This is a genomic window from Tahibacter aquaticus, from assembly GCF_004363655.1.
GTDB lineage: Bacteria > Pseudomonadota > Gammaproteobacteria > Xanthomonadales > Rhodanobacteraceae > Tahibacter > Tahibacter aquaticus.
Map to the genome: position 1 here is coordinate 1 of NZ_SNZH01000013.1, position 115343 is coordinate 115343.

At 66.1% G+C, this 115343-nt stretch carries 88 protein-coding genes and 1 riboswitch; of the genes, 43 read left to right on the plus strand and 45 right to left on the minus strand.

Going from position 1 to position 115343, the window contains the following annotated elements:
* The first annotated feature begins 455 nt into the window (after nucleotides 1-455).
* The 3 genes from DFR29_RS19215 to DFR29_RS19225 all read left to right on the plus strand — a co-directional run bounded on the left by DFR29_RS19215 (nucleotide 456) and on the right by DFR29_RS19225 (nucleotide 2405).
* Nucleotides 456-785 carry a PilZ domain-containing protein gene (locus tag DFR29_RS19215; protein WP_133820262.1) on the plus strand — a complete coding sequence of 110 codons (330 nt, stop codon included), beginning with the start codon at nucleotides 456-458 and terminating at the stop codon, nucleotides 783-785.
* Between the two features lie 40 nt (nucleotides 786-825).
* Entirely contained in the window at nucleotides 826-1260 is a 435-nt protein-coding gene (locus DFR29_RS19220) for a DUF192 domain-containing protein (protein ID WP_133820263.1), read from the plus strand.
* 314 nt (nucleotides 1261-1574) lie between these two features.
* Nucleotides 1575-2405, plus strand: coding sequence for a SirB1 family protein (locus tag DFR29_RS19225; protein ID WP_133820264.1), 831 nt, complete (start codon nucleotides 1575-1577; stop codon nucleotides 2403-2405).
* Between the two features lie 21 nt (nucleotides 2406-2426).
* Here DFR29_RS19225 and DFR29_RS19230 read toward each other — a convergent pair whose 3' ends face one another.
* A complete protein-coding gene (locus DFR29_RS19230) occupies nucleotides 2427-2621 on the minus strand; it encodes a rubredoxin (RefSeq protein WP_133820434.1) in 195 nt (64 codons plus the stop codon).
* A gap of 104 nt (nucleotides 2622-2725) precedes the next feature.
* On the opposite strand from DFR29_RS19230, the gene thiE reads away from it, so the two are divergent.
* Entirely contained in the window at nucleotides 2726-3373 is a 648-nt protein-coding gene (thiE, locus tag DFR29_RS19235; RefSeq protein WP_243746118.1) for a thiamine phosphate synthase, read from the plus strand.
* Complete coding sequence (gene hemL / locus DFR29_RS19240; protein WP_133820265.1) at nucleotides 3370-4656, plus strand: glutamate-1-semialdehyde 2,1-aminomutase; 1287 nt, start codon at nucleotides 3370-3372, stop codon at nucleotides 4654-4656. The genes thiE and hemL overlap by 4 nt, the downstream gene beginning before the upstream one ends.
* Here the strand turns inward: hemL and DFR29_RS19245 are convergent.
* Entirely contained in the window at nucleotides 4647-5891 is a 1245-nt protein-coding gene (locus DFR29_RS19245; protein WP_208113657.1) for an acetylornithine/succinylornithine family transaminase, read from the minus strand. The two genes, hemL and DFR29_RS19245, sit on opposite strands and share 10 nt — an antisense overlap.
* Nucleotides 5892-6033: 142 nt before the next feature.
* On the opposite strand from DFR29_RS19245, the gene DFR29_RS19250 reads away from it, so the two are divergent.
* Nucleotides 6034-7170, plus strand: coding sequence for a trans-sulfuration enzyme family protein (locus DFR29_RS19250; protein ID WP_133820266.1), 1137 nt, complete (start codon nucleotides 6034-6036; stop codon nucleotides 7168-7170).
* A gap of 28 nt (nucleotides 7171-7198) precedes the next feature.
* Here the strand turns inward: DFR29_RS19250 and DFR29_RS19255 are convergent, their stop codons facing one another.
* The 6 genes from DFR29_RS19255 to DFR29_RS19280 all read right to left on the minus strand — a co-directional run bounded on the left by DFR29_RS19255 (nucleotide 7199) and on the right by DFR29_RS19280 (nucleotide 11749).
* Nucleotides 7199-7618, minus strand: coding sequence for a VOC family protein (locus tag DFR29_RS19255; RefSeq protein WP_133820267.1), 420 nt, complete (start codon nucleotides 7616-7618; stop codon nucleotides 7199-7201).
* A gap of 42 nt (nucleotides 7619-7660) precedes the next feature.
* Nucleotides 7661-8482, minus strand: coding sequence for an SDR family oxidoreductase (locus DFR29_RS19260; protein WP_133820268.1), 822 nt, complete (start codon nucleotides 8480-8482; stop codon nucleotides 7661-7663).
* A 63-nt stretch (nucleotides 8483-8545) separates the two neighbouring features.
* A complete protein-coding gene (locus tag DFR29_RS19265) occupies nucleotides 8546-9130 on the minus strand; it encodes an LON peptidase substrate-binding domain-containing protein (protein ID WP_133820269.1) in 585 nt (194 codons plus the stop codon).
* A gap of 55 nt (nucleotides 9131-9185) precedes the next feature.
* Nucleotides 9186-10547, minus strand: a complete 1362-nt coding sequence (gene mpl, locus DFR29_RS19270) for a UDP-N-acetylmuramate:L-alanyl-gamma-D-glutamyl-meso-diaminopimelate ligase (protein WP_133820270.1) — start codon at nucleotides 10545-10547, stop codon at nucleotides 9186-9188.
* A gap of 2 nt (nucleotides 10548-10549) precedes the next feature.
* Entirely contained in the window at nucleotides 10550-11098 is a 549-nt protein-coding gene (locus tag DFR29_RS19275; RefSeq protein ID WP_133820271.1) for a hypothetical protein, read from the minus strand.
* Nucleotides 11099-11176: 78 nt separating this feature from the next.
* On the minus strand, nucleotides 11177-11749 hold the full coding sequence (locus tag DFR29_RS19280) for an adenylate kinase (protein ID WP_133820272.1): 573 nt from the start codon (nucleotides 11747-11749) through the stop codon (nucleotides 11177-11179).
* Nucleotides 11750-11957: 208 nt separating this feature from the next.
* Between DFR29_RS19280 and DFR29_RS19285 the strand changes: the two genes are divergently transcribed.
* Complete coding sequence (locus DFR29_RS19285; protein WP_133820273.1) at nucleotides 11958-13220, plus strand: 6-phosphofructokinase; 1263 nt, start codon at nucleotides 11958-11960, stop codon at nucleotides 13218-13220.
* Between the two features lie 67 nt (nucleotides 13221-13287).
* On the opposite strand, the gene DFR29_RS19290 is transcribed toward DFR29_RS19285, so the two are convergent.
* Nucleotides 13288-13647: a DUF805 domain-containing protein gene (locus DFR29_RS19290; protein ID WP_166654210.1), complete on the minus strand. Its 360-nt coding sequence runs from the start codon at nucleotides 13645-13647 to the stop codon at nucleotides 13288-13290.
* Nucleotides 13648-13793: 146 nt separating this feature from the next.
* Nucleotides 13794-14381: a DUF805 domain-containing protein gene (locus tag DFR29_RS30400; protein ID WP_133820275.1), complete on the minus strand. Its 588-nt coding sequence runs from the start codon at nucleotides 14379-14381 to the stop codon at nucleotides 13794-13796.
* Nucleotides 14382-14543: 162 nt separating this feature from the next.
* Here DFR29_RS30400 and DFR29_RS19300 point away from each other — a divergent pair, with 162 nt between their 5' ends.
* Together DFR29_RS19300 and ppa are read left to right on the plus strand one after the other, a co-directional pair.
* The gene (locus DFR29_RS19300) at nucleotides 14544-16589 is read left to right on the plus strand and encodes a sodium-translocating pyrophosphatase (RefSeq protein WP_133820276.1); all 2046 of its coding nucleotides are present in this window, start codon (nucleotides 14544-14546) and stop codon (nucleotides 16587-16589) included.
* Nucleotides 16590-16750: 161 nt separating this feature from the next.
* Nucleotides 16751-17296 (plus strand): inorganic diphosphatase, encoded by a 546-nt coding sequence (gene ppa / locus DFR29_RS19305; RefSeq protein WP_133820277.1) that lies wholly within the window; start codon nucleotides 16751-16753, stop codon nucleotides 17294-17296.
* A gap of 71 nt (nucleotides 17297-17367) precedes the next feature.
* Here ppa and DFR29_RS19310 read toward each other — a convergent pair whose 3' ends face one another.
* Complete coding sequence (locus tag DFR29_RS19310) at nucleotides 17368-18390, minus strand: DUF2333 family protein (RefSeq protein ID WP_133820278.1); 1023 nt, start codon at nucleotides 18388-18390, stop codon at nucleotides 17368-17370.
* A gap of 145 nt (nucleotides 18391-18535) precedes the next feature.
* Between DFR29_RS19310 and DFR29_RS19315 the strand changes: the two genes are divergently transcribed.
* Entirely contained in the window at nucleotides 18536-20146 is a 1611-nt protein-coding gene (locus tag DFR29_RS19315; protein WP_133820279.1) for a choice-of-anchor Q domain-containing protein, read from the plus strand.
* Nucleotides 20147-20191: 45 nt separating this feature from the next.
* Here DFR29_RS19315 and thiC read toward each other — a convergent pair whose 3' ends face one another.
* Nucleotides 20192-22066: a phosphomethylpyrimidine synthase ThiC gene (gene thiC / locus DFR29_RS19320; protein WP_133820280.1), complete on the minus strand. Its 1875-nt coding sequence runs from the start codon at nucleotides 22064-22066 to the stop codon at nucleotides 20192-20194.
* Nucleotides 22067-22120: 54 nt separating this feature from the next.
* A riboswitch (TPP riboswitch) is annotated at nucleotides 22121-22213 on the minus strand.
* A 55-nt stretch (nucleotides 22214-22268) separates the two neighbouring features.
* On the minus strand, nucleotides 22269-22913 hold the full coding sequence (locus DFR29_RS19325; protein WP_133820281.1) for a TetR/AcrR family transcriptional regulator: 645 nt from the start codon (nucleotides 22911-22913) through the stop codon (nucleotides 22269-22271).
* 96 nt (nucleotides 22914-23009) lie between these two features.
* On the opposite strand from DFR29_RS19325, the gene DFR29_RS19330 reads away from it, so the two are divergent.
* From DFR29_RS19330 to DFR29_RS19350, 5 genes are all read left to right on the plus strand, one after another.
* Nucleotides 23010-24143 carry an efflux RND transporter periplasmic adaptor subunit gene (locus tag DFR29_RS19330; RefSeq protein WP_133820282.1) on the plus strand — a complete coding sequence of 378 codons (1134 nt, stop codon included), beginning with the start codon at nucleotides 23010-23012 and terminating at the stop codon, nucleotides 24141-24143.
* A 177-nt stretch (nucleotides 24144-24320) separates the two neighbouring features.
* A complete protein-coding gene (locus DFR29_RS19335) occupies nucleotides 24321-27506 on the plus strand; it encodes an efflux RND transporter permease subunit (protein WP_133820283.1) in 3186 nt (1061 codons plus the stop codon).
* A gap of 10 nt (nucleotides 27507-27516) precedes the next feature.
* A complete protein-coding gene (locus tag DFR29_RS19340; RefSeq protein WP_133820284.1) occupies nucleotides 27517-27834 on the plus strand; it encodes a hypothetical protein in 318 nt (105 codons plus the stop codon).
* A 133-nt stretch (nucleotides 27835-27967) separates the two neighbouring features.
* Entirely contained in the window at nucleotides 27968-28624 is a 657-nt protein-coding gene (locus tag DFR29_RS19345; protein WP_133820285.1) for a protein-L-isoaspartate O-methyltransferase family protein, read from the plus strand.
* 75 nt (nucleotides 28625-28699) lie between these two features.
* The gene (locus tag DFR29_RS19350; protein WP_243746119.1) at nucleotides 28700-30094 is read left to right on the plus strand and encodes a TolC family outer membrane protein; all 1395 of its coding nucleotides are present in this window, start codon (nucleotides 28700-28702) and stop codon (nucleotides 30092-30094) included.
* Nucleotides 30095-30343: 249 nt separating this feature from the next.
* On the opposite strand, the gene waaA is transcribed toward DFR29_RS19350, so the two are convergent.
* Both waaA and DFR29_RS29315 read right to left on the minus strand, forming a co-directional pair.
* Nucleotides 30344-31618 carry a lipid IV(A) 3-deoxy-D-manno-octulosonic acid transferase gene (gene waaA, locus DFR29_RS19355; RefSeq protein WP_279571528.1) on the minus strand — a complete coding sequence of 425 codons (1275 nt, stop codon included), beginning with the start codon at nucleotides 31616-31618 and terminating at the stop codon, nucleotides 30344-30346.
* A gap of 113 nt (nucleotides 31619-31731) precedes the next feature.
* Nucleotides 31732-32010, minus strand: coding sequence for a hypothetical protein (locus tag DFR29_RS29315; RefSeq protein WP_166654212.1), 279 nt, complete (start codon nucleotides 32008-32010; stop codon nucleotides 31732-31734).
* Nucleotides 32011-32218: 208 nt separating this feature from the next.
* On the opposite strand from DFR29_RS29315, the gene DFR29_RS29320 reads away from it, so the two are divergent.
* Both DFR29_RS29320 and DFR29_RS19365 read left to right on the plus strand, forming a co-directional pair.
* Nucleotides 32219-32695, plus strand: coding sequence for an RNA polymerase sigma factor (locus tag DFR29_RS29320; protein ID WP_166654213.1), 477 nt, complete (start codon nucleotides 32219-32221; stop codon nucleotides 32693-32695).
* On the plus strand, nucleotides 32682-33242 hold the full coding sequence (locus DFR29_RS19365) for a hypothetical protein (protein ID WP_133820288.1): 561 nt from the start codon (nucleotides 32682-32684) through the stop codon (nucleotides 33240-33242). Before DFR29_RS29320 ends, DFR29_RS19365 begins: the two co-directional genes overlap by 14 nt.
* Nucleotides 33243-33782: 540 nt before the next feature.
* Here the strand turns inward: DFR29_RS19365 and DFR29_RS19370 are convergent.
* Complete coding sequence (locus tag DFR29_RS19370; protein ID WP_133820289.1) at nucleotides 33783-34226, minus strand: VOC family protein; 444 nt, start codon at nucleotides 34224-34226, stop codon at nucleotides 33783-33785.
* Between the two features lie 111 nt (nucleotides 34227-34337).
* Between DFR29_RS19370 and lpxL the strand changes: the two genes are divergently transcribed.
* The 3 genes from lpxL (at nucleotide 34338) to DFR29_RS19385 (ending at nucleotide 39769) form a co-directional block, all read left to right on the plus strand.
* Nucleotides 34338-35258 (plus strand): LpxL/LpxP family Kdo(2)-lipid IV(A) lauroyl/palmitoleoyl acyltransferase, encoded by a 921-nt coding sequence (gene lpxL, locus DFR29_RS19375; protein ID WP_133820290.1) that lies wholly within the window; start codon nucleotides 34338-34340, stop codon nucleotides 35256-35258.
* A 99-nt stretch (nucleotides 35259-35357) separates the two neighbouring features.
* Complete coding sequence (locus DFR29_RS19380) at nucleotides 35358-38303, plus strand: DUF2339 domain-containing protein (RefSeq protein ID WP_133820291.1); 2946 nt, start codon at nucleotides 35358-35360, stop codon at nucleotides 38301-38303.
* Nucleotides 38300-39769 (plus strand): DUF3999 domain-containing protein, encoded by a 1470-nt coding sequence (locus DFR29_RS19385; RefSeq protein WP_133820292.1) that lies wholly within the window; start codon nucleotides 38300-38302, stop codon nucleotides 39767-39769. Before DFR29_RS19380 ends, DFR29_RS19385 begins: the two co-directional genes overlap by 4 nt.
* 159 nt (nucleotides 39770-39928) lie before the next feature.
* Here DFR29_RS19385 and DFR29_RS19390 read toward each other — a convergent pair whose 3' ends face one another.
* From DFR29_RS19390 to DFR29_RS19405, 4 genes are all read right to left on the minus strand, one after another.
* Nucleotides 39929-40687 (minus strand): glycosyltransferase family 2 protein, encoded by a 759-nt coding sequence (locus tag DFR29_RS19390; RefSeq protein ID WP_133820293.1) that lies wholly within the window; start codon nucleotides 40685-40687, stop codon nucleotides 39929-39931.
* Nucleotides 40680-41945, minus strand: coding sequence for an O-antigen ligase family protein (locus tag DFR29_RS19395; protein ID WP_133820294.1), 1266 nt, complete (start codon nucleotides 41943-41945; stop codon nucleotides 40680-40682). The genes DFR29_RS19390 and DFR29_RS19395 overlap by 8 nt, the downstream gene beginning before the upstream one ends.
* 70 nt (nucleotides 41946-42015) lie before the next feature.
* Nucleotides 42016-43104 carry a glycosyltransferase gene (locus DFR29_RS19400; protein ID WP_243746120.1) on the minus strand — a complete coding sequence of 363 codons (1089 nt, stop codon included), beginning with the start codon at nucleotides 43102-43104 and terminating at the stop codon, nucleotides 42016-42018.
* 67 nt (nucleotides 43105-43171) lie between these two features.
* Nucleotides 43172-43381, minus strand: coding sequence for a zinc-finger domain-containing protein (locus tag DFR29_RS19405; RefSeq protein WP_133820296.1), 210 nt, complete (start codon nucleotides 43379-43381; stop codon nucleotides 43172-43174).
* Nucleotides 43382-43577: 196 nt separating this feature from the next.
* Here DFR29_RS19405 and DFR29_RS19410 point away from each other — a divergent pair, with 196 nt between their 5' ends.
* Nucleotides 43578-44159, plus strand: coding sequence for a Yip1 family protein (locus tag DFR29_RS19410; protein ID WP_133820297.1), 582 nt, complete (start codon nucleotides 43578-43580; stop codon nucleotides 44157-44159).
* A 97-nt stretch (nucleotides 44160-44256) separates the two neighbouring features.
* Here the strand turns inward: DFR29_RS19410 and DFR29_RS19415 are convergent, their stop codons facing one another.
* Nucleotides 44257-45738, minus strand: coding sequence for a tyrosinase family protein (locus tag DFR29_RS19415; RefSeq protein ID WP_133820298.1), 1482 nt, complete (start codon nucleotides 45736-45738; stop codon nucleotides 44257-44259).
* A gap of 589 nt (nucleotides 45739-46327) precedes the next feature.
* Nucleotides 46328-46879 carry a hypothetical protein gene (locus DFR29_RS19420; protein ID WP_133820299.1) on the minus strand — a complete coding sequence of 184 codons (552 nt, stop codon included), beginning with the start codon at nucleotides 46877-46879 and terminating at the stop codon, nucleotides 46328-46330.
* A gap of 137 nt (nucleotides 46880-47016) precedes the next feature.
* Between DFR29_RS19420 and DFR29_RS19425 the strand changes: the two genes are divergently transcribed.
* Both DFR29_RS19425 and DFR29_RS19430 read left to right on the plus strand, forming a co-directional pair.
* Nucleotides 47017-47739: an Hpt domain-containing protein gene (locus tag DFR29_RS19425; protein ID WP_133820300.1), complete on the plus strand. Its 723-nt coding sequence runs from the start codon at nucleotides 47017-47019 to the stop codon at nucleotides 47737-47739.
* A gap of 404 nt (nucleotides 47740-48143) precedes the next feature.
* Complete coding sequence (locus DFR29_RS19430) at nucleotides 48144-49130, plus strand: MBL fold metallo-hydrolase (RefSeq protein ID WP_133820301.1); 987 nt, start codon at nucleotides 48144-48146, stop codon at nucleotides 49128-49130.
* Nucleotides 49131-49200: 70 nt separating this feature from the next.
* Here the strand turns inward: DFR29_RS19430 and DFR29_RS19435 are convergent, their stop codons facing one another.
* Nucleotides 49201-51666: a CehA/McbA family metallohydrolase gene (locus tag DFR29_RS19435; protein WP_166654214.1), complete on the minus strand. Its 2466-nt coding sequence runs from the start codon at nucleotides 51664-51666 to the stop codon at nucleotides 49201-49203.
* A gap of 202 nt (nucleotides 51667-51868) precedes the next feature.
* On the opposite strand from DFR29_RS19435, the gene DFR29_RS19440 reads away from it, so the two are divergent.
* The 3 genes from DFR29_RS19440 to DFR29_RS19450 all read left to right on the plus strand — a co-directional run bounded on the left by DFR29_RS19440 (nucleotide 51869) and on the right by DFR29_RS19450 (nucleotide 55662).
* On the plus strand, nucleotides 51869-53407 hold the full coding sequence (locus tag DFR29_RS19440) for a hypothetical protein (protein ID WP_133820302.1): 1539 nt from the start codon (nucleotides 51869-51871) through the stop codon (nucleotides 53405-53407).
* Between the two features lie 104 nt (nucleotides 53408-53511).
* On the plus strand, nucleotides 53512-54393 hold the full coding sequence (locus tag DFR29_RS19445) for a hypothetical protein (RefSeq protein WP_133820303.1): 882 nt from the start codon (nucleotides 53512-53514) through the stop codon (nucleotides 54391-54393).
* A gap of 987 nt (nucleotides 54394-55380) precedes the next feature.
* The gene (locus tag DFR29_RS19450) at nucleotides 55381-55662 is read left to right on the plus strand and encodes a hypothetical protein (protein WP_133820304.1); all 282 of its coding nucleotides are present in this window, start codon (nucleotides 55381-55383) and stop codon (nucleotides 55660-55662) included.
* On the opposite strand, the gene DFR29_RS19455 is transcribed toward DFR29_RS19450, so the two are convergent.
* Nucleotides 55659-56939 carry a peptidase MATCAP family protein gene (locus DFR29_RS19455; protein WP_133820305.1) on the minus strand — a complete coding sequence of 427 codons (1281 nt, stop codon included), beginning with the start codon at nucleotides 56937-56939 and terminating at the stop codon, nucleotides 55659-55661. The two genes, DFR29_RS19450 and DFR29_RS19455, sit on opposite strands and share 4 nt — an antisense overlap.
* A gap of 155 nt (nucleotides 56940-57094) precedes the next feature.
* Here DFR29_RS19455 and DFR29_RS19460 point away from each other — a divergent pair, with 155 nt between their 5' ends.
* Both DFR29_RS19460 and mscL read left to right on the plus strand, forming a co-directional pair.
* Nucleotides 57095-57781, plus strand: a complete 687-nt coding sequence (locus DFR29_RS19460) for a fumarylacetoacetate hydrolase family protein (protein WP_133820306.1) — start codon at nucleotides 57095-57097, stop codon at nucleotides 57779-57781.
* 100 nt (nucleotides 57782-57881) lie between these two features.
* Complete coding sequence (gene mscL, locus DFR29_RS19465) at nucleotides 57882-58286, plus strand: large-conductance mechanosensitive channel protein MscL (RefSeq protein WP_133820307.1); 405 nt, start codon at nucleotides 57882-57884, stop codon at nucleotides 58284-58286.
* A 50-nt stretch (nucleotides 58287-58336) separates the two neighbouring features.
* Here the strand turns inward: mscL and DFR29_RS19470 are convergent, their stop codons facing one another.
* The 6 genes from DFR29_RS19470 to DFR29_RS19495 form a co-directional block, all read right to left on the minus strand.
* Entirely contained in the window at nucleotides 58337-60568 is a 2232-nt protein-coding gene (locus DFR29_RS19470) for a WD40/YVTN/BNR-like repeat-containing protein (protein ID WP_133820308.1), read from the minus strand.
* A gap of 261 nt (nucleotides 60569-60829) precedes the next feature.
* On the minus strand, nucleotides 60830-63043 hold the full coding sequence (locus DFR29_RS19475; RefSeq protein ID WP_133820309.1) for a WD40/YVTN/BNR-like repeat-containing protein: 2214 nt from the start codon (nucleotides 63041-63043) through the stop codon (nucleotides 60830-60832).
* Nucleotides 63044-63260: 217 nt separating this feature from the next.
* On the minus strand, nucleotides 63261-65504 hold the full coding sequence (locus DFR29_RS19480; protein ID WP_133820310.1) for a WD40/YVTN/BNR-like repeat-containing protein: 2244 nt from the start codon (nucleotides 65502-65504) through the stop codon (nucleotides 63261-63263).
* 129 nt (nucleotides 65505-65633) lie between these two features.
* Nucleotides 65634-67859, minus strand: coding sequence for a WD40/YVTN/BNR-like repeat-containing protein (locus DFR29_RS19485; protein WP_133820311.1), 2226 nt, complete (start codon nucleotides 67857-67859; stop codon nucleotides 65634-65636).
* 203 nt (nucleotides 67860-68062) lie between these two features.
* The gene (locus tag DFR29_RS19490; RefSeq protein ID WP_133820312.1) at nucleotides 68063-68779 is read right to left on the minus strand and encodes a WD40/YVTN/BNR-like repeat-containing protein; all 717 of its coding nucleotides are present in this window, start codon (nucleotides 68777-68779) and stop codon (nucleotides 68063-68065) included.
* A 314-nt stretch (nucleotides 68780-69093) separates the two neighbouring features.
* Nucleotides 69094-72456: a beta propeller repeat protein gene (locus DFR29_RS19495; RefSeq protein ID WP_133820313.1), complete on the minus strand. Its 3363-nt coding sequence runs from the start codon at nucleotides 72454-72456 to the stop codon at nucleotides 69094-69096.
* 360 nt (nucleotides 72457-72816) lie between these two features.
* Between DFR29_RS19495 and DFR29_RS19500 the strand changes: the two genes are divergently transcribed.
* The 3 genes from DFR29_RS19500 to DFR29_RS19510 all read left to right on the plus strand — a co-directional run bounded on the left by DFR29_RS19500 (nucleotide 72817) and on the right by DFR29_RS19510 (nucleotide 78478).
* On the plus strand, nucleotides 72817-74235 hold the full coding sequence (locus tag DFR29_RS19500) for a M28 family peptidase (protein WP_133820438.1): 1419 nt from the start codon (nucleotides 72817-72819) through the stop codon (nucleotides 74233-74235).
* Between the two features lie 87 nt (nucleotides 74236-74322).
* Nucleotides 74323-74745, plus strand: coding sequence for a hypothetical protein (locus tag DFR29_RS19505; protein ID WP_133820314.1), 423 nt, complete (start codon nucleotides 74323-74325; stop codon nucleotides 74743-74745).
* 445 nt (nucleotides 74746-75190) lie between these two features.
* Nucleotides 75191-78478 carry a S8 family serine peptidase gene (locus DFR29_RS19510; RefSeq protein WP_133820315.1) on the plus strand — a complete coding sequence of 1096 codons (3288 nt, stop codon included), beginning with the start codon at nucleotides 75191-75193 and terminating at the stop codon, nucleotides 78476-78478.
* A 757-nt stretch (nucleotides 78479-79235) separates the two neighbouring features.
* Here DFR29_RS19510 and DFR29_RS19515 read toward each other — a convergent pair.
* The 7 genes from DFR29_RS19515 to DFR29_RS19545 all read right to left on the minus strand — a co-directional run bounded on the left by DFR29_RS19515 (nucleotide 79236) and on the right by DFR29_RS19545 (nucleotide 88174).
* Nucleotides 79236-79625: a VOC family protein gene (locus tag DFR29_RS19515; protein WP_133820316.1), complete on the minus strand. Its 390-nt coding sequence runs from the start codon at nucleotides 79623-79625 to the stop codon at nucleotides 79236-79238.
* Complete coding sequence (locus DFR29_RS19520; RefSeq protein ID WP_133820317.1) at nucleotides 79622-80638, minus strand: TrmH family RNA methyltransferase; 1017 nt, start codon at nucleotides 80636-80638, stop codon at nucleotides 79622-79624. Before DFR29_RS19520 ends, DFR29_RS19515 begins: the two co-directional genes overlap by 4 nt.
* 60 nt (nucleotides 80639-80698) lie before the next feature.
* Entirely contained in the window at nucleotides 80699-83815 is a 3117-nt protein-coding gene (locus tag DFR29_RS19525; RefSeq protein WP_133820318.1) for an efflux RND transporter permease subunit, read from the minus strand.
* Between the two features lie 10 nt (nucleotides 83816-83825).
* On the minus strand, nucleotides 83826-84893 hold the full coding sequence (locus DFR29_RS19530; RefSeq protein ID WP_133820319.1) for an efflux RND transporter periplasmic adaptor subunit: 1068 nt from the start codon (nucleotides 84891-84893) through the stop codon (nucleotides 83826-83828).
* A gap of 139 nt (nucleotides 84894-85032) precedes the next feature.
* Nucleotides 85033-86565 carry a DHA2 family efflux MFS transporter permease subunit gene (locus DFR29_RS19535; protein ID WP_208113658.1) on the minus strand — a complete coding sequence of 511 codons (1533 nt, stop codon included), beginning with the start codon at nucleotides 86563-86565 and terminating at the stop codon, nucleotides 85033-85035.
* Nucleotides 86566-86591: 26 nt separating this feature from the next.
* Complete coding sequence (locus DFR29_RS19540) at nucleotides 86592-87698, minus strand: HlyD family secretion protein (protein ID WP_133820320.1); 1107 nt, start codon at nucleotides 87696-87698, stop codon at nucleotides 86592-86594.
* 8 nt (nucleotides 87699-87706) lie between these two features.
* Nucleotides 87707-88174: a MarR family winged helix-turn-helix transcriptional regulator gene (locus DFR29_RS19545; protein WP_133820321.1), complete on the minus strand. Its 468-nt coding sequence runs from the start codon at nucleotides 88172-88174 to the stop codon at nucleotides 87707-87709.
* Between the two features lie 152 nt (nucleotides 88175-88326).
* Between DFR29_RS19545 and DFR29_RS19550 the strand changes: the two genes are divergently transcribed.
* From DFR29_RS19550 to DFR29_RS19560, 3 genes are all read left to right on the plus strand, one after another.
* Nucleotides 88327-88854: an O-acetyl-ADP-ribose deacetylase gene (locus tag DFR29_RS19550; RefSeq protein ID WP_133820322.1), complete on the plus strand. Its 528-nt coding sequence runs from the start codon at nucleotides 88327-88329 to the stop codon at nucleotides 88852-88854.
* A gap of 11 nt (nucleotides 88855-88865) precedes the next feature.
* Nucleotides 88866-89705, plus strand: a complete 840-nt coding sequence (locus DFR29_RS19555) for an aminoglycoside phosphotransferase family protein (RefSeq protein WP_133820440.1) — start codon at nucleotides 88866-88868, stop codon at nucleotides 89703-89705.
* A gap of 111 nt (nucleotides 89706-89816) precedes the next feature.
* Entirely contained in the window at nucleotides 89817-91580 is a 1764-nt protein-coding gene (locus tag DFR29_RS19560; protein ID WP_166654215.1) for a peptide-N4-asparagine amidase, read from the plus strand.
* Nucleotides 91581-91974: 394 nt separating this feature from the next.
* Here the strand turns inward: DFR29_RS19560 and DFR29_RS19565 are convergent, their stop codons facing one another.
* Nucleotides 91975-92985, minus strand: coding sequence for a class I fructose-bisphosphate aldolase (locus tag DFR29_RS19565; RefSeq protein WP_133820324.1), 1011 nt, complete (start codon nucleotides 92983-92985; stop codon nucleotides 91975-91977).
* A gap of 772 nt (nucleotides 92986-93757) precedes the next feature.
* Between DFR29_RS19565 and DFR29_RS19570 the strand changes: the two genes are divergently transcribed.
* Nucleotides 93758-95305, plus strand: a complete 1548-nt coding sequence (locus DFR29_RS19570; RefSeq protein ID WP_133820325.1) for a vWA domain-containing protein — start codon at nucleotides 93758-93760, stop codon at nucleotides 95303-95305.
* A 303-nt stretch (nucleotides 95306-95608) separates the two neighbouring features.
* Here the strand turns inward: DFR29_RS19570 and DFR29_RS19575 are convergent, their stop codons facing one another.
* The 6 genes from DFR29_RS19575 to DFR29_RS19600 form a co-directional block, all read right to left on the minus strand.
* The gene (locus DFR29_RS19575; protein ID WP_208113659.1) at nucleotides 95609-96343 is read right to left on the minus strand and encodes a DUF2959 family protein; all 735 of its coding nucleotides are present in this window, start codon (nucleotides 96341-96343) and stop codon (nucleotides 95609-95611) included.
* Entirely contained in the window at nucleotides 96333-98606 is a 2274-nt protein-coding gene (locus tag DFR29_RS19580; protein WP_133820327.1) for a tetratricopeptide repeat protein, read from the minus strand. The genes DFR29_RS19575 and DFR29_RS19580 overlap by 11 nt, the downstream gene beginning before the upstream one ends.
* Entirely contained in the window at nucleotides 98596-100653 is a 2058-nt protein-coding gene (locus tag DFR29_RS19585; RefSeq protein ID WP_166654216.1) for a DUF3857 domain-containing protein, read from the minus strand. Before DFR29_RS19585 ends, DFR29_RS19580 begins: the two co-directional genes overlap by 11 nt.
* 141 nt (nucleotides 100654-100794) lie before the next feature.
* Nucleotides 100795-103350, minus strand: coding sequence for an alpha/beta hydrolase family protein (locus tag DFR29_RS19590; protein WP_133820329.1), 2556 nt, complete (start codon nucleotides 103348-103350; stop codon nucleotides 100795-100797).
* A gap of 115 nt (nucleotides 103351-103465) precedes the next feature.
* The gene (locus DFR29_RS19595) at nucleotides 103466-104545 is read right to left on the minus strand and encodes a GGDEF domain-containing protein (protein WP_133820330.1); all 1080 of its coding nucleotides are present in this window, start codon (nucleotides 104543-104545) and stop codon (nucleotides 103466-103468) included.
* A gap of 66 nt (nucleotides 104546-104611) precedes the next feature.
* The gene (locus DFR29_RS19600) at nucleotides 104612-105253 is read right to left on the minus strand and encodes an alpha/beta fold hydrolase (protein ID WP_133820331.1); all 642 of its coding nucleotides are present in this window, start codon (nucleotides 105251-105253) and stop codon (nucleotides 104612-104614) included.
* A gap of 308 nt (nucleotides 105254-105561) precedes the next feature.
* Between DFR29_RS19600 and DFR29_RS19605 the strand changes: the two genes are divergently transcribed.
* From DFR29_RS19605 to DFR29_RS19620, 4 genes are read left to right on the plus strand one after another with little or no spacing between them, the layout of a single operon-like run.
* Nucleotides 105562-106251, plus strand: a complete 690-nt coding sequence (locus tag DFR29_RS19605; RefSeq protein WP_133820332.1) for a TetR/AcrR family transcriptional regulator — start codon at nucleotides 105562-105564, stop codon at nucleotides 106249-106251.
* 22 nt (nucleotides 106252-106273) lie between these two features.
* On the plus strand, nucleotides 106274-107269 hold the full coding sequence (locus DFR29_RS19610) for an HlyD family secretion protein (protein WP_133820333.1): 996 nt from the start codon (nucleotides 106274-106276) through the stop codon (nucleotides 107267-107269).
* Between the two features lie 7 nt (nucleotides 107270-107276).
* A complete protein-coding gene (locus tag DFR29_RS19615) occupies nucleotides 107277-108218 on the plus strand; it encodes an ABC transporter ATP-binding protein (RefSeq protein ID WP_133820441.1) in 942 nt (313 codons plus the stop codon).
* On the plus strand, nucleotides 108215-109309 hold the full coding sequence (locus DFR29_RS19620; RefSeq protein ID WP_133820334.1) for an ABC transporter permease: 1095 nt from the start codon (nucleotides 108215-108217) through the stop codon (nucleotides 109307-109309). Before DFR29_RS19615 ends, DFR29_RS19620 begins: the two co-directional genes overlap by 4 nt.
* 21 nt (nucleotides 109310-109330) lie before the next feature.
* On the opposite strand, the gene blaOXA is transcribed toward DFR29_RS19620, so the two are convergent.
* A complete protein-coding gene (gene blaOXA / locus DFR29_RS19625) occupies nucleotides 109331-110146 on the minus strand; it encodes a class D beta-lactamase (protein WP_166654217.1) in 816 nt (271 codons plus the stop codon).
* Nucleotides 110147-110376: 230 nt separating this feature from the next.
* On the opposite strand from blaOXA, the gene DFR29_RS19630 reads away from it, so the two are divergent.
* The 4 genes from DFR29_RS19630 to DFR29_RS19645 are packed head-to-tail and all read left to right on the plus strand — an operon-like array spanning nucleotide 110377 to nucleotide 115317.
* The gene (locus DFR29_RS19630; RefSeq protein ID WP_133820336.1) at nucleotides 110377-113157 is read left to right on the plus strand and encodes a molybdopterin oxidoreductase family protein; all 2781 of its coding nucleotides are present in this window, start codon (nucleotides 110377-110379) and stop codon (nucleotides 113155-113157) included.
* Nucleotides 113154-113966 (plus strand): 4Fe-4S dicluster domain-containing protein, encoded by an 813-nt coding sequence (locus DFR29_RS19635; protein ID WP_133820337.1) that lies wholly within the window; start codon nucleotides 113154-113156, stop codon nucleotides 113964-113966. Before DFR29_RS19630 ends, DFR29_RS19635 begins: the two co-directional genes overlap by 4 nt.
* A 30-nt stretch (nucleotides 113967-113996) precedes the next feature.
* Nucleotides 113997-114323, plus strand: a complete 327-nt coding sequence (locus tag DFR29_RS19640) for a YbjQ family protein (protein ID WP_133820338.1) — start codon at nucleotides 113997-113999, stop codon at nucleotides 114321-114323.
* A 10-nt stretch (nucleotides 114324-114333) separates the two neighbouring features.
* On the plus strand, nucleotides 114334-115317 hold the full coding sequence (locus DFR29_RS19645; protein ID WP_133820339.1) for a dimethyl sulfoxide reductase anchor subunit family protein: 984 nt from the start codon (nucleotides 114334-114336) through the stop codon (nucleotides 115315-115317).
* The last annotated feature ends 26 nt before the right edge of the window (nucleotides 115318-115343 follow it).

Genomic DNA, 115343 nt, shown 5'->3' on the forward strand with positions numbered 1-115343 from the left:
TCGCTACCCAACCCCTCGCTCCGCTTAACCACCGCTGCGAAGGGCCGCGAATAATACATCCGCTTTCGATTCCGTCAACCCCCGGCAAACGTCTTTCGACTCCACCGAAAACCAACCTCAAAAACGCCGCATCAACCGCACCAGGTTTCACTACCTGACCCCTCCTCTTCGGCTTGCGCCTCAGCGAAGGGGCGCGAATAGTACGCCCCGAGGCTCTGCCTGGGAAGGGGCAAGTGAACGTTTTTTACCGGAGCAGGAAAACGCAGTGCGCCTGCCTTGCAGTCCAGCCGAGAATCCAGCTCCGTAACGCACTATCCACCTAAGTACATACTGACAGTTGCAGGAACACGAACCGGGCTGCCAAGCCCCGCACCGGGCGCCAGACATTCCATGGCGCCACGTGCAGAAACAACGCTGTGCTACGATTCTGCGACGTTATCCAGCTGGTTAGAGACATGGGCGAACTGTACGACGATCGCCGCCAGGAACCCCGTTATGCAACCGCAGGCATCTATTACCTGCAATCCACGGGACGCGGTATTCCGGGCCGGATTCTCGATCTTTCGGTGAATGGCGCGATGCTGGAGCAGGTGGATGCGCAGCCGCTGATGGAAGGTAGCCGCGTCAATATCGTGCTCAGTTTCAGCGGGCAGCCGGAATTTATCGCCGACGTTCTCGTTCAGCACATCGTCAACGGGCGCGTCGGTGTCGAGTTCTATGACATGTCGCCCGAACATTTCTCCACCCTCGCCACCCTGATCGATCAACACCAGCGCTCACGCTGACCGACGTTCGGTGGCCTGCAGCCTCTCGAAGGACTCCTCCATGTTTCGTCGCACCCTGCGGACCCTGGCCGCATTGAGTTTCGTCGCCTGCTCAGGCGCCCAGGCCCAGGCCATCTCCTATGTCGTGCTCAAGGGCAAAAGCTTCTATGTAGAAGTGGCCGACAATGATCCTGCGCGCATGCAAGGACTGATGTTCCGCGAACAGATGGCCGCCGACCGCGGCATGATCTTTCTCTTTCCCGACGAGGCCATGCAGGCGTTCTGGATGAAGAACACCCTGATCCCACTCGATATTCTTTATTTCGACAGCAAGTTCAGGCTGGTCTCGGCCCAGACCGACGTGCCGCCATGCAAAGCGGATCCCTGCCCGTCTTACCCCACCAGCGCGCCGGCACAGTACGTGCTGGAACTCAACGCCGGCATGGCCGACAAGCTAGGCGTCAAGGTAGGCGACAAACTGGAATTCCATCGCTGATCGGCGCTTGCGGGCGTGGCCGTTGGGGAATCTGAGATCTTTCCCGTCTGTTCCAGCGCATGGTGACAAGGCAAGCCGGCCTGGTAAGGCACCAGCCTCACCGAAGCGGCCAACAAGGCGTACAGCTCGTCGTCTGTCAGCGGCACAAACACTTTCATGAGCTTGGCCATCGATTTACACCCCTGGTGGATGCCGGTCTATTGACGCACGCCGTCGTGCCGAGCTGCTGTCGCACCCATGGCGGAATCATGACGCTGCCCCTGGCACAGACGGGGGCATGAGTTACCATTCTGTCGTGCTGCCGGAGGCGTCGAATGAACGATCCATGGCTGGGCCTGCAACACGCGGCCGATCACGATATTTCCCTGCTTTCCGCGGCACTGCTGGTCGCCAAGGACGAATACCCCGCCCTGGACTGCGTCGACTACGAGCGCCGCATTGATGACTACGCCCAGCGCCTCGATCAACAACTACCTTTCCACGCCGACGAGGCCTCGCGCCTGAGCCGGCTGAACAGCTTTCTGTTCGAAGAACTGGGCTTCAAGGGCGACGAGCACAACTACTTCGATCCACGCAACAGCTACCTCAACGAGGTGCTGGACCGGCGCCTGGGCAACCCGATCTCATTGGCGATAGTGCAGATCACCCTGGCGCAGCGGCTTGACCTGCCGCTGGAAGGCGTCTCTTTCCCCGGACACTTCCTGGTACGCATGCCCCTGGCCGACGGCATCGTGGTACTGGACCCGTTCCACCGCGGCCGCACACTGGACCTGCCGGAGCTGCGCCGGCGCGCCCGTAGCGAGCTGTCGGCGCGGGATATCGACGACCAGCGCCTGGCGAATTTGCTGGAACCGGCCACACACCGCGCCATCGTCACGCGCATGCTGCGCAATCTGCGCGTGGGCTATCTGGAACACGAAGCCTGGGACAAGGCCTTGCGCTGCACCGCGCGCATCATCACGCTGGATCCGTTCTCTGTGGCCGAATTCCGCGAACGCGGTAACCTGTACCTCAAGCTCGGCCATCACACCGCAGCGCGCGACGACTTCAAACGCTATCTGGCGCTAGCGCCCCAGGCCGAAGACCGCGACGCCGTGCTGGCATTGATGATTGCCAGCGCAGCCAAGGCCGAGCGCCTGCACTGAGCGGGCGGACGGCCGAACTTTTCAGCCGACCTCGACCATTTCGAAATCCGACTTGGTCACGCCGCAGTCGGGGCAGGTCCAGGTATCCGGGACGTCTTCCCAACGCGTGCCAGGCTCAATGCCGTCGGCCGGCCAACCTTCCGCTTCGTTGTAGAGGTATCCGCAAACGACACACATGAAGGTGCGATAGGGGGCTTCTGGCTGAGCTGCGGACATGGTTACGCGGGCCTGGCGAAAGAGGGCGCGCATTGTCGCAGCGTGATGCACCCGGCTACAAATCAGCCAGAATCATCGGCCTTGCCGCCGCCGGAGCAACTGCCGTGCCACGCCGCCATCCGCTGTTGCCCCGGCCGGGCCTGTACGCCATCACTGACGGTCCGCGGCCGGATCTCGTCGAGGCCGCGGCCAGCGCATTGCGTGGCGGCGCGGTAATGCTGCAGTACCGCGACAAGACCGCCGATTCTCTGCGCCGCCGCGCGGAAGCGCAGGCGCTGAGCTTGCTGTGCGAGAACTACGACGCGCTGCTGGTGATCAACGACGATGTCGAGCTGGCACTGGCCTGCGGCGCCCGCGCTGTCCATCTGGGCGAGGATGACGGCGCGATTGCCGCCGCGCGCGCCCGGCTCGGCGCTGACGCGCTGATCGGCGTTTCCTGCTACGACGATCTTGAGCGCGCCCGCACGCTTGCGGCCGCAGGAGCCGACTATCTTGCCTTCGGTGCTTTTTTTCCGTCACCGACCAAGCCGAAAGCGCGGCGCGCCAAGCTGGAACTGCTGCGCGACAGCGCTGCGCTGGGCCTGCCGCGAGTGGCCATCGGCGGCATCAGGGCCGACAATGCCGCTCCGCTGATCGCCGCCGGCGCCGACTATCTTGCCGTGATCAGCGACGTGTTCGGCGCAGCCGACATCGCTGCAGCTGCGCGCCGCTTCCAACCCCTGTTCTCTTCTTTCCGGAACGAATCCGCATGACCAGCAACCACGCCTTGTTCGAACGCGCCCGCCAGCTCATGCCCGGTGGCGTGAACTCACCGGTACGCGCGTTCAAATCTGTCGGCGGCGAACCGTTTTTCACCGCGCGCGCTGACGGCCCATACCTGTGGGATGTGGAAGGCAAGCGCTATATCGACTATGTCGGCTCCTGGGGGCCGATGATCGTCGGCCACAATCATCCGCTGGTACGCCAGGCGGTGGCCGACGCGATCGGGCAAGGCCTTTCCTTCGGCACGCCCTGCCCGGCCGAGGTGACCATGGCCGAAACCATCACGCGGCTGCTGCCCTCGGTCGAGATGGTACGCATGGTCAATTCCGGCACCGAGGCGACCATGGCCGCGATCCGCCTGGCGCGCGGCTATACCGGACGCAACAAGATCGTGAAGTTCGAGGGCTGCTATCACGGCCATGGCGACGCGTTCCTGGTCAAGGCCGGCTCGGGCGCGCTGACCTTCGGTGTACCGACCTCACCCGGCGTGCCGGCCGGCCTGGCCGATCTGACCCTCACCCTGCCTTACAACGACCTAGCCGCTGCCGAAGCCCTGTTTGCCGAGCAGGGCCCGGACATCGCCGGACTGATCATCGAGCCGGTCGCCGGCAATATGAACTGCATACCGCCGCGCCCAGGCTATCTGGCCGGACTGCGCGAACTGTGTACCCGCCACGGCACCCTGCTGATCTTCGACGAGGTGATGACAGGTTTCCGCGTCGCCCTCGGCGGCGCCCAGGCGCTTTACGGCATCACGCCGGACCTTTCCACCTTCGGCAAAATCATCGGCGGCGGCATGCCCGTCGGTGCCTACGGCGGACGGCGCGAGATCATGCAGCAAATCGCCCCCAGCGGTCCGGTCTACCAGGCCGGCACCCTGTCCGGCAATCCGGTGGCCATGGCCGCCGGCCTGGCCATGCTGGAACTGATCCAGACGCCAGGCTTCTACGCCGAAATCGATCGCAAGACGCGCGTACTGACCGACGGCCTGCGCGCCATCGCCGTCGAATTGGGCGTGCCGATGACGACCAACCGCGTCACCGGCATGTTCGGCCTGTTTTTCACTGACCAGACCGTGGAAACCTTCGCTCAGGCCACCGCCTGCGATACCGCGCTGTTCAACCGCTTCTTCCACGGTATGTTGCAGCGTGGCGTCTATCTGGCGCCGTCGGCGTTCGAGGCTGGCTTCCTCTCCAGCGCACACAACGACGATGTCATCGGCGAAACCTTGCGAGCCGCGCGCGACGCGCTGCGCGAAGCCCGTCAGGACTGAGCCGCCAGGAAATCGCCCAGCGCCTCGCCAAGGCGCGCCAGGCCGGCCTCGATGTCGGCCGCACCGATGTTCAGCGCCGGCACGAAACGCAGCACGTCCGGGCCTGCCTGCAACAGCAGCAGGCCGCGGCCCGCGGCAAAATCGAGCATCGCGCCGGCCTTGCCCTTCCAGGGCTGGGCCAGTACCGCGCCCAGCATCAGGCCACGGCCACGCACGAGCTCGAACAGGCCGAGGCGATCGTTCAGCGCGGCCAGGCCGCGGCGCAGTGCAGCCGCCTGCGTCGCCACATTCTCCAGCAAGTCGTTGGCAGACAGCCGCCGCAGCGCTACACGCGCCACTGCCGCAGCCAGTGGATTACCGCCGAAGGTCGTGCCATGGCTGCCGAACTGGAACACCTCCGCGGCACGCTCGCCGACCAGTAGCGCGCCGATCGGAAAACCTGCACCCAACGCCTTGGCCGTGCTCAGCACATCCGGTGCCACGCCGTCCTGCTGCCAGGCCCAGAGCTTGCCGCTGCGGCCCATGCCGCATTGAATTTCGTCGAAGACCAGCAACGCCTGATGCCGATCGCACAAGGCACGCAGGCCGGCCAGGAAACCCTCGGCCGCCGGCACGACGCCGCCCTCGCCTTGCACCGGTTCGACCAGCACCGCAGCCACGTCGCCCGCGGCCATGGCAGTTTCCACCGCCGCCAGGTCGTTGTAGTCGCAATGGCGGAAACCGCCCGGCAGCGGTTCATAGCCCTGCTGATACTTGGGTTGCGCCGTCGCGGTAACCGCGGCCAGGGTGCGGCCGTGGAAGGAACCGTGGAAAGTCAGGATCACGCGCCGCTGCGGTTCGCGTCCGTTCGCCGCGGCCCACTTGCGCACCAGCTTGATGGCCGCCTCGTTCGCTTCAGTGCCCGAATTGCACAGGTATACCCGTTGTGCAAAACCCGACGCCTCCACCAGTTCCTGCGCCAGCCGCAGCGGAGGCTCGCTGACAAAGACATTGCTGGTATGCCACAGCTTGGCCGCCTGGGTCGTCAGCGCGGCGATCAGCTCAGGATCGGCATGACCGAGCGAATTGACGGCGATGCCGGCGCCGAAATCGACGTAATCGCGACCTTCACTGTCCCATAGGCGCGAACCCTGGCCGCGCTCCAGCACGATGCGCCGCGGCTGGTACACGCTGACGTAGTAACGGTCGGCCCGCTCCAGCAGGGCGGCGGTTTCAGGCGAGGGAACAGTGCTCACGGCGACTCCGGCTTCGATGCAATCGGCACATTATGCGCAGTAAACAGGCCATTCGGTCAGCGCCTGCACGCGGATTGGACCTTTGTCTTTTGACCCTGGGCACACCACACTCGAACGCGTTTCCGCCCTAGGAATTCCGCTCATGCGCTTCGAAACCCTGGCCGTCCATGCGGGCGGCGAACCCGATGCCGAAACCGGCGCGATCGCGCCGCCAATCCACCTTGCCACCACGTTCCGCCATGGACCTGCCGGCGAACGCATTGCCGGCTTCGAATACGTGCGCGAAGGCAATCCGACCCAGGATCGCCTGGAGACTGCGCTGGCCGCACTGGAACAGGGCGAAGCCGCGCTCGCCTTTGGTTCCGGCATGGCGGCCATGAGCGCCTTGCTGGAATCGCTGCCGAACGGTTCGCGCGTGCTGATTCCCCGCGACTGCTATACCGGCCTGCGTGTCCTGGCACTCGAATTTCTGCCCCTGCGCGGCATCGAAGCCGTCGCCGTGGATACCGGCGATGCCGCTGCCGTGGCGGCGGCGCTGGGCGGCAATGTGCGTGCCGTGTGGCTGGAGACGCCATCGAATCCACAATTGCAGGTTGCCGATATTGCCGCTATTGCCACACTGACCCGTGCCCATGGCGCTTTGCTGTTCTGCGACAACACATTCGCCACGCCGGCCTTGCAGCAGCCACTGGGCCTGGGGGCCGACGTGGTCATGCATTCGACGACCAAATATTTCGGCGGCCACAGCGACGTGATGGGCGGTGCCCTGGTTTTCGCGCACAAGGCCGACCTGTACGAGCAGATCGCCCACCGGCGCCATGTCACCGGCGGAGTGCTGTCGCCGTTCAACGCCTGGCTGACCTTGCGCGGACTGCGTTCCCTGCCCGCGCGCATGAGCTGGCACTGCGCCAATGCTCGGCGCGTGGCGGAATTCCTGGCCACCCATGCGCAGGTACGGGCCGTGAATTATCCAGGACTGCCCGATCACCCGGGCCATGCGGTGGCCACACGGCAGATGCGCGATTTCGGCGCCATGCTGAGCTTTCACGTTGCCGGCGGGCGCGAAGCGGCGCTTGCCGTCGCCGGTCAATTAAAACTTATCCACAACGCCACAAGCCTCGGCGGCTGCGAAAGCCTGATCGAGCACCGCGCGTCGGTGGAAGGACCGAATCCGTTCTCGCCGCAGGATCTGCTGCGCCTGTCTGTCGGCATCGAACACGCCGACGACCTGATTGCCGATCTCGACCAGGCATTGCGGGCAGCAGCGCAGCCCAGCTAGGGGCCGCGCTGCTGCCGTTTCGCGTGCGCTACCAGGCGCCGATATTCGGCAGCGAAGCCCAGGGTTCGCGCGGCGGCAGCGCATCGCCGTTCTGCAACAGCTCGATCGAGATCTGGTCGGGCGAACGCACGAAGGCCATGCGGCCGTCCCGCGGCGGGCGGTTGATGATCACGCCATGCTGCTGCAGACGTTCGCAGGCGGCGTAGATGTCGTCGACAGCGAAGGCGAGATGGCCGAAGTTGCGCGCACTGCCGTAATCCTCGTCGTCGTAGTTGTAGGTCAGCTCGACTTCGGCCGCGGGGTTGTCCGGCGCGCCGAGGTAGACCAGGGTGAATCGCCCTTGCGGGTAGTCCCTGCGCCGGGTCTCGACCAGGCCCAGCGCATCGCGAAAGAAACGCAGACTGGCGTCGAGATCGCGCACTCGCACCATGGCATGCAGGTATCGCATTGGCTTGCTCCAGAAAACGACCGGGTGAGCGGTGGGGGCGGATCAGTCCAGGAACAAGTCCGGCAGCAAGGTCTTGCCCGGCGCCACAGCGTAGTGGCTGAAATCCTTGACGCCCGCCCGCTTCAGCGCCTCTTCGTCGAGCAGGAACTGGCCGCTCAGCTGACGCGCCGGCTGGGTCAGGATCCAATGTGCCGCATCGGCCATGATCTCAGGCTTGCGGCAGTTTTCCGGCCGCGCCAGGCCGCCCAGCATGGACAGCGCGGCGGTATCGATGACCGTGCGCGGCCACAGCGCATTGACCGCGATGCCGTCCTTGGCCAGTTCCGCGGCCAGGCCGAACGCGGCCATGCTCATGCCGTATTTGGACATGGTGTAGGCGGTGTGGTGCTGGAACCATTTCGTCGCCATGTTCAGCGGCGGCGCCAGCATCAGCACATGAGGATTCAGCGATTTTTTCAACGCGCCCAGGCAGGCCTGGGTGCACAGATAGCTGCCGCGCACATTCACCTGATGCATCAGGTCGTAGCGTTTCATTGGCGTACCGGACAGGCCGGCCAGCCAGATTGCGCTGGCGTTGTTGACCAGGATGTCGATGCCGCCGAAGCGCTCCACCGCCTGGGCCACGGCAGCCTGTACTTCGCCTTCTTCGCGCACGTCGACCTTGAGCGGCAAGGCCTTGCCGCCCGCCGCCTCGATTTCCGCAGCTGCGGTATAGATGGTGCCAGGCAGCTTGGGATTGGCCACGCTGGATTTGGCCGCGATGACGATATTCGCGCCATCGCGCGCCGCACGCTTGGCAATCGCCAGGCCGATGCCGCGCGAGGCGCCGGTAATGAATAAGGTGCGGCCTTTCAGATGACTCATGGGGCGTTCTCGTCGCGCAATCCGGGGCTGGTCAGGATCGGCGAGTCACCTGACCACAGCAAGCTAAACCGCCTGGAAACGCGGCATGCAGCGCATAAGTCCGTCCAGACGCTGCAAGGAATCGGTCATCTGCAGCCATTGCTGGCGCTCGGCCATTTCCACCGGCAGCAGTTCGGCCAGGCGAAAACCGACCCAGCTCGCGTCGTCGAAGCAGCGGCGATCGGCCTTGGCGTGCTCGCCACCGACCTGCTCCAGCAGGCGTTCGAGAATGACCGCGAGCAGGCCGTATTCGGGCGGCAATTCAAGGCTGGGCTCATGCTCCAGCCAGCTCACGCAACCATGTACCAGCCCGTTGTCGCGCACCCGAGTGGTAGTGGCGCGGAAACGCCGGCTGCCGCGCGCACGAATGCCGAGCAGGCCGTCGGGCAGCGAGTAGAAATCTTCGATCTGGGCCAGGGTTCCTACCGCCGCCGGCGTGGCCGGATCACCGGCTTCGCGCCCCGCAAGAATCAGGCACACCCCGAAACCGCTGCCACTGCGACTGCATTCGCGCACCAGGTCCAGATAGCGCGGCTCGAAAATGCGCAGCGACAGCTGGCCGCCGGGAAACAGCACGGCGTTGAGTGGAAACAGCGGAATATCGTCCATGGCCACGATCACAGTGTAGTGCCAGCAGGAGGCAGTACGGCAAGCGCCGGGCTGCCTAGTGTCCTGTCTCGACCAGCGCGGCGAAGCGCCGCGGCGCATTGTCGAAACCGCCGTTGGACATGAATACGACATGGTCGCCAGGCAGCGCCTGCACGCGCAGGCGCTGTAGCAGCGCATCGACGCTGGCGGCCGTTTCGCCGCGGCCATCGAGTGCGGCAGTTACCCGGCCCGCATCCCAGGGCAATTCCGACCGCTGCAGCAGCACGATCGCATCGGCATCGCGCAACGACGGCGCCAGTTCGTCCGCATGTGCGCCCAGACGCATGGAGTTGGACCGCGGCTCCAGGCCGACCAGGATGCGCGCCGTGCCGACACGGGCACGCAAGCCAGCCAGGGTCGTTGCTATCGCCGACGGGTGATGGGCGAAATCGTCGTAGATCGCGATGTCGCCAGGTCGGCCGATCAGTTCCAGTCGGCGCCGCGCACTGCGAAACCCGGCCAATGCGGCAATCGCCTGGTGCGTATCCACGCCGGCCGCCGCCGCGGCAGCCAGCGCCGCCAGCGCGTTCATCACGTTGTGCCGCCCGATCAGCCCCCAGCGCACTTCGCCGTGATCCACACCGTCGGCAACGACGTGGAAGGCCGAGCCATCGGCACTGCTCAGGCGCGCCTGCCAGTCACCGCTGTCCATGCCGAAGCGCGTGACCGGACTCCAGCAACCCTGTGCCAGCACCTCGGACAGGTATTCGTCTTCGGCATTGACGACAAGACGGCCGTTGCCGGGCACGGTGCGCACCAGATGATGGAACTGGCGCTGGATCGCGGCCACATCGGGAAAAATATCCGCGTGGTCGAACTCCAGATTGTTCAAAATGGCAATCTGCGGCCGGTAGTGGACGAACTTGGATCGCTTGTCGAAGAAGGCCGTATCGTATTCGTCGGCCTCGATCACGAACGCCTCGCCGCGGCCCAGCCGGGCTGACACAGCGAAATTCTGTGGTACGCCGCCGATCAGGAAACCCGGCTCGCGGCCACAGGCATCGAGGATGAAGGCAAGCATCGCCGTCGTCGTGGTCTTGCCGTGGGTGCCGGCAACCGCGAACACCTGGCGCCGGGCCAGTACCTGTTCGCCCAGCCATTGCGGCCCCGAGATATACGCCAGGCGCGCATCGAGGAAATACTCCACCGCTGCATTGCCGCGCGACAGCGCATTGCCGACCACGACCTGGTCCGGCGCTGGCTGCAGGTGCCCGGCGCTGTAGCCCGGCTTGAGTGCAATGCCGAGCTGTTCCAATTGCGTGCTCATGGGCGGATAGACGTTCTGGTCGGAACCTTCCACCGTATGCCCGAGTTCGCGCGCCAGCGCCGCGAGGCCACCCATGAACGTGCCGCAGATGCCGAGGATATGCAGATGCATGGTCAGGCTCCGGCGACCGATTTGCCGAACAGGGCGACGAGCATCACGGCGACGGCGAACTCCATGGCAAATGCGATCAGCAGCGCCAGCACGAAACGGACTTCCAGCGCGTGGCGAAGGATGTGCGCGTCGACGACGAACTTCCACAGGCCGATCGCCGAGATCACCAGCATGGTCAGCAACTGCACGCCGGTGACCGTTTCGGGCTTGGTTTCCGGCGTCGGCAACGGGCCCGACATGGCCAGCACCGGCAGTAGCAGTACGGCGGCCACCGCCGCGACCAACACACTGGCCAAGGCCGTCTGGACGAAACGCGCCTGCAATTGCTTGGTCATGAGCACGAGGTGGAGCACGCCCAGGCTCAAGCCGACGCCGACAGCCGTGCGTAACATGGCCATGTCGGCTGCATCGCCGAGCAGCGCGTTGGCCAGGCCTGAAAAGACGATCGTCGCCACCGTTACCGTCAGCAACAAACGCGGTGAATGCGGCAGCTCCTGCGGCCCGCGCCGCAACAGCACGATATCGCGCAGGATCAACAGGAATTCAGGCATGGGCAGTCCCGTTCCGTCATCCAGGCTGCAGCGGCCAGAAGCAGCTGTCGCCCGGACGGGGCAAACGTCGTGCGGCGCTCAGGCCGCTTTGCGCGGCAATGCCGACAGAATGCGCTGGAAAACGTCGGACAGTTCGCCGACGCCGTCGAGCACGGTCAGGCGTCCCTTGCCTTCGTAGAAACCGGCTACTGGCGCGGTCTGTTCTGCATAGACACGCAGGCGCTCGCGCACGGTTTCCGGCGTATCGTCCTTGCGCCCCTGATCGGCGGCGCGACCGGCCAGGCGTTCGACGATATGCTCGCTGGGCACGACCAGTTGCAAGGCAACGTCGACCGGCTGCTGCAGGCGCTCAAGCAGCCGTTCCAGCGCTTCGCACTGGGCCAGGTTGCGCGGGTAGCCATCGAGGATGAAACCCGCGCGGGCGTCGGACTGGGCCAGGCGCTCTTCCAGCATGCCCAGCACAATGTCGTCGGACACCAGCTGGCCTGCATCCATGACGGCCTTGGCCTTGAGCCCCAGCGGCGAGCCGGCGGCTACGGCAGCACGCAGCAAGTCACCAGTGGAAATGTGCGGAATGTTCAATTCGGCCTTCAGCAGACCCGCCTGGGTGCCCTTGCCCGAACCGGGCGCCCCGAGTAGCACGATACGCATGGATGGATGGTTTCCTGGAGAGGCCGCGGCGGACCGGGCCTAGGTTAGACTCTGGCGCGAACGCTAACGGGCGCCACCCGGTTAGTCAAACAACCGCCAGTGCCGGCCGGCACCGCCAGATCGCCCTGCGGCAGCCGCACCAGCCTCGGCAAAATCCTGCTCACCCCCGCAATCCGGCCGCCTTGCGTGGCCCGTCAAGGAGTTCCTCATGCGTCAAGGCAAGCTCTTGTATGCCCAGTCCGGCGGCGTAACCGCCGTGATCAACGCCACTGCTGCCGCGGTGATCGAGACAGCGCGCGCCAACGGCGTACCGGTACTGGCCGGACGCAACGGCATCATCGGCGTGCTGCGCGAAGAGCTGATCGACACACGCAAGGAAAGCGCTGCGGCCATTGCGGCATTACGCCACACCCCCGGCGGCGCCTTCGGCTCCTGCCGCTTCAAGCTGAAATCGCTGGAACAGAGCCGCGCCCAGTACGAACGCCTGATCGACGTACTGCGCGCCCACGACATCCGCTATTTCCTCTACAACGGCGGCAACGATTCCGCCGACACCTCACACAAGATCTCGCAGATCGCCCAGGCGCTGGACTATCCGCTGACCTGCATCGGCGTGCCCAAGACAGTCGACAACGACCTCGCCGTGACCGACTGCTGCCCCGGCTTTGGCTCGGTGGCCAAGTACACCGCGCTGTCCATTCTCGAAGCGGGCTACGACGTCGAGTCCATGGCCGAGTCTTCGACCAAAGTCTTCATCATGGAAGTAATGGGCCGTCACGCCGGCTGGATTGCCGCCGCCGCCGGCCTGGCGGCGAAGAACGCCGACGAGCCGCCGCACCTGATCCTGTTCCCGGAAATCGCCTTCGACGAAGACGCCTTCCTGGCCAAGGTCAAGGCCACGGTGGAACGCGTCGGCTATTGCACCGTCGTCGCCTCGGAAGGGCTGAAGAACGCCGCCGGCGAATTCCTCGCCGAAGCCGGCACGCGCGATGCGTTCGGCCACAGCCAGCTCGGCGGACTGGCACCGGTACTGGCGCAGCTGGTCAAGAGCAAGCTGGGCTACAAATACCATTGGGCACTGCCGGACTATCTGCAGCGCTCGGCCCGGCATATCGCCTCGCAGACCGATTTCGACCACGCCACTGCCGTAGGCAAGGCCGCGGTGGAAATGGCCTTGGCCGGCAAGAACGCCAGCATGCCGGTGATCAAGCGCACCTCGGACGCGCCCTACCGCTGGAAAATCGAGGCAGCGCCGCTGTCCAAGGTAGCCAACCACGAAAAGAAGCTGCCGAAGAGCTACATCCGCAAGGACGGCTACGGCATTACCGAAGCGGCGCGCAGCTACCTGGAACCGCTGATCCGCGGCGAAGCCTATCCGCCGTACGCCAAGGACGGCCTGCCGAAATATGTGCGGCTGAAAAAAATGCTCGTGGCGAAAAAATTGCCTGAGTACGTCATCGCCGACAAGTAAACGCATCGCAGTCGCGGCATCCGCCAGCGCACCCCCGGCTGGCGCTGGCGGATGCCGGCCGCGTTACTCAGCTGGCATTGCCGAAACGATTCGGCCCCGGCGTACCCGGCAGGAAGCCGTTGAAGACCAGTGCGATCAGGCCGCCCACTGCCGGCACCAGGCCGATCAGGATCCACCAGGCAGATTTGTCCACGTCATGCCAGCGCTTGGCCTGGATGGCCAGGGCCGGCCAGATGACGGCCAGTCCGGCGAGTCCCATCAAAATTCCGCCCAGGCCCGATCCGGCCTGCGGATTGCTCATGTCCGTGGTCATGAACATCACCCCGGCGAGCAGGCCAAACAGCACGAGCACCGCAACGGTGAAACCCCAATACACGCCGCGACCGACGCGACCATCGAACGAAAACAGCAGTTGCCCCCAGTTCATGACTGACCTCCGTTGAGTGGAAACGCCCGGCGGGCGGCAGTGTCTGTGCCTGAAATGCCGGGTTCCCCCTAACAAACGCCAGGGAAGGGCAGAACGAACGGGCTGTCTTGCCGCCGCCCCGGCGGCCGCGCCAGGCGGGTACCGCCTCAGCATGGCTGGCCGAAGCGGTTGGCCCGTGGCGTGCCAGGCACGAAGCCGGTGAATGCCACGGCGATCAATCCGCCGACGAAAGGAATGGCACCGAGCAGCATCCACCAGCCGGACATATCCACGTCATGCCAGCGCTTGGCGGTCACTGCCAACGACGGCCAGACCACCAGCAGCCAGAACAACGCGGTCACGAGGTCGACGATGCCCATGCCCGCCTGGGCCTTTTCGCCGCTCATCACAGCGATGCATTCGAGCAGGCCGAACAACACCAGCAGCACGACGCCGAACAGCCAGAACACCGTCCGATTCACCCGTCCGCGGAACGAAAACAGCAACTGACCCCAGCTCATCCGGATCTGCCTTGCGTCAACGCCGGACCGGCTATCGGTCCGACTCAAGTCCCGCCGTCTGCGCAGCGGGTGTACTTGTGCAAAGCGCCAGGAACAGCAAAACCGAATGGCACTGCGGGCTGGACGGCAGCGGCTTTTGTATTGCAGCGCAAAAAACCACAAGCGCAATCCGTGGCTATACTCGGCCGGTAGGTCTGCTGTACTTCCGCTTGAGTGTTCCGTCAGGTTCGCCATTCCCAGGGGATGGGGTAGCGAACAGGGGAGAGTTCGTGTCCGGAAGCTGGCCGCCGCTGTTGCGCAGAGGCGGTACGGTACTGCTGGTCCGGCTGGTCGAACGCCGTTCCCACGGCGGTCCGCTCAAGTATTTCGGTAGTTGAGTTAGGACGGGAGGGTTCGATGCTGCAACAGTACGGTTTGTGGATTGCCTTGGCGTGTGCGGTGCTGGCACTGCTGTATGGCTGGTGGTCGATCAACTGGATCCTGGCCAAGCCCGCCGGCAATGAACGCATGCAGGAAATCGCGGCGGCCATCCAGCAGGGCGCGCGCGCTTATCTGAATCGGCAATACGCGACCATCGGCGTGGTCGGTGTCGTGCTGTTCGTGATCATGGGCTTCGCCCTGGCCTGGTCTACCGCCATCGGTTTCGCCCTGGGCGCAGTGCTGTCCGGCCTGGCCGGCTACATCGGCATGAATATCTCGGTGCGCGCCAATGTGCGTACCGCCGAGGCAGCCCGGCATGGCATCAGCGCCGCGCTCGACGTCGCCTTCCGCGGCGGTGCGATCACCGGCATGCTGGTGGTCGGACTGGGCCTGCTCGGCGTGGCCGGCTACTACGCCGTTCTGCTCAAGCTCGGCTACAGCGTCGCCGACGCCCTGCACGCGCTGGTCGGCCTGGCCTTCGGCTCCTCGCTCATTTCCATCTTCGCCCGCCTCGGCGGCGGCATCTTCACCAAGGGCGCCGACGTCGGCGCCGACCTGGTCGGCAAGGTCGAGGCCGGCATCCCCGAAGACGATCCGCGCAATCCGGCGGTGATTGCCGACAATGTCGGCGACAACGTCGGCGACTGCGCCGGCATGGCGGCCGACCTGTTCGAAACCTATGCCGTCACCGTGATCGCCACCATGCTGCTCGGCGGCATTATGGCGGCCAAGATCGGCATCGATGCGGCCAGCGCTGCGCTGTATCCGCTGGTGCTCGGCGGCGTTTCCATCATTGCGTCGATCATCGGCACGTTCTTCGTCAAGACCAAGCCCGGCGCGAAGATCATGAATGCGCTGTATGCCGGCGTGATCGTCTCCGGCGTGCTGGCGGCCATCGCGTTCTATCCGATCACCACCGCCTTCATGGCCACGGCCGTGGTCGGGCCGCTGAAAATCTACGGCTGCGCCCTGATCGGCCTGGCCCTGACGGCAGCCATGGTCGTGATCACCGAGTACTACACCGCAACCGAATATGGCCCCGTACGCCATGTGGCCAAGGCCTCGACCACCGGCCACGCAACCAACATCATTGCCGGCATCGGCATTTCGATGAAGTCCTGCGCCTGGCCGGTACTGGCGGTCTGTGCCTCGATCTGGGGCGCGCATACGCTGGGCGGCCTGTACGGCATCGCCATCGCCGCCACCTCCATGCTGTCCATGGCCGGCATGATCGTCGCGCTGGACGCCTACGGCCCGATCACCGACAACGCCGGTGGCATTGCCGAGATGGCCGAACTGCCGCCGGAAGTCCGTGCGGTGACCGATCCACTGGACGCCGTCGGCAATACCACCAAGGCGGTTACCAAGGGCTATGCCATCGGCTCGGCCGGCCTCGCCGCGCTGGTGCTGTTCGCCGACTACACGCATAACCTGGAGGCAGCGGGCAAGATCGTCTCGTTCGACCTGTCCAATCATCTGGTCATCATCGGCCTGTTCCTGGGCGGCCTGATTCCCTACCTGTTCGGCGCCATGGCCATGGAGGCGGTCGGTCGTTCCGCCAGTGCCGTGGTCGAGGAAGTACGGCGCCAGTTCCGCGAAATCCCCGGCATCATGGAAGGCACGGCCAAGCCCGACTACTCCCGCGCGGTCGACATGCTGACCAAGGCGGCGATCAAGGAAATGATGATCCCGTCGCTGCTGCCCGTGGCAGCACCGGTGCTTGTCGCCTTCCTGCTCGGACCGGAAGCCCTGGGCGGCCTGCTGATCGGCACCATCGTCACCGGCCTGTTCGTGGCGATTTCCATGACCACCGGCGGCGGCGCCTGGGACAACGCCAAGAAGTACATCGAGGACGGCCATCACGGCGGCAAGGGGTCGGATGCGCACAAGGCCGCCGTCACCGGCGATACCGTCGGCGATCCGTACAAGGATACGGCTGGCCCCGCGATCAACCCGCTGATCAAGATCATCAACATCGTCGCCCTGTTGCTGGTTCCGCTGCTGGTGAAGATGTCCAGCTGAGCCGCAACACCGCTCCACCGCGTCACGAAAAAGCCCCGCAACGGCGGGGCTTTTTCTTTTGCGGCATAAGCCGGCCGCCCGGGTTTGGTGCGTTGCACAAGGGTTTTGTCTTATCCTTCGCGCCCTTCTGCCCCGCCCGGGGCCTAAACCTGGATACTGCAATGGGCCTGGACCGCGTTCCGACCGGCAAAGATGTGCCGCACGAAATCAACGTCATCATCGAAATTCCCAAGGATGCGGAACCGGTGAAATACGAGGTGGACAAGGCCAGCGGCGCCATTTTCGTCGACCGCGTGCTGTCCACCCCGATGCGCTACCCCTGCAACTACGGCTACGTGCCGAATACCCTCGGCGGCGACGGCGACCCGCTCGACGCGCTGGTGATCCTGCCGCTGCCGCTGGTGCCCGGCGCGGTCATCCGTTGCCGTCCGGTCGGCGTGCTGCGCATGACCGACGAGGCCGGCAGCGACGAAAAGCTGGTGGTGGTGCCGATTTCCAAGGTCTTCGCCGGCTATGCCCATATCGAAGACATCAAGCAGGTTTCGGCGCACTGGCTGGAACGCATCGGCCACTTCTTCGAGCACTACAAAGACCTGGAAAAGGGCAAGTGGGTCAAGGTCGAAGGCTGGGACGGCGCGGAAGGGGCCAAGAAAGACGTACTGGACGGCATTGCCCGCTATCAGGCCGACCAGGACGAAAACGGCTGAACGCCGCAAAAAACCATCAATGAAAAAGGCGGCCAAGGCCGCCTTTTTCATTTCCCTGGCCGGGCCGCCCGTCAACCGCTGCGCAGCAATTCCGCCAGCTCCAGCACTGCCGTATTCGCGCGCGAGACGTAGTTGGCCATTACCAGCGAATGGTTGGCGAAGAAGCCGAACGGCGAACCGTTGAGCACGACCGGTGAACCCAGTCCGTTCTGTGCCTCTTCCAGTTCGCGCACCACCTGCTGCAGGCTGACTCTCGCATTCTTGTTGACCAGCACCGGTTCGAAATCGCGCTGCATCGCGTGCAGCTGCTGCAGCAGCGCCCAGGTATAGCCGCGCGCTTCGTAGAACACATCGTCGATCTGGTTCCACGGCGTCTGCACCAGGCGCGGGCTTTCGCCGGGCTTGGACTGCTGCGCATTGCGGTCGCCGGCCAGGTCGGTATCCAGGCGAACCTGGCCGACACTGGCCGAAAGGCGCTGCGACAGCGAACCCAGGCGGATCGAAGCCTGGTCGAGATATTTGGCCAGGTTGTCGGCGCGGGTATAGAACTGCGCGTCCGACTGGTCGTTGTCACCCAGCCGGTTCAGATAGGAATTCAGGTAACCGACCGCCTTGCGGTATTGGCTTTCCGAGCTGGGAAGCAGCCAGCGGTCGTTAGGGCTGGACAGCAGCGGCTCGGCTTCCCGCAAGTCCTTGTCGTCGGTGCTCTGGGTCTGCGAACGGCTGAAATCATTGCGCAGCGAGCGGCTCAGATCGCGACTGGCGGTCAGCACACCGAATTCCCAGTTCGGTACGTTATCCATCAGCACACCCGGCGGCAGCAGATCGTTGGACAGATAGCCGCCGCGCTTGTCCAGCAAGGTTTCCAGCGTCGCAATCAACGTCGCCGTGGTTACGCTGCCGACGACGACCGGCTGACTGACCAGCTGGGCGCGGCGCTCGGCCTCCTTTTGCACGTCCAGCGACGCCGGCTCGTAGTCCCACCACCACATCAGGCCGAGCAAACCCAATAACAGGATGCCCAGCAAGGTGCCAAGGGCGCTCAGCCAGGGCCGGCGTTTGCGCGTCGCAATCAGGCTTTCGGTCGAGCTCATGACATCAGCATCCTTGTTGTAAGTAACTGCATTCTTGGGGCGGGCGGCCGCGGCGATCAAGTGCGCAAAGCGATGCAGGCACGGTATTGGCTTGTGCTTGCCGCTACCATCCGCGCCGGGGGCCAGCCGGCCAGAAGGGGAAACCATGCAGTACTTGTATTTGCGGCGCCATGAAGGTGCCGTGTGTTCGCGCATGCGCGTGCTGTTTGCATTGGGGACAGGGCTGGCTATGGCGCTGCCCGTCGCGGCAACGGCAGCCTCATTCGCGGTCGCCAATCTCAACGACAGCGGCAGCGGCAGCCTGCGCGATGCCATCGACCAGGCCAATCGCACGAGCGGTGCCGACAACGTCACGTTCAACAGTGGATTGAGCGGCACGATTACGCTGAGCTCCGGCGAAATCGCCATCTTCGACGCGCTGACCCTCGACGGTCCCGGTGCCAGCCGGCTTACGCTGAGCGGCGCCAACACATCGCGGATTTTCCGCATCGGTCCGCAAGCCGGCACGCCGGATGTATTTGCGACCAGCATCAGCGGCCTGAGCTTCAGCAGCGGCAGCTCGGCCGACGAAGGCGGCGCCATCTTCGTCGACGACAGCAACCTCACGGTCACCGATTGCGTATTCCGCAATAACGCGGCGCAGCGCGGCGGCGGCCTGTACGCGTTTCCCAGCGCATCGACGACATTGAACCTGCGCCGCACCCGCTTCGAAAACAATATGGCCAACGCCGACGGCGGCGGCTTCGGTGCGCAGGACATCGATGCCGTCACACTGGATGCCGTCACAGCCAGCGGCAATAGCGCCGGCAAGAACGGGGGCGGCGGCTTCGTGCGCGGCGTAAACGTCAGCGTGGTCGACAGCGAATTCCGCGGCAATACCGACAGCACGCTGCCGCCGGGCATCGGCGGTATTTCCGGGGGCGCCGGCCTGCGCCTGGACGGCTCCAAGCCTACGGCGACGATGACGATCAGCGATTCGCGCTTCGTCGGCAATACCAGCCAGCGCGGCCAGGGCGGCGCGCTGTGGCTGAGCGCAGTACCGCCGGAAACACTGCCCATCGTTGCCACCGTTGTGCTGGATCGCCTGCAACTCAGCAGCAACAGTGCGGAACTTGGCGGCGGCGGCATCTATGGCAACAACATCAATGCGAGCCTGAGCGATTCGTCGCTCAGCGCCAACACGGCACAGCAGGCCGGCGGTGGCCTGGCCTGGCAGAGCTCAGGCAGCCTGTCACTGGTCAACGCTACGCTGAGCGGCAACAGCAGCGTACTGGGCAGCGGCGGCGGCATCTACAGCAGCAGCGCGACGGCGCTCGCACTGGCCTCCAGCACACTGGCCGGCAACACGGCCGGCAGCAGCGGTGGCGGCATACGCCGCGACGGCAGCAGCGCCAGCTTGCGCAACAGCATCGTCGCCAACAACACTGCCGGCAGCGGTGCCGACCTCAGCGGGTCTTTTGCACCGAATTACAGCTTGATAAAAAACAACAGCGGCGCAAGCCTGACCGCCGGCAGCGGCAATCTCGCCACCGGCACCGATCCTTTGCTGGGCGGCCTGGACATTTACGGCGGCCCTACCCTGTCACTGTTGCCGGCGGCCGGCAGCCCGGTACTGAACGTTGGCGATCCCGCCGGCAGCGGCCTGCCGGGCAAGGATCAGCGCGGTCTTGTGCGCATCGCCGCCGGTCGCGTCGATATCGGTGCCGTCGAACGGCAATTGCCCGAGGAGATGATCTTCCGCAACGGCCTGCAATAGGCATCGCTGCCGCAGGCCGTCGCGTCGGCCTGCGGCAGCGTCGGCTCAGGCTTCGCGGTACAGCTGCGCGCCGCCTTCGCGGAACTCCTGCGCTTTCTGCTGCATGCCCTCTTCCAACGCCTTGTCTTCGCTCAGCCCCTGCTCCGCGGCGAAATCGCGCACGTCCTGGGTAATCTTCATCGAGCAGAAATGCGGCCCGCACATGGAGCAGAAATGCGCAACCTTGTGCGCATCCTTGGGCAGGGTTTCGTCGTGGAATTCCTGCGCCTTTTCCGGATCCAGGCCGAGGTTGAACTGGTCCTGCCAGCGGAACTCAAAGCGCGCCTTGGACAAGGCGTTGTCGCGCGCCTGTGCGCCCGGATGCCCCTTGCCCAGGTCGGCCGCATGCGCGGCGATCTTGTAGGCAATGATGCCGTCGCGCACGTCCTGCTTGTTGGGCAGGCCCAGGTGTTCCTTCGGCGTGACGTAGCAAAGCATGGCCGTGCCGAACCAACCGATCATGGCCGCCCCGATGGCGCTGGTGATGTGGTCGTAGCCCGGCGCTATATCGGTGGTCAGCGGCCCCAGGGTATAGAACGGCGCTTCGCTGCAGACGCGCAGCTGGCGCTCCATGTTCTCCTTGATCAGCTGCATGGGCACATGGCCCGGGCCTTCGATCATGGTCTGCACATCGTGCTTCCAGGCGATGTGGGTCAGCTCGCCCAAGGTGTCGAGCTCCGCGAACTGGGCCGCGTCGTTGGCGTCGGCGATCGAACCCGGGCGCAGGCCGTCGCCGAGCGAGAAGGCCACGTCATAGGCCTTCATGATTTCGCAGATTTCCTCGAAATGCGTATAGAGGAAATTTTCCCGGTGATGCGCCAGACACCATTTCGCCAGGATCGAACCACCCCGGCTGACGATGCCGGTGACTCGCCTGGCCGTGAGCGGAATATGCGCCAGACGTACGCCGGCGTGGATGGTGAAATAGTCCACGCCTTGCTCGGCCTGCTCGATCAGCGTGTCGCGGAACATTTCCCAGGTAAGCTCTTCAGCCTTGCCATCGACCTTCTCCAGCGCCTGGTAGATCGGCACGGTGCCGATCGGTACCGGCGAATTGCGCAATATCCATTCGCGCGTCTCGTGGATGTGCTTGCCGGTGGACAAGTCCATCACGGTGTCGCCGCCCCAGCGGATCGACCAGACCATTTTTTCCACTTCTTCTGCAATGGAAGAAGTCACCGCCGAATTGCCGATGTTGGCGTTGATCTTGGTGAGGAAATTGCGGCCGATGATCATCGGCTCGGACTCGGGATGATTGATGTTGTTCGGAATGATGGCCCGGCCGCGGGCAACCTCGTCGCGCACGAACTCCGGTGTGATCAGCCGGGGCAGCGCGGCGCCGAAGCTTTCGCCCGGATGCTGTACGCGCAGATGCGCTTCCAGGCTCTCCAGACGCTGATTCTCGCGCAGCGCGATGAATTCCATTTCCGGCGTGACTATGCCTTTGCGCGCGTAATGCATCTGGGTGACGTTGGCCCCCGCCTTGGCGCGCAAGGGCTGGTGCAGATTGGGAAAGCGCACGGCGTCGAGCTTGCGGTCGCCGGCGCGCTTGCGCCCGAATTCCGACGACAGGCCCGGCAGTTGCTCCACATCGCCGCGCTCGGCGATCCAGCGCGCGCGCAGTGGCGGCAGGCCGGCGGAAAGATCGATCTGATAGTCAGGATCCGTATACGGGCCCGAGGTGTCGTAGATCGTCACCGGCGCGTTTTTTTCAGCGCCGAACATCAGGGGCGTATCCGACAGCACCACTTCGCGCAACGGCACGCGCAGGTCGTCGCGACTACCGGTCACGTGGACCTTGCACGAACCGGGGATCGGCCGCGTCACGTGTTCGGACAGCTGCTGGGTCTGGAGTACCAGTTCGGAAGGCAGGGCATTCATCGGCATCGTCCTAGGTAGTCTGGGGACGAAGCGGCGGCGCGCGGCACCCGCACGGGCGCCAGCTGCGAAGCTTCCTACGCCGGCATGATCCGGGTCAGGTACGAAGGGACTCTCTCAGCCCATTCCTGGGCACCCCCGCTTCAGTCGCGCATTCAAGCATGAAGCGGGGGCGCGGTGCGAGCGACCGTTTGCGGCGCTGCTGTCAGGCAGCGCCGCGGCAGGGCGAATACGCACGCAAAAACATGTCTACCGTCGCATTGATATGGTCTTCGGTTGCCGTTTCGCAGAACGGTTCCGAGCAGCCGCACATCATGCGCGCGTGCAGTTCGCCCTTGAGCAGACAAAAGAACTGCGAGGTGGCGCGCCAGACTTCGGGAATCTCCAGCTGGCCGCCGTCGACCTCAGCCTGCAGGAACGCTTCGAATGCGGCCTGCAGCTTCTTCGGACCCGCCTCCCAGAACAGCTGGGCCAGCTTCGTCGGCTGCGCTTGCGAGGTCATCATGCGGTGCAGCGCGATCGATTCTTCGGCAGTAATCAGCGCGAAAAACGCCCTGGCTATGGTCAGCAGCTGACCACGGATAGGCCCCTGCAGATCGGCCAGGAACAATTCCGGCGGCAGTTGTTCCTCGCATTTCGCCTCGATCACCGACTTGAACAAGGTTTCCTTGTCGGTGAAGTGGCTATAGACGGTGAGTTTGGACACACCAGCTTCCGCGGCAATCGCGTCCATGCTGGTGCCATCGAAACCCTGGCGGGGGAAAAGGCGCTTGCCGGCTTGAAGAATAGCCGCACGCTTTTCCAGATCTTTGGGCCGCCCGGGAGCGGCCTGTTTCATCAATGATGACATGGCCAAATGAAATACTAGACAGTGCAGTTTAGTAATGATACTGTACCGAGCAGTTTAGGTAAACCCGCCCGCTGAATTCCTTTGAGGATTGTAACAATGCGTGCCCCCGTCGCCCCCAGTCCGCTGAACCGTTTGAGCCGGCTGGGCCTAGGCCTGATTCTCGCGCTCCCCACTGTCCTTTGGTTGTCCGGCTGCAGCACTCACGCCGAAGTACAGGATCCCATCCGCCCCGCCATCGTCGCGCAACCGCAATCCGCGGCTGCCGAATCCGGCACTCTTTATAGTGGGGACATTAAAGCCCGTTACGAGAGCGCCCTCGGTTTCCGCGTCGGCGGCAAGATCCGCCAGCGCCATGTCGATGTCGGCGCACACGTAAAAGCCGGCGATCTCATCGCCGAACTCGACCCGCAAGACCTTCATCTCCAGGCCGGCAGTGCAAGGGCTGCGCTGGCCGCAGCCGACGCCGATCTGGCCACGGCAAAGTCCGAGCGTACGCGCTATGAAGCGCTGCGCGGCAAGAATTTCGTCAGCGAAACCCAATTTGACGCGGTCGACAACCGTCTCAAGGCCGCTGCGGCGCGTGCGACCGAGGCCCGAGCTGCCCTGAATGTGGCACAGAACCAGGCCGGCTACTCCGAATTGCGCGCCGACCATGACGGCGTCATCACCAGCATGATGGCCGAAGCCGGCCAAGTGGTAGCACCTGGCCAGAGCATCGCCACCCTGGCCCGCGACGGCGAGCGCGAAGTCGAGATCAGCGTGCCCGAAAACCGCATTGCCGATTACAGGAAAGACCAGGCCGCCATTGTCGAACTCTGGGCCGAAGCCGGCAAGCATCTCTCCGGCACCTTGCGCGAGATCTCACCAGAAGCCGACGCCACTACGCGAACCTTCCGTGTCCGCGTAGCCTTGGGCGAGAACTCCGGCTCGGCCAAACTGGGCCAGACCGCCCGGGTGTTCTTTGCCGGCGGCGAGCTCGAATCGGCTCATCTGATCCCGCTTTCGGCGCTGTACGAGCACGAGGGCAAGCCGGCTGTCTGGATACTCGATACAAAAACGCGTCAGGTGCACATCAAGCCGGTCACGGTCAGCGCCTATCGCGAACAAGGTGTCGTACTGAAGGACGGACTCGGCAACCAGGATTGGATCGTCGCGGCCGGCGTGCACAAGTTGCGCGAAGGCCAGTCGGTTAATCCGGTCGACCACAGCAACAAGCCGCTGACACTCTGACCGACAACGCTTCCCCGCCCGTCCGCTGTCCGCCGCTCTCCCCCCCCCTCCCGGCGGCCTGACAGCGGACCGGGCACCTCCTTGCGCGGCGCCGTGTGACTGCACAGCGCCGAACCCACCACCGCAACGACGCAACCGCCCAGCCGGCCGGCGTCGACACTCGCCATAAAAACAACAATGAGCCGATTCAACCTGTCCGAGTGGGCCCTGCGCAATCAGTCCATCGTGCGCTACTTCATCGTGGTACTGGCCCTGGTCGGCATACTTGCCTACCGTTCGCTGGGCCAGTCCGAGGATCCGCCGTTCACCTTCAAGGCCATGGTCATCCATACCACCTGGCCAGGTGCGACCGCCGCGGAAATCAACGAACAAATCACTGAACGCATCGAAAAGAAGCTGCAGGAGTTGCCGGACCTGGAATTCCTGCGCAGCTACGCGCGTCCGGGCGAATCGCAGATCATCGTCGTAGCCAAGGATTCGCTCGACTCGCGCTACGTACCCGACCTCTGGTACCAGGTGCGCAAGAAGGTCAGCGATATCCGCCACACCCTGCCGCCCGGGGCGCAGGGGCCGTTCTTCAACGACGAGTTCGGCGACACCTTCGGCAATATCTACGCGCTGACCGGCGAAGGCTTTTCGTATGCCCAGCTGAAAGACTACGCCGAGCGCCTGAAGCTGGAACTGCTGCGCGTGCCCAATGTGGCCAAGGTCGACCTGATCGGCCTGCAGGACGAAAAAATCTATATCGAAGTATCCAACGCCAAGCTGGCCACCCTCGGTGTGAGCTTCGCCCAGGTCCAGGCCACGCTCGAAGCGCAGAACGCCATCACGCCGGCGGGCAGCTTCGAAACCGTGTCCGACCGCATCTATCTGCGCACCAGCGGTGCCTTCGATTCGGCCGACGCGATCCGCGACATCGCCATCCGTGCCAACGGCCGCCTGTTCCGCCTCGGCGACGTAGCCGAGGTGCACCGTGGCTACAGCGACCCGCCGCAGCCGCGCCTGCGCTTCATGGGCAAGGACGGCCTCGGCATCGCCGTATCGATGAAAAAAGGCGGCGACATCATCCAGCTCGGCCGCGACCTGGACGCTGCGACCCAGCGCCTGGAAACCAGCCTGCCCATAGGCCTGGAGCTATCGCGCGTGGCCGATCAGCCGCATGCGGTGCAGCGTTCGGTCAACGAATTCGTGCGCACCCTGGCCGAAGCCGTAATCATCGTGCTGCTGGTCAGCTTTTTCTCGCTGGGCTTCCGCACCGGACTGGTAGTGGCATTGTCGATTCCGCTGGTATTGGCGATGACCTTCGCCGCCATGCGCTATTTCGGCATCGACCTGCACAAGATCTCGCTGGGCGCACTGGTGCTGGCGCTGGGACTGCTGGTCGACGATGCCATCATCGCCGTGGAAATGATGGCGGTGAAGATGGAACAGGGTTATGACCGCGTCAGCGCAGCGGCCTTCGCCTACACCTCGACCGCGTTCCCCATGCTGACCGGCACGCTGGTCACTGCTGCAGGCTTTCTGCCTATCGCCACCGCGCAATCAGGCACAGGCGAATACACACGTTCCATTTTCCAGGTTGTGACGATTGCACTGATCATTTCCTGGGTGGCTGCGGTGATCTTCATCCCCTACCTCGGCTACAAGCTGCTGCCCGACCTGGGCAAGCCGGCAGAACCACCGCCGCCGGGCTCGTTCGGTGCACGCGCAGACTCGCTGCGCCGGCGCGCGATCGGTCTGCTGCCGCGGCGCCTGCGCGGCGTACTCGCCGGCGGGCCGCCTCAAGGCCATGCACACGATCCATATGCAACACCGTTCTACCGCCGCTTCCGCGATCTGGTCGAATGGTGCGTATCGCATCGCCGCATCGTGATCGTCGCGACGCTGCTGCTGTTCGTCGGTTCCATCGTCGGCTTCCGCTTCGTGCAACAGCAGTTCTTTCCGGATTCGACCCGGCCTGAGCTGATGGTCGACATGAAGCTGACCGAAGGCTCCTCGCTCGAAGCGACCGCGACCCAGGTGAAGAAACTGGAAGCCTGGCTGGCCCAGCGGCCGGAGCTGGAGAACTATGTCTCCTATGTCGGCACGGGTTCGCCGCGTTTCTACCTGCCGCTGGACCAGCAGCTGCCGCAGGCCAGCTTCGCCCAGTTCGTGCTGCTGACCAAGGGCCCGCAGGAACGCGAAAAGCTGCGCGCCGACCTGCTCAGGCTGTTCGAAGTCGATTTCCCGGAGCTGCGCGGCCGCGTGCTGCGCCTGGAAAACGGCCCTCCCGTTGGCTATCCGATCCAGTTCCGCATCTCCGGCGAAGACATTGCACTGGTACGCACCTATGCGCGCCAGGTGGCCGAGCAAGTGCGCAAGAATCCGCATATGCGCAATGTGAACCTGGACTGGGATGAGCCCAGCAAGGTGATCCGCCTGGTCATCGACCAGGACCGCGCCCGCGTACTCGGCGTCAGTTCGCAGGATCTGTCGAATTTCCTGCAAAGCTCGCTGTCCGGCGTACCGATCTCGATCTATCGCGAAAAGGACGAGCTGATCCAGGTGCAACTGCGCGGCCCGGCCGAAGAACGCGCCCAGCTGTCGCTGCTGGAAAACCTCGCCGTACCCACCGCCTCAGGCAAGACCGTGTCGCTGGGGCAGATCGCCAAGCTCGAATACGCGGTGGAAGAAGGCATCATCTGGCGCCGCAACCGCCTGCCCACGATCACCGTGCGCGGCGATACCGACGGCCTGATGCAGCCGCCGACCATCACCGCGGCGATCGACCCCACGCTGGAGAATATCCGCGCCAAGCTGCCCGCCGGCTATCTGCTGGAAGTCGGCGGCACGGTCGAGGACTCGGGCAAAGGCCAGCGTTCGGTCAATGCCGGTGTGCCGCTGTTCCTGTTCGTGGTGCTGACCCTGCTCATGCTGCAATTGAAGAGCTTCAGCCGCACCATCATGGTGTTCCTGACCGCACCACTGGGACTGATCGGCGTAACCCTGTTCCTGCTCGTCTTCAACGTGCCGTTCGGTTTTGTCGCCATGCTCGGCACGATTGCGCTGTCAGGCATGATCATGCGCAACTCGGTCATCCTGATCGACCAGATCGAACAGGACATCGGCAAGGGCCACGCGCCCTGGGAAGCGATCATCGACGCGACCGTCCGGCGCTTCCGCCCCATCGTACTCACCGCGCTGGCCGCGATCCTGGCCATGATTCCGCTCTCGCGCAGCGCATTTTTCGGACCGATGGCCGTTGCCATCATGGGTGGCCTGTTCGTTGCAACGGCGCTGACCCTGCTCTTTCTGCCAGCCCTCTACGCCGCCTGGTTCCGGGTGAAACGCCCGGACGTGGCAGCAGCACCGGCCGGCGCATAGGACCCTGTCAATGTCATCCATCGCCGAACTACGCCTTTCCCAATCCTTCAAACTCGCCCAGCGCAGCTTCGCCGCCCTGCTCGACGGCCGTCATTTCGATGCCAGCCTGGCCATGGCAGCGCGTGTACGCATCGCGGCGCTGGACAAGCTTGACCTTGGCCGGCTGACCCGCTGGCTGGCCTGGCAGAGCTGGGTACGCAACCACCAGGCGCTGACGCGCATCGAACGCGTCGACCAGCGTTTGGCGGCCAGTGTCCTGCACGCCCGTTCGCGACTTCCCGCAGACGGACGTCCGGCCCTGTCCGGAAACCCGCGCCGGACAGCGTAAGGTGAGGAATGTCAGACACTTGCGGTGACTTCCGGCACTAACTGCCGGGCCTGCAAGCAGCGATCCTGAATTTGCTGTAACGGGCGACAGCGCCTATGCTTTCGCCCCTTTTCCGTTGCGCTGGAGTGCTGCCGTGTCCCTGAATCTCGAAAGGGCCCGTTTCAACATGATCGAGCAGCAGGTACGTCCCTGGGACGTGCTGGACGCGCGCGTGCTCGCCGTGCTGGGCCAAGTGCAGCGCGAACACTATGTCAGTACCGAACACCGCCAGCTCGCCTTTGCCGACCTGCAACTGCCGCTGGGCCACGGCGAATTCATGATGAAGCCGGTCATCGAAGGCCGCGTGCTGCAGGCCGTCGAGGTACAGCCCGGCGACAGCGTGCTGGAAATCGGCACGGGTTCGGGTTTCCTTACCGCCTGCCTGGCCAGGCTGGGCCGCGAGGTCGTCAGCGTGGAACAGCATGCCGACCTGGCCGCCGGTGCCAGCGAGCGGCTGCAACGCGACGGCATCGCCAATGCACAGGTGCAAGTGGCCGAGGCCATTCAGGGTTTCGAACCCAGGCGCGAGTTCGACGTCATCGTGCTGACCGGCGCCGTTTTTGCACTACCTGAAAAAATCAAGAACTGGCTCAAGCCCGGCGGACGGCTTTTTGCCGTGATCGGCGAATCTCCGGTGCAGCAGGCCATTGTTTTTACGCGCGATGGCTCCACTGTGCGCGAGACCTCTTTGTTCGAAACCGATCTTGCCTATCTGACGAACGCGGCGCCGCCCAAGCGCTTCAGTCTGTAACGTTCTTCGGCCGAGCGAGTTCGCTAAACTTTATTTGAGCCTTAACTCCAGGACGGCTCCTTCCAGGAAGCGACAATGACCAAGCGAATCCCGTTCAAGCTGCTGCCCCTGTCACTGGCTTTGATGCTGGTGCCGGCCCTCGCATCGGCCGAAGACCTGACCCAGGTATACGACCTGGCCCGCCAGAACGACCCCGTCCTGTCCGGCGCAGAAGCCCAGCGCCTGTCCGTCGGCGAAGGCGTCGACCAGGCCACCGCGCAGCTGCTGCCGCAGATTGCCGCCACGTTCGACTTCGGCGACAGCCGCAGCACGCGCTACAGCTCCGGCATCGGGCAGGACCAGGAAGGCAATTTCGGCATCCGCGTCATCACCAGCGAATCCGACGGCCGCAGCACGACCCTGTCGGGCCAGTTGACCCAGTCCATCATCGATTTCTCGAAGTGGACGGCGCGCAAGGCGGCCAAGGAACTCGCCCTGCGCGGCGATGCGCAATACCTGCAGGCAGAACAGGGCCTTGCCATCCGCGTCTCGACGGCTTATTTCGCCGTGCTGACCGCGGAAGACACGCTGACCTTCTCCCAGGCCGAGGAAAAAGCCTTGAGCCGCCAGTTGGACCAGGCGCAGCAGCGTTTCGAAGTGGGCCTGTCGGCGATCACCGATGTGAACGAAGCCAAGGCCCAGTATGACTCGGCCCGCGCCGCAACCATCCTGGCGCAGAACTCGCTGGAAGACGCCCGCGAAGCCCTGCGCGAAATCACCGGCAAGGAGCCCGGCGCCCTGTCCCGCCTGCGCGCCGATCTGCCGCTGAAAGAGCCGGTACCGAACGACATGCAGGCCTGGGTCGATCGCGCCCTGGCGGAAAATCCCTCGCTGAAGGCCCAGGAATACGCCGTCGAAGCGGCCAAGGCGAACATCAATACCGCCCGCTCCGGCCACCTGCCGACCCTGTCCGGCACCATCAGCTATCAGCGCAACCCGAGCTGGGGCGACGGCTCGTCCAGCCAGAACCCGACGCCGGGCGACATCCACAGCAACGGCCGCGACACCAATCGCAGCATCGGCCTGCGCCTGAGCGTGCCGATCTTCACCGGTGGCTATACCCAGTCGCGCGTGCGCCAGGCCGTCTACGACCGCGATGCGGCCACCGATCTGCTGGAACAGAACAAGCGCGCGCTGGTGCGCAATACGCGCCTGAACTTCCGCTCGGTCGTCGCCGGCATCAGCGAAGTGGAAGCACGCAAGCAGGCCGTGGTTTCGGCCAACAGCGCACTGGAAGCGACCCAGGCCGGCTTCGAAGTCGGTACCCGCACCATCGTCGACGTGCTGCTGTCCCAGCGCCAGCTGTACCAGGCCCAGCGCGACCATTCGCAGGCCCGCCACAGCTTCGTGCTGAACCAGCTGCTGCTGCGCCAGTCCGCCGGCAACGTCGGGCCCAAGGATCTGCAGGAAGTCAACGCGCTGCTCGAATGATCGGGCACGCGTAAAAAGCCACAAAGAAAAAAGCGGACTACGGTCCGCTTTTTTCTTTTGCGTCGCAGGTTGGGTTAAGCCGCAGGCGCACCCGGCATCAAAGTGTTGCACCGGCAAAGAACCCATGCCGGAGGAACACTCACTTCGGCGGAACACATGCCAAAGTATTCCTCCGGCATGGGCTTTTGATGTGGAAATACCTCGATGCCGGGGTGCGCCTTGCAGCTTGCCCCAACCAACGCCCCCCTGTCAGCTCTCTTCCAGCACCCGCTCGATCGCTGCCATATTGCGCGCCACGGCGCCGCGTTCGCGTTCGAACACCAGGCGCGCCTGCGCGCCCATGCGTCGCCGCGCAGCTTCGTCGGCGAGGTATTTCACGATCGTCGCCCCTAGCGCGTCCGCGTCGGCAATCTGCGCCGCACCGCCCTGTTCCACCAGGCTTAGCGTGATCGCTTCGAAATTGAAGGTATCCGGCCCGACCACTACGGGTACCGACAGCGCTGCGGGTTCGAGCACGTTGTGCCCGCCGATCGGTACCAGGCTGCCGCCGACAAAGGCCACGTCCGAGGCCGCGTAGTAGCGCAGCAGTTCGCCCAGGGTATCGATCACGAAGCATTGGCAGTTGCTGTCGGCCCAGACGTCTTCGTTGCGTGTACAGGTGGCAAAGCCCAGGTTGCGGCAAGCCAGCGCAACCGGGCGGAAGCGCTCGGGATGCCGCGGCGCAATCAGCAGCAAGGCATCGGGAAAGCGCCGCAGCACGGCCGCATGCGCCTTCAGCACGGCCAGTTCCTCGCCTTCGTGCGTGCTCGCGGCAATCCACACCGGCCGGTGCGGCCCCCACTGCGCGCGCAATTCGCGTCCGGTGGACTGCAGCTCTTCCGGTACAGCCATGTCGAACTTGATATTGCCCAGTACCGACAGGCGCTGCGGGTCAGCCCCCAGTTCCAGCAGACGCTTGGCATCCGCCTCCGACTGCGCCGCCACATGCCGGGCCGAGCGTATCGCCACCCGCGCCAGCGGCCGCACCGGGCCGTAGCCGCGCAGGCTTTTCTGCGACAGGCGCGCATTCGCCACCACCAGGGGAATCTTGCGCCGGGCGCACTCGTGGAACAGATTGGGCCAGATCTCGGTTTCCATGATCACGCCCAGGCGCGGCCGCACCCGGTCGAGGAAGCGCGCCACCGATGCCGGCAGGTCATACGGCAGGTAGACATGGAATACGCGCTCACCGAACAGTTTCTGTACGCGTTCCGAGCCGGTAGGCGTGATCGTGGTGATGACCAGTGGCAGGTCCGCATGCCGGCGCATCAGCGCCTCAATCAGCGGCACCGCCGCATTGACCTCGCCTACCGACACCGCATGGATCCAGATGCTCTGGGTAAACCCCGGCGCCGGAAAAAATCCGAAACGCTCGCGCCAGCGGCCCAGATAGCTGCGGTAATGCAGCCCGCGCCGCGCCAGCCGGATCAGGATCACCGGCGTCAACAGGTACATCACCAAGGTATAGAGGGAGCGTGGAAACACGTCCGCAGCCGGCTGTCGAAGGCGGCGCATTATACGGGAGCGCCCGAACCGCCCCCTCAGGGCGGGTTCGGGCGCTCACCAGCCGCCGTCCCAGGCCATCGGCGCGAGCGGACTCAGCCCAGGCGCAGCCCGCGCACCCGCCGCCACAATTCGCGCCGCGCCTCGAACAGACGCACGCCCAGCACGGCCGCAGTCAGCCAGAACAGGCCTTCCGTCGTCACTGCCGCGGCCAGGACCAGGCCCAGGCGCAGGCCCTTGTCCACGCCGATGAACAGGCCGACACCCAGCGCCACCCAGCAGACCAGGCACACGGCGGCGCCGACGGCGATGAACCACCATTTGCGCGAACGCGGCGCCGGGCTTGCGGAAATTTCTTTTTCTATACTTTGCATTGCCGTTCCTCGATTGTCCACGGAAGGTCGCGCTCGGCGCGACCGGAACCTGCCAACGTGGAGCCATCGCCGGCAGGCTTTGGTTTCAGTCGTGCCCTGGCGGAAAAACCTTACAGTCCCTCACAGCGCCTGCCGCTGTAAGAAAATCCGGCGTCGTAGCGACTACCCTGCTACGGCGCTGCCGCGCCCTGCCGGAAACCGAATCGCGATGCATGCCGCCTGGCCCGAGGTCGAACGCTGTCTGCCGCAACTGTGGCGCACCGTGCGCGGCTACGAAGCCAATCCGGCCTTGCAGGAAGAACTCATGCAGGAGGTACTGCTGGCGATCTGGCGCAGCCTGGACAAACTGCGCGAAAGCGAACGCCTCGCTCCCTTCGTGTTGCGCATTGCGCACAACCTCGGCGCCAGCCATGTCCGCGCTGCGGTGCGCGCACCGCAGCGGCTCGACCTGGACGAAGCCGCCGCCGAACTTCCCGGCAGCGAAGCACAGGACGAAGAAATGCGCTGGCTGCTCAAGGCCGTGCGGCGCCTGCCCCTGCCGCTGCGCCAGGTATTGCTGCTGCAGCTGGAAGGTTTCGACTACCGCGAGATCGGCGAACTGCTCGGCCTGGGCGTCGACAACGTCGGCGTGCGCGCCCACCGCGCGCGCAAGCAACTACAGGAGATGCTCGATGGACGCCGATGACCGCCTGCGCGCGCTGTGGCAGGGCCAGTCCTTGCCGGTGCTGGCACCGGCGCAATTGCTGGCCCAGATGCGCCGCTACCAGTGGCGTCTGCGCCTGCGACGCGCGCTGGAACTGGCGATCACCCTGGCCGCGCTGATCTGGTTCGCGCTGGTGCCGCTGTGGCGAGCGTATACGCCGCTGGAATGGCTGCAGCTGCCGTTCTTCGGCGTATTCCTGCCGGTGGTGTGGAGCATCAATCTGCGCCGCCGCCACAACTGGCCGCTGGCGAACGAAAACAGCCGCGTCTACGCCGGCCTGCGCCTGGCCCAGTTGCGCAACAGCCTGCGCGAATTGCGCCTGGCCGACAGCGGTGCCCTGGCCCTGCTGATCTACGCCGTCGCCGTGCAGACGCTTACCGCACTGCGCGGACGCGATGCCTGGTTCGATGCCGCCACCACCCTGGTCGTCGCCGCGCTGCTGTGGGCGCTGGCCAGCCGCCTCTACGTCAAGGCGGTGCGCGCACGGTGCCATCGCGAATACCGCAACCTGCGCCGCTTGCGACGCTGACAGGCACTAACGCGGCCATCCACCAATGACTGGAGTACATCGCGCAAATTCATGCATGCGCCGCACATTGTGATCGGGTCGTACAGCAGGCTGCACCAAGCTCGACAGCGCAACTATTTCATCAGTCCCGCACTGTAGTCCGATGCGTATGTCGCCCTGCCGCCACTGCGGCGGGAGACGCTACATCAATCGTACGCAGCGCTGGTGAACGGTACTGCGGTGGAGAGCTTCTCGCCGGCTACGCGCCTGATACGCGAACCGGCTACGGATGCGGGCGGCAACGCCCCGTATATCCGCCAACGCCAAAGAAGTGCGGCCGCCGCCTGCGCCGGCCGCCCGTTTTTTTATTACAAATATACGTATTCACTCTTTTTCATCGAGTGGAGGTCAGCATGAAAGGGGTTGAACAGCGGCGACGTGCGTCGCTGGTTGCGGCTATTGCCGCCATCGTCTGCAGCGCCGGTGCGGCGGCGTGTAGTCTCGGCGAAGCCGAGTCCGTCGGCGCCGACACGGCAGACATCGCGTACCGCGTCGTCACCGCTACGCCCGGCGGCCAGCCGCAGGTACGCTCCAGGGGTCGTAACTGCCGAACCACCACAGCTGGCCTTCCGGATCGCGGCAGCTGTAGGCGCGGCCGCCGAATTCGGGACTGTGCAATTCGTCGACGATCTGCGCTCCCGCTGCCTTGGCCTGGGCGTAGTGCGCATCGGGATCGGCCACCAGGCAACAGCAGCTCTGGGTGACGCGATTGCCGATGTCGGCCGGCGCGGCAAAACGGCGGCCCCAGTCGTCGTCCCGGGCCGAGCCCAGCATCAGCAGGCCGTCGCCGAAACTCAGCTGCGCGTGGGCAATGCCGCCCTCGCCGTCTTCGTAGACCGCATGCCGCTGGAAGCCCAGCGCGCGACACAGCCAGTCGATCATGGCCGGCGCATCGCGATAGCGCAGGCTGGGAATCAGGGTGCTGCGCACGGTTCTGCTGGTCATCGGGTCTTCTCCGTCGGGTGCGAGTCGCCAGCGTAACGGCGCAACCATGACCCTGGCGATACGGCGTCGGCGTTTTCCGCCATCGCACCGTTGCCGCTAAACTTCGCGCGCATGTCCGAGCCTTCCGCCGTACCCAAGCCGTCCTTGTCCTCGCCGCGCTACTGGCCTTCGCGCCTGGGCCTGGCCCTGGTGCGCAGTGTCGCGCGCCTGCCGCTGCCCTGGCTGCGCCGCCTTGCCCGCCTGCTGGGCTGGCTCGCCAGCGTACTGCTGATCGGACGCAGGCACGTCGCCGCGCGCAATCTTTCCCTGTGCTTTCCCGAACTGGACGAGGCACAGCGCGCGCAGCTGCTGCGCGACAACCTGCACGACAGCGGCCATATGCTGGTGGAGTTCGCCCTGGCCTGGTTCGGCAGCGATGCCAGGATCGGCGCCATCCCCTGCCGCGTCGACGGGCTGGAACACCTCGAAGCCGCCCGCGCCCAGGGCCGCGGCACCCTCCTGGTCGGCGGACATTTTTCCCATCTGGAATTGTGCGCACGCCTGGTCTCGCGGCGCATCCGCATCAGCGGCATGTACCGCGTGATGGACAACGCGGTGTTCGAACAGGCCGTGCTGGCCGCGCGCCTGCACTACGCCGAAAGCATGTTCACCAAGGACGAACTGCGCGCGACGGTGAAGCACCTCAAGCGCGGCGGCACGGTCTGGTACGCGCCCGACCAGGACATGCGCGGCAAGGAATCGGTATTCGTGCCGTTCTTCGACGTGCCTGCCTCGACCATCACCGCCACGCATCACCTGGCGCGCCTGTCCGGTGCCCAGGTGCTGCCGTTCTTCCACCGGCGCGAAGCCGACGGCAGCTATGTGCTGCGCCTGGAAGCACCGCTGGCGAATTTTCCCAGCGACGATGCCGAAGCCGACACGGCCTGTGTCAATCGCGCCATCGAAGCCATGGTGCGCGAGGCGCCGGCGCAGTACCTGTGGTTGCATAAACGCTTCAAGACGCGCCCACCCGGCAGCGCGCCGGTGTACTGATCCGCGCGGTATCACGCGGCGATACCCGTGCAACCGGTCGCGACGGCCCGCCTGGCAAGGGCTAGAGTGTGAACAACGCGTTCATACGGAGCTGTCGCCATGGCTTGGCTGTTGGGTTTGATCGGAACCTTCATCGGTGCCTTCCTCGGAGGCACGGTGTTGCGCGACGAAATGGGCTGGATCAGCGCAGTCTTCGGCGCCGCCATCGGCGTGCTGTTCGCCCGCGTGCTAGCGCTGCGCGACCAGGTCAAGTCGCTGCGCGAAGGCCTCCACGGACTCGGCATCGAGCAGGCCGCCCATGCCGCGCAGACCGCACAAGGCCTGCAGGCGGCCATGGCCGCCATAGCCCGGCGCCCGGCCGCGCCGCCGGCAGCCGCCAGCGACGCCGCGCCTGTGTCGGCCGCGCCTGCACGGGCCAGCGTGCTCGAACTGGAACCGCTTGAACCCGCGCCGGCCGCAGAACCACAGCGCCCGGTAGCCGCCACCGCAGCAGCGCCGCTGTTGCGCAGCGCGCCGGCCGACCTTCCCACGCTCGACCTGCCAGAGCTCGACCCCATCCTCATGACCGAACCACCACCGCCGCCGCCGAAACCCGGCCGCGCCGTATTCGACATTGGCGCTGCGCCGCCGCAAAAACCGGCGCCGAAGACACCACCACCGGTGCCGCGCGCAACGCGTCCCGCACCGCCGCGCCCCGCCGTCTCGCGCGTACCCGACGAACCCGATTTCATCGAACGCGCCATTGGCGCCATCAAACGCTGGTTCACCGAGGGCAATATCCCGGTGAAGATCGGCGTGCTGGTGCTGTTCCTCGGCGTCGGCGCGCTGATGAAATATGCCGCCGACCAGGGCTGGTTCACCGTGCCCATCGAAATGCGCCTGGGCGGCATTGCGCTGGCGGCCATCGCCGGACTGATCTTCGGCTGGCGCAAACGCGACAGCCATCGCTCCTTCGCCCTGTCGCTGCAAGGCGGCGCCATCGGCATGCTGCTGCTGGTCGTATTCGGCAGCTACAAGCTGTACGGGCTGATTCCGCCCAGCCTGGCCTTCGTACTGCTGATCGTCATCGTTGCCGCGGCCGGCATTCTCGCCGTGCTGCAGGACGCCCTGGCCCTGGCCTTGCTCGCCATCGTCGGCGGCTTCCTCGCCCCCATACTCACGGCCAGCGACAGCGGCAATCATGTCGCCTTGTTCACTTATTACGCTGTACTCAATGCAGCGATCTTCGCCATCGCCTGGGTCAAGCCCTGGCGTGCGCTGAACCTGCTCGGCTTTGTCTTCACCTTCGGCATCGGCACGGCCTGGGGCCTGCTCAAGTACAAGCCGGAACTGTTCGCCTCGACCGAACCCTTCCTGATCCTGTTCTACGCCTTCTACCTGATCATTCCGCTGCTGTACGCCCTGCGCCAGCCCGAAGGCAGCCGCGGCCTGGTCGACGGCAGCCTGGTATTCGGCACGCCGCTGCTGGCCTTCCCGCTGCAGGCCGCCCTGCTCCAGGGCGATGCGATGAGCCTGGCCCTGTCCGCGCTGGTACTGGCCATTGCGCATATGGCCATCGCCTGGTTCGCCTTCCGCCGCCTGGCCATGACGGTGCTGGGCCAGTCGCATGCCCTGCTCGCGCTGGGCTTTGCCACCCTGGCCGTGCCGCTGGCCTTGTCCGCCCGCGCTACGGCCTGCGCCTGGGCGGTGGAAGGTGCAGCCCTGGTCTGGCTGGGCCTGCGCCAGCAGCGCCAACTGCCGCGCGTGGCCGGCTACCTGCTGCAACTGGCCGCCGGCGGCTCGATGCTGATCGCCCTGGGCGGCCGCGACCCGCTCGATACGCTGCTGCCGCTGCTCAACGGCAATTTCCTCGCCTTGCTGCTGATCAGCCTGGCCGGTTTCGCCAGTGCACGCCTGGAACAGCGGGCCGATGCCTCGTCGGTCGTCAGCAAGCTGCTGTTTGCCTGGGGCCTGATCTGGTGGCTGCTGACGGGCCTGCACGAAATCGACCGCTTCGCCGCACCGGGCCAGACGGCCAACCTCGTACTGGGCTTCGCCGCACTGACCACCCTGCTCGCCGCAGAAACCGCGCGCCGCCTGAACTGGAGCGAGTTCCGCTACCCGGCCTATGCCGGCATCGTCATCGCGCCGCTGTTCATCGCGGCGACGGCGGCGGCCAACCCGAACGGTCCGCTCAGCGACTACGGCATGCTGGCCTGGGCAGGCTGGTTCGCCGCCAGTCTGCGCAGCCAGCGCAATCTGCAACAACTGGAAATGCCGGCACTGTCCAGTCTGCACTTTATCCACTGCTGGACCTGGATAGCCCTGTTCAGCGCACAGCTGATCCACCTGAGCCGTGTGCAATGGCAGCTCTCCACCATCTGGCAGGTTCTGCTGGCCCTGCTGCCTGCGGCGCTCGCCTTCGGCGGCACCCTGGCGCGCTGGGCGGTCGTACGCTTCCCGCTGAGCGATGCGGCCGAACGCGCCCGCCCCGTGCTGCTGGCGACCCTGGCCAGCCTGCTCGGCCTGTTCTGGGTGCTGGGCCTGGTCGCCGAAGGCAACCCGCTGCCGCTGCCCTACCTGCCCATCGTCAACCCGCTGGAGCTGGCGCAGATCGCCTTCGTGCTGGCCTTGCTGGGCTGGTTCCGCCAGGCTGGCAATGCCGGCGAGGCCATCCTCGACGCCCAGTTCCGCGCCCAGGCCCTGGCCGTGGTGGGCTTCGCCCTGCTCACCAGCGTCACCTTGCGCAGCGTGCATTTCCTCGGCGACGTGCCGTGGGATGAAGCCCTGCTGCACTCGGCGCTGGCCCAGGCAGCGCTATCGGTGGTCTGGTGCGCAACCGGCCTTGCCGCGATGCTGATCGGCGCCCGACGCGTGTCGCGCCCGATCTGGATCGGTGGCGCAGTGCTGGTCGGCCTGGTCATCGTCAAGCTGATCCTGATCGACCGCACGCACCTGAAAGACATCTACGCCATCCTCGGCGTGCTCGCGGTAGGCAGCCTGCTGATGGTGGTCGGCTACTTCGCACCGAACCCGCCCAAGCAAGCCGGCGAGGTGGAACCATGAGCAGATGGAGCCTGCTGATGCTGCTGGCCGCAGCCCCTGTCGCCTCCGGCGGCGAGCATCGCGACTATGCGCGCGAATGGCCGCTGACCCTGTCGCGGGACGACGGCGGCGCCTACCGCGTCGTGCTGACCGAAGAGATCTACCGCGCCGCGCAGGACGCCAACCTCGCCGACATTGAAGTGTTCAATGCCAACGGCGAGGCGCTGCCGGTCACCCTGCAGGGACCGGAAAGCGCCGGTGCGCAGGAATGGCCGCGGGAAATGCGCGGCCTGCCCTGGTTTCCGCTGGCCGCCGACGCCGGCAGCCCGGCGTCGCCGGACCTGCATCTGAAGGCCCAGCTTGACGGCGATGGCCGCATCGTCGGCCTCGATGCGTCGGTGCGCGGCGGCCAGAACGCCGGCGGCGTGGCCGCCCATGGCGGTCTGCGTGGCAGCAGCGGCGTGGCCGTGGAAGCCCGCCCCGCGCAGACCTATCTGATCGACCTGAGTCAGCACAAGACGCCGTTCTCCTCGCTGCAGCTGCAATGGAACGCAGATACGCGACCATTCCAGAGCCAGGTGCACGTGTCCGGCAGCGACGACCTGCAGAACTGGAACCCGCTCGCCGCCGCGGCCCTGGCCGACCTGTCCAACGGCCCCAACAGCCTGCGCCGCGACCGCATCGAGATCGCGCGGCAGCACACATTTCGTTATCTGCGCCTCAGCGCCAGCGGCGGCGATCCGCTGCCCGCGATCAGCGCGATCAACGCCGAAGCACCGCCGCCGCCGCCGGAGCCGGAATGGCGCTGGCTCAGCGTCGACGGCGAGCCGCAGCAGGAAAAAGACCGCATCTGGTATCGCTATGCCTTGCCCGCGCGCATTCCCGCCCGCCAGCTCGACGTACGCCCCGAAGCAGGCAACACGGCCGTCACCTGGACCGTCAGCAGCCGCGAAGGCGAGCCGCGCCCGTGGACAGGCCGCGCCGGCCCCTGGACCGGCTACCGCGTCGCCTCCGGCGACAGTGTGGAAAGTTCCACCCCACAATTTCTGACCGCCCCCGTGCGCGAACGCGAATGGCGCGTCGATGCGGCGCAAGGCCTGAACGCGCCGCCGACCCTACTGCTGGGCTATCGGCCCGAAGTGCTGGTCTTCCTGGCCCAGGGGCCGGGCCCTTACACCGTGGCGGCCGGCAGCGCCAAAGCCCGACGCGTGGACGCGCCCCTGTCCACGCTGCTCGACGCCCTGCGCCGCCGCCACGGTGCCGACTGGAAGCCATACCCGGCCAAGCCCGGCACGGCGGCAATCGTCAGCGGCGAGGCAGCATTGCAGCCGCCGCCAGTGCCGCCCAGGCCGATGGAATGGAAATCGTGGCTGCTCTGGGGCCTGCTGATTGCCGGCACCGTCGTCGTTTCGGCCATGGCGATGAGTCTGTTGCAGCAGCGCAAGGACGACGAACAAGCGGACGAAAAAACGAACGAAAATCCGTAGGTTGGGGCAAGCCGCAGGCGCACCCCAACATCAAGGCATCGCACCGACCCAAAGCCCCTGCCGAACGAACTGTACTACTGCTGTTCCGGCGAAACGAAGATTCCTTCGGCACGGGTTCTCTGATGGCGAACCACCTTGATGTCGGTGTGCGCCCGCGGCCTACCCAAGCCTACGCTTTTGTTCTTCGTACACTTTTGCGTATTTCAGAAATACGTAATACGCCGCACTCACCGCATTGATGAAGCCGGCCCAGCCGTCGAGAAACCAGCGCTTGCCGATGTACTGGCGCAGGAAGAACACGCCGGGATAGAGCACCAGCCGAGCACCCATCCAGCGCACGCGCTTGCGCTGCTTGTGCGCGACCAGTCCGCTGGAATACGCATTGATCTTGGCTACCTTGGTGTGGATGTCGGGCTCGCCGTAGTGCACGAACACCGCCTCGCCCAGGGTCGCCACCGGCTCGCGCGTCGCCGGCGCCGCATGCACGGGCACGTCGTTCATGCGCACGCGCTCACGGTCGAACAGGCGCAGATGCGTATTCAGGCGCACGCCGCGGTGGTTGAAGGTCCAGAACACCTGCTCGCGCCGCGGCAGGCGGAACCCGGCGACGGCCGGCGCCTGCAAGGCCAGCTCGATCGCTGCGCGGGCGTTGGCGCCGTCCAGCGCCTCGTCCGCATCCAGCAGCAATACCCAGCGCGATGCAGCCTTGTCGATCGCACTCTGCTTCTGTGCCGCATAGCCCTTGAACGGTTCGCTGAATAGTGTCGCGCCGTAGCGCTGTGCGATCTGCAGCGTGGCATCGCTGGAACCCGAGTCCAGCAGCACGATGGCATCGGCCCAGGCCGCGCTGGCCAGGCAACGCTCCAGCGTGGCCGCGTTGTTCAAGGTGGTGACGACCAGGGTCAGGCGCTCACGCATGGCTGTTTGCCCTCGATTCGTGCTCGCCCCGCAGCGCCGCGCAATACAGTGCAATCAGCCACCAGAACAGCAGGCCCCACCAGGCCGAGTAGAAGGCCAGGTGCGTATTCAACGGAAAGGCCATCGCGATCAGGCAAAGGCCCGGCACGAACGCCGCCTCGCGTGCCGCCGCCGTGGCCGCGCGCCAGGCGCGCAGCGCCAGGGCAATGCCGCCGAACCACAGCAACAGGCCCAGCACACCGGTTTCGCTCAACACTTCCAGAATCCATTGATGCGCGTGCGCCGCGCCAAGGCCGTCGGCCTGTACGAAGGCATCGCCCGGCGCGGCGTAGTGGAAATAGGCGTAGCGGAAACCGCGCACGCCGACGCCGTTGAGCGGATGCGCCTGGATCATTGCTGCCGCCGTATGCCAGATGCGGCTGCGCCCGGCCAGGGCGAAATCCACCTCGCCACCGGAACCGTTCAGGGCCAGCAAGGTGCGGTCCATGCGCGCATCGAACGCGGCCGAGCTGTACCAGGCAACGCCGACCGCCGCAGCGGCACCCAGGCCCAGCGCCAGGCACCAGGCCAGAAACTGCGCCGGCCGGCGCGTTTCGCGCCAGAGGAAAACCAGCGCCACCAGGCCGAAGGCGAGCCAGCTTGCCCGCGAGCCCGCCAGCAGCACCGGCCCCAGCACCAGCAGAAAAGCCAGCAGCAGACCGCGCCGGCCCCAGCGTTCCCGCGCGCTGTGCAGCAGGAACGGCGACAGCGTGGCCAGCACCGGTCCCAGTTTCAGATTGTCATTGCCGAAGATACCGCTGACGCGCTCGGCCTCGGGCAGGCCGCCCAGGCTCCAGCCGGTCAGGGCCTGCACCCAGGCGTCGACCAGCCACAGCAGCAGAAACAACGCTACGCCGTCGGCCAGCCAGCGGCCATGCCCCGGCCGCGGCAAGACCAACGCGGCGTAGATGCCCAGCGGCAGCAGACGCAGCGCCGCCAGCACCGTGCTCCAGCTTTTGTCCGGGTTGACCGAGTCGAAACAGGAAAACAGCGCCGCCGCGGTATAGCAGGCCCACAGCAGCAAAAACAGCGAACCCGTCCGCCACTCGTGCCGGAGTTCAGGCTGGCGCCGCAACAGCAGCGCACACCCCGCCAGCGCCAGCACCACGCCTGCCTCGGCCGAGCGCCCGAACGGCAGCAAGGCAACCACAGCCAGCAGGGGCAGCAGCGCGGGGCGGAACAGGGTCGCGAATAGCTCGCGCGGCAAGGACGTCGTCATGCGGGGCGGGATGATAGCCCGCAGCATTGCCGATTCAGCAACGCCCGGGCGAGCTTCGCCGCGCGCCGGCTCAACTCATCGCAATGGTCGAGCGCAGGCTCGCCGCGTCGTCATTGGCCAGGGCGTGATACAGCGCCAGGGTGGCGCGCTGCATGTCCGCCAGCTGGTAGCTCCGCAGCGGCGGAATGGCCGGGGCCAGGCGCAGCAGCTCGGCCGCGCGTTCGACCAGGCGGCCGAAATCGTCGAACGGCACGCGGCCGGCGGGATACAGCTCGGTCAGCAACTCGCCCACGCCGCCGTGGGCATAGCCCAGCACCGGCCGGCACAGGGCCAGCGCCTCGATAACGGTGCGGCCAAAGGCTTCGGGCTTGTTCGACAGCTGCACGATCAGTGCGCTGGCCGCATACACATCGCGCACATCCGAGCGCGCTGCGGCGAAGACCACATCGTCGGCCACGCCGCGCTCGTCGGCCAGGCGCTGCAGTTCGGCGACGTAGTTCATGCGGCTGGGCTCCACCACGCCCAGCAGCAGCAGCCGCGTCGCAATACCGCGCGTCTTCAGCGCGGCAATCAGTTCGATCGCGTCGCGATGGCCCTTGATGCGCGTACCGCGCCCCGGCAGTGTGAGCAGCGGCGCGCCGCGCAGGCGCGGAAACTCGATGAAGAAATTGCGCAGCCATTCCTCGTCGGGGCGATGGCCGTAAGGCCATTCGTCCAGATCGATGCCGCGGGGAATCACCACGATGCGCTCGGGCTCGATCTCGTAATGACTGATCAGGAAATCGCGCACCGTATGCGAGACGGCAATCACGCGTTCGCCCCGGGTCATGATGGCGCTGTAGCGGCCTGGCGTGTTCAGGCCATGCGCCGTTGTCACGAAGTGCATGGACCTGGGCGCGTTCTTCAGCGCGAAATGCGCCAGCCAGGCCGGCAGGCGCGAGCGCGCGTGGACAATGTCAGGTTTCAACTCGTGGAACAGGCTGCGCAGGCCGGCGATATGGCGCAGGCTCAGCAGCGACTTGGCACCGATGGTGCGCTGGATATGCTCGCTGCCCTCCGCCAGCAGTCTGGGCACCAACCGCCCGCCGGCGGAGACGACGACCGAGCGGTGGCCGGCTGCCGCCAGGGCGGCACCGACTTCGAGCGTGGACCGCTCCACCCCGCCTGTTTCCAGTGCGGGTACCAGTTGTACGACCGTGAGCCGTCGTCCCTGCACGGAAATCCGATCAGTCTTTCAGCACGAAGTGCGCGCCGCAGTAGGCACACACCGACTCGCCGCCCTCGTCTTCGATGGGCAAATACACCTTGGGGTGCGAATTCCACAGGCTCATGCCCGGCATGGGGCAGGACAAGGGCAGGTCCGCACGCGTCACTTCGTAACGGTTCTCGGCATTGGCAGGCGTGGTCTGCGCCGCCGCTGGGTTGGTTCTGGCCATGGAAATTCCGGTCAGGCGAGTGAACGGGCGAGTTTACCAGTTCATATCCTGTGATCGGATGCACGCTTTGTGCCGGTACGCGGTCACGCAAGGATTGCGGTATTAATGCCGGGTAAACGGCGCCATACCAGTCTAGAATCGGACGGATTGTGCCGGTGGCCACAGTGCGCGCCACCATCGACCGGGGCTGGAGAAAATGGATATCAACAAGCTGATCGAACGCGTAAAGAACATCCTGCTGACACCGAAGACGGAATGGCCGGTGATCGCCCAGGAGCAAACCGACGTGGCCAAGCTGTATACGGGCTACATCATGATCCTGGCGGCCATACCGGCCGTGTTCCAGTTCCTCGTCTACACGATAGGCGGCAGTCCGATCGCCGGCCTGGTCGTTGCAGTCCTCAGCTATGCACTGGCGCTGGTCATCACCTTCGTCATGGCCCTGATCGTCGATGCGCTGGCACCGACTTTCGGCGCGGAGAAAAGCCAGATCCAGGCGCTGAAGACCGTTGCCTATGCCAATACAGCCGGCTGGGTTGCCGGCGTATTCCTCATCATTCCCATCATCGGCTGGCTGCTCGCCTTCGCGGCGGCCATCTACGGCTATGTACTGATGTACTTCGGCCTGCCGCATACGATGAAATCGCCACCGGAAAAGACCGGCGGCTATTTCGCCGTGATCATCGTGATCGGTATCGTGCTGGGTGCCGTCGTCGGCATGGTCCTGGCTGGCATCGCCGCGACAATGCTGGTCGGCGCGGCCATGGTCAGAGGCTGACCGAACCGCACCGCCACACGAAAAAGGGCCGCGCAATGCGGCCCTTTTTTGTTGCCTGTTGCACAGTGCGCGACCTTGCCGCGCACCGCCTGCCGGCTTATTGCCGCTGCAGTTCGACCGTGCCGATCACCGGCTTGGCCTCACTCTTCGGCTCGCCATCGGGCACGATGACCACGCTGGGCGTGTCGCCCAGGGCCTTCTTGCCGCCCAGGCGCTTAAGCTGCGCGGTCACGTCGAAGCTGTAGAACTTGTCGCCGTCGCCATGCCCTTCGTGATGACCGCCGCCGTCGCCATGGTCCAGCTTCTGCGCGTCGAAGAAGCTGAAGCTGCCGACACGGTTCTCGTCGGTGACCGACGCTTCCTTGCCCGGCTCGCCGACATAGACGTTGTACAGCACCTCCGGCTGGGCCTGCGCTTCCAGGCCGCGCAGCACCAGGTACAGGCGCTGGTTTTCGGTCAGCCTGGCTACGGTTTCCTGCAGGGTCGCCGGCTTCGCGCCTTCTTCCGTGCCCTTGGCCAGATCCAGCGCGATCACCACCGGCGCCGCGGACAATTCCACCCGCTTGGCCGCCTTGGCGGTCAGCGAGGGCTTGGCCTTGGCCGCGACCGCTTCCAAACGCAGCGCCGACTTGGGCTTGGGTTCCAGCTTCTCGTAGCTGTAGCCCAGCTTGGCGATATCGAAGAAGTCCGACGCCTTGCCCGTGACTGCCGTGCCCTTGGCATCGGCAAAGGTGAACACGGAATTGCCCCAGGATTCGTTCGGGTTCTTGCCACCGTTGGCATTCCAGCTCGCCCACAGTCGATCGATATTGCAGTGGTGTACCCAGAACACCGGATCGTTCGCCGCCCAGGGCACCGCGCCCATGTTCTGGCCGGCGCCGGTCAGCACGTGCACATTGCCGTGCAGTACCGAATCGAGCTTGAGGCAGAAGCCCTGCAGCGCACCGCTGGGGGAATAGGTCGCCTCGCGCAGCGCATCGAGGTTCAAGGCGCCGGGCTTGTTCTTGTCGATCGGCTCGCCGCTGTTGGCCAGGGCGTTGCGATCCTTCACGAACAAGGCACCGAAGGTGGGATCGCTGCCATTGAGGAACTGCGGCGGCAGCTTGCCGTGGGTGGCGTCGTCGGCAGAATAATTCCAATAGGGCAAAGTGAAATCATCGCGTTTACTCACCGCACGGATGATTTCCTCGAAGTAGTACACGTACATGCGATGCCAGGGCAGGAACAGGTTTTCATCCTGTCCGCTGTGCGAACGGCAGGTATTCCACATTGCCGTCGCCAAGGCCTTGTGCGGACTGGAACCGCTGCCGAAGATGCGCGTCAGCTCAGCGCCCTTGTCGGTGGAACTCTTGACGAAGTGGGTATACCACTGGAATACCCAGTTGCTCGGATCCGTGGCGCCGAGATTCTTCATCGCGGCGACTGCGCCGGCGTAAATCTTCAGCATTTCCACGCCCTTGGCGCTGCGCACGTCGTAGCGCACGCGCGGCCCGGCCGCACCCAGCCGATTCATCATCCACAGCGAAAACGGAATAGCAGCGACGCCGCGCACGAAGTCGCGGCGGGTAAAAGTGGCCATGGCGATCTCCCCAAGAGAAAGGCTGCACTAAATACGATACAACGCCACAGGTATACTATGAAACATCGATCCCGGCAACAGCAGATTCAGCGGCGCGGGAAGGCATCGACGGCACTGTGGCGCGGTCGGGAAAAAAACGGTCGCCGCAGCGAATCCGGCGCAAGCTCTGCTGGACCTGGCCCTCCCTCTCGGAGGAAAGCCGGCCCGGCGAGACGGCCAGTGCCGCACGCGGCCGAAGCCACGGCGAGCCCCCCAGGCGCTCGCCGCGTTCCGTACTGATCCGCCCCCTGAGACGGCTCCGGCCTGCCGTCGCTACAACCCCTAGTGCGGCGACGTCCGCGGCACGGACAGAAGACCGTGCGGCGACCAGACAAGCCAGGCGCAAATCGGCCGGCCTACCTATCACTGCCCGGTGCACACTCCGCCGGCGCGGCTGCCCGGCCCTGCTTCCCGGCCGATACCTCCGGCGAAATCCGCCGCATCGCCGTAAAACCTCATGCGGCGAGGCGGCGCCACAGCGCCATGCCGGCACCAGGCAAGGACATGCGGCAGCCGCCGCATCATTCAGCAGTAACAGCAGGACAGGACGCTATTGCAGCACCAGCGAAATTTTCCCGATCTCCACTTGCGTATCTGCTGCGGCCTCTTCGCCGGCGACAACACGCAACGACACCGGCCCGTGCCCCAGCAGTTTGCGCAGCGAACCGGTCACCTCGAAGCTGCGCTGCGCCGTCGCGCCTTCCGCATGCGATACGCCATACACCGCGAAATCGCCTGCCGCCGCCGCGGCCGGCACTTCATTGCCGCGCGAGCCGGCGCCGAACAGTTCTACCCGCAGCATCGCGCCCGGGTCTTTCACCACGCGCAGCCGGTCGATCAGCAGATAGACCTTGCGGCCCGCCCCTTCCTTGTCCAGCCGCGCCGCCAGCGCGGTCGATTCGGCGCTGCTCAGGATCTGTTTCTCTGCCGCGCGCCGCTTCACCAGCAGCGGCGCCGACACGGTCTTGAGTACCTCGTGCGCCTGCGTTTCCATCGTCGCCTCCACCCCGGCGGACTGAACCGTTGTCGCCGACCAGGCCGGCAGGGCTGTCACCAGCCCCGCCAGCACTACATACCCCCAGCCCTTCATACACCTACGCATGGTTACTCTCCCAGGACAGACCGCATCCCTCGATACCGCAGCGCGGCGCCAAGTTCCCCGCCGCTTGCATGGACAGCAGCCGGCCAGCTGAGTAAAACGACACTCACTGCCGACGTACCGCCGGGGAGCGGTCGCCCATGATCTATGTGTTGGTCACTTTGATAGCACTCAGCCTCGTCGCGCTGGGCTTGTGGCTGGGCCGCCGCCAGAACCGGCCCAACCAGGCCCGTGGCGGCCGCGGCGGCAGCGTCGACGAAGTCGACGACGAACTGCGCGGCGTGTTCATCAACGAAGTGAAATCCGAGATCGGCAATCTGCGCCGCAACCTGATGCTATGGAAAGCCGCGCCGACCAACCTCGGCCGCCTGATGCCCCTGCGCCGCAGCTTCCACACCTTGAAGGGCAGCAGCCGCATGGTTGGCGTGCCGGCCCTGGGCGATTTCAACGCCCGCTTCGAGCGTCTGCTCGACCGCGTCATCGACAAGTCCCTCAATCCCGACCCGCCGGTCGTCGCCGTGGTCGAACAGGCCGTCGGCGCCCTGCCCGAGCTGCTGGCCCAGTACGAAGGCATCCGTTCGCCACGCGTCGATATCGCCGCGATCATGAAAACCGCCGACCGGCTGATCAAATCCGAGCGCGCCGTGGTAAGACCGCTGCGGCCGAGCACGGCAAGTGGCAGCGACTACGCCGGCACGGCGGCTGCGCTGGTCCTGGGCAGCGCTGCCGCGGCGCAACTCGCTGCCGAGCAGTCTGAGCTGCAAAGCGGCGTGGCGAGCGGTGAAGGCGGCTATGAGTCGTCTTCGTACGGCGGCGACGCAGCCGCGGCACCTGACTCTGGTGGGACAAGCGGCGTCGATTAGGTTCGTCGTGGAAAAGCGTTCCCCCGCGCGCATCGAACTGCCGGCGTCAATCCCGACATGTACACGCCCGGGCCGGGCGTGGTGCGTGCTAAGACATTCTGCATAAATACACCTCGAAGCAACGACCGCAGCGTACGGCCATGCGCGCGGCGGCATCTGACGCCGGAATCCCGCCGTCGCCGGCCCAACTGATCGGGCCGGCGACGTAGACGACCCGGCCAAGACTGCGAGCGGAGCGAAAACCGTCATCCGCCAGGCGGCGAATTACCTGTTCGGGCACCTTGAACCCGACCTGCGAAGCACCATCGCTGTGGCCGGGCCGCCAGCCGGCGCAACTGCCGCTGGCGGCCGCCGCAAAACCCTGCACACTGCATCGCCGCATTCCACAACCTGCGAGAACGTCCATGCGCCATGACAGCACCTCTCCCGCTCGCCGCAACCCGTTTTCCCTGCTCAAGCAATCGCTGCTCGCACTGGCCCTGGCTGGCCTGGCGGGTGCCGCGCTGGCCGCCACGCCGGCAGTGAAGACGCAGCCGGGCTATTACCGCTTTTCGCTCGGCAAGTTCGAAATCACCGCGTTGTCCGACGGCACCTTGTCGCTGGAACCGCTCAAGCTGCTGAGCGGCCGCACGCCGGAACTGATCACGCAAGACCTGGACGCCGCGCATATCAAGCAGCCGGTCGATACCTCGATGAACGCCTACCTGATCAATACCGGCAGCAAGCTGGTCCTGATCGACACCGGCGGCGCCGCCACCATGGGTCCGAACGGCAACCAGTTGCTGCAAAGCCTGAAGAATGCGGGCTATGCGCCGGCCCAGATCGACGAGATCTATCTCACCCATCTGCACGGCGACCATGTCGGTGGCCTGGTCAGCAACGGCGAGCGCAATTTTCCCAATGCCATCGTTCGCGCCGACAAGGCCGACGCGGCGTTCTGGCTGGACGAGGCCACCGCCAACGCCGCGCCGGAAGGCAGCAAGCCGTTCTTCAAGCTGGCGATGGACGCGATCAACCCATACGCCAAAGCCGGCAAGTTCAAGCCGTTCGAGACGAATGCCGAACTCGTGCCGGGCATCCGCAGCGTTGCCCAGCACGGCCACACGCCGGGGCATAACAGTTACCTCGTCGAGAGCGAGCAGCAGAAGCTGGAAGTGATCGGCGACATGATCCATGTCGGTGCCGTGCAGTTTCCGCATCCGGAAGTAGTGATCGGCTTCGACAGCGACAGCAAGCAGGCCGCCGCCGACCGGCGCAAGGCTTTCGACGCCGCAGCAAAAGACGGCCACCTGATCGCCGCGGCACACCTGTCGTTTCCGGGCCTGGGCTATATCAATGCGGAAGGCACGGGCTATCGCTGGGTGCCGGTGAACTACGCGCTGGCGAAGTAACCGGCAAGACTGCACTACGCCGCCTGGGCATTGCGCCCAGGCGGCGTTGTCGAACACCGGTTTCGCCGTATCAGCGGGTCAGCAGGCTCACATCGTCGACCACAAACGACGTCGCCACCTGCGAACCCTCCACGCCCTTGAAATACACGCGTACGGTCTGGCCCTTGTAGGCCAGCAGGTCGAAACTCTTCTGCGTATAGCCGCCCGGCGCGTTGAGATTGGAATACGTCCCCAAGGTCGCAATGACCGCATTGCTGCTGTTGCGCAGCTCCACGGTCAAGGTATCCCAGGCCTGGGTAGTGCTGGTTTCGTCGGTGATCACGTCGAGCCAGAAGCTCAGCGTCGCCTGCGTCGCCGCCGCCGGAATCGCCACGGACTGGTAGACCGTATCGGTCGCCGCACTGCCGTAGCCGTTCATCCAGGCTTTCCAGCTGCCGCCGTGCGCGGCTACGCTGGCGGAACTGGTGATCACGCCGCTGGTGGCAGTCCACGAGCCCGAGCCGGCTTCGAAGCTGCCGTTGACGATGCGTTCTACCAGGGTGCCGCCGCTGGTATTGCTGACACTGAAGTTCACCGCGCTGGAGTTGGTGCTGTTGCCCGCCGCATCGTAGGCGCGGGTCACCAGGCTGTGGCTGCCGTTGCTCAGCGTGGTCGAGTCCAGGCTCAGCGAATACGGCGAACTGCTGTCGCTGCCCTTGAGCGTACCGTCGACACGGAATTCGACGCGGTCGACGCCGACGTTGTCGCTGGCCGTGGCATTCAGCGCGATGGTGCCGCTGCTGCCGCTGACGCTGGCACCGACCGTCGGCGGCGTGGTATCGCCGCCGCCGCTGCCCTGGGTCACCCAGATCGGTGCGGACCAGAGAATCTTGCCGTCGTCCTGGGTCACTTTGGCATAGTAGAAATGTGCACCGGCGCTGGGCGTGACGGTGATGCTGCCGGTGGCAGCCAGCTGCGTGACCGTGCCGTTGCGGCCGGGCACGCCTTCATAGATGCGCACCTGCGAAGCCGTGCGGCCGGCGCTGTTGGCGAAATTCGCCACCAGGTTCAGGCTGCCGCTGTTGCTGAATCGCTCGCCCATCACCCGGCCGTTGGCGGTGAAGATCAGCTGCGAGTTCTTGTCCATGCTGGCGTAGACGCGGCGGGCCTTGAGCGCGGCGACGAAGTTGGCTTCGTTCAAGGCCTGTCCACTGGGCAGCAGTACGCCGGTGCGGTTGGTGTACGACGCGCCCCAGTTGGCGCAGTGGTTATCCTGGTTGCTGGTCGGCGCGATATGAAAGCCGCGCTCCAGCAGCTTGTTGAAGGCACCCTCGTAGGTACTGCGGCTGGTCTCGGTTTCGCTGGTATTGGACGAGAAGGCCGACGTGTTGAGAATTTCCGCCGCCACCATCACCTCGTCGCCGTCGGCGCTGTAGCCCATGACGGTGCTGCCAACGGGGAACTGATCCGAAGTGTCCGGATGATTGAACTGGCCTACCCAGCCGCGTTCGCGCATGGTCGTATACAAAGCGCTGTAGTTGCTCTTTGGCGTCAGCAGGTCGCCGAGCAGCTGGTTGGAACTGTTGTATTCCCAGGCCGCGAGCAGGTTGGCGTTGACGATATTGAGATGGCCGCCGCCGGAGATCACGCCCCATTCCATGCCATACAGCGCGAGGAAGCCTGGATTGGCGCTGTTGAAGCTGCTCGCCGCGCTGCGTCCGGCGGCGTAGCGGTTTTTCGCCGTGGCCGGCGTGGCCGAGGCATTGGTGCCGGACGAGCCGTCGAAATAGTGGTTGTGCTCGGAGGTCATGAGGAAATCCAGACCCTTGCCGCGCGCATACGGAAACGCTGCCGCCGGGCCGTATTGCCCGCTTTGCGCTGCCTGCGACGAGGTGCAGGAAGCGATCGCGCCACCGCCGTCGGAATCATTGGTCTGGCTATGCAGATTGCCGAAATACACCGTATAGGGAAGGCCGCCCGTAGCCGGCGCACTCTTGGCCAGCGCTTCGCCGGCACTGCCGACCGGCAAGGCCTTGAACACCGGCATGACCGGACGCGCCGGCGTGCCGACTTCGACATCCCAGCTCTGCTCGATGCGCAGATCGGCGCCCGCCAGTACCTGCTCGACGCGCTGCTCCAGCGCGCCGGCAGGCGTACGCGTCAGCAACGGTTCGCCCGTAGTGGCTAGCAACTTGATGCGGTAGTGCCCGTTGTCCAGGGCCTTGCGTTGCGCATCGCGGCCGTCCCAGGGCACGCGCACGACGACAGGCTTGCCGTAGAACGGCACTTCGCCGTACCAGTGCTGCAGGCGAGCGCCGTCGGCATCGGTCAATTCCAGGCGCCAGGCTACCGTTGCCGGATCGGTCGCATCCGGATAGGCAAAATTCAGCACGAATTCGCGCGCCTCGCCTTTTTCGCCGCGATAGGGCGCTTCCAGCGTGGCTTCGAATTCGTGATGATCCGGACTGGCGGCGTATACCGTGCCGCTAATTTGCGCGGACGCAAAAATACCCATCACGGCACGCCAGGCGGCCGCGGTCTTGTTGAAACTCCCCATTTCCCCACCCCTCCCAAATACGCCCTATGGCGCAAAAACGAGACGTATAACGGTGCAGTATGGCAGCACGATTGCATTGCGACGACGTTGGCGGCTTTGACTGGCGCGCTGCAGCACGAGTGGGACGCAGTCCGCAGCTTTGTCCTGTAGCCACGCGGTTTTACGCTTGAGCCGGCAATTGCACAGGGCACGGGAGCAGGCAATGCGACGGCGGATTCGAGGGAGCATTCTGGCCCTGTGCCTGGCCATGGCGGGCACGGGCCAGGCACAGATCTTGCCGAGTTTTCCCGGCGCCGAAGGCTTCGGCGCCGAGGCCAGCGGCGGCCGCGGCGGGCGTGTGCTGTACGTGACCACGCTGGATGCCGATGCCGCCGGCACCAACGGCAGCGGCAACAGCGGATCGCTCAACTGGGCGCTGCGCCAGAACGGTGCGCGCACGGTGCTGTTCAAGGTGAGCGGTGTGATCGACGGCATTGCCACGGTGCGCGCCGGCGACGTGACGATTGCCGGGCAAAGTTCGCCCGGCGGCGTGATCGTGCGCGGCCTTGTCTGCGGCACCCACTACGGCGGCGTGGCCTGCGACAACCTGGTCGTGCGCCACCTACGCTCACGCCCGGCCTGTCAGCTCAGCTCCGCCGGCAACTGCCCAGGCAGCGACGATGCCTTGCGCCTGGACGGCATGCGCACAGCCATGATCGACCATGTTTCGCTGGCCAATGCCAGCGACGAGGCGATCCAACTGAGCTGGGCTTCGCGCATCACAATACAGAATTCCATTATTGCGGAAACCGTGGGCGACCACGCGACTTACGGCGGCGTGCTGCTGAACTATTCCAGCAACGCCTATCCGTTGGACGGCATCACGCTGGCGCGCAACCTGTGGTACCGGATCAAGGGACGGCTGCCGGAAATCACTTGCGAATCCAGTTCGCAGGACGATATGCCGCCGCGCCTGATCGATGCCTGCCAGAACCTGCCGCTGCGGCTGGAGGTCAGCAACAACTACTACTTCGATCCGGGCTATTTCATCGACTACGGGCCCTGGGTCGACGCCGATGCGGTCAACGGGCCGTTTCGCGTGCAATTGAACCTGGTCGGCAACCGCTTCCGGGTACGCCATGATTTCTCTTTCGGCCTGGCCGCCTACAGCCTGCTCGGCGGCGATGCCGGCGATCCGCCGCGGCAGAATTCGCTTTTCGTCAGCGACAACCGCATCGATCGCTTCGCCGGGCTGGCCGACTACCAGCTGTTCTATTGCTGCAATGATTTTCCACCCGGCCCCAGCGGCAATACCGCCTTGGGCACATCGCAGCGCCGCAGTACACGGCACGACTTTCCGCTGCTGGACTACCGCCCCGGCAACGGCCTGCGCCAGAGTCTCGCCCTCGCCGCCGGCGCGCTGCCGCACGATGCGATGGACCGGCGCTACCAGGCCTCCGTGCTGTCCGCCAGCATTCCCGAGCTGCCGCAGGAACAGCCAGTGGCTGCGGACGCGCTCACCCTGGATTTTCCGTCGGGCCTGCCACCGCCCGCGCCGACCGACAGCGACGGCGACGGCCTGCCCGATGCGTTCGAGGCTCAACACACCGCACTGGGCCTGAATGCCGCCTTGGCGGACAACAACGGCATGCAGCTGTCCTCGCCGCTGCTCGGCGTCGCCGGGTATACGAATATTGAAGTGTATTTAGAATTTTTGGCACGCAGTCGCAGCGACCTGCTGTTTACCGACAGCTTCGACTGAACGCAGCACAGGCAGGAACGCCTGCCGCTGCGCAAGCATCTGCCGCCGGCGCAGCGGGCCGGCGGGCTGCCTATACTTCGCGTAAAACCAGCGGAGCAAGCTCGATGCCAAATCAGCCCAGTAGCGCCGACGAGCAACCCGGTGCCACGGTCAGGCGGACGACACTATTGGCCGGACTCGCCGCTGCCGCGTTGGCCCTGCTTTCCGCCGGCCCGGCCGCTGCCGCGCGCATCGCCATGGACGGCTGGTCGCTGCAGCTGCCGGCAGGCTGCAAAGCGCAGTGGCAACGCATTCCCGCGACACCGCTGTACGACGCGCAGGCACGCAAGGACCTGGCGGCCGATCCGCTGCTGTCGCTCAAGCCCGACTTCAGCAATATGCCCGAGCATCTCAGTATCGACCTTTCCACCTGCTATCCAGGCGAAGGCGCGTTCGGCACCGCCTTGCGCGTGCTGCCGGTGGAGCCGTACCTGCATATCTACGACAAGAGCGACGACGACAACGAACCCGCGCAGCAGGAAGAACTGGCCAGGCTGCAACAGTGGATCGCCGGCGATCCGCAGGCCATGCCGGACTGGCCCTTCCTGCCCTTCGTCGACATGCACGCCCAGCACAGTACCCAGCGCAAGACCCTGCACTTCGGCCCGGGCGGCCGCGGCATCCGCCTCCTGGCGCAGTTCATGCCCGACGACGGCTTCGCCTGGGCAGACAAGTTCACTTATATCTTTCAAGGCCTCAGCGACGATGGCACCTGCTTCGTGCTGCTGACCGTGCCGGTCGGCATCGACGGCCTCGCCACGGACGATGCAAAAGAGCACCTGGGTTTCGGCGACAACGACGTTTTTGAGAATCGCGACAGCTACCGTCGCTACGAAAAAGCCGTGGCCGACCTGTTCGACAGCGGCGCAGCCCGCGTTCGGCCGATACCGGCCGAACTCGACGAACTGATCCTCGGCCTGCGCCGCCACGCCAAAGCGCGACGCTGAGGCAGCGGACATTCCTGTCCGGCCCGAATCCGTCGCATTCGCTTGAGGTAGTCGACGCAGGCAGCCAGGGCCCGGACGTGTCGTCGTACACGTGTCTTGCAAAGTGACACGGCGACCGTCCTGGCCGCCGTGTCTGGGCCCATGCGCAGCTCTCGGACTGCGCCTGCTCCCCCTGGTGATCCTCGTGGCCAGCCATAACCCAGGCCAGTCCCACGCGCCGGTGAAGACTAGCGGCAAGCTATCGCCAGCGCGCACGCGTCACATTTCTTTGCAGTCGACAGGGTAGGGAATCGCGGAATCCAAGCGTGCGCCTGGAGTAAGGGTGCAGGTTTGTCCTGTGGACATAAGTCGAAAGGACATGAAAGTCCGTCGATTCCTGTCCCGGCGACAGCCAGGAAGCTGTTGAAATGGAGGGAAAATTTTCAAAACGAGAGCAGCTCGCCGGGGAACACCGCGAACGTGAAGCCCCGTTGCGGCCTGGCGCCGATCCAGCCCCTTTCGTCGCCCCGGCAAAGCGTCATCGGCAGGAAAAGCGCTGACGCAGGGTGCGATGCGCGCAGCGAATTGCGCCGCCTGCCCCCGATCGACGCCCTGCTGCCGGCAACACATGCGGTGCAATTCGCGTTGCTCATCCCCCGCTACCGAGGACGCCCTTGCCATTGCCGCTGTGTCTGCGCGCAAGGAGATTGACTATTGCCTTGCGAAGGCACCCGGAAAAATCCAGCAAGGTCGCTCACTTAACCGCCTACCCCTCTTCCGGCCGCGCCCCCAAGCAAAAAGTTTGAGGGAAAGTGGCAAAAGAAGAGAGCCGCCTTGCCGCACTGTCGACCATACATCTTGCCGTAGCCGTAGCCGTAGCCGTAGCCGTAGCTCGTGATTGTGCTTTAGCCATTGCTGTTGCTCTGGCTGTTGCTGTTGCTTTGGCCGTTTGCTTCTGCGCGCAGGAAGCGCGCCTCTTCCGGGGCCCCATATGCCGCGGCATCTGGGATGCCCTTTCTCTTTGCCTTCTTTCTCTTCGGGCCAAGCAAAGAGAAAGAAGGTCGCGCGCCGCAGGCGGGCGAAACCGCCTTTGCTTATGTGACTTCGAGCCCAACAGCGACCTACGCCGCTGGCGGGCGAAACCGCTGTTGCCGCTCGCTGCGAATCGAACAAAGCCGCAAACCGCCGGCAAGCAAAACCGCCCTCGCCCGTCTTCAGCACACAAAGATAGAAAAGGCCACCGCAGACGGAAAAAACCGCCCCATTCCCCAGGAATGGACCAAAACCTAAACCCCCAATACCAAATCATCCACCCCCACATTCCCAATTCGAATGTGATTGGCAAACAACGAAAACGCCAGCATCCCCGCCAGGCCATTCGCCCGCTGCGCCCACGGCGGCAGATACAGCGGCTGCGCGATATACCCCGATTCGAAATACGGCTCCAGCGCAATCACGTCGTGCAAGGTCATCTTGCCGGCGAACAAGGCGCGGGAAAGATTCAGGCGACGATGCTTCAGCGCCCAGCGGAAGAAGGTATGCACGGTGAGCAGGCCGTGCAGGTAGACGTTGTCCTTGGTGAAAGCCGCGCCGCCGCTGACGGGCACGCCGCGGAATACGCGCTGGGTCGAGGAGAAACTGTCGGACTCGGTCTGGCCGGTATCGAGGAAATACTGGAATACCTCGATGAAATTGGCACCGCACAAAGCCATGTCGATGGCGACGATGCGCAGCGAAATGCGCTTCATGCGTTCGATGTCGATGGAGCCGGAGATCAGCTCGGCAAACACCGCCAGACCTTCCTGGGTCGCGGTTACGCGCGGCGAGGAACGCCCCAGGGATTTCAGGTTCGGCTGCTCGCGACCGTTGAGACCAGTGAGCGAATGCACAAAGGCTTCGTGCTCGACCAGCTGGTGGCGGTCGTATTCCGAGAAACACGTCGCCGAGCGCAGGCGGATGCGGGTAGGTCCGGCCGCGGCCTTGGCGATCAGGTCGGGGTCGATCTCGACCTGTATCTTGTGGAAGCGGAAGAACGCATCGAGCTGGGTTTGCAGTTCGGCCTGCAGGGTTTCGGCCGGAATGCAGTAGTCGGCCTCGCTGGCGAGGATTTCCTGGTCCAGCTCGCCGGCCAGGCCGATGAAATGGCGCGCGGCGTCGAGGTTGGTCTGTTCCGAGCCCGGCAGCGTATCGCCGGGGCGGCCGAACAGGCGTACCGAATGCTCGGTCACGCCAGCGGTGCCTACCGCGTGCAGCAGGTCGGTCGCGATGCGCCAGGACTCGGCGCTGCGGCGCAGGTAGTCGCCGACCGGATGGCCGGCATCGGCCTGCTGGTAGATGCTGACAAGCTCTTCGCGCGCCTGGGAAAGATCGGGTGCCTGATAGCGCACGTCGGGCAGGCTGCGCTGGCCCCGGCGCCAGTTGTCGATGAAACGCTGCTGGGCCGAGGCGGGCCAGCTCACGGTCTGCAGCAGGCGGATACCGCGAATGGCCTGGACCAGGCGCGCGTCCAGCTCAGTACAGCGGGCAAGGATGCGGGTTTCTGTCGCGTCGTGGGCGGTCGCACTCATGCGCCGCATGATAGCGCGGGCCTGCAGCGGCGCTCACCCGCCCCTACGGCCATACGCAATCGGCAACACGCCCGGGCGCCGGCGCCACGGTGCATCGCCGCCGCGAAACGCGATTGCTATGCTCGGCCTCTCTTTTTTCGTGCGCCGAGGTTGCCGTGAGCTATGTCATTCCTGCCCCAAGCGTCGCCAGCGTGCCGGTACTCGATAGCGCACTGCGCTTTCCGGTGCATCGCATCTACTGCGTAGGCCGCAACTACGCCGACCACGCCAAGGAGATGGGCGCCGAAGTCAATCGCAGCCAGCCAACGTTCTTCATGAAACCGGCCGATGCCGTCGTCACCGACGGCGCCGACGTGCCCTACCCGTCGGCAACGGCCGACCTGCACCACGAAGTGGAAATGGTGGTGGCACTGCACAGCGGCGGCCGCGACATCGCTGTCGCGCAGGCGCTGTCGCATGTGTTCGGCTATGCAGTCGGACTGGACCTGACCCGGCGCGACCTGCAGGCCGCGGCCAAGGCCAAGGGCATGCCCTGGGATATCGCCAAGGGCTTCGACGCCTCGGCACCGATCTCAGCCATTCGCCCGCTGGGCGAGCAGCATCATCCGGAACATGCCGACCTGGCCCTGCTGGTCAACGGCGAGCCGCGCCAGCGCACCGATATCGCCCAGATGGTGTTCAGCGTGGCCGAGATCATCCACGAGCTGTCCAAACTGTATGAGCTGGCTGCCGGCGATCTGATTTTCACCGGCACACCGGCCGGCGTGGCCGCACTGCAGCGCGGCGATACCTTCGAGGCCACGCTGGGCGGCATCGCCACCTTCAAGGGCCGTATTGTTTGAACAAGTGCAATCGTGCCGGAGACGCCGGATTCATTCGTGATACAAACCCCTCGCCGCGGCAAGGGGGCCACGGAATACGCTAATCAACAGGAGACGGACGATGAGCTTCTTCAGCGAGTTCAAAGCTTTTGCAATGCGCGGCAATGTCATCGACCTCGCCGTCGGCGTGGTGATTGGTGCAGCCTTCGGCAAGATCGTCACCTCTCTGGTGGATCAGGTGATCATGCCGCCGATAGGTCTCCTGATCGGCGGTGTAGATTTCTCATCGTATAAATGGGTGCTGCAGGCTGCCGGTGCCGATGGCAAGGGCGAAGTGGCGATCCAGTTCGGCGCCTTCTTCAATACGATGATCCAGTTCGCCATCGTCGCGTTCGCGATTTTCCTCGTGATCAAGCTGATGAACCGGCTGATCAAGAAAGAAGAAGCCGCGCCGGCACCGCCGCCGCCGGAAGTGGAGCTGCTGACCGAGATCCGCGACCTGCTCAAGAGCAATCCGCCGCGCTGAACCAGCGCCTGCCGCCCGTCCTGCCGGGACGTGCGGCAGGCAGGCCCCGCTCAGATTTCGCGGTCGCTGAAAATACGATCCACCGGCACCAGGCCTTCCCAGACGCCGCGGTCGGTAGCCAGCACTACGCGCTGGCGGTCGTTCGGATCCTGGCGCAGCTCGTGGATCTGCGACACCGGCAGGCCATTCCCGCCGAGTGAGGTCCAGCTGGCACCGCCGTCCAGGCTGCGCCAGACACAGCCCGGATTTCCGTCCACGCCATGGCCGGAGGCAAACACGACATTCGGGGCCAGTGCATCGACCTGCAGGTCGCGTACATCGCAGTTGTCCAGCACCGGGCCGCTGGCAAACCAGTTGGCGCCGCCGTCCAGCGTCTTGTAGATGCGCGAGGCGCCGCCGTCGATCACGCTGGATGCCCACAGCACGCCGCCCTGCACAGGATGGGAAACCAGCGCGAAGACGTTCTGATGCGTGCTGGCCGAACCGGGAACCAGCGGCAGGCCGTTGCTGCGATCGCTCCAGGTGGTACCGCGGTTGTCGCTGCGGAACACGCCGTTGCGGATAGCGGGAATGCGCGGCGAGCCATCATCGTTTTCCCAGACACCGAAGGTAGCGACATAGATCGCCGAGCTGGCCGCGTCGAACTCCAGGTCGATAGGCCATACCGAGTCGTAGCCGGTGTCGGTCGTGATTCCACTGGGCAGGGCGCTGCCGACCGGCGTCCAGTTGGCCCCGGCCTGCGTGCTGCGCACCACGCTCCAGCCCGCACCGGCGCCGCTGGAGCCCAGCGCATAGGCAATCTGCAGCGGCCCCTGGGTACAGGCGCCCTGGGCCGGTGGACTGGCGCAGGAACGCGGATCGAGCTTGATCTTGCGCATCGTGCTCATGCGCACGCCGCCGCCGCTGCCGGTGTTCGGCGGCAGGCCCTGGTCGAGCGCGACCCAGTTGCTGCCGCCGTCCACGCTCTTGAAGATGCCGCCGACCAGCGGCCCGCTGCCGTTGCGTATGCCCTGCCCGGTACCGTACAGGTGAACCCCGCCTGGATTCGCCAGCGTGGTCTTGTCGACTTCGATATAGCGCAGGGCGTTGGTCAGGCCGGTCATGCCGGCGGTCCAGCTTGCGCCCCGGTCGTTGCTGCGCAGGAATTTCGCATCGGCTGCCAGGCCGTTGTAACGGCCCGCCAGCAGGGTCTGCGGACGACCGGGCAGCAAGGCCAGGCCGCGCACGGGCATGTTGTGCAATCCTGCGTTGCTCGGCGCCCAGGCCGGCGAGGCCGAGGACAACGCGTTTATCCCAATGACGCGGTCATTGGCCAATACGCGCCAGCCCTCCGTTGCGTCGGCAACCGCGGCAATGCTGGGATACATCTCGCTGTTCGGGCGCAGCCCGCTGGTGCAGGCGACAGCATCGGCAAATTCGTTGTCGCTCATCAGGCATTCTGTGTTGCTGATGGCAAACAGCCGGCCGGTCTGCGCAATACGCACCAGGCGCGTGCCGAACACGACCGAGCGGCGCGGCAGCCAGCTGCGGCCATTGTCTTCGCTGGTGCTGATCGAGTCGTTGTAGATGGCGATCAGGCGGCCGTCGCCGAGAAAGGTCAGGTCTTGCACGTAGGCGGACTGGTTGCCGGGCGTCTGCACCTCCCAGGTGGCGCCGGCGTCGCCGCTGCGCACGACCCAGGCGCCGCCGAACTGCTGCGGATATTCCGTGGTGCCGTACAGCACCTGCGGGTTGGCCGGATCGAAGGCCAGTTCACGCAGGTCGCGCGACCACAGCAGGCCCAGGTTGAAAAATTCGAAGCTCGCGCCGTTGTCGGTGCTTTTCAGCAGGTACCCGCCGGGAAGCGCCAGCAACAGGCTGTTCTGGCTGCCGGGCACATCTTGCAGGACCACACCCGAAACCGGGTTGTTGTCGGCGGGCAGGGTGAAACCAGTGGCCGTCCAGGTCGCTGCGGCATCGTCGCTGCGGAACAGCTGGCCGGTGAGATCGATCAGGTACAGACGGCCAGGCACGTCCGCATCGGCGATGAACTGCTTCGGATTCGCCTCGTTGCCCGACAATCCGCGCCCCTGGCCACTCCAGCTGCGCCCCGCGTCGTCGGAGCGGAACACACCGCCGTCACCGATGGCATAGACGCGGCGGCTGACGTTGGGATCGGCCAGGATATTCCTTACCGCACCACTGGCCGGGCCGCGCCCTGTCCATTGCGCGGCAGCGCCCGGTGCGATGCATGCCAGCAGCAAAGCCACGGCAAGCGGCTGAAGACGAAGAACGCTTTTCATCGATGTACCCCTGATTCGAATTCTGCAAACTGGAAATCCGTTGTCTTCCGGCACTGCCGCAGAAACCGATGGGGCGCCTGCGACAGCCTGCGCCAACAAAGCGGCGCCGCGGTAGCGCAGAGAACCCGGTTTTCCCCTGATGGTCCGGCGAGTGCACAGGCCGGCGGCGCAGCAGTCCCTGCGCCCATGCCAACCCTTCACGCAAAACGGCGGCGAACATGCTCCGGCGCCTGGCACTGCGACCAGGCCGATGCGCGGCGCCTACTCGACGTCGTCGAAAATCCGGTCGCCCGGCGCTTCCACCGACCAGATGCCGTGGTCGCTGGCGACAACCAGTCGGCGTGAATTTTGCGGATCCTTGCGCACCTCGTACACCGCGGCAACCGGCAATTGCGCATGCAAGGGTGTCCAGCTTGTGCCGCCGTCTTCGCTGCGCAGTACACAGCCATTGCTCTGATTCAGGGCGAAGCCGGCCGCGTAGAGCACCTGCGGCGCAGCGGGGTCGACCTGCAGATCGCGTACGTCGCAGTTGTCCAGCGCGGCGCCAGCCGCTGTCCAATGGGCGCCGCTGTCGTCGCTGCGGTAGATACGTGTGGCCTGTCCAATCTCGGCCGTCGTCGCCCAGAGCACGCCCGCCTTGCGCGGATGCACCGCCAGCGCGAATACGTCGCGTGTTGTCGTGGCCGAACCGCCGACCAGGGGCAGGCCGGTATTGCTGGCTGCCCAGGTGCTGCCGCCATCGCTGCTGCGGAACACCCCGCTGGCACTGCTGGGAATGCGTGGCGTGCCGTCGTCGTTGTAGTAGACGCCAAACAACGAAACATAGATGGCGTCGCCGGAGCGATCCATTTCGATATCGATGGGAAGTACGTACTCGCTCCAGTCGCTGCCCACGATCGCATCAGGCAGAGACGCGCCGACGCCGCTCCAGTTGGCACCGCCTTCGTGGCTTCGGATCAGGCGATAAGCGGCGTCGGAGCCGCCCTCGGCCAGCGCGAACACGGTATCGAGCGGACCGGCCGCGCAGGGGCCTTGCGGCGGCGGCGCGGCGCAGGAACGCGGATCCAGCTTGACCTTGCGTACCGTGCCGATCATGACGCGTGGCGGGTCGCCGCTTGACGGCAGGCCGCTGTCGAGCGCTTGCCAGCTGGCGCCGCCGTCGCTGCTCTTGAATACGCCGCTGTTGTTGAAAACGGGCTGCGCGCTGAATCCGACGCCGGACGCGTAGATCCGCGTCGAGTCCGGGCCGCCGGCCAGCGACGTGGGATCGAATTCGATGCTGCGTATGGCCCGTGCGTAGCGGCCCAGGTCGTATTGCCAGAACTCGCCGCCGTCCCTGGTCATGCGCAGCGGTTCGTTGTCGCTGTGGGGTAGCCAGTGACCGGTGAGAATCCAGTTCGAATCGGTCGGCGCAATGGCCAGTCCGCGCGTCGGCACACCGAACAGCTCGATGCCATTGGGCGACCAGCTATTGGCGTACGGGTTGTAGCTGAGCACACCGTAGCGGCGTGCGTTGATCAGTACCCGCGGGGCGCCATTGAGCGACCTTGCGTATTCGATCGTGCTGAAACCGGCCGAACCCCATTCCCACTGCGGCAGGCCATCGGCGCAGGAAGTGGGGGCCGTGGCGAAGAAGTTGCTCGAGCGAAAACAGTTGCGACCGTCGGTCAGCAGAAGTTGTACCGTGCCGGCCTCGACACGGACGACCCTGCCGCCACTCAGCTGGAACAGCAACTGCCAGTTCTGGCCCGCATCGGTGCTGCGGTAGACCGCGCCGTCGAGGGAAACGACGGTGGAGCCGTCCGACACGTATTCGATCTCGGTGACATTGCCGGGCGGCAATCCGGCCAGCGGCGTCCAGCGGGTACCGCCATCGGTACTGCGATACAGGCTGGCGTCACCGGGTGTGAATGGCCCCAGGAATGCACCGGCCAGGACCACCTGCGGCTGCTGCGGGTTGATCGCCATCACGCCCATCGGCTGGCCGGCAGGCAGGTCCGCGACCGGCGCGAAGGTGGCGCCGACGTCCGTACTGCGCAGCACACCGGAATAGTGCGAAATCAGCAGGCCGTCGGTGGTGACCGTCATGGCCACCGGTGTGTCGAAAGCCGGATGCACATAGCCGGTCGGCGCCCACGACTCGCCGCCATCCTCGCTGCGCAGCAGGCGGCCGCCGCTGTCGAGCAGGAAAAACTGCAAGGGCAAAACCGGCGACGCCGCCAGCAGACGAATGCCAGTGCCGCCTGTAGCGAACAGACCGACGGCGGTGCTGCGCCAGCGCTGGCCCTCGCCGATGGAAAGGAACAGGCCGTTCTCGGTAGCAGCGAGGATGCGGCTGCTGTTGCCGCTGGCAGCCACCAGGGCGCTGACGCGGGCGCCGCGGGGGCCTAGCGGCTGCCAGTCCTGCGCGGCGGCACAGGTACTGGCAACGGCAAGGAAAACACCTGCCAGGCGGCAGTAGGTCAAGCGCTTCATGAGGAGTCCGGGAGCTGGGACGCGGAACATAGTGGCCCGTTGCCATGCGCAGTTGCGCTGCACGCGGCGCCACTGCATCAATCGCAGAACGGCAACTCCACAGGATCATTCACCCGTACCTGCTACCGCAAGCCTGGAATTGCGCCAGACCCTGCCTGGCCCGCATCCACACGCCACCACCGGCACTGACGCCGGCCGCGGCCTGCCGCCAGACCCATCAGCCTTCGTCAAGACCTGTGTTGAAGATGCGATCGCCCGGTGCGTCCGCCGTCCAGATGCCACGCTCGCTGCTGACGACCAGGCGGCGCGGGTTGCCCGGCTGCTGGCGCACATCGTTCACCGCGGCCACCGGCAGCTGCGCGTGCAAGGCAGTCCAGCTGTCGCCGCTGTCTTCGCTGCGCAGCAGACAGCCGCGCTGCTGCTGCAAGGCCGTACCTGCGGCATACAGCACCTGCGGCGCCGCCGCATCGACCTGCAGGTCATGCACGGCGCAACCCGGCGGCAGCGCGCCGGCCTGGGTCCAGCTCAGGCCACCGTCGCTGCTGCGGTAGATGCTGGAGGACAGGCCGGGTTCGCCCAGCGCGGCCCAGAGCACACCGCTGCGGCGCGGATGCACAGCCAGCGCAGGCACATCGCGTGTGGTAGTGCTGGAGCCAGTGAACAGAGGCAGGCCACTGTTGCGCGCCGTCCAGGTGCTGCCACCGTCGGTGCTGGCGAAAACGCCGCTGACGATGCCGGGCGCCTGCGGGGTGTCGCCGAATTGCAGGTAGTTGCCGACCAGGGCGAGGTAGAGGGTCTGCCCCGCGGCGTCGAACTCCAGATCGACCGGATGCACCGACTGGATGAACTCGTCGGCCTCGATGCGTGCCGGCAGGCCAGCGCCGACGGCGCTCCACTGTGCGCCGCCCTGGGTACTGCGGATGACGCGGAAATCGCCGTCCTGGCCCGAGCCCTTGCTCAGCGCGAACACGGTATCGAGCGGGCCTTGCGTACACGCGCCGCGGGCCGGTGGCAGGGCGCAGGAACGCGGGTCCAGCTTGAGCTGATCGACCACGTCCAGCAGCACGCCCGAAATGCCTCCCTGGCTGAAGGACGGCAGGTTGTCGTTGAGCGCCGTCCAGTTCGCGCCGCCGTCGGTGCTTTTGTAGATGCCGCTGTTGGTCTGGCCTGCCGGCAGACGCCGGCTGACGCCAGCGGCATACAGCACGGCCGTGGCCGCATCGGCGCTGCGGGTGGGATCGAAGGCGACCGTCCGGATAAGCCGCGCCTTGTCGCCCAGGTCGCGCTGCCAGCTGGCACCGCCGTCGCGGCTGCTCAGCAACGGCAGGCCGAAGCTGTCCGTGCGCGACTGGCCGCTCAGGTACCACTGCGGATCGGTCGGCGCAATGGCCAGGCCGTGGCTGGTCTCGGCCTGCAGGAGGCGGTTGCGCGGACTCCAGACATAGCTCGTGTCGTCCAGGGCAATCACGCCGTAGCGGCGCGCCGTGGCCAATACGTGGTGCTTGCCGGCGGCATCGGTCGCGCCGATCAGCGATTCGAAATCGGTATTGCCGCCGCCCCACTGCGGCAGCCCGGCCGTGCATGCCTGCGCGGCGGTGACGAAGAAATCCGCCGAGCGATAGCAGTCGCGCCCGTCGGTCAGCAGCAGTTCGTTGCTGCCGGGCGAAACACGCGCGACATGGGCGTCGGCCAGCAGGAAGTTCGCTATGGAAGTCCAGCTGACGCCCGCATCGGTACTGCGATAGACCTCGCCGCCGAGCGAAGTGACGATATCGCTGGCCGTCAGGAACTCGACATTGGCAATATCCACCGGCAGTTCCGAGTGGAGTACCGGCACCCAGTTGACACCGCCGTCGACGCTGCGGAAAAGACTGGGATAGCCGTCGAACACCGGGCCCAGAAAGACCCCCGCGAACACTTCCAGCGGCGCGGACGGATTGACGGCCAGCACCCCCATCGGCTGCTCCTGCGAAAAATCCACGCCCTGGGTCGGCACGAAGGTGGCGCCAAGGTCGGTGCTGAGGAATACACCGCCGCTGCTGGGCGAGATCAGCAGGCCGGCGGCACTGATGCCCATACCGACGATGCTGTCGAACTGCGGATGCACGTAGCCGGTAGCGGTCCAGCTCTCGCCGCTGTCTTCGCTGCGCATCAGGCGGTTGTCGCCGTCGAACAGGAATAGCCGCGCCGGGGCCAGGGGCGAGGCCGCCAGCGCCGACTGGCTCTGGTAGGGCACCGTATTCAGCCCGATACCGATGCCACGCCACTGCTGGCCGGCGTCGTCGGAAACGAACAGGCCGTTGTTGGCCAGGGCGAACACCTGGCCAGTGCCGGCATAGCCGCGTACCAGGGCGCGCACCTGGCCACCATCAGGCCCCTGCGGCTGCCACTGCTGCGCCTGCGCCACGGTGCCGCAGGCCATTGCCAGTGCCACGGATATACATAGCTTCTTAATACACATTGCTCATTCCTTTGATCGAGTGGGCGAACGCTGCCGTCGCCGGGGCAAGAACCAGGCGCAGCCCGCCGTCCAGCCGGTTGCCGGCCGGCGGCTGCGCAAAGCGGGGATGATGCGGACTGCGGCTTCGGCTCAATCCACGCCGAAGTTGTCGTTGAAGATCCGGTCGGGAGCGACCTTGTTCAGCCATACACCGTGTTCGGTGGTGACCAGGATGGTGCGCTGGTCCTGCGGGTCCAGGCGCAAATCCGAGACCCGGGCCACCGGCAGGCCCGCATGCAGCGCGGTCCAGGTTTCGCCGCCGTCTTCGCTGAGAAAGACACAGCCGTGATTGCCGGTGAGGGCGAAGCCCGCGGCGTAGATCAGCTGCGGTGCCGCCGGATCGATGCGCAGGTCGCGCACATCGCACTGGGCCAGCTCCTCGCCGCCGGGCAACCAGTGGTCGCCGCCGTCCACGGTCTTGTAGATGCGCGAGCCCGCGCCAGGGACGAGGGCCGATGCCCATGCGCGCCCGCCGCGGCGGGGATGCGTGACCAGTGCACGCACCGGCTGGTAGGTATCGGCTGCCCCGTCGACCTGCGGCAGACCCGTGCTGCTCTGGCGCCAGCTGGCTCCGCCATCGCTGCTGCGGAACACGCCGCTGGCAATGGTCGGCGTCAGCGGCGAGCCATCCGGGCTGCTGTAATACGCCGCCGTGGACAGATACAGCGTGGCATCGCCGCTGTCGAAATCCAGGTCGGTCGGCAAGACCACCTGCTGGCTGTCCGGCTCGTTCAGCGGCAGCGGCAGTCCGCTGCTCGAGGCCTGCCAGTGGGCGCCCGCATCGTTGCTCTTGATCACGCGGTAGTGCGACAGCGAGCCTTGGGCATCGCTCAGGGCAAACACGGTCTGCAGCGGTCCCGACTGGCAGGCGCCGCTGGCCGGCGGCGCGGCGCAGGAACGCGGGTCCAGCGCCAGGCGATGCGTGATGCCGCCGATACCACCCGCGGGCAAGCCGCCCTGCAGGATCTGCCAGCTGGCACCGCCATCGATGCTTTTGACGATGGCACCGTTCACGCCGAAGCTATAGTTGTCGCCACCGGCCGCGTAGATGTGGGTGGTCGCCGCCGTCGCGGCCTGGGTCGGATCGATCTGCAGTTCGCGCACGAGTTTTATCGTGTCGCCCAGCGCGGTCTGCCACTCGCCGCCGCCATCCATGCTGCGGGCCAGCGGATCGCGGCCGGGCACCGAATAGACTCTACCGGCGAAAAGCTGCTGCGAGTCCTGCGGCAACAGCGCGAGCCCGCGTACCGATTCGGCACGCAGCCCAGCGCTGCCAGTCTCCCAGCGCTCGCCGTCGCCATTCCAGGCCAGCGCGCCCAGGTTGTTGTTCGGCAGCAGCACGCGATAGGCATGCGCCGCATGCAGCGGCGCTGCCAGGCTGCGCGGGGCGATCACGCTCGCGGCGCTGCCGCCCAGGCCGTTGCTGCAGTCGTCCAGCGTGAGGAAATAGTCGGCACTGCGGTAGCAGCGGCGCGAGTCCACCAGCATGGCCTGCTGGGGAATCGTCGGCAGCACGGCCATGACCATGCCTTGCACATCCGTGTCGCCGCGCGACTCCCAGTTCTGCCCGCTGTCGCTGCTCACATACAGCTTGCCGCTGGACAGCGCCGCCACCCAGCCGTTGCCGAAAAACTGCACCTGGGTGGTATAGCTGAACGTGAATGCCGGGCCTGCTTCGCTCCAGCTAAGGCCGCCGTCGCGGGTCTGGTACATGGCCGGCAGCGGATCGTCGGTAGCGAAAGGTATGGCGCCACCACCGGCAATGAGGTGCAGCGGGTCCAGTGGATCCTGCGCCAGGCTCGCCAACGCACGCCAGTCCGGCAGGCCGTTGCCGAGCATGGCGAAGCTGCGCCCGCCGTCCGTACTTTTGTATACAAACCGCTGGTCCAGGGTCAGGTACAGCTCTTCGCCCGCGCCCGCACCGTCTACCAGTGCCAGCGGCAGCTGTGGCATCGGGGTGCAATAGCCGGTCGGCTTCCAGTTTTCGCCGAAATCGTCGCTGCGCATCAGGCGGCCATCGGTTTCGAACAGGTACAACCGGCCCGGCCGTTCGCGGTCGGCCACCAGCAGGTGCGCGTAGAACAGGCTGTTGCTGTCGAGGCCCTTGCCGGCCTCGCGCCAGGTGTAGCCGCTGTCTTCGGAACGGAACAGGCCGGCGTGGCCCAGGGCGTAGACCCAGGACTCGACATTCGGATCGACCAGCATGGTGCTGACCGGACCGCCTTCGGGTCCCAGCGGTGTCCAGGTGGCGGCGAATGCCGGAACGGTGCAAGCCAGCACTACAGCAGCAGCCAATCGGGCGAACATCCTGTCCATTTTTATCATCCTTTGCATTGAGTGCGTCTGCACTGCATCTATCGTGACGCCATGCTGGCCTATCGCACAGGCCGTGGCGCTAACCAGCGGTTAGCTGCGCTGACTTTCTACATACTTCTTCGTACGTCAAAAAACGTACATTTTTTTCTGCGCACCAAGGGCGCGGGCACGAGCGAACGCACCGGCGGCCCAGCGGCGATTGGTTACAGACCGCTGTCCTCGAAGATCCGGTCCGGCGGCGACAGCGTGGTCCAGACGCCATGGCTGCCGGCGATATGCAGACGCCGCTGGTCGGCCGGCGCGATGCGCAGATCCCATACCGCGCCGACCGGCAATTGCGCATGCAGCGCGGTCCAGCTGTCGCCGTCGATACTGCGCAAAAGTGGATCATGATTATTTTTTCCCACCCAGCGACCGGTATACAGCACCTGCGGATCGGGCGGATGCAGCGCCAGGCCGCGCAGGTGTTCCGCCGGCATGCCGGTGTTTTCCGCATACCCGTTGACCGCGTTCTGGTGCACGCGCCGCACGCCGTCCCTGCCGTGGGGCTGCATCACGCTGTAGCCGCCGAGTGAGTGCCGGGCAATCGCCAGCGTGGCAGGCGGCCTGCCCGCTGCGACCAGGCCGCCGCCGCAGTTCTGCACCGTGGAGAAAAAGTCGGTGCTGCGCCAGCAGCTTGTCGCGTTGGCGGCAATCTGCTGCGGCGGATCGGCCGGCACTGCGGCGAGGCTCATGTGCCGAAAAACGCCGCCGCCGCGCTGGGTCCAGGTCTGGCCACTGTCGGCACTGACGTACAGGCGCTCGTCGACGATCGCCACCACTTTGCAGCCGCCGAAGAAGCGGATATCGGTGACGCAGCAGGCGCCGTCGCCGATGGCAATACTGCTCCAGGTAACGCCTCCGTCGAGCGAACGGTACAAACATAGCCGCCCAGTGCGTAGACCGTATTGGACGGGCCCGGATCAGCCATCAGCACGAAGATCTCACCCCCCTCGGGCCCCAGTGCCGTCCACTCCTGCGCGGTTGCCGTCGCGCTGGTGGCAGCGGCCAGGGCCAGCGCCGCAAGCCAGCCTTTCATCCTTGAATTCATCCGAAGTTTCCTCTCGTCCCATCGAGGGGCAAGCACCGCTGAGACGAGACAGCAGCGCCGTTCCCCCAAGCGCGCGAAACGGTTGGCATGGCCAAGGCAGCGCAGAATCGGCAAGACGCGGCCATACGCTGACGCCTGCCACAATCAGTTGCAGGAACGCCCCAGTTGCGCCGTCAGGCGCTGCAGATCCAGCCGCCCCGGCGCAAAGCCGGCCAGGCTCGGCGTCCAGCTCACCTGGGCCGTATCGGCGCCGGTAAAGCGGAATGTCGCTGTACCCCAGGGCTGGCGCTGCAGGTCGGCGATGCGGTAGTCGGGCGGGAAATCCGGGCCGCGGGTAATGCCCAGGGTCATCGTGGCGCTGTCGCCGTCGATGGGCCCGGCGCCAACCAGGAACAGCGGCTTGCCCCGGTCGAAGACGTACCAGACCGCCACCAGCTGGCGCTGCTCGCCGCTGCCGAATACGTGCAGGAAGAAACCGTGGCCGCTTTGCGCCGGCTGGAACCAGTTGCCGCTATGGCAAGTGCGCAAGGCAGCACCGGGCGGATCGTCGGCCGGTGCTGCCGTGGCGACCAGCGATTCCAGCGCCAGCTCGCCGCTGCCGAAGCCGGGTTGGCTGCTGTTCCAGCGCAAGGTGGCGCTGCGCGGCGAGGCAAAGCGCAGCTCCAGTTCGCCCCAGGGGATACGCTGCACGTCGGCGGCGCGGAAGTCCGGCGGGAAGTTGGCGCCGCGGCTGGCCGTGACCGGCACGCGCACCGTGTCGCCGTCGGCGCGGCCTACGCCGATCAGCCAGTACGGCTCGCCGTCCTGGTAGACGAACCAGCTCGCTACCACGTGCACCACGCCGTCGATGACGACGGGCTCGATCATCAGGCCGTGGCCGTCCTGCTGCGGGTTCCACCACATGCCGGCGATGCGCGTGTCGATGCGGTAATCGGCCTGGCCGTCGAACTCGCCCAGCGCCACGCGCCAGACGCCGCGGCCGTAGGTGAAGGCGAACAGCTGCACCGGTGCGCCGGCAGGCGCCACCAGCTTCAGGTCTTCGGTGATGACATTGGCATAGCCGCTGTTTTCCACCGCCCAGTGCGCGCCGCCGTCCAGCGACACGAACAGGCCCAGGTCGGTGCCCAGGTACAGCTCTTGCGTATTGCGCGGATTGATCGCAATGGCGTGCACCGGCACGTCGGGCAGGCTGCCTTCGCCGCTGCCGTCCAGCGGCTGCCAGCTCGCCCCGGCATCGGTCGATTTCCACACATGGATTCCGCCAAACGTGGAATACGTTGCATAGGCGACCGCGCTGTCGTTCGGATCGAAGGCCAGGCGCGACACCCAGCCATCCCGCGGCGCCACCGACGGCCAGACCGTCGTGCCGTTGCTCGCCAGCGCGGCATTGCTGCGATGGATGCCGCGGCGATTGCCGACCAGCATGCGGTTCGCATTGCCGCTGGCCACGGCAATGGCCGAGGTGCGGTTGTCGAACGCACTGCCGCCCATGCGCGTACTCGCCGCGCGCCAGCTGGCTGCGCCGTCGTCGCTGCGCCACAGCCGCGTGCCGCCCGCATACAGGCGCTGCGGTGCGTTCGGGTCGATCAGGTACGGCATGATGAACAAGGTCTGGTCGTTGAGGCCGCGATTGGCGTCGTCGAAGGTGATGCCGCCGTTGAGCGACTTGGCCAGCGCGGTGTACTGCGAACTGGCGTACAGCACCTGGGTATTGCCCGGATCGACCGCGGCAAAGCCGCCGTCGCCGCCGAGGATATGGCGCCAGGCATACGGCCCGGCGCCGTCGCGGCCCAGCCAGGTGCCGTTGTCCTGGGTGCCGCCGAAATAACCGCTGCCGTCGGGAAAGACCGCGCCGGCATAGAACTGCGTCGTGCCCATGCCACGGCTGGCATCGCGCCAGCGCACGCGCTCGCCGGGCAGCGCGCGGCACAGCGCGGCATCGCCGTAGCCCAGTGGCGCGCGCGCGTTGTCGCTGATCGACACACCGCCGTCGTGCGTGGCAAACAGGCGCTGGTTGCTGCTGCCGTCGTAGCGCGGATCGAAGCGGATGCGGTGCTGGTCGGGATGGACGTAGGAATCGTCATTGGCCAGGTAATAGCTGGCCAGGCCAAAGCGGCGCCCGCCGTCGACGGAACGGAACAAGGTCATGCCGCCGACCCACACGGTATCCGCATCGAGCGGATCGGCCGCGATCGCGTTGTTGTACCAGCCGGCGGCATAGAAATCCGCCGGCGAATTGTCGCCGCAGGCACTGGGCTTCACCGCGAAATGGAACTGGAACAGGCTGGCCGACAGCAGGTCGGCCGAGTCGTTGCGCAACTGCGCTTGCCAGGTTTCGCCGCCGTCATCCGAGCGCCACAGCGCGTGCAGGCCGTTGTCGTAATCGCCAGCGCCGTCGCCATTGCGGTCGAAACCCGGCGCGATGCTGGCCGCCACCGCATACACCACGCGCGTATCGGCGCGATGGATATCGATCTGCGTGCGGCCCTGGCCGGCTTCCGACAGCACCGTGCGCCACTGGCCATCGTTGCCCGCATCGGTGTTCAGGAAGATCGCCGCCGGACACGGCCCGCCGCAGGCGATTGGCGTCACCGTACCCGGCAGCCAGTAGCGGTCGGCCATGGAACGCGAGGCACAGGTGGCGAGCAGCCAGTCCTGTTCGCGGTCATGACGGATGGCCAGATCGGTACAGCCTTCGTAGCGTGCCAGATCCTGCGCGTCGGCCGGACCCAGCAGGCGCTCGAAACTGGCGCCGCCGTCGCGCGAACGCCAGATGCCGCTGTTGCTCGCGGCGTACAGGCGGCGCGAATCGCGCGGCGAAAAGACGATATCGCTGACATAGCGGAAATGTGCATTCTGCGTCGCCAGCAGCGGACTCCAGCTCACGCCGCCGTCGATGCTCTTGAGGATGCCCGAGCCGCTCATCGGCGACCACGGCATGCCGCTGTTGCGATACAGCTCGCCGGTGCCGGCATACAGCGTATCGGGGCGTTCCGGATCGATCGCCAGCGCGCCGATATTCAGGTTCACCGCATCGTCGGACAGGGGTAGCCAGCTCGCTCCTGCATCGGTGGATTTCCACACCCCGCCGGAGACGCCGCCGGCATACAGCACGTCGGCATTGCGCGGATCGAATTCCAGGGTGCGGGTGCGCCCGGTCGCATTCGCCGGCCCCAGCCACTGCCAGTGCGGCGCCGCCTTGAGCGACTCGCCGGCGGCGGCGAAACCACGCCGGCCCGGCACGTGATGCGGCATCTCGCGCATGCGTTTTTCCGCAGCGAACCAGCGCTCTGCTTGCAGTTCCTGCGCATCGCCGGGCAGGCGCCGCGCAGCGAACAATTGCGCGCGTTCCAGGGCACCGCTCATGCGCTCGCTCTGTTCGTTGCGTTCTTCGCGAACCTGCTCGGCGGCGCTGCCGCCGCGGCCTTCGCGTTCGCGCTCCTGCGCGTATTCGTCCGCTTCGCGCTGCTGCGGGGCAGCGCAAGCCGCCAGCAAGAGCGCCAGCACGACAATTGCTCCGCCGCTATGCCTAGGCATCGCCAAGTCCCCCGACTGACTATGCCTGCAGCCTAGCATCGGCAACCGGCAGCAACGCCGCGGCGGTGTTGCAGAAACGCGCGCACGCCGGCAGCGTCGCGCGGTGGCTGCGCCGGCAACCGCTGGCTACGCGTCACGCATGGCGGAAATTTGCGCAGGCCGCAGCGCGCGCTTCCCCAACGGCGCGGCCGATGCCGGCAGCGCCGTTCGCAGCGCCGGCCACCTGCCGCCGGATGCCACAATGTGGCACCCAGGCATGACGTTAGCCCTAGATCCGGCGGCGCGGCCGCATGGCAGGATAGACGCTTTGCCGCCGGAGTCCCGTCCATGCTGCGTGCCCTGCCCTGCGCCCTGATCGCCCTGCTGACCGGCAGCGTATCTGCGGCCGAGATCACCACCATTCCCGATGCCGCAGTGAAGCAGGCCATCGCCCTGCGCGACCAGGCATTGAAGGACGGCCAGGCCTATGCGCTGCTCGAATCGCTGACCACCGAAGTCGGGCCGCGCCTGGCCGGCGGCGTCAACGACGAGAAGGCGCGCAACTGGGCCATCGCGCAGTTCAAGCAGCTGGGCTTCGACAAGGTCTGGAGCGAGCCGGTCACTTTTCCCAAATGGGTGCGCCGCAGCGAAAGCGCCAGCCTGGTCGCGCCGTTCCCGCAGCCGCTGGCGGTGACCGCGCTGGGCTATTCGCCGGCTACGCCCAAGGGCGGCGTGACCGCGCCCATCGTGATGTTCAACAGCCTCGATGCGCTGAAGGCGGCCAAGCGCGATGACGTCAAAGGCAAGATCGTCTTCGTCAGCGCACGCATGAAGCCGCACCGCGACGGCCATGATTACGGCATCGGCTCGCCCATCCGCAGCCGCGGCCCGGCAATAGCAGCGGAACTCGGCGCAGCCGCGTATGTATTGCGCTCGGCCGGCACCGACAGCCACCGCCTGCCGCATACCGGCGTCACCCAGTGGAAGGAAGGCGGCCCGCGCATTCCGGCAGCGGCCGTATCCAATCCCGATGCCGACCTGATCGAAGCCGCACTGCGCCGCGGCAGCGTGCAGCTGAAACTGCAGCTGGACTGCGGCATCGAAGGCGACTACACCGGCGCCAACGTGATCGGCGAAATCACCGGCAGCGAAAAACCCGACGAAGTCGTGATCATGGGCGGCCATCTGGATTCCTGGGACCTGGGCACCGGCGCCATCGACGACGGTGCCGGCGTTTCCATCGGCATGGCTGCCGGCGCGCTGATCGGCCATCTGCCGCAGGCACCCAGGCGCAGCATCCGCGTTGTCGCCTTTGCCAACGAGGAAGCCGGCCTGTACGGCGGCAAGGCCTATGCGGCCGCGCACAAGCAGGAAGTGAGCAAGCACGTACTCGGCTCCGAATCCGATTTCGGCAGCGACCGCATCTGGCGCCTCAGTGCCAGCGTCAAGCCCGAATCGCTGCCGGCCATCGACAAGATGATGCAGGTGCTCGCGCCGCTGGGCGTGGAACGCGGCATGGGCGCCGGCAACGGCGGTCCCGACCTCAGCCCCATCCATGCGGAAGGCATGGCCGCGCTGAGCCTGACCAACGACGGCACGCGCTACTTCGACTACCACCACACCGCCGACGACACGCTGGACAAGGTCGATCCGGAACAGCTGGCGCAGAACGTCGCGGTGTATGTGAGCTGGGCTTACATGGCAGCCCAGGCCGACGGCGATTTCGGCTCGGCGCCGGGGGCGTTCAAGCAGAACGGCGACGACGACTGAGCGACGCCGCTCCGTCGCGCGACGGACAATTCCTGTGGCAGCAGACTTGGCGGCTGCCGCAGGAAGCGCCTCGTTCATCACTCGCTGATGGCGTATCGCGATTTCTATCTGATCGAGCTCAACGTCACAGCCAACGCATCGGACTCGCGCCGCGCGGCCAAGCTCGTCGACAAGGCGGCCGAAGACCTGTTCTCGCGCATCCACGCGCAGAACGTCGGCAACTGCAGACCGCCCGAGAGGCCAAGGCTGGTCATCGTCGACGAAATCGATCGCGGCGCCGACCCAGTCCGTTCCGACGTCAGCTACATCGACGCCACCAGCAAACCGGGCGAGCGCAAACTCGCCAAGCGGATGGAAACCGCCGCCGAGCGCCGCCGCCAGACGTCCTGCGTCGTCAGCTTCAGCCTGGCCTCGCTGCTGCCCGACGAAAAGTTCGAGATGCTGCGTTTTCCGGCCGGGTCGTTGCAGAACTTACCCGCCTTGGCGCCCTCGCGCGACAAGGAAAAATAGCGCGGGCCCGCCTCTGCATGAGTCTCCGCAGCGGCCTGAGCGCGCGCGAATTTGCTCCGTCAGGCATACCAATGTCCGTGCCGCCAGACGTGGCGCGCTGACCGATCGACGTGCCGGCGTCGACCGGGTCTTGCGTCGCCGCCAAGGCAGCCCACGATGCCGGTAACGTGCTTGCCTTCCGCACTGGCGACCGCTCCCGACCACCACTTCGCCGCTGCCCTACCAAGCAACGCGGTCCCAACAAATTCCAAAAAGTTCCGCTACCAGACTGATACGAATGTCCGTTTTTGCACAGTTTCCACTCCACCGCGTGGATGAGCGTACTGCCCGCTGATCGTCACTTGCGGTATTTGACAAGGACGGGGCGCCGCGGATCTTGCGCAAAAGGTCCGGCGGCCGTGCAGCGGCGTGACCCCGACGCCGCAATCTCCCAGGAGTGTCGTGTATGCGGAAGCTACTGTTCGTCTGTATCAGTGTTTCGCTGTCCCTCAGCGCCCAAGCGAACGACGAGCGTTGCGTCGTCTCCTTCGCGGGCGCGCAGCAGGATGTCTGCAGCGGCAAGGTGTCGGTGGCCGAGCCGTTTGCGCCGCTGGCGCAGCTGGAATCGTTCAAGGATTCGAACCTGCGCCTGATCAAGTTCGACGGACCCATCGACGACGCCCGCCGTGCCGCGGTGGAGGCCATCGGTGCGCGCATCGTCGACTACGCGCCGAACTACGCCTATGTCGTGCGCATGTCTTCCGCGCAGGACGGCCGCGCGCGCGCGATTCCGGGCGTGGTGTGGAGCGGGCCTTTCCTGCCGGCGTTCAAGATCGATCCGAACATTGCCGCAGAACTGCGCGACGGCAAGCTGGTGCGCGATGCGGGCATTACCGAGCTGTCCATCAGCCTGCACCCGGGCGCCGACCGCGGCGCGATACAGCAGCTCGCCAGCCGCGCACCGGGACTGACCCTGGTCAACACGATTTCCGCCGGCAGCGACACGCGCCTGATCGCGCGCTTCGAACGCGCCGGACTGCGCGCCGCCGTGGAACAGCTGGCGGCCGACCCGGGCGTTTCCGCCATCGGCTTCCGCCTGCCCAAGCGGCTGCTCAATTCGCAGGCCGACTGGCTGCACCAGAGCAACGTGAACACGCCGTCGCCGCTGCGACCGGTGTTCGCCCACGGCCTGTACGGCTGCGGCCAGACCGTCGGCGTGCTGGACTCGGGCCTGTTCATCGGCAACTGCGCCTTCAACGACACGACGCAGACGCCGGCGATCAGCGACTGCGCCACCGGCTCGACCTGCCCGCCGGTGACCGCGCCCAACCTCGCCCATCGCAAGGTGCCGGCCTACTACAAATGGTCCGGCGATGCCGGCGGCGCACCGGCCGACGAACATGGCCACGGCACGCACGTGGTCGGCTCGGTCGCCGGCAACAACCCGGCCAATGCCGTGGACTGCACCAGTTTCACCACTGAAGGCGGCAACACCGATCTGGACGGCACCGCACCCGGCGCCAAGATCGTCATGCAGGAAATGGGCGGCGATCTCGCCTATCTCGGCGCCAGCGGCAACCCCTATCACGCAGGCGACATGGCCTATACCAGCGGCGCGCGCCTGCACAGCAATTCCTGGGGCGGCGGCTGCGTCAACCTGTTTGGCTGCGTCGCCGGCTGCACCGTCACCTATGACGCCGAGGCGCGCGACGCGGACAACATCATGCGCGACCGGCCCGACCTGCTGGTGCTGTTCGCCGCCGGCAACGCCGGTACTGCCTGCCCGGCCGGCAACAATGTCGGCAGCCCGGGCAATGCCAAGAGCGTGATGACCATCGGCGCCAGCCTGCGCGGCACGGCGGCCAACGGCATGGCGGGCTTTTCCTCGCGCGGTCCGACGCTGGATGCGCGCACCAAGCCCGATATCACCGCCCAGGGCGACAGCATCATGTCGGCCCAGCGCGACGCCTGCGGCACGCGATCGGAAAGCGGCACCTCGATGGCTACGCCGACCGCGGCCGGCCTTGCGGCGCTGGTGCGCGACTACCTCGCCCGCGGCTTCTATCCCAGCGGCGCACGCAATCCCGCCGATGCCATCGCCAATCCGTCCGGCGCACTGGTCAAGGCGATCATGATCTCCGGCGCCGCCAGCATGAGCGGCACCGGTGCCGGTACCGTACCGGGCCAGTCGCAGGGCTGGGGCCGGATACTTCTGGACAATTCCCTTTATTTCAACGGCGACACGAGCCGGCTGTATATCCACGACGCACCTACGGGCCTGGCCACCGGCGGCCTGGACGTGCACACCATCGTCATCACCGCCGGCCAGCCGTTCAATGCCACGCTGGCCTGGAGCGACGCCGCCGCTGCCATCGGCGCCAGCCCGGCCCTGGTCAACAGCCTGCGCCTGGAAGTGGTCGCCCCCAACGGCGATGTCTGGACGCAGAAACTGCCGGCCGGCGTCAGCCCCGCCAACGCCAATCCGGTGCAGGACACCACCACCGCCAACTACGACAACCTCAACACGGTGCAGCGCATCAGCTTCACGGCACCGGCCACCGGTGCGTACCAGTTGCGCGTGCGCGGCATCAACGTACCGCAGGGTCCGCAGAAATACGCGCTGGCGGCAACCGGCGCGCTGGTGGTCGGCACCGATCCGGATTTCGCGCTGCAGACCAGCCCGAGCGCGAACATCTGCGCCGGTTCGCCGGCCAGCTACAGCATCGGCGTGCAAAGCCTCAACGGCTTCACCAGCCCGGTCACGCTCAGCGTCACCGGACTGCCGGGCAGCTCCACCGGCACCTTCACGCCCAACCCGGTGACGCCGGCCCAGCCGCCCGCTGCCTCGCAACTGGCCGTGGGCAATACCACCAGCGTGGCCAGTGGCAACTACAACCTGGTGATCCAGGGCAACTCGGCCTCGCCACCCCTGCAGCACACGGCCAGTGCAACGCTGAACGTGGTTGCCGCCGCGCCGGTCGCGGGCAGCCTCACCGCACCCGCCAACAACGCAACGGGCCAGGCTACTTCGCCCGCCTTCAGCTGGGCAGCGATTGCGGATGCCGGTTCCTACCGCATCCAGATCGCCACCGATGCGGGCTTTGCCACGCTGGTCGACAACCAGGTCGTCAACGCGACGACCTATACGCCGGCGACGGCGCTGAACCCGGATACGACGTACTACTGGCGTGTCTACGGCCTCAATGCCTGCGGCCAGGGCACGGTTTCCGCCGTGTTCCAGTTCCGCACGGCGAATGAGATCTGCCGCGCACCGGGCGTCGCGATTCCGGACAACAACACCACCGGCGTGACGGACAGCCAGACCCTCGTCACCACCGGCACGCTCACCGGCCTGCGCCTGGGCATCCAGCTCACGCATACCTACGTCGGCGACCTGACCCTGACGCTGAGCAAGGGCGCCACCACGGTGGCCTTGATGCAGCGGCCCGGTGGCAACGGTGGATGCAGCGGCAACGACATGAACCTGACGGTCGACGATGCGGCCACCCTGACCCTGGAGACCAATTGCACCAGCGGCACCAACCCGGCCCAGGCCTATACGGTCGGCGGCAACTACAAACCCGATAGTCCGCTGAGCGCGTTCGCCGGCCAGGATCTCTCCGGCACCTGGAGCCTGAAAGCGGTCGATAGCGCCAACCAGGACACGGGCAACATCGTGCGCTGGTGCCTGCTGCCGAATACGGCACCGCCGCAGCCCGACGCGATCTTCGACGACGGCTTCGACGGTAACTGAGCAACGCGGCAAGTGTTTCGCCACAGCCGGAGGCAGCAATGCCTCCGGCTTTTTTGTGCCGGGAACGGGTTCCGACTTGCGCGGTTCCAGTCCGGAACTGCTTCGCTTCAGCTGAGACCTGCGCCGCTGCAGTCCGGAACTGCATCGCTTCAGCTGAAACCTGCGCCGCTGCAGTACGGAACTGCGTCGCTTCAGATAAAACCTGCGCAGCCCCAGTCCGGAACTGCATCGCTTCCGCTGAAACCTGCGCCGCTCCAGTTCGGAACTGCATCGCTTCAGCCGAAACCTGCGCCGCTGCAGTTCGGAACTGCATCGCTTGAGCCGAAACCTGCGCCGCTCCAGTTCGGAACTGCATCGCTTCAGCTGAAAAGCCTGCGCCGCTGCAGTCCGGAACTGCATCGCTTCCGCTGAAACCTGCGCCGCTCCAGTCCGGAACTGCTTCGCTTCAGCTGAAACCTGCGCCGCTGCAGTCCGGAACTGCATCGCTTCAGCTGAAACCTGCGCCGCTGCAGTCCGGAACTGCGTCGCTTCCGCTGAAACCTGCGCCGCTGCAGTCCCGAACTGCATCGCTTCAGCTGAAACCTGCGCCGCTCCAGTCCGGAACTGCTTCGCTTCAGCTGAAACCTGCGCCGCTGCAGTCCGGAACTGCATCGCTTCAGCTGAAACCTGCACTGTTCCAGTTCGGAGCTACATCGCTTCCGATAAAACGGGTTTGTAATTTGAACGGTGTGGCTGCCTGCGCCGCAGGCGGCCGGGTTCATTTGCGTTGCAGCAGATCCCAGCGGTTGCCGTACAGGTCGAGGAATACGACGACGGTGCCGTAGTCTTCCTCGCGCGGCAGTTCGGCGAACTGCACGCCGTGGGCACGCATATGCGCGTAGTCGCCCCAGAAATCGTAGGTATGCAGGAACAGGAACACGCGGCCGCCGCACTGGTTGCCGACCTGCGCCTGCTGTTCGGGCGTGGCCGCGCGGGCCAGCAGCAGGCCGGCGCCGTCAGCGTCGGGCGCCACAACGACCCAGCGCTTGCCGCCGCCGCGGTCGGCGTCTTCCCGCAGCTGCCAGCGCAGGGCTTGCGTAAAGAACGCGATCGCTTCGTCGTAGTCGCGGACCAGCAATGCGGCAAGGCTGAGCGCGCGCGCCGTCATGCGCCACCGTGGTGGCGGAAGTAGTCGGCGAACAGCACGGCGGCGCTGGCGGCAATATTCAAACTTTCCACTTTTCCGGTGCCGGGGATGGTCAGGCGCAGGTCGGCCGCATCGATCAGCGGCGCGCTCATGCCTTCGTTCTCGGCACCGAATACCAGGGCCAGTCGCGCCGGCAGCGGGTTCTGGTACAGGCTGACGCCGGCGCGCGGCACGGTGGCGGCAATGGCGAAGCCGGCGGCGCGCAGCTGCGCCAGCAGTTCCGCCTGTGCCGGCGCACGCGCCAGCGGCACGATTTCGGCGCCGCCTTCGGCGACGCGGCAGGCCGCGCCGGACAGGGTGAGGCTGGAATCCTGCGGCAGCACGATGCCGGCAATGCCGAAATTCGCCGCGCTGCGCAGTACGGCGCCGAAGTTGTGCGGGTTGCCCACGCCGTCGAGCAGTACCAGCAGGGCCGGCTGCGGCGCGGGCGGCAGTTGCGCCAGCAGCTCGTCCAGGCTCAGCGGCGCGCGCCGGCGCATTTCCAGGCAAATGCCTTCGTGATGCTGGCTGGCCGTGAGCTTGGCCAGGTCAGCGGGTTCCACCACGCGATAACCCAGGCGCTGCTGTACCAGCCAGGCCAGCAAGGTCTTGAACTCGGGAATGCGTTCTTCGGTGAGATAGGCCTTGCGCAGATCCTGCGGCCGGCTGGCGAACGCGGCCTTGCAGGCATTGATGCCGAACAGGCGCAGCTCTTCCTGGCGTTGCTGGGTTTCCGGGCGCGGCGGCGGCGGCATTGCGGCCGAAGCCCCGGCGCGCGAGGAGCCTGCGCTCCAGCTGCGCGGTTCGTCGCGCGGGCCGCGATAGGCGGTATCGCGCCGCGGCGCATCGCTGCGCGGGGCGGCATCGCCGCCGGCGGCGGCGCGCAGGCGTTCGCGTTCGCGCTTGTCGGGGCGGGCCTGGCCGACGCGCGGACGCGCAGTGTTCCAGGGGCTGTCACCGCCGCGGGGCGGTTTGCTGTCGTCGTGGGAAGTCATGGGCGGGCCGGAAAACGGTGCGGCGCGAAGAATACCGCTTCGCGCCGCGGGTCGCTTCGATCAGGCGGTTTCCGCATCCGGATGGGCCGTTTCCTGCTCTTCGATCTCGCGCGCAACCGCCTCGGGCGAGCGGGTGAAGCGCGCCAGCAGCAGATAGAACACCGGCACCACGAACAGCGACAGCAGGGTGGACAAGGTCACGCCGAAGACGACGACCACGCCAATGGTGACGCGGCTGGCCGCACCCGCGCCGGAGGCGAGCACCAGCGGGACGGCGCCGGTGATCGTCGCGATGGAGGTCATCAGGATGGGGCGCAGGCGGATGGCCGAGGCATCGAGGATGGCATCGCGCACGCTGCGGCCCTGGTCGCGCAGTTGGTTGGCGAATTCGACGATGAGGATGCCGTTCTTCGCCGCCAGGCCGATCAGCATCACGATGCCGATCTGGCTGAACAGGTTCAGGCTCGATCCCCATAGCCACAGGCCGAGCAAGGCGCCGAGCACCGCCAGCGGCACGGTCAGCATGATCACCAGCGGATGCACGAAGCTTTCGAACTGCGCCGCCAGTACCAGGAACACGATCAGCAAGGCCATGGCGAAGGTGAACGCGACAGCGCCGCCGGCTTTCTGGAATTCGCGCGATTCGCCCTTGTAGTCGATCTGCGCCGTATCGGGCAGTTCTTCTGCCGCGGCCTGGCGCATCCAGTCCAGCGCCTCGCCCAGCGGATAGCCCGGCGCCAGGCCGGCCGACAGGGTGATCGCGCGCAGGCGGTTGAAGCGGTTCAGGGTGCCCGGCTCGGCCAGCTCGCTCAGGGTGACCAGGTTGGCCAGCGGAATCAGCTGGCCGCTGCGCGCCCGCACATAGAGGTTGGTCAGGTCGGTCGGGCTGCGCCGGTCGCTGTCCTGCGCCTGCAGGATCACGTCGTACTCTTCGCCGCCATCGACAAACGTGGTGACGCGGCGCGAACCCATCATGGTTTCCAGGGTGCGGCCGATGTCGTCGACCGACACACCGATGTCCGCCGCGCGCGAGCGGTCGATGCTGACGCGCAGCTGCGGCCGGGTTTCCTTGTAGTCGGAATCGACCGCGAACATCTGCGGATTCGCTTCCATGCGCTTGAGCATGCGGTCACGCCATTCGACCAGTTCGTCGTAGCTGGGACCGCCCAGCACCATCTGCATGGGCTGGCCGCCGGAGCGCACCAGGCCCTGGCGGATCTGCGGAATCGCCCGCACGCCGGGGATATCGATCAACAGCGCCCGCGCCTGCTCCACCACTTCCGCGGTGGTCTTGTCGCGTTCGTTCCAGGGCTTGAGCAGTACCGTCGCCTGGCCGGTATGCATTTCCTCGCTGCGGCCCCAACTGCCGGGCACGCGCGAGTTGATGCGGAAGATCGGGCTGCTGTCGCCGGACAGCGTCATCAGCCGCTTTTCCACTTCTTTCATCTGTTGCACGGTGTAGTCGAAGCCGGCACCTTCCGGGCCCTGCACCATGGTGAAGAATGCGCCGCGGTCTTCCGGCGGCGCCAGCTCCTTGGGCACCTGCACGAACAGCACGCCGATGGCGGCCACGGCCAGCAGCAGCGCCGCACCGACCAGCAGCGGATGGCCGACGCTGCGGTCCAGCGCATGCCGATAGCCCCGGCTCAACGCGCCCAGGCTGCGTTCGGTCCAGGCGACGAAGCCTTTTTCGTGCTTGTGCGCGCGCAGCAGGCGCGAGCACATCATCGGCGTCAGGGTCAGCGCGACGAAGGCGGAAATCGCCACGGCACCGGCCACGGCCACCGCCAGTTCGCGGAACAGGCGGCCGTTGTTGCCGTCCATGAAGGCGATGGGCAGGAATACGGCGATCAGCACCGCCGTGGTGGCGATCACGGCGAAAGCGACCTGGCGCGAACCGCGGTACGCCGCGATCAGCGGCGGCTCGCCCAGGTCGACGCGGCGCTGGCAGTTTTCCAGCACGACGATGGCGTCGTCGACCACGAGTCCGATCGACAGCACCAGCGCCAGCAGCGTCAGCAGGTTGATGGAAAAGCCAAAGATATACAAACCGAGAAATGCAGCAATGACGCAGACCGGCACGGTGACGGCCGGAATCAGCGCGGCGCGTGCACTGCCCAGGAACAGGAAGATCACCACCAGCACCAGCAGCACCGCTTCGCCCAGGGTCTTGTAGACCTGGTGCACGGCCGCGTCGATGAAGATGGTCGAGTCGTAGCTCACGCCCATGGTGGTGTTTTCGGGCAGCGAGGTCTGGATGCGCGCCATTTCCGCTTTCACCCGGTCGGCCACGTCGAGGCTGTTGGCGGTGGACGTCTTGACGATGCCCAGGCCGACCATGGGTTTGCCGTTGCCGTGGAAATAGGCGCGGCGGTCTTCCGAGGCGCGTTCGACCTTGGCGATTTCGCTCAGGCGCGTGACATGGCCGTCCTCGGATTTGTTGATCGCCAGCTGGGCGAAATCTTCGGCCGAACGGTAGTCGCGGGAGACGCGCAGGGTGAAGTCGCGCGTATCCGATTCGATGCGGCCGGCCGGCAGTTCCACATTTTCCCGGCGCAGCGCTGCTTCCACGTCGTTGGCCGTGAGGTTGCGCGCGGCCATGGCCTTGCGGTCGATCCAGATGCGCATGGCATAGCGCTGGCCGCCGGCGATATTCACCTGGGCCACGCCGTCGATGGACGAGAGGCGGTCGACCACGTAGCGGTCGGCATAGTCGGTCAGCGCCAAGGTGTCGAGGTTGGTGGAGCTGAGGTTCAGCCAGACGATGACGTCGGCATCGCCTTCGACCTTGGCCACCTGCGGCGGATCGATTTCCTCGGGCAGGCGGTCGGACGCGCGCGCCACCGCATCGCGCACGTCGTTGGCGGCGCCTTCGATGTCGCGGCTCAGGGTGAATTCCATGGTGATGCTGGAACGCCCGTTGCGGCTGGACGACTGCACCGTTTCCACGCCTTCGATGCCGGCGACAGCATCTTCCAGCACCTGGGTCACGCGGGTTTCCACTACGCCGGCAGAAGCGCCGGTATACGTGGTGTCGATGGATACGATGGGCGGATCGATATTCGGCAGTTCGCGCAGCGGCAGGCGCGTGAACGCGATCAGGCCGAGCACCAGCAGGATCAGCGACAACACCGTCGCAAAGACCGGGCGCTTGACCGAAACGTCGGAAAGCAGCATGGCGCTCTCCTCAGTTGCTGGCAGGAGCGGTGGTGGCCGCAACGCGCTGTTCCACGGCGACGCGCGCGCCGCTGCGCAGCTTGACCGTGCCGTCGAGCACGATGCGGTCGCCCGCCTGCAGGCCTTCGCGCACTTCGATCTCGCCGCGGCGGCGTGCGCCGGGCACGATGCGTACCTGCTCCACGCTGTCGTCGGGCTTGATGCGGAACACGTAGGCATCGGTACCGACCTGGACCAGCGCAATCTCCGGCAGCACCAGCACGTCGCGCGGTGCGCGGAACACCTTTACGGACAGCAGCATGCCCGGGCGCAGCACGCGCTCGGGATTGAGGATTTCCGCGCGTACCAGCACCGAGCGCGAGGCGCTGTCCACACGCGAATCGATCGAACTGATCTTGCCCTGCCATGTGCGCTCGGGCCAGGCCGCCGTGGTGGCCTGTACTTCCTGGCCGGTCTGCAGCGCGCCGAGCAGGGTTTCCGGCACGGAGAAATCGAGCTTGATCAGGTCGACATCGTCGAGCGTGGTGATTTCGGTGCCGGGCGTGACCAGGGTGCCCGGGCTGACCCGGCGCAGGCCGAGCACGCCGCTGAACGGTGCGGTGATGACGCGATCGGACAGTTGCGCGCGGATCGCATCGACCTTGGCGCTGTTGGAGTCGCGCGAGGCCTGTGCCGTGTCGAACAAGGCCTTGGACACGGTGCCCTGCTTCACCAGATCCTGCTGGCGCTGGTACTGGCGATCAGCATCTTTCGCCATGGCCTGGGCGTCCTTGAGCTGGGCGGCCTGCTGGCTGGACGTGAGTTCGACCAGCACGTCGCCGGCCTGTACCGCCTGGCCGTCGCTGAAGTTAACCCGGCGCACGGTCTCGGTGATCTTGGCGGTGAGAATGGTCGATTCGTTGGCCCGGGCCGTACCCAGGGCTTCGATCACATCCGACCAGGGCTGCAGTTGCACGACTTGCGCGGTCACCTTGGCCGGCGCCGCGACCGTGGCGGCCTTGGCCTGGTCCTGGCTTTTGCACGCAGCCAGGCTCAGACAGGCGAAAACGAGGACAACTGACGGGTAACGCTGGCGCATCTTTCGGGTTTCCTTGTCCGCCCCTGCAGAAGCGCGGGACGGGGTGATGGTCGCGGAGCGGCACTCCGCTACAACCGGCACCGAGCGCAATGGCTCAGTCCGCGACCATCCTACGCACCGGGCGTTGCCGGCGAGTGAATCAATGATCGATCGCTGCGGCGGCGGGGACCGGTGCAGCGTCGCGGCGCGGACGCCGGAACAACAGCAGCAACGGTATCGCAGCAACGGTCAGGATCATCATCAGCCAGAAGTCATTGAGGAAGGCAATTGCGGCAGCCTGACGGGAAACTTCGCCATTCAGTGCAGCCAGGCCGCCCACGGAGTGCAGATCGATGCCCGCCGGCAGCGGCGTATGACCGTAAGGCGTGATGCGCGAAGCAAGCTCCGCATGGTTGGTCTGGGTAGAGCGCGACAGCACTGTCATCACCAGCGAGATGCCGATGCTGGAGCCGAGGTTGCGGGTCAGGCTGAACATGCCGGCCGCTTCGGTGCGGCGCGGCCCGGGCAGCGTGGCATAGGCCATGGTCGATACCGGCACGAAGACCAGCCCCAGGCCCAGCCCCTGGATCACGCCGGCCCAGATCACCGGGCCGGACGGCATGTCGGCGCTGAAATGTGCCATTTGCCACAACGATACAACCGTCAGCATCAGGCCGGTGAAGATCAGTGCGCGCGCATCCACGCCGCGGGCAAGCAGACGCCCGACCAACAGCATCGCCACCAGCGTACCGACGCCGCGCGGCGCCATCAGCAGGCCGGTGGTCACCACCGGATAGCCCATCAGGCTCTGCAGATACGGCGGCAGCAAGGCCATGGTGGCGAACAGCACCACGCCGATCACGAAGATAAAGATATTGCCGGACAGGAAACTGCGGTCGCGCAGCAGGCCCAGATCGAGGAAGGGCCGCTCGGCCGTGCGCCAGTGCACCCAGTAGAGATAGAAGCCGAGGAAGGCAATGCCCGCTTCGAGCTGGATTTCCAGCGCGGAGAACCAGTCCTGCGATTCGCCACGATCCAGCATCAGCTGCAGGCCGCCGACGCCGGCGGCGAGCAGCAGAAAGCCGCGCCAGTCGAAGCGGTAGTCGTGCGCTTCGTCCGGCGGCACGCTGGCCAGCACGCCCATCAGCGCGGCGATGCCGATCGGCAGGTTGATCAGGAACACCCAGTGCCAGCTGTAGTGATCGGTCAGCCAGCCGCCCAGCGGCGGGCCGAGGATGGGGCCGATCATCACGCCCATGCCCCACATCGCCATGGCGGCGCCGTGCTTTTCCTTGGGGAATACGTCGAGCAGGGTGGACTGGGAAATCGGCACCAGCGCTGCACCGAACAGGCCCTGCAATACGCGGAACCCGACCATCTGGCCTATGTCGCCGGCCACGGCGCAGAGCATCGAGGCAATCGTGAAGCCGCCGATGGCAAACGCCAGCAGGCGGCGGCGGCCCAGCTTGGCAGCCAGCCAGCCGGTCGCCGGCGTGGCGATGGCCGCAGCGACGATGTAGGAGGTCAGCACCCAGGACACCTGGTCCTGGGTGGCCGACAGCGAGCCCTGCATGTCCGGCAGGGCGACGTTGGCGATGGTGGTGTCGATCACCTGCATCAGCGTCGCCAGCATGATGGAGGCCACCAGCAGCGGCAGATTGGAGACCTGGCGATGACTTGTTGCAGCACTCATTGCACTTTATCCAATGTGGATTCGTATCAGCGGCTGGCGACCGGTGCCTCGGCGTTGTGGCCGCCGAAGAAGTGCGAATAGCGTGCGCGTTCGGCACCGGTGTCGATCTCGACCTCGGCGCTCATGCCGGCGCGCAGGGTCGGCGCGCCCTCGGCAGGTTCCAGCGCCAGGCGCACCGGAATGCGCTGCACGATCTTGACCCAGTTGCCAGTGGCGTTCTGCGCCGGAAGCACGGCGAACTGCGCGCCCGAGGCCGGGCTGATCGAGGCCACCCTGGCCTTCCAGTGCTTGCCCGGATAGGTGTCGATCGCTATTTCGGCAGACTGGCCGACGCTGACATTGGTCAGGTCGGTTTCCTTGAAATTGGCTTCCACCCACAGTGTCGCAGTGGCTACCAGCGGCATCGCCGGCTGACCGACACTGAGGAATTCGCCGACCTGCAGATCGGTCTTGCCGATCACGCCGTCGACCGGAGCGCGTACCTCAGCGTGGGACAGATCGAGCTTGGCCTGGGCCAGCTGCGCCATCGCCAGCTTGTAGCCCGGCAGCGATTCGTTGCTCGCGCTGGGCAGGCCGCCCAGGGTGCTCTGCGCCTTGGCCACGGCGGCGGAATTCGAATCGCGCTTGCCGCGCGTACTGGCCACGGTATTGGCTGCATCGTCCAGCGCCTGCTGCGCGACCAGGCCGCGCTTGCGCAGATCCTGCACGCGCGTGTACTGCTGCTGGGCGTGTTCCATGTCGGCCTGGGCCGAACGCAGATCGGCCTCGGCACCGCGGTAGCCGTTGCGCGCACCGTCGAGCAGGCTGCGCACGGAATCGGCCTGCGCTTCCAGGCGCGCCACGGCAATCTGCAGCGGCTCCTGGTCGATGCGGAACAGCAGTTCGCCGGCCTTGACCGGCTGGTTCTCGCGCACCAGCACTTCCACTACGCGGCCGCCGATCTGCGGCGAGATGGTGATCTGGTCGGCCTGTACATAGGCGTTGTCGGTGCCGACAAAGCGGCCACCGGTGAAATACAGCCAGCCGGCCACGCCCAGCACCAGGGCCGGACCGGCAATCCATAGCAAGGTGTTGGAGCGCTTGCGCGGCGCGGCGGGCGCGGCGTTCGCAGAAGTTTCGGTCTTGGCAGTCATGGCGTGGCTCAGTCTGGGTTGCTGTTCTTGGGAGAGGTTTCTTCGAGCGCGAGCAGGTTCTGCTTCATGCGGTCGAGGGTGGCGATGCAGGCGATCAGCTCGGCGTCGGCAATGCCGGCCAGGGCGTCGTCGCGCAGGCCGCTGGCGATGATTTCCATGTCGTCGAGCACGCCGTGCGCCTTGTCCGTGGTGTGCAGGCGCCAGACGCGGCGGTCGGCGGGGTCGGCACGGCGCTCGACGAAGCCGGCCTGCTGCAGGCGATCGATCACGCGGCCGACCGGGATGGGTTCCATCTCCAGAAGCTCGGCCAGCGCCTTCTGGCTGATGCCTTCGTGGCGGTGAATGCTCTTGATGGCGCGCCACTGGGCTCGGGTCAGGCCCAGCGGCCCGGCGCGGCGGTCGAAATGCTTGCGCAGCAGCCGCGTCACATCCAGCAGCGGGTAGGCGAAGTTGGCACGGGGATCGGGGCTATTCATGACTGCCGCATACATTATTGCCTAGGCAGGTATTTATCAATACCGGCCAGTTCAGTAATGCCCCCGACCAAGGTCTAGGCGCGGCGGCGCCGCCAGTGCACCATCGCCCCAGCGCCGCCAGGCGCAGGAACAGGGCAATACCGGAGTACCCGATGCAGATCGCCATGGAAGCCATCGAAGCCGACATCACCACCCTGGCCATGGACGCCATCGTCAATGCCGCCAGCCAGAGCCTCAGCGGCGGGGGCGGCGTGGACGGCGCCATCCACCGCGCCGCGGGGCCGGGCCTGATGGACGAATGCCGCGCCCTGCCGATGATCCACCCCTATGTGCGCTGCCCCACCGGCGAGGCCGTCATCACCCGCGGCTACCGCCTGCCGGCGCGGCATGTCATCCACACGGTAGGACCGGTCTGGTACGGCGGCAGCAAGGGCGAGCCGGCCCTGCTGGCCGCCTGCTATCGCAACAGCCTGAACCTGGCGCAGGAACACGGCCTGGCCAGCATCGCCTTCCCCGCCATCAGCTGCGGCATTTTCGGCTATCCGCTGGACCAGGCCGTCGCCATTGCCGTAGCGGCGGCGCGCTGCGCCGAGGCCGAACCCGGCTCGCTGCAGCGCATCGTGTTCTGCTGTTTCGGCAAGGCCGCTCTGAACGCGTACCGCGAGGCACTGGCCGCTTGAACACCGGCACGCTGAGCCGCCGCCCCATCCTGCCCGTACGCTGGAAGCTGCAGGCCGCCGAACTGCTTGCCGATACGCCGACCAGCCGGGTATGGAAGGTGCTGCGCGAAGACGGCCGCCCGGCCGTGCTCAAGGCGCTCAAACCGCTGGGCGTGGAAGACGAGTTACGCGGCAAATACCTGCTGCGCTGGCGCCAGGGTTTCGGCCTGATACGCCTGTTGCGCGCCGCCGGGCCGAACTTGTTGCTGGAATATGCCGGCGAACGGCCGTTGAGTGCGGTGATCGCCAGCGACGGCGACAGCGCCGCAACCGAAATCGCGGCCGATGTGCTGGCGCGCCTCATGGCGCCCAGTACACGACCGCTGCCGGCCGAGCTGCAGCCGCTGCGCGAACGCTTCCAGCCGCTGTTCGACAAAGCGCAGATCGACCGCGATGCGGGCCGGAACAGCCACTACCCCGCCGCCGCGGCGATTGCCCAGCGCCTGCTGGACAGCCCGGTGGCCCACTGCCCCCTGCATGGCGACCTGCATCACGACAACATCTACTACGGCCGCCGCGGCTGGTTGGCGATCGACCCCAAGGGACTGGTCGGCGACCCGGGCTTCGATGCGGCCAACCTGTTCTTCAATCCGCTGGAGCGCACCGATCTCTGCCTGGACCACGCGCGTATCGCCTTCATGGCCGTCACCTTCGGCGCCACGCTGAAGCAATCGCCGCGGCTGATGCTCGATCACGCCATCGCCTACGGCGCGCTGTCGGCGGCCTGGCATGCGGGCGATGCCAACGCCATCGACGAAGCGCGCGAACTGTCCGTCGTCGCTGCCGTGAGCGAAGTGGCGGCGCATTTCTAGCCAGGGCCTGCGCCTGCGGCCTGTGCAAAGCGGCAAAACATACGCATGCGCACTTTTCTGCACATGCTACTTTTACCGCTTCAGGGGAAGTCCAACGATACGGAGACAACCATGCCCTATGCCCTTGCCCTGCGCCGCGGCGCGATTTGCCTGCCTTGGCTGCTGCTGGCGGCGGCCGGCGCCGCCCAGGCAGATCCGCCGGAAGTCGGATCGCGCGGCGCCGTCGTCGCCGACCCGGTGATTCCGCCCCCCGCCGGCACGCCGTGCGTGGTGCAGCTGTACAGCGACGAAGTGTTCAACGACTTTTCCCTGCACGACTTTACCTACGCGCCACCGCCGAACTGTCCCGGACCGTACGCGAAGATCGTGCTGCAGGCCGATTTTTCCGTCACGACCGGGCGCCAGTTCGACCGCACGGCGAACATCTGGATCGGCAGCGTCAACCTGTACTTCGGCACCACCCAGGAACCTTCGGCCGCGGTGGCGCCGAGCTGGCGCATCGAACGTGACATCAGCGACTACGCCAGCCTGCTCGCCACGGCCAGCAGCGGCAAGATCGATCTGGGAAATGTGGTAAACGATACGTATACCGGCATCATCCATGGCAGCGGGCAGATCCTGTTTTATCCCGCCGCAGCGAACTGGCCGGCACCGCCGCGGCGGCCCGACCTGGTCCTGCCGCTGAGCAGCGGCACGCTCGGCGGTGCAACCGACATTCGCGGCGACGGCGAATTTTCCAAGACGCTGACCTTGCCGCGTAACAGCGAGCGCATCTTCCTCGACGTGATTGCCCAGAGCCAGGGCGACGACGAGTTCTGGATCACCTGCGTACCCGACGACCTGGGCGAACAGCTGCAATCCTGCGGCCATACCGCGTTTCGCGAAACCCAGGTGCGTATCGACGGCGAGCCGGCCGGCGTCGCGCCGGTCTATCCCTGGCTGTATACGGGGGCGATCGATCCCGGCGTATGGCGGCCCATTCCCGGCGTGCAGACCCTGGCGTTCGAACCCTGGCGCGTCGATCTGACGCCGTTCGCCGCCAAGCTCAACGACGGCCAGTTGCATACCATTGCCCTCAGCGTATTCAATGCGGGCGAACGCTTCTCGATGGCGGCCAATCTGCTGGTCTACCGCGATGCGGGCAAAGCGATCGTCGGCGGTGCGTTGACCGAAAACACCCTGGCGCAGAACCCGACGCCGCACGTCAGCAGCACGGTCAGCGGCCCCGACGACAATATCGTGGCCAGCGTGACCGTGACCTCGGACCGGCAGCACGTGCTCAGCGGCTATGTCGACACGTCGCGCGGCCGCGTCACCACCACGATCACGCAGCGCGTCGAATTCGAGAACGCGCAGGCGTTTGTCGTTTCCGAACCGCTGTACAGCCAGAAAATCGACCAGTCCACGCGCGTAAGTACCGAAACGCGCATAGCAGCAGGTGGCCGCACTCAGGCCCTCAACGACGAGCGCGTGCTGTTGCTGGAGGTTGCCTATCGCTATGAAGCACTGAACGTCGGCGCCAAACAGGTGACATCCGCGAAACAGCGTTTCGGCCGCACCGTGCAAGCCGGCACTGTCGGTTTTCCGCTACGCCAGGCGGAGCTGGCCAACAGCATCGACAACGCCGGCGAGCTGCTGTTCGCCGCCGACGGTTCGCTCGCGGCGCGCACCAGCCAGCGCGGCATGCAGGACTATGCCTACAAGGACCCGTTCGGCGCCTGCTATCACCGCGTACTGCGTGCCGAAGCCGGCGCGATCAGCGCGGTGGCAAACGGCGGCGGCTGCCCCGGCGAGGAAAACCGCCTGCCCTGGTTCGACGCGTTCGACAACTACGCGTCGAGCATCTTCGGCGCCACGATACAGCTGCTGCCGTGACCGCAGGGTGCGATGAGCGCCCGCGAATTGCGCCGCCGGGTCTTGCGGCGCGAACCGCCACGAATTCCCGGCGGTGCAATTCGCTACGCTCATCGCACCCTACACAGGCACGGTGCAGCTGACGCACGTCCAGCTCGCGCAGGACACGACTCGGGCAGGGCGCGCCCCGGGTCGGGCGCGATGAGCGCAAGCAAATTGCGCCCTGCGACCATGCATCATGCAAAAACTACATCGCCGCTTTCGCCACAAATAAAAAACGCCGGCACGATGCCGGCGTCTTGCTTTTCCTTTCTCGTCCTGGCGCAGCTGGCGCCTGGCGATTTCCCCTGCCCCCGCCAACAGCCGGGGGCGCGGGTTCGGAACGTGCGCTGCGGTCAGGCCACAGCGGTTCCGATCAGGCCGATTTCTTCCACTGGCCCAGCGCAGCCAGGCCGTTTTCCCGTGCACGCTGCGCCACAGTCTTCTGCGCATCGGCGAAGTTCTTGCCCATGTCCTGCGACCACAGCTTCAACGCCGCCGACTGCATGGCACGGCCGTAGGAGAAGCTCAGCGGCCAGGGGTGCGGGCCCATCTGGTTCATTGCATTCAGATGCGCCGTCGCTGCTTCGTCGGACTGGCCGCCGGAGAGGAAGACGATGCCCGGCAGCGACGCCGGCACGCTGGCCTTGAGGCAGCGCACAGTCATCTCGGCGACTTCCTCGACGCTGGCCTGTTCCGGGCAGTCCTTGCCGGAGACAACCATGCTGGCTTTGAGGATGGCGCCTTCCAGCATGACATTCTGCTCGTACAGCGAAGCGAACAGCGAACGCAGGGTGACTTCGGTCACGTCATAGCAGACGTCGATATCGTGCGAGCCGTCCATCAGCACTTCCGGCTCCACCATCGGTACGATGCCGGCTTCCTGGCACAGCGCGGCATAGCGCGCCAGCGCGTGGCAATTGGCTTCGATGCAGGTCGAGCTGGGCATGTCGTCGCCGATGGTGATCACGGCGCGCCACTTGGCGAACTTGGCACCGAGACTGGCGTATTCCTTGAGTCGGTCGCGCAGACCGTCGAGACCTTCGGTGACCACTTCGCCCGGGAAGCCGGCCAGCGCGTGCGGCCCCTTGTCCACCTTGATGCCGGGCAGGATGCCGCGGTCGAGCATGATCTTGGTGAACGGCACGCCGGCCTGGCTGGACTGGCGCAGGGTTTCGTCGTACAGGATGGCGCCTGAAATGTGATCGGACAGATTCGGTGCGGTCAGCAGCAGCTCGCGGTAGGCGCGGCGGGTATCTTCCGTGCACTCGATGCCGACACCGTCGAAACGCTTCTTGATCGTGGTGTTGGATTCGTCGATCGCGATGATGCCCTTGCCCGGGGCGACCATCGCCTGGGCAATGCTTTCCAGCTGTTCGATGCTCATGGATGACTCCGTGGGATTGAATCCGGGACGCAAGGCTAGCCTGCGTGGCGACCGACCGGCGGTCGCGGGCCGCGGATTATAGGCCAGAAGCCCGCCCGCTGCCCGTCCCCGGCCTGGAGCGTACTTGGCTGTATGTCCAGCGCTCGACACCAGACCAGCGGCAACGTCGGCCCAGCCTCGGCCCATGCCGCTGCGGCGGCCTGCCAGGCCCAGCAGCGACAGGGCCAGGCGACCCACGACGGTCGCCTCGTCGCGGCATGGTTCCGGCGCGAGCCTGTCCGGGAGCCATCGCAGCCACGAACGACGCGGCAGCCGAAAGGTCGTGACCCCACACGGCGCCGCCGTCACGGTGGGACAACCCGGCCCGGCGGCTGCACTGCCAGGGCTGGAAGGAGCGCGCAAAAGCGCAGCCATCGGCTTTCTTCGCCAACCAGATTACCGGCGACCGCGAAAAATCCGATCCACGGCCGCCAGGGAATAGCTATTTCTCTTTATAAACAAAGATACTTAGTTGCAGTACCAAGCTGATCCTTGTCCGCACGGCACAGCAACCACCGCCGCCCGCCATGGAAGCGCGCCGGCCTGTCTTACCCACTGGCCACTCGATCCTTGGCGATAAGAACACGAGAAATTTATCTCGCTTCGGCAGATGACCAAATTCCGCCACCCGCCCAGAAATCCACCCAACAATCTGTTTACAAAAGAAAAAACAGGAAGCCAGTCGCCTTGGCACAACCATTGCCCTGTCCCTCCCGCCAACACGGAGAACGACATGGCCAATTTCCAGCTGTTCCAAAGCCAGCGCGGCAAGCAAGTCCCCGCCGCCAATGCCCGCAACGAGGCCGGCGGCCTCGCCTACCAGCGCACGCCGCAGGGCGCACTGGCGCTGTACGCGGCGACGGGTTGCCTCAACGGCACCATCTACGCCGATGCGCAGACGCAACTGGAAAAGGTGCTGGAGCTCTGCGGCAAGGTACCGGCCGAGTTCATCGCCAAGACCGCGGTCTATGCGCGCCAGCGCGGCCATATGAAAGACATGCCGGCATTGTTGCTGGCCTGGCTGGCGCAGCATGACGGCGCGCTGTGCGTCCAGGTGTTCGAGCGCGTGGTCGACAACGGCCGCATGCTGCGCAACTTCGTCCAGATCGTCCGCAGCGGCACGATCGGGCGCAAGTCGCTGGGTTCGCGGCCCAAGCGGCTGGTGAAGCAATGGCTGGAGCGGGCCGACGTCAACCAGATCCTGCATGCGGCCATAGGTCAGCAGCCGTCCCTGGCCGACATCGTGCGCATGGTCCACCCCAAGCCCGCCGATGCGCAGCGCGAGGCCTTGTACGCCTGGTTGATCGGCAAGCCGCATGACGCCGCCAACCTGCCGGAACTGGTACAGCGTTTCGAGGCGTTCAAGCGCGGCGAGGGGCAAGGTGAAGTACCGGAGCTGAATTTCCAGTACCTGACCGCGCTGCCGCTGGATACGCAGCAGTGGAAGGCCATCGCCCGGCGCGCCTCGTGGCAGACCAAGCGCATGAACCTCAATACCTTCCTGCGCCACGGCGTGTTCGGCGACGCGGCATTGACCAAGGAGATTGCAGCCGGCCTGAGCGATGCGGCACAGGTGCGCAAGGCGCGTGTATTCCCGTACCAGTTGCTCGGCGCGTGGAATGCGGCCAGCGCGGACATGCCGCAGGCAATCCGCGACGCGTTGCAGGATGCGATGGAAATCGCGACCGAGAATACGCCGGCCTTGCCGGGCAATGTGGTGGTCGCGATCGACGTATCGGGTTCCATGCACTCGCCCGTGACCGGGCATCGCAAAGGCGCCACCTCGGCCTTGCGTTGCGTCGACGTAGCCGCCCTCGTGGCAGCCTGCATCAAGCGGCGCAATCCGGCCGCCCGCATCCTGCCGTTCGACACGGAAGTGCGCAGCACGGTGATCAATGCGCGCGACAGCGTGATCACCCAGGCCAGGCAATTGGCCGCGCTGTGTGGCGGTGGAACGCGGGTCAGCGCACCGGTGCAGAAGTTGAACCAGGAAGGTGCGCGCGTCGACACGCTGGTGATCGTCTCGGACAACGAGTCCTGGGCCGATACCCGGCGCGGCAACGGCACCGCGACAATGCGCGAGTGGCACGCGCTGAAGGTGCGCTGCCCGAACGCCAAGCTGGTCTGCATCGACTTGCAGCCGTATGCGACCAGCCAGACCGGGACCAGCGCCGATGTACTGCACATCGCTGGCTTCAGCGACGCCGTATTCGACCTGCTGGCCGATGCGGCGAATGGCGAGCGCGACTGGCTGCAGCGCATCGCAGCCGTGAAGTTGTAGACCGCAAAAGCGCCGCGGCGGGATTTCCCGTCGCGGCATGACTACCCACTACATGGCGATCGATGGATATCGCCGCACGATTTCGTTTCGCAGCGAATGCCCGGTGGAACTACACCCTCTGAAGGTCCAGGTCGCGGGTTCGATTCCCGCCGTCCCCGCCATTATGGGGACGTAGCTCAGCGGTAGAGCAGGAAAATACGTTTCACCACCTCTTGTCGCTGCACTTTTTCGCAGGGCAGCACGGCCGGCATGGGCGGCTGCCCTGCACTATTTCAAGCGCTTACAGCGAATTTTTCCGCCGATTCAATTCCCCTCGACCCGAAACTCCTTCAGGAACCGGTCTGCCTCGGCCGTCGCCTTCTGCACATCGCGCTGCAGATTGGCCGCGTCGGCCTGCAGCCGCGGCAGTTCGTCCTTGATCGCGCCTATCGCGGCGGCATTGAGGTTGTGCTTGAGGTAGAGCACCTGGTCGCCCAGCACCTTCAGCGCGGGCTGGAAGCTGGCCTGGGCGCGGCGCATGGCCTGGTCCAGCGTGCGGTAGCGGCTGCGCGTGCGTTCCAGCTGCGCCTTGGACTTGGCGCGCAGGCTGGCATCGCTGTACTGGGCCAGCTCGCCTTCCCATTCCTTGAACAGCGCGTCGGCGACCGACTCCACCGCCGCCACACGTTCGCCAAAGGCCTGCGCGCGTGCGCTGGCTTCGTCGTGGCTGGCCTTGAGCTTGAGATAGACCGATTCCAGCTCGCCGGCCTCCACGCTGACCACGGCACGGAACGCCGTCAGTGCATCGACATAGGCCTGCTCTGCCTCGCCCTGGGAATCGCGTGCTGCATCGACCCGATCCAGCAGCAGTTCGCGCTTGGCGATGCCAATCTTTTCCAGTGCGCCGAAATAAGCGCTCTGGCAGCCGGTCAGCAGTGCGACGGCAACCACGAACAGCAGCACCGCTACCGTGCCGGCCCTGACGCCACGCCAGCGCTTGCGCGAACCGACAAAAAGGCAATTTCCATTTTTCTGCACATATGCGTCGCTAGATTCCACTGCCCGCCTCCCGCTTGCCATTGCGATACTGCTCCAGCCGTCGCTGCAGTTGCTTGACCAGTTCCGCCGAAACGGACTTGCGTGCCTCGAACAGACGATTGGCACGTTCCTGGGTTGCCACCGCCGCCTTGAAATCGCCGGCCGCCGCTTCGCAGGCGGCCAGGGTGTCGACATAGTGCGCCGGCGCAGATTCATCCGCCGTGAGGGGACGGATCGCGGCCAGGCCAGCCGACGCATCGAGCAAGGCCTCATCGGCAGGAGTACATACCGCCCAGGCGAAGTTGTTGGCCGTCTCGGCATGAGGGCCGGTCGCAAGCAAGGTTGCCCACAACTTGCGCGCGGCCTTGGGCTGCGGCGCCGTCGCCAGTCCGTACCACTGCGCCGTCGCCAGGGCATTGCCCGCTTCCTTGCTGCCTGCCGCATAGGCCTTGCGCAGCAACTCCATCGCCTCGGGCGACTGCTGTTGCGTACCGGCCGATCCAATCAGCATCTTGGCCAGGGACAGCTGCGATTCGACCACGCCCTTTTGCGCGTCACCACGCAGCAGTGACTCGGCCTTGGGCTTGTCCTGCGGTACGTCCCTGGCGCCGGCATACAGCAGTTCCGCCCAGGCGCGGCGTGCGACGGCACTGTCGTGGTCCTGCACGATGGCGGCGTACAGGATGGCCGCCTGTGCCGGTCCACCGTTCAGGCCCTCGACGTCGCGCTCGTACAGCCCGGCCAGCGCCGTGCCGCCCTGCTCATCGCCGGCCACTACCGCGCTGAGCAGCCAGCCCTGGGCATGCAGCAGCGTGGCCAGGTCGTCGCCCTGCTCAAGATAGTCCTGACCGACAACCGTGCTGGACATGGCCTCCCCGCCATGGGCGGCAAGCTTGAGCCATTTCAGGCCGAGCACCTTGTCCTGCTTGACGCCGGCCAGGCCGAAGTAATGCACGGACCCGACCGAGCGCTGGGCTGCCGCCATTCCGCTTTCCGCGGCGCGGCCGAACCACAGCGATGCCTGGGCGCCGTCGGTGCGCGCGAAGAAGTGCCTGGCGTAGAGGTTCTGCGCGATCGGCATGCCGGCCTCCGCCGCGCTGATCGTACGTCGCAGATGCACGCCTTGCAGAACGCCGCCGTTGCGGTCCGCCGCCCGTGCGGCAAGCATCACGGCAACCTTGGCATTGCCTTCCGCAGCGGCTTTTTCCAGGTCTTTTTCGACCAGGGCCCACGCCGACTTGCGCCCGGACAGTTCGCCCAGCACGCCGAACAGCAGACTGCCCTGGGCCTGTCCCAGGCGCTGGTCGGCCTGCTCGACCAGCGCTTTCGCCGCCTTGGCATGGCTGCCGCGCTTGCCTTCGTCGCCCAGGTACAGGAAGGCCAGCGTGACCAGCGCCATGGCGTACCGTTTTTCCGCCAGCGGCAACAGTGCATCGATCGCCTGGCCGCGGCATGTCGAGGCAAGCTTCTCGCAGATCATCGCCAGCGTCATGGCAGGCATCAGATGGCCTGCCGCGGCGTTGCGCTGCAAATTGCCCATCATCGCCTTGAGCGTGGCTTCATCTTCCGAACCCAGCAGATGCAGCTGAGCCAGCGGCGCGTCGGGCGAATTAGTGACTGCCGCATCGCGCCAGGCCTTCACTACTTCGCGGCGAAAGTAGGGAAACTCGGCCTGTGGATTTTCGCGCTGCAATTGCACGTACGCGTCGAGGTAGTCGAATTGCAGCAGCGTCTCGCGGGCATCTTTCGCGTCCCACAGCCCCAGCGTGTAGACCAGATAGCGCCCGCCGTCGTAAGGCTCGTAAATCTCATAGAGGACTTCACGGCCGGTGGCGAAGACGACTGCCTCGGCATCGGACAGGCTGAGGATCCGCACCGGAACGATGCCCTGTTTCAGCGCACGGCCCGCCAGTGCATGTGCCAGCAGTGCCTCGAAACGTTCGCCGCGGCTTTGCGCCAGCGCCTCGTCGCCATCAGACCGCGCGCATTCCTGCGCCGCATACCACAGGCCCAGTCCGACCGGATTGACCTGCAGCGCCGTGGCGATTGCCGCGGCCTTGGCGCGACAGCCATCGGCGATGGCAGCACCGTCGGCGGTCTGGATTTCGCCGATCAGCGCATAGGTCGCGTAGATCGCATCCGCATCGCCCTTGGCGAACAGCTCGCGCCAGTCGGCGTCGATGTCGTTGCCGGCCTGCGCTGCCGGCACGGCCAGCGCCAGCACGGCGCCGGCAAGCGCCCGGCACAGGCGAGAAGCGAGCCAGCCTGTACGCTCAGTTTTCATTTTTTTCCTTTGTTGCTTTCTTGTTGTCGTTCATCACATCGCGCAACAGATCGTTCATGCGCGCCTTGCGCGCCTTGTCGGCCTCGGCCGGGGGCAGGCTGAACACCCAGCGCTGCAGGTTCTGTTCGCGCGCCTGCCGGCGCCAGTCCAGATGCGCGTTCATGCGCTCGACGCCGACGCTGGCTTCCCGCGCCACGAAGCTCTCTTCGGAAAACACGCTGCCTTTTTCCTCGCCGGAACGGTAGCGATACGTCGCCGCTGCATCGTCCAGTTTGCGCTGCGCCGTCGCGCCGCTCCAGCGCCAGCCTGCAGGCAGCTCCAGTTCGATGCGGTGGCTGATCTCGCTGGGAAAGCTCAGCGCCAGCGGCGTCTGCCGCCGCAGGCTCTCGGGCAGGGACAGCGCGCCGCCGATGCTGTCGGCGCTCAGGTCCAGCGCGCGCCGGCCGGAAGTGCTTTGCGTCCAGGGCTTGACGATGCGATAGCTTTCGCTGACGACCAGGCTGTTGCTGCCCTCGTCGTCGTCCACTTTCAGCGCTTGCGCCACTTCCAGCCCGGCGAAGCGGCGGCGATAGAAATCCGCATAGCGCCGCCCCAGCTGTTCGCTGCCGGCAGCGCGCAGATCGCGCCGCAGGCTATTGGCGGCGATGCCGGAATACTCCGAACGCACGCTCATCGCCAGCGCCTCGCCGCCTGCCTCGGCGACATAGCGTTCCAGCACGCGCGAGCGGCTGGCGTTGTCCGGATTGCGCGCCAGCGGCACCAGCGCGCGGGTATCCGCAGCGATCGGCAGGGCAAAGCCGAAATCGCCGATTTCCTGCGCCGCCGCAGGGCCGCGCTGGCCGACCTGGGTCGGGTCCAGCCACAGCAGCTGCCTGCCGTTGCGCACCTGCACGATGACATGGTCGAACGCACTCGCCGCCGCAGGTGTGTCGGCAACCCGCTTGCCGCTGCCGGCGCTGACCAGGGCCGGATAGGCCTCGATCTCCATCGCCGCCAGCAGGGTGACCAGCAAGCGCGACTTGTCCTTGCAGTCGCCGCGGCGGCGATTCCAGACGTCCGCCGGCTCGGCCGGCTTGTGCGTGTTATCGCCGATCTCCACGCCGAAATAACGCACTTCTTCCTGCACCGCCAGCAAGGCAGCGGCGATGCGCGCCGGCACATCGGGCAGCGCGCGCCACTGTGCAATGCGCTGTTGCAAGTCCTGCGACAGCGGCTGTGCCGGCGGATACAGGCCACGCGCCCAGGCCGCCACATCGGCCCAGCTGCGCTGCTCGCTCACCATCACGTAGGGATACGGAAAAAACCAGGCCGGGTTGCGATCTTCCGGCACCACGGCGGCGACTGCATCGGCGCGGTAGCGCCAGGCCAGATAGCGCGCCGTGCGCTCCACCTGGGCCGGCGCGACACGCGCGTCGCGGTATTCCTGCGGCTGCGCATCCGCATCGAACAGCACGCGCAGCTGGCGCGCGAGCAGCGGCGTGGTCAGCGCAAACGTGCCGCCGACATGATCCAGCCCGGCCATGATCGGGTTGTGCCCTGCGACGGTGTAGCGCACGCGCACCAGGTCGCCCAGGCGCAGATCGTCCAGCACGATCAGGGCCGACACCGAGCCCATGGCCATGTCGCGCTCGAATTCGGTCTCGCGCCGCCCCAGCGTGATCGCATCGGGCTTGAGCCGCGGCAGCCATTCGCCGGCGCGACGCAGGCTGATTTCGTGAATAGTCAGGGTTTCGAATTCCGGGTTGTAGTCGATTTCCACCTTGCCTGCTTCGGTCAGCAGCGACGGCGACGTCGCTTCATAGACATGGTCGAAATAGCGCCGCCGTTCGCCGCCAAAGCGCGCGTACTGGCTGTCGAGCAGCCAGGTGCGCCAGCGCATGCCCTCACTGGCTAGGCGCTTTTCGTCCCAGGCCGGCGCGACACTGTGCAGCTCCACCCAGTCGGCCGCCGGCCCGGTGAAGAAGTGGAATTCGCCGCGCTGGTGCTTCTGTACCGGTTCGGCGGCCAAGCCGTCCGCCGCCACGAGCAGCAGCAAGAGCGCAAGCACGCGCCAGACCCCTCGGACAATCCCGGTATTCACCATGTCCATCGAACATCCTCGCTAGCCTGGTAGTCACGAGCAGCCGCGCTCGTGTTGTTTCTTTATTGCTTTTGATGCATATGCTGCAAGTCCGCACACCTGCCGGCACTAAGGCGCGGCGGCCGCCGGCCTGGCCGCCAGGCATTCGCGCAGGAAACCGTCGCTGGCGGCATACATGGCCAGCAGATCGTTGCGCCGCGACAGGGAATGATCGGCACCCGGCAGCGGCAGGAAAGCCGGTGCGTTGCCGCTGGCCGCCAGCAGGTTGCGCAGACGCCAGGCGTGTTCGAAGGACACACGCATGTCCTCGGTGCCGTGGATCAGCAGCAGCGGACGCTTCAGGCGCTGATACTGATATACCGGCGAAAACTCGCGCAGCTGCGCCATCTGCGTATCCGGATCGCCGACGATCTTCTTCATCGTGGCGGCTACTTTCTCGCTGCGCGACCAGTCGCTGGAACTGAATTTCAGCGGCAGGTCGGTCACTGCCGCCACCGCCACGCCGCAGCGGTATTTGTCCGGCTGGCTGATCAGGCCCATCAGGGTCGAATAGCCGCCATAGCTGGCACCCCACAGCGCGACCCGCTCGCGATCCAGCGCAAAGTGGCTCAAGGCATGCTCTACCGCCAGGTCGACATCCGCTTCGATCTCGCGCCCCCACTTGCCATGACCGGCCTCTTCGAAGGCGCGTCCTGCGCCGCCGGAACCACGATAGTTCACCCGCAGCACCGCAAAACCGCTGCTGGCCAGCAGTTGCACGCTGGGATCGAAATCCAGCGTATCGCTGACTCCGATCGGACCGCCGTGTGGCATCACCACCAGCGGCGCCTTGGCAACACCAGCCGGCAAGGTCAGGAAGCCCTGCACATTGAGGCCGTCGGCGGTCTTTACGCTGAACGCGCTGGACGCCACCGGCTTGGCCTGCTTGTACGGGTCCATCGTGTCGAGCAGCTTTTCCAGCGTGCGCTTGTCGCGGTCGAACAGGTAGAACGAACCGACACTGGTCTCCGACCTGACCAGCAGCAAAAGGCGGCGGCCGTCACGGCTGTCGTCGGCCACCACCACATTGCTGCCGGGAAACTGCTTGGCCACGCCGGCCAGCTGGGCATCGTCCTCGGCCGCGAAGTAGCGCGTCTGCAAGGTACCGTTGCGGTAATAGCGTGCACCGATCACCGCGCCGTCGCGCGTACGCCGATATGCGCCGACCATGTCGGCGCCGGGTTCGGCGGCAATGGTTTCGCCCAGCGTGCCGCTGTCGAGATTCAACTTGACCATTTCCACTTGTTCGCGCTCGGCATCGGTCAGCACGATCAGATGCGTGCCGTCGGGGCTCAGGGCAATCGGCGTGAGCTGGATGTTTTCCGGTAGCGACGGCCGCTGCTGCCATTTGCCGTCCGCCTCGCGCACGGCCAGTGCCAGGCTGCCGCCTTCGCCACCGACAAGGGCCGCGCGCAGCTGGCCCTGGGCATCGCTGAAGATGTCGCTGATCTTGTCCAGTCCCTTGTCCAGGCGCCGCTCGCTGCGGAAGTCTTTTACTTCGTAGTTCCTGCTGTTTTCGTCGAAGGCGAATACATGCACCTCGCCCGCACTGTCGGCACGCACCAGCAAGCCGCGCGAATCGTTGTTCAGGCCGTTCATGACGCCGACGAAACCCGGAATACGCACGCGGCTGAATTTCTTCGCATCCAGCGGCCCCGTGCCCAGGCGCACCAGTTCCACGCCGTCCTGCATGGCCAGCGGCACGCCCATGGACTTGCCCTTGATGTCGGCCAGTATCCGCGTCATGTCGACCGCCATGCCGACGTACAGTGCGCGGTCGCTGGCCCAGACCAGTTGATCCACCGTGCCGGCAACGCCGAGCACATCGACGCTTTCGCCGCTGGCCAGATCGACCACCACAGCCACTTCACCATCCTTGCGCCGCTCCTTGAACGCGAGCAGGTCGCCGGCGGGATTCAGCGCCGGCCACAGCGCCCGAGCCGGTGCGTACAGCTCTTCGAACAGCGCGCTGAATTTCTCGTCGACCTGGCCGGCACGGGTTTTCTTCGCATCCGCTTCGGCCGATGCAAGCAGCGCTGCGGTCTTGTCCGGCGTGAACTTGTCGCCGGCAAATTGCGCGAACGGGTCTGGCGCGCCCACATCGCTGCGCCAGGGATGCGCACCGCGCACGCCGGGGAAATTCGTATCCAGCGCCATCATTGCCTGCAGCGCGCGATTGGAGCGGAAGAACGTGCCGCTGTACCGCCCGCTGGCCTTGAGGATGAAATTGCCCGGATAGTTGATCGCGCCGGCTTCGATGGCGAATTCGCGATCGGCGCCGCGTTTCAGGTTCCAGCGCACGTTGCCGGCGCTGACACCAGACCAGCGATAGCGGCCGGCCTTGGCGCGCAGCAGGCGCACATTGCGTCCGGCACCCAGCCCGCGCACCAGGTCGTCGCCGAGCAGGCCGGGACCGTCCAGCAGCAGCGAATGAGCCTGCGCGGCGTTGTCGGCGATCAGCAGCAGCCAGCCTTCGTCGGCCGCCAGCGCCTTGTCCGTATCCGCCGCGTGCAGCGGCGCCATGGCCAGCAGCAGTACCAGCATCGGCAGCCACGGCCACGAGAATTTCGCCGCACTGGCCCACAGCGCGTTTGCAGCCCTGGCTGCGCCCTGTTTGGTAAACATCGATTTCCCCTGTCGATGCGCGCCGGTCACGGCACGCCGCGAGAACCTTATCGTAACTGCGCGGCAACGGTGATCAGTTGGCCATACGCTGCCGAACTACGCCACGCGGTGTCGCTCAGGCCGTCGCGACGACCTGGTTGCGGCCCTTGCCCTTGGCCTTGTACAGGCACTGGTCGGCCGCCTTGAGCACTTCGCTGGCAGCACGGCGCTGCGGATTGCGCGGCGCGACGCCGATGCTGGCGGTCACCTGTACCGTGGTTTCGCTTTTCCTGGCCGGCTTCGCTGCGGCCTTGTCGGCCTTTGCCGCCGGTTTGCGCGGCAGCGCGACGCGCAGGTTTTCTATCGCCAGGCGTGCGTCTTCGCAGGCCTGCCTGGCCAGCTCAGGCCGGCGGAACAGCAGGCAGAACTCTTCGCCGCCAAAGCGGAAGGCATGCGCTGCCGACGTCTGCGCCAGGCTGCGCGCCACCGCAACCAGTACGCGGTCGCCGGCATCGTGGCCGTACTTGTCGTTGAACTGCTTGAAGTGATCCACGTCGACCATGGCCAGGGCGTAGTCGCCGGAAAGGCGCGCCAGGGTTTCGTCCAGGGCGCGGCGATTGGGCAGGCCGGTCAGTGCATCGAGAAACGCCAGGCGCCAGGACGAATACACCACGCCCAGGCCGGTCGCTGCCGCACTGACCAGCAGCCAATGGCGCAGTTCCAGTCCAGCCAGCTGGATCCAGCCGAACGACGCAGCGAGCAAGGCCAGGGCCAGTGCCGCATCCAGCGGCCTGCGCTGCCAGGCCCACTGGGCAGCGGCAATCGCACAGGCGAGCAGGCTCAGAACCAGGGCAATCCGGCCCGGCCGCGCCGCCAGCCGTCCCAGCGGCAGCACATGCTCGAAGCCGCGCCAGACATGCTCCGGCGCCATCACGCACAACCAGGCGGCCAGGCCCAGCAGCACGGCAAATGCCAGCATGCGGCGCGAACGCAGCGGCGGCTCCGGCAACAGCAGCGCCAGCAGCCAGAACCAGGGCAGGAACATCACGCTGGCAGACGCGGCGCGGCTGCCGGCAATCTGTTCCGGTGGCAGCGTCAGCGCCGCCACGGCCAGCGTCGTCGACGCCAGCAGCAACGCGGCGCGATGGCGCCGGAACGCCAAGGCCAGGGCCAGCGCGAGCAGGCACAGAAGAGGAGCGAAATCGAACGAAGTCATAGGCGGCGATAGCGGCGAAGGCGGAGCTTGGCAGATCGTCGCAGCGACGGGAATGTCCGCTTCGCTTCAGCGCGCAACGGTGTTGGCGAGGAACGCGGCAATCGCGGCAAGAGCCGCCTCTGGCGCAACCTGCAAGAGGAAATGCGGAGCCGCGATGCGCACCAAGTGCAGGTCCGGACGCAGCGCCGCGATGCGTCGCGCCGAGCGCGCCGGCACGATGCAATCCGCGCTGGCCTGCAGGTACAGCAGCGGACAGCGCACGCCGGACAACGCCTCGCGCCAGGCCACGCGCAAGGCGGCACGCAGACGTTCGCGCAGCACCGGCTGCGGCACCTGGTGCAATGTCGCGTGCAGGCGCGCCGACCACGCCGGCGTAGCCCAGCGCCCGAACGTGGCGGCAGCGCACAGCCACGGCGGCAGGCCATGCAAGGGCAAGCCGCGCAGCAGCGGCGCCAGCGGGCGCAACCAGAGCAGCGGCGAATCGGCAAAGGTTGCGCACAGCACCAGTGCGCGCGGCGCCACGGCGGCTTGTGCGACCAGGGCGACGCCCAGTGGACCGGCGAACGATTCGGCCAGCAAGACCGTGTCCGCGTCGACAGTCACGCGCGCCGCGAGCTGCTCCAGCAAAGTCGTATAGCCGGCGACCGGCTCGCTCGGATAGGCAATGACCTCGACCGGCACCAGTTGCTGCAACAGCGCGGCAAACACGGCTGCAGCAAGTCGCCGGTGCCGTCCAGGCCCGGCAGCAGCACAAATCGGGGCATGGCGGGCTGCGTGGACACGGCAGCCGATTCTGCCACCAGCCCCGCACGCCTACGCGCGCCGCGACCGAATACCGCGGCCACTGTCTGCCGCAGGGTGCGATGAGCGCAGCGAATTGCACCGTCGCGGCCTGCAGGCAAGCCGCCGTTGCCAGGCGAGCTCGCGGTGCAATTCGCATTCGCTCATCGCACCCTACGAAGGTCTCGAGGCCGCGCGATTGAAATTAAATTGATCATCAATTAAATTTCGCTCCCATGAGCCGCCCTCCCGCTTCCCCGCCGCGCCGCCGTGGCCGCCCCGCCGCCCATTCCGGCCCTGGCAGCGCCGCCGACGTGCGCGCACAGCTGCTGCAGTCGGCGCTGCAACTGTTTGCCGAACAGGGCATCGCCGCCACACCGCTGTCGCAGATCGCCCGCAAGGCGCAGGTGACGCCGGCCCTGCTGCATTACTACTTCGGCTCCAAGGAAAAACTGGTCGAGGCGCTGGTCGAGGAACACCTGCTGCCGCTGTCGGCGCAGCTGGGGCTGGGCCTGGCCAGCGGCCCGCGCACTCTGCGCGAGGCGATAGAAGCCCTGGTCGGCAACATCATGGACCTGCTCGGCGCCAACCCCTGGTTCCCGCAACTGTGGGTGCGCGAGGTACTGCACGAAGGCGGCCAGCTGCGCCATTACCTGGTGCAGCGCATGGCGCCTGCGCTAGCGCTGAAGGTGCGCGACCTGGTCGCCGCCGCCCAGGCCCGCGGCGAAATCAATGCCGACATCGAGCCGCGCCTGTTCATGGTCTCGCTGATCGGGCTCACCGTATTCCCGTTCGCCGCGCAGCCGGTCTGGCGCGCGATCTACCCCGCCGACGACATCACCCCGCAAACCCTGCGCAAGCACGTGCTGGCGCTGCTGCTGCACGGGCTGGAACCGCGCAGCCCAAGCACTGCCCCCATCGCCTGAACCCCCTGCCCGGACTGCCGCCATGTCCACTCTGAGATTATTTTTCATTCTCTCTTTTGCCGCACTGCTAGGCGCCTGCAACCGCAGCAACGCGCCACCGCCGCTGCTGGGCACGCTGGAATGGGACCGCATCGCAGTACAGGCCGAAGCGGCCGAACCGGTGATCGCGATCGCCGTCAAGGAAGGCGACCGGGTCGAAGCCGGCGCGCTGCTGCTGCAGCTGGACCCGCGCCGCAGCGACGCCCAGCTGGCCCAGGCCCAGGCCGAACTGGTGCGCAGCCAGGCCGCCCAGGCCGAACTGCAGCACGGCGCGCGCAGCGAAACCCTGGCGGCCAGCCGCGCCGATCTGGCCCGCGCCGAAGTCAGTCGCAGCGACGCCCAGCGCGAACGCGAACGCGCCGCGGAAATCCGCCGCCAGGGCCTGATCGCCCAGGCCGAACTGGACCGGCGCGACACCGCATTGAAATCCGCCCGCGCCGAAGTCGCCGCCGCCCAGGCACATGTGCTGGAACTGACCAACGGCACCCGCCCGGAACAGCTCGACCAGGCCGACGCCAGCGTCGCCGCCGCCCAGGCCAAGGTCGACGAACTGCGCCTCACGCGCGAACGCCTGGACGTACGCGCACCGCAGGCCGGCCGCGCCGACGCCCTGCCGTACAAGCTCGGCGACCAGCCGGCGCGCGGCGCCAGCGTGGTCTCGCTGCTCTGCGGTACAGCGCCGTATGCACGCCTGTTCGTACCGGCGCCGCGGCGCAGCGCGCTGCAGCCTGGGCAGGTGCTGACCGTGCAGATCGCCGGCATCGCCCAGCCGTATTCGGCGCATGTACGCGCCGTGCGCAGCGAGGCCTCGTTCACGCCCTACTACGCCCTCAGCGGCGACGATGCCAACCGGCTGTCGTACCGCGCCGAACTGCTGCTCGACGGCTGCGCCGGCAGCGATTGCAGCCAGGCGATCGCGCTGCAGGATCTGCCCGCTGGCCTGCCGCTCAGCGCCGAGGTGCAGGGCCATGGCCAGTGACAACGCGATCGAGGCGCGCGGCCTGAGCAAGCAGTTCGGCCAGCTGGTCGCCGTCGACAAGGTCGACCTGACCGTTTCCCGCGCACAGATCTACGGTTTTCTCGGCCCCAACGGCTCGGGCAAGTCGACCACGATACGCATGCTCTGCGGCCTGCTCATGCCCAGTGCCGGCGACATTCAGGTGCTGGGCCTGGCGATACCGCAGCAGGCCGAACAGCTGAAACGCCGCATTGGCTACATGACGCAAAAGTTTTCTTTGTACGAAGACCTCAGCGTGCAGGAGAACCTGGAATTCCTCGCCGCCGTGCACGACCTGCCCCGCGCCGCAGCACGCCAGCGCATCGATCATCTGCTGCAGCGCTACTGGCTGGCCGAACGGCGCAAGCAGCTGGCCGGCACCCTGTCCGGCGGGCAGAAACAGCGCCTGGCCCTGGCCGGTGCCGTGCTGCACGAGCCAGAGCTTCTGTTCCTGGACGAACCCACCAGCGCCGTCGATCCGCAATCGCGGCGCGAGTTCTGGGATTCGCTGTTCGAACTCACCGACGCGGGCACGACCATCCTGGTCTCCACCCACTACATGGACGAAGCCGAGCGCTGCCATCGCCTGGCCATTCTCGACCAGGGCCGCCTGGTCGCCGACGGCGCGCCGCGCGAACTGTGCGCGCAGTTGCCTTACGCCGTCTGGCTGGTCGACTGCGCCGCGCCACGGCGCGCACAGCAGGCCTTGCAGGGCGAGGCCGGCGTGGTCGGCCTCGCCCAGATCGGCGCCGAGCTGCGCGTGCTGGCGGCGCGCGAGGCGTGGCATGCCGACAGCCTGGCCCGGCATCTGGCCCAGCGCGGCGTGCCGGCCGAGGTACGCCGCGGCGAGGCCAACCTCGAAGACGTGTTCGTCGCCGCCACGCGCAAGCCACTGCGCAGCGCGCCCGCTGCAACCGGAGCCGCCGCATGAACCTGCGCCGCCTGTTCTCCATTGTGCTGAAGGAACTGCGCCAGCTGCGCCGCGACCGCCTGACCTTCGGCATGATCGTCGGCATACCGACCATGCAGCTGCTGCTGTTCGGCTTCGCCATCAACCTGGATGTGCGCCATCTCGACGCGGCCGTGCTCGACCAGGCCAATACGGCCCGCTCGCGCGAATTCGTCGCCGAGATCGCCGCCTCGCAGGTCGTCACCCTGCGCGAACAGCTTTCCTCGCCGCAGCAGCTGGACGAGTCCATGCGCCAGGGCAAGATCAGCGTCGGCATCGTCATACCCGCCGATTTCGACAACCGCCTGGAACGCGGCGACCGCGCGCCGCTGCAGCTGGTGGTGGACGGCTCTGACCAGGTCGTGCAGCAGGCGGCGCGCCAGCTTGCCGCGTATCCGCTCGCGCGCCTGCGCAGCGCCGATGCCGTGCCGCCCGCCGCCATGGAAATTGTCAATTTCTACAATCCGGAACGGCGCGCGCCGGTGAACACCGTGCCCGGCCTGGTCGGCGTGATCCTGACCATGACCATGGTGATGTTCACCGCCATGGCCCTGGTGCGCGAACGCGAGCGCGGCAATCTGGAAATGCTGATCGCCACGCCGGTATCGCCCTGGGAACTGACCCTGGGCAAAGTGCTGCCCTTCATCGGCATCGGCCTGGTCCAGGTCAGCCTGGTACTGGCCCTGGGCAAGCTGATTTTCGCCGTGCCCCTGCGCGGGAGCCTGCTGCAGATCTACCTGGCCGCGCTGCTGTTCATCCTGGCCAGCGCAGCGCTCGGTGTGTTTCTTTCCACATTGGCACGCAGCCAGTTCCAGGCGATGCAGATGGCGTTCTTCACCTTCCTGCCGCAGATATTGCTGTCGGGCTTCATGTTCCCTTACGCCGGCATGCCCAGGGCGGCGCAGTGGCTGTCGGAGATCCTGCCGATGACGCACTTCCTGCGCCTGATCCGCGGCATCGCCCTGCGTGGCGCGAGCCTGGCCGATCTCTGGCCCGAGATGGCCGCGCTGGCGGCATTCAGTGCCGTGGTGCTGAGCATTGCGGTGATGCGGGTGAGCAAACGGCTGGATTGACGCCGCTGTTGCCGCGCCGGATCACGGCTTCGGCAAGGCCCCGACCTGCACCAGGATTTCTCGCGCCAGCGGCACGCGCTTGGCCGCGTCGTCGTCCTTGTGTAAATCGACATTCAGAGCAAAGAACCAGCGCCGCTTGTCGCGCTCTACCCAGCCCACGTACCAGCCCAGGTCGGTTTCGCCAGCCACTTTTTTCCAGCCGGTCTTGGCATGCATCGCATACGCATCCGTCGCATCGACGATGGTGACGCGACGCACGATATCCTGGCTGCGCGCAGAAAACGGCAGGCGGCCGTCGGCCAGGCGGCGCAGGAAATCGATCTGCTGCACGGCGCTGATCTTCAGCCCGCCCTGGCCCAGCCAGAATGTGTCGATCTCGCCGGAAATATCCCGGTTGCCGTAGCCGGCGCGGCTCACCCATTCCTGCATGCGCTCGCGGCCTATACGCCGCGCGAGCTCCTGGTAGAACCAGACCACCGAATACTGCATGCCGCTGGCCAGGTCGTGGTCGCGGTTCCACACGTCCAGCCAGCGCTTCTTGCCGTCCCAGCGGAAGGTCTCGTGCTCGTCCTTGACCACGCCGGTTTCCAGCGCCACCAGCGCATTGCAGATCTTGAAGGTCGAGGCCGGCGCGAACGCGGTCTCGGCGCGCTTGCGATCCAGCACCTGGTAGCGCCCGGCCTGCTCGTCGTAGACCAGCATGGTGCCCGCGCCCAGCCCCTGCGCCGCAAACAGCGGCGCCCATTCCGGATGCACTTCCCAGGTGTCGGCCGCGTTCGCCAGCGGCAATGCCGCCAGCAGAATCAGGGCCAGGGTCCAGCTGCGCCAGCCTGCCATCGGTGTCTCCCATACGGTCGTTGGCGCGCAGGCTAGTGCCGCCTTGTGGCGAAATGCGGGCAAACTCGGGCAAGTTCCCGGCGCGTGGCACGATAGGCAGCGCACGCGTTCTGCCCATTCCACCGGCCGGTCCGCTACCATTCGCGCCCTGCACCGGGCGTCGGTCCATCGACACGCGGCCGCTGAAAATTTTTCGCGCGGCGACGCGCCGACCTGAGCATCGCCATCGCATGACTCATGCCTCTCTGAAACTGCACGAACCGGTCGGCGACGACGTCAAGACCACGACGTGCTACATGTGCGCCTGCCGCTGCGGCATCAAAGTGCACCTCAAGGACGGCAAGGTCCGCTATATCCAGGGCAATCCCGAGCATCCCGTCAATCGCGGCGTGATCTGCGCCAAGGGCTCGGCCGGCATCATGCAGCACTATTCGCCGGCGCGGCTGAGCAAGCCGCTGCTGCGCGTGGGCGAGCGCGGCAAGGGCGAGTTCCGCGAAATCGAGTGGGACGAAGCGCTGGCACTGGCGGCGCAATGGCTGGGCGATATCCGCCGGCGCAATCCGGACGAGCTGGCCTTCTTCACCGGGCGCGATCAGTCCCAGGCACTCACCGGCTGGTGGGCGCAGCAGTTCGGCACCATCAACTACGCGGCGCACGGCGGTTTCTGCTCGGTCAACATGGCGGCGGCGGGCATGTATACGCTGGGCGGCTCGTTCTGGGAATTCGGCGAGCCGGACTGGGAACACACGCGCTACCTGATGATGTTCGGCGTGGCCGAAGACCACGATTCCAACCCGATCAAGCTCGGCCTGGGCAAGCTCAAGCAGCGCGGCGCCAAACTGCTGGCCATCAATCCGGTACGCACCGGCTATGCCGCCATCGCCGACGAATGGCTGGGCATACGCCCCGGCACCGACGGCCTGTTCGTCGGTGCGCTGATCCAGCAGCTGCTGCTGCACGACTGGGTCGATTTCGACTACCTGGTGCGGTATACGAATGCGCACTATCTGGTTGTGCGTAATCCGGGCCAGGCCGACGACGGCCTGATCGCCCGCGACGGCGAGCAGCATCCCCTGTGCTGGACGCGCGCCGGCAAGGCCGAGCGCGCCGATGCGGTCGACATTGCACCGCTGGTCGTCGGCGAGTACACGCTGGCCGACGGACGCAAGGCCGTGCCGGCGTTCCAGCTGTTTGCCGAACGCTTCCTCGCCGCCGACTATGCTGCCGACACCGCCGCCAGCCAGTGCGGTATCGACGCGGCGACGATCCGCCGCATTGCCGCAGAAATCGCTGACGTGGCGTTCAAGCAGGAGATCCGCCTGCCCATTGCCTGGACCGACGTCTGGGGCCGCCAGCACGCGGAAATGATAGGCCGGCCGATCTCGCTGCACGCCATGCGCGGCATCTCCGCCCACAGCAACGGTTTCCACACCTGCCGCATGCTGCATACGCTGCAGATGCTGCTCGGCGCCATCGATACGCCGGGCAGCTTCCGCTACCAGCCGCCGTACCCCAAGGGCGTGCCGCCGGCCAACCGGCCGGGCAAATCGCGCAAGGCCGACGGCACGCTCGACGCGGGCCCGCTGGGCTATGTGCATTCGCCGGAAGACCTGCTGGTGGATGCGCAGGGCAATCCGCGACGCATCGACAAGGCGTTTTCCTGGCAGCACCCGCTGGCCGTGCATGGCATGCTGCAGTCGGTGATCGCCAATGCGGTCGCTGGCGATCCGATGCGGATCGATACGCTGTTCCTGTTCATGGCCAACATGGGCTGGAACTCGGCCATGAACACCACCGGCACCCGGCGCATGCTGGTGGAGAAAGACGCCGACGGCGAATACAAGATCCCGCGCATCATCTACGTCGATGCGTATGCCTCCGAGACGGTGGAATTCGCCGACCTGGTGCTGCCAGACACCACCTATCTCGAACGCTACGACTGCATTTCGCTGCTCGACCGGCCGATCTCCGACGCCGACAGCGCCAGCGATGCGATCCGCCACCCCATCGCCGCACCCGACCGCGACGTGCGCGCCTTCCAGGATGTACTGCTCGACCTGGGCACGCGCCTGAAACTGCCCGGCTGCCTGCGCGAAGACGGTTCACCGCGCTATCCCGGCGGCTTTGCCCAGTACATGGTGGAACACGAACGCGCGCCCGGCGTCGGCCTGCTCGCCGGCTGGCGCGGCCGCGACGGCCAGCGCGAAGGCACTGGCGAGCCGAACCCGCAGCAGCTGGAGCGCTACAAGGAGCACGGCGCGTTCTGGCATGCGCCAGTGCCGCTGGCAGGCCGCTACTACAAGATGGCCAATCGCGACTATCTCGAATGGGCGCGCAGCCTCGGCTTCGTCGGCTCGGTCCACGCACAGGTGATCGAGCTGTATTCCGAACGGCTGCAGCGCTTCCGCCTGGCCGCGCAAGGCCATGGCGCGGTACAGCCGCCGGCGCAGGAGCGCGAGCGCGTCGCGCGCTATTTCGATCCGCTGCCGTTCTGGTATGCGCCGTTCGAGTGGGCACAGATCGATCTGGACCGCTATCCCATCGCGGCGATCACGCAGCGGCCGATGTTCATGTATCACGCCTGGGGTTCGCAGAACGCGTGGCTGCGCCAGATCACCGCGCGCAATTTCCTCTACATCCATCCGCAGACGGCGCAGTCGCTGCAGCTGCGCGACGACGACTGGGTCTGGGTGGAATCGCCGCAGGGACGTATACGCGTGCCGGTGCGCTGTCATAACGGCACCGAGCCCGGCACGGTGTGGAGCTGGAATGCGATCGGCAAGAAACGCGGCTCGTGGAAACTGTCGGCCGATGCGCCGGAATCGCAGCAGGGCTTTCTGCTCAATCACGTCATCAGCGAACTGCTGCCGCCGCGCGCCGACGGCTACCGCTATGCGAATGCCGATCCGGTCACCGGCCAGGCGGCCTGGTTCGATCTGCGCGTGCGCATAGAGAAAGCCGAAGACACGCTGCAATTCCAGCCGCACCGCATCGAGGTTGCCCGCCCATGACCCTGCTGCCGACGACAACGACCAAGAAACTCGGCCTGGTCATCGACCTCGACACCTGTGTCGGCTGCCATGCCTGCGCCGTGGCCTGCAAGGAATGGAACGAAGGCGGCCAGTTCGGCCCGCTGCCGGACGAAGACGCCTACGGCGCCGAGCCGCTGGGGGTCTGGTTCAATCGCATCCACAGCTTCGAAGTGCAACCGCCCGGCGTGCCGGCGGACAGCCGCGGCAACGGTCCGCTGCAGCAGCTGCTCAAGACCGGCTTTGCCGAACAGGCGCCGGCCATGACGGTGCATTTTCCGCGCTCGTGCCTGCACTGCGAGAAACCTGACTGCGTCACCGTCTGCCCCACCGGCGCCAGCTACAAGCGCGCCGAAGACGGCATCGTGCTGGTGGACGAGGACAAGTGCATAGGCTGCAAGCTGTGCTCCTGGGCCTGCCCCTACGGCGCGCGCGAGTACAGCGAACAACGCGGCGTCATGCAGAAATGCACCTTGTGCGTCGACCGCATCTACAACGAATCCTTCGCCGAGTCCGATCGCCAGCCCGCCTGCGTGATGGCCTGCCCTACGCGTGCCCGCCACTTCGGCGACCTGGGCGACGCTGACTCGGCCGTCTCCAGACTGGTGGCCGAACGCGAAGGCTATGCGCTGATGCCGGAACTGGGCTATGCGCCGGTCAACCGCTACCTGCCGCCGCGGCCGCGCCGCAACGGCTGCGGCGAGACTGCCCGTGCCAACAGCGAGGAAAGCCTCGATCCCGCCCAGCTGCCGCCGCTGCTGCGCTGGATGGACAAGCTGCTGTCGCGCTGAAATTTTTACCCCATCTTCAAAGGAACCGCCATGCTGCTGAGCACTACTTCTAACCTCGAAGGCCATCCGGTACAGCGCTATCTCGGGCTGGTCAGCGGCGAGGCCATCCTCGGCGCGAATGTTTTCCGCGATTTCTTCGCCGGCATCCGCGACATTCTCGGCGGCCGTTCGGGCAGCTACGAGAAGGTGCTGCGCAAGGCCAAGGAAGCGGCCATCGAAGACATGGTCGAAGCAGCCAAGGATCTCGGCGCGAATGCCGTCATCGGCATCGACTTCGACTACGAGACGGTGCAGATCAAGGAAGGCGGCGACATGCTCATGGTCACCGTGACCGGCACCGCCGTCGTCACCGGCTGATCGCGCCCGCATGCATCCGGCGCTGTCGGTCATCTTCTTCACCACGCTGTCGGGCGCGGGCTACGGCCTGCTCGCCCTGCTCGGCGCGGGCATTGCCCTGGGCTGGTGGCCGAAAACCTTCGCCAGCGTCGCCGCGCCGGCCCTGCTCGGCATGAGCCTGGCCGGCATCGGCCTGCTGGCGTCGATGGCCCACCTGGGTCAGCCACGGCGTGCCTGGCGCGCCTTCAGCCAATGGCGCAGCTCCTGGCTGTCGCGGGAAGGCGTCTGCGCCGTGCTGAGCTACCTGCCCGCGCTGACCGTTCTGTATTGCAGCTGGCGCCTGGACCCCAAGGACGACTGGCCGCTGGCTGCGCGCATCGCCGCAGCGCTGCTGCTGCTCGCGGCGATCGCCACGGTCTATTGCACCGCGCGCATCTACTCCAGCCTGCGCACGATTCCGGCCTGGAACAATGCATGGGTCGCTCCGGTATACCTCGTGCTGGCAGGGTTTTCCGGCGGCCTCTGGCTATGGCTGCTGGCCAGCTGGCAGCACCGCCACGACGCGCTCTACTGGAACCTGATCGGCCTGCCGCCCTGGCTGCTGATGGGCGTGGTGCTGAGCGCCATGCTGGCAGCCGCATTGAAGCTGATGTACTGGCGCCGGCTCGATCAGGCAGCACCGCTGGCGACCTCCGCCAGCGCTACCGGGCTGGGCCGCTTCGGCAGCGTCAGCAGCTTCGAAAAACCGCATACCGAACAGAATTACATCAACCGCGAAATGGGATTTGTCGTCGCACGCAAGCATGCACAGAAGCTGCGCGCCGTCGCCATGCTAGCCGGCCTCGCCCTGCCGCTGGCGGCGATCGGCGCCAGCGTGCTGTGGACCGGGCTTTCCCTCACCTTCGCCCTGCTCGCCCTGCTCGGCGGCAGCGCCGGCATCTTCGTCGAGCGCTGGCTGTTCTTCGCCGAAGCACGCCACGTTGTAAACCTTTATTACGGCAGCACGCAGGTATAGGCCGCGGCGGTTCGTGGCGAAATGTC

What these genes read in the sequence shown, in the direction of transcription:
- DFR29_RS19215 (WP_133820262.1), top strand. Translation starts at nt 456, where the DNA reads ATGGGCGAACTGTACGACGATCGCCGCCAGGAACCCCGTTATGCAACC.
- DFR29_RS19220 (WP_133820263.1), top strand. Translation starts at nt 826, where the DNA reads ATGTTTCGTCGCACCCTGCGGACCCTGGCCGCATTGAGTTTCGTCGCC.
- DFR29_RS19225 (WP_133820264.1), top strand. Translation starts at nt 1,575, where the DNA reads ATGAACGATCCATGGCTGGGCCTGCAACACGCGGCCGATCACGATATT.
- DFR29_RS19230 (WP_133820434.1), bottom strand. Translation starts at nt 2,621, where the DNA reads ATGTCCGCAGCTCAGCCAGAAGCCCCCTATCGCACCTTCATGTGTGTC.
- hemL (WP_133820265.1), top strand. Translation starts at nt 3,370, where the DNA reads ATGACCAGCAACCACGCCTTGTTCGAACGCGCCCGCCAGCTCATGCCC.
- DFR29_RS19250 (WP_133820266.1), top strand. Translation starts at nt 6,034, where the DNA reads ATGCGCTTCGAAACCCTGGCCGTCCATGCGGGCGGCGAACCCGATGCC.
- DFR29_RS19255 (WP_133820267.1), bottom strand. Translation starts at nt 7,618, where the DNA reads ATGCGATACCTGCATGCCATGGTGCGAGTGCGCGATCTCGACGCCAGT.
- DFR29_RS19260 (WP_133820268.1), bottom strand. Translation starts at nt 8,482, where the DNA reads ATGAGTCATCTGAAAGGCCGCACCTTATTCATTACCGGCGCCTCGCGC.
- DFR29_RS19265 (WP_133820269.1), bottom strand. Translation starts at nt 9,130, where the DNA reads ATGGACGATATTCCGCTGTTTCCACTCAACGCCGTGCTGTTTCCCGGC.
- mpl (WP_133820270.1), bottom strand. Translation starts at nt 10,547, where the DNA reads ATGCATCTGCATATCCTCGGCATCTGCGGCACGTTCATGGGTGGCCTC.
- DFR29_RS19275 (WP_133820271.1), bottom strand. Translation starts at nt 11,098, where the DNA reads ATGCCTGAATTCCTGTTGATCCTGCGCGATATCGTGCTGTTGCGGCGC.
- DFR29_RS19280 (WP_133820272.1), bottom strand. Translation starts at nt 11,749, where the DNA reads ATGCGTATCGTGCTACTCGGGGCGCCCGGTTCGGGCAAGGGCACCCAG.
- DFR29_RS19285 (WP_133820273.1), top strand. Translation starts at nt 11,958, where the DNA reads ATGCGTCAAGGCAAGCTCTTGTATGCCCAGTCCGGCGGCGTAACCGCC.
- DFR29_RS19290 (WP_166654210.1), bottom strand. Translation starts at nt 13,647, where the DNA reads ATGAACTGGGGGCAACTGCTGTTTTCGTTCGATGGTCGCGTCGGTCGC.
- DFR29_RS30400 (WP_133820275.1), bottom strand. Translation starts at nt 14,381, where the DNA reads ATGGCGAACCTGACGGAACACTCAAGCGGAAGTACAGCAGACCTACCG.
- DFR29_RS19300 (WP_133820276.1), top strand. Translation starts at nt 14,544, where the DNA reads ATGCTGCAACAGTACGGTTTGTGGATTGCCTTGGCGTGTGCGGTGCTG.
- ppa (WP_133820277.1), top strand. Translation starts at nt 16,751, where the DNA reads ATGGGCCTGGACCGCGTTCCGACCGGCAAAGATGTGCCGCACGAAATC.
- DFR29_RS19310 (WP_133820278.1), bottom strand. Translation starts at nt 18,390, where the DNA reads ATGAGCTCGACCGAAAGCCTGATTGCGACGCGCAAACGCCGGCCCTGG.
- DFR29_RS19315 (WP_133820279.1), top strand. Translation starts at nt 18,536, where the DNA reads ATGCAGTACTTGTATTTGCGGCGCCATGAAGGTGCCGTGTGTTCGCGC.
- thiC (WP_133820280.1), bottom strand. Translation starts at nt 22,066, where the DNA reads ATGAATGCCCTGCCTTCCGAACTGGTACTCCAGACCCAGCAGCTGTCC.
- DFR29_RS19325 (WP_133820281.1), bottom strand. Translation starts at nt 22,913, where the DNA reads ATGTCATCATTGATGAAACAGGCCGCTCCCGGGCGGCCCAAAGATCTG.
- DFR29_RS19330 (WP_133820282.1), top strand. Translation starts at nt 23,010, where the DNA reads ATGCGTGCCCCCGTCGCCCCCAGTCCGCTGAACCGTTTGAGCCGGCTG.
- DFR29_RS19335 (WP_133820283.1), top strand. Translation starts at nt 24,321, where the DNA reads ATGAGCCGATTCAACCTGTCCGAGTGGGCCCTGCGCAATCAGTCCATC.
- DFR29_RS19340 (WP_133820284.1), top strand. Translation starts at nt 27,517, where the DNA reads ATGTCATCCATCGCCGAACTACGCCTTTCCCAATCCTTCAAACTCGCC.
- DFR29_RS19350 (WP_243746119.1), top strand. Translation starts at nt 28,700, where the DNA reads ATGACCAAGCGAATCCCGTTCAAGCTGCTGCCCCTGTCACTGGCTTTG.
- DFR29_RS29315 (WP_166654212.1), bottom strand. Translation starts at nt 32,010, where the DNA reads ATGCAAAGTATAGAAAAAGAAATTTCCGCAAGCCCGGCGCCGCGTTCG.
- DFR29_RS29320 (WP_166654213.1), top strand. Translation starts at nt 32,219, where the DNA reads ATGCATGCCGCCTGGCCCGAGGTCGAACGCTGTCTGCCGCAACTGTGG.
- DFR29_RS19365 (WP_133820288.1), top strand. Translation starts at nt 32,682, where the DNA reads ATGGACGCCGATGACCGCCTGCGCGCGCTGTGGCAGGGCCAGTCCTTG.
- DFR29_RS19370 (WP_133820289.1), bottom strand. Translation starts at nt 34,226, where the DNA reads ATGACCAGCAGAACCGTGCGCAGCACCCTGATTCCCAGCCTGCGCTAT.
- lpxL (WP_133820290.1), top strand. Translation starts at nt 34,338, where the DNA reads ATGTCCGAGCCTTCCGCCGTACCCAAGCCGTCCTTGTCCTCGCCGCGC.
- DFR29_RS19380 (WP_133820291.1), top strand. Translation starts at nt 35,358, where the DNA reads ATGGCTTGGCTGTTGGGTTTGATCGGAACCTTCATCGGTGCCTTCCTC.
- DFR29_RS19385 (WP_133820292.1), top strand. Translation starts at nt 38,300, where the DNA reads ATGAGCAGATGGAGCCTGCTGATGCTGCTGGCCGCAGCCCCTGTCGCC.
- DFR29_RS19390 (WP_133820293.1), bottom strand. Translation starts at nt 40,687, where the DNA reads ATGCGTGAGCGCCTGACCCTGGTCGTCACCACCTTGAACAACGCGGCC.
- DFR29_RS19395 (WP_133820294.1), bottom strand. Translation starts at nt 41,945, where the DNA reads ATGACGACGTCCTTGCCGCGCGAGCTATTCGCGACCCTGTTCCGCCCC.
- DFR29_RS19405 (WP_133820296.1), bottom strand. Translation starts at nt 43,381, where the DNA reads ATGGCCAGAACCAACCCAGCGGCGGCGCAGACCACGCCTGCCAATGCC.
- DFR29_RS19410 (WP_133820297.1), top strand. Translation starts at nt 43,578, where the DNA reads ATGGATATCAACAAGCTGATCGAACGCGTAAAGAACATCCTGCTGACA.
- DFR29_RS19415 (WP_133820298.1), bottom strand. Translation starts at nt 45,738, where the DNA reads ATGGCCACTTTTACCCGCCGCGACTTCGTGCGCGGCGTCGCTGCTATT.
- DFR29_RS19420 (WP_133820299.1), bottom strand. Translation starts at nt 46,879, where the DNA reads ATGCGTAGGTGTATGAAGGGCTGGGGGTATGTAGTGCTGGCGGGGCTG.
- DFR29_RS19425 (WP_133820300.1), top strand. Translation starts at nt 47,017, where the DNA reads ATGATCTATGTGTTGGTCACTTTGATAGCACTCAGCCTCGTCGCGCTG.
- DFR29_RS19430 (WP_133820301.1), top strand. Translation starts at nt 48,144, where the DNA reads ATGCGCCATGACAGCACCTCTCCCGCTCGCCGCAACCCGTTTTCCCTG.
- DFR29_RS19435 (WP_166654214.1), bottom strand. Translation starts at nt 51,666, where the DNA reads ATGGGGAGTTTCAACAAGACCGCGGCCGCCTGGCGTGCCGTGATGGGT.
- DFR29_RS19440 (WP_133820302.1), top strand. Translation starts at nt 51,869, where the DNA reads ATGCGACGGCGGATTCGAGGGAGCATTCTGGCCCTGTGCCTGGCCATG.
- DFR29_RS19445 (WP_133820303.1), top strand. Translation starts at nt 53,512, where the DNA reads ATGCCAAATCAGCCCAGTAGCGCCGACGAGCAACCCGGTGCCACGGTC.
- DFR29_RS19450 (WP_133820304.1), top strand. Translation starts at nt 55,381, where the DNA reads ATGCCCTTTCTCTTTGCCTTCTTTCTCTTCGGGCCAAGCAAAGAGAAA.
- DFR29_RS19455 (WP_133820305.1), bottom strand. Translation starts at nt 56,939, where the DNA reads ATGAGTGCGACCGCCCACGACGCGACAGAAACCCGCATCCTTGCCCGC.
- mscL (WP_133820307.1), top strand. Translation starts at nt 57,882, where the DNA reads ATGAGCTTCTTCAGCGAGTTCAAAGCTTTTGCAATGCGCGGCAATGTC.
- DFR29_RS19470 (WP_133820308.1), bottom strand. Translation starts at nt 60,568, where the DNA reads ATGAAAAGCGTTCTTCGTCTTCAGCCGCTTGCCGTGGCTTTGCTGCTG.
- DFR29_RS19475 (WP_133820309.1), bottom strand. Translation starts at nt 63,043, where the DNA reads ATGAAGCGCTTGACCTACTGCCGCCTGGCAGGTGTTTTCCTTGCCGTT.
- DFR29_RS19480 (WP_133820310.1), bottom strand. Translation starts at nt 65,504, where the DNA reads ATGTGTATTAAGAAGCTATGTATATCCGTGGCACTGGCAATGGCCTGC.
- DFR29_RS19485 (WP_133820311.1), bottom strand. Translation starts at nt 67,859, where the DNA reads ATGGACAGGATGTTCGCCCGATTGGCTGCTGCTGTAGTGCTGGCTTGC.
- DFR29_RS19505 (WP_133820314.1), top strand. Translation starts at nt 74,323, where the DNA reads ATGGCGTATCGCGATTTCTATCTGATCGAGCTCAACGTCACAGCCAAC.
- DFR29_RS19510 (WP_133820315.1), top strand. Translation starts at nt 75,191, where the DNA reads ATGCGGAAGCTACTGTTCGTCTGTATCAGTGTTTCGCTGTCCCTCAGC.
- DFR29_RS19515 (WP_133820316.1), bottom strand. Translation starts at nt 79,625, where the DNA reads ATGACGGCGCGCGCGCTCAGCCTTGCCGCATTGCTGGTCCGCGACTAC.
- DFR29_RS19520 (WP_133820317.1), bottom strand. Translation starts at nt 80,638, where the DNA reads ATGACTTCCCACGACGACAGCAAACCGCCCCGCGGCGGTGACAGCCCC.
- DFR29_RS19525 (WP_133820318.1), bottom strand. Translation starts at nt 83,815, where the DNA reads ATGCTGCTTTCCGACGTTTCGGTCAAGCGCCCGGTCTTTGCGACGGTG.
- DFR29_RS19530 (WP_133820319.1), bottom strand. Translation starts at nt 84,893, where the DNA reads ATGCGCCAGCGTTACCCGTCAGTTGTCCTCGTTTTCGCCTGTCTGAGC.
- DFR29_RS19535 (WP_208113658.1), bottom strand. Translation starts at nt 86,565, where the DNA reads ATGAGTGCTGCAACAAGTCATCGCCAGGTCTCCAATCTGCCGCTGCTG.
- DFR29_RS19540 (WP_133820320.1), bottom strand. Translation starts at nt 87,698, where the DNA reads ATGACTGCCAAGACCGAAACTTCTGCGAACGCCGCGCCCGCCGCGCCG.
- DFR29_RS19545 (WP_133820321.1), bottom strand. Translation starts at nt 88,174, where the DNA reads ATGAATAGCCCCGATCCCCGTGCCAACTTCGCCTACCCGCTGCTGGAT.
- DFR29_RS19550 (WP_133820322.1), top strand. Translation starts at nt 88,327, where the DNA reads ATGCAGATCGCCATGGAAGCCATCGAAGCCGACATCACCACCCTGGCC.
- DFR29_RS19560 (WP_166654215.1), top strand. Translation starts at nt 89,817, where the DNA reads ATGCCCTATGCCCTTGCCCTGCGCCGCGGCGCGATTTGCCTGCCTTGG.
- DFR29_RS19565 (WP_133820324.1), bottom strand. Translation starts at nt 92,985, where the DNA reads ATGAGCATCGAACAGCTGGAAAGCATTGCCCAGGCGATGGTCGCCCCG.
- DFR29_RS19570 (WP_133820325.1), top strand. Translation starts at nt 93,758, where the DNA reads ATGGCCAATTTCCAGCTGTTCCAAAGCCAGCGCGGCAAGCAAGTCCCC.
- DFR29_RS19580 (WP_133820327.1), bottom strand. Translation starts at nt 98,606, where the DNA reads ATGAAAACTGAGCGTACAGGCTGGCTCGCTTCTCGCCTGTGCCGGGCG.
- DFR29_RS19590 (WP_133820329.1), bottom strand. Translation starts at nt 103,350, where the DNA reads ATGTTTACCAAACAGGGCGCAGCCAGGGCTGCAAACGCGCTGTGGGCC.
- DFR29_RS19595 (WP_133820330.1), bottom strand. Translation starts at nt 104,545, where the DNA reads ATGACTTCGTTCGATTTCGCTCCTCTTCTGTGCCTGCTCGCGCTGGCC.
- DFR29_RS19605 (WP_133820332.1), top strand. Translation starts at nt 105,562, where the DNA reads ATGAGCCGCCCTCCCGCTTCCCCGCCGCGCCGCCGTGGCCGCCCCGCC.
- DFR29_RS19610 (WP_133820333.1), top strand. Translation starts at nt 106,274, where the DNA reads ATGTCCACTCTGAGATTATTTTTCATTCTCTCTTTTGCCGCACTGCTA.
- DFR29_RS19620 (WP_133820334.1), top strand. Translation starts at nt 108,215, where the DNA reads ATGAACCTGCGCCGCCTGTTCTCCATTGTGCTGAAGGAACTGCGCCAG.
- blaOXA (WP_166654217.1), bottom strand. Translation starts at nt 110,146, where the DNA reads ATGGCAGGCTGGCGCAGCTGGACCCTGGCCCTGATTCTGCTGGCGGCA.
- DFR29_RS19630 (WP_133820336.1), top strand. Translation starts at nt 110,377, where the DNA reads ATGACTCATGCCTCTCTGAAACTGCACGAACCGGTCGGCGACGACGTC.
- DFR29_RS19635 (WP_133820337.1), top strand. Translation starts at nt 113,154, where the DNA reads ATGACCCTGCTGCCGACGACAACGACCAAGAAACTCGGCCTGGTCATC.
- DFR29_RS19640 (WP_133820338.1), top strand. Translation starts at nt 113,997, where the DNA reads ATGCTGCTGAGCACTACTTCTAACCTCGAAGGCCATCCGGTACAGCGC.
- DFR29_RS19645 (WP_133820339.1), top strand. Translation starts at nt 114,334, where the DNA reads ATGCATCCGGCGCTGTCGGTCATCTTCTTCACCACGCTGTCGGGCGCG.